We start from the raw sequence: 115,343 nt of genomic DNA, 5'->3' as shown, positions 1-115,343 counted from the left end.
CATCCCGACACCGGGGGGCGTGCCCGTGGTGATGACGTCACCGGGCTCCAGCATCATGAAATGCGAGAGATAGGCGACGATCTGGGCGACGCCGAAGATCATCGTCGATGTCGAGCCCGACTGCATCCGCTCGCCATTCACGTCGAGCCACAGGTCCAGGGCGGACGGGTCGGGGATCTCGTCCAGCGTCACCAGCCACGGCCCGAGGGGACCGAAGGTCGGGCAGCCCTTGCCCTTGGTCCAGGTCCCGCCGCGCTCCATTTGAAACTCGCGCTCGGAGACGTCGTTGCAGAGGCACAGGCCCGCCACATAGGACAGGGCCTCGTTGGCATGGACGTAGGATGCGCGCGCGCCGATGACGATGGCGAGCTCCACCTCCCAATCCGTCTTGGCCGACCCCTTCGGCAGAATGACCCGGTCGTTGGGGCCGGAGATGCAGGAGGGCGCCTTGTTGAAGACGATGGGCTCGGCCGGGATGTCGGCACCGATCTCCGCCGCGTGATCGGTATAGTTCAGCCCGATCGCGATGAAGTTGCGGGTACCGCCGACGCAGGGGCCGAGCCGCGTCTCGGCGGGGAGGAGCGGCAGCGTCTCGGGATCGATGGCGCGCAGGCGCTCCAATGACGTCGTGGCGAGGGCCGCGCCGGAAATATCGCGCAGGATGCCCGACAGATCGCGCAACCCGCCCTCGGCATCGATCAAGCCGGGCTTCTCGTCGCCCACATCTCCGTGACGCACAAGTTTCATCGGTTCTCGCTCCGCTTCGATCCATTGTCAGCCCGAGACATCGGTCCCTCCACCGTCCCTGGCAAGGTGTCGCGACCGGACAGGGACATGTTGCATAATTCATACATCCCTTTGAAAATCCCGCGCGATACGCATTTTTATGCAAGATATGAGATACGTAAATCGGACAGTTTAGATGTGAACGATTCGCTGCGATGCCTTTCGGTGACACGGGCGACGATGTCGGCGAAGGCATAGCCAAAGTAAATCGCGACTTATGAAACGATTAACACTTTGCCGCACATGGATTGCATAGACCGGCCAAGAACGGCACTCTTCTGCTCAAGATGCCGGCCGGGGATCACGCCGCGGTAAATCCGAGCATCGCAAGCAAGGGTCGGGAGCAGGACATGGCCATGACGATTCGCAACACGGCTCTGGCGGGACTCTCCGCCGCCGTCCTGACCCTGACGGCAGGGGACGCCATGGCCGGCGCGTTCGGCATCCGCGAACAGAGCACCCTCGCGCAGGGTCAGGCTTTTGCGGGCACCGCGTCCGGCTCCGGCGGCGTCTCCTCGATGTTCTGGAACCCGGCCACGATCACCATGAACCCCGGCTGGGTCAGCGAGCAGAATCTCAGCTTCATCAACCTCTCCTCCAAGATCACCCCGACCGACGGCACCTCGCCATTGTTCGCGCCGCTGGGCGGCAGCGGCGATATCGGCCAGGGCGCTGTGATCCCGGCCGGCGCCACCTCCTACCAGCTCACCGACCGGCTCTGGATCGGCATCCAGACCGGCGCTCCCTTCGGCCTCGTGACCAAGCCTCGCGACGACTGGGCCGGCGAAGTCTACGGACGATCGAGCCGCATCTTCTCGCTTTCGTTCAACCCGACCATCGGCTTCAAGGTCAACGAGTGGCTCTCGATCGCCGCCGGGCCGAACATCGAGTATTTCCGGCTGACCCTTCGCCAGGCCTTCCCGCTCTCGTTCAGCCCGCTCATCGCCCCCAACGCGTCGCTCAAGGGAGAATCCTGGGGCGTCGGCTTCACGGCGGGCGTGCTCATCACCCCCTGGGCCGGCACGGCGTTGGGCGTCGGCTATCGCTCCTCCGTGCATCACGACATCGAAGGCGCCTTCCTTTTGCCGGGGCCGGCGGCCTTCCTGAGCCAGCAGGTCACCGCCAACCTCAATACGCCGGAGAAGTTGAGCGTCGGCCTGACCCAGGCCGTCAGCCCGGTCGCCCGCGTCAATCTCGGTTTCGAGTGGGACAATTGGTCGAGGCTCGGCGATGTCGGCATCGTCGGCCGCACCACCGGCGGCATCGCGACCACGCTGCCCCTGAACTACAAGGACGGCTACACCTATTCCGTCGGCGGCGAGTACGATTGGTCGCCGGCCCTCACCGTCCGGGCCGGTCTCGCCTACGAACAATCGCCCATCGATTTCTCGAACCGCTCGGTTCGGCTGCCCGACAGCGACCGCTTCAACGTCTCGCTCGGCGGCAGCTATCGCTGGAGCGAGAAGCTGACCCTCAACATCGCCTATTCTCACCTCTTCCTCGTGGGCGATTCGAAGCTCCTCGCCGGTCCGGGCCGCGACTACAACTTCCGCAACATTCCCTTCGCCGCCGATACGAGCGGCAGCGCGGATATCGTTTCGGTGGGCTTCCGCTACGTCTTCGGCACGCCGGCCGCTCCGATCGCTCCCGCGCCGCTGGTTCGGAAGTTCTGAGTGTCTTCAGCCGGAACACCGAGGCAGTGTGGAGATCTTCCCCTCGTCGACCTCATCCTGAGCTGCGGCGATAACGGCCTCGAAGGATGAGGTGACGGGGATCCTAAAAAACACACCCGACTAACCATCATCCGGCCGCAGGGACCACCGACGATCCCGTTCTCGACTTGGCCATTCGAGCCGAATGGCGTCTGACGGATCACGCCTTCATGCGGACATAGGTTCCGGGCGCCGGCCCCAGGGAGGGCAGGCCTCCCTCTCCCGGAATCCGCGCCGGCACGCGGGCCGGGGCCTGCTTCTCCAGCCATTCGAACCAGTAGGGCCACCACGACCCCTTGTGCTCGGTCGCCGCCGAAATCCAATCCTCCAGACGCCCCTTGGCCGCACCGCCGGTCCAGAACCCGTATTTCGGCTTGGAGGGTGGGTTGACCACGCCGGCGATGTGACCGGACCCGGCCAGCACGTAATCGACCTTGCCGCCGAACTTCGACGACCCTTCGAAGACGGAGATGGCGGGGGCGATGTGATCCTCCCGGGTGGCGAGGTTGAAGATCGGCACCTTCACCTTCTTCAGGTCTAGACGGACGTTGCCGAGGATCATGCGCCCCTGGGCCAGGGTGTTATCGAGGTAGCAGTTGCGCAGGTAGAAGGAATGGTTGGCCGCCGGCATCCGAGTAGCGTCGGCGTTCCAGTAGAGCAGGTCGAAGGCCGAGGGCGTCTGCCCCTTCACGTAGTTGTTGACCACGTAGGACCAGATCAGGTCGTTCGGCCGCAGCATGTTGAAGGCGGTCGCCATGCCCGAGCCTTCGAGGTAGCCGCGCTTCTTCATCCGCGCCTCGATGCTGCGGATCTGCTCCTCGTCGGCGAAGACCTTGAGGTCGCCGGCATGGGTGAAGTCCACCTGCGTCGTCAGGAAGGTGGCGCTGTTGATGCGCTTGTTGCCCGTGGCCGCCTGCATCGCCAGGGTCACCGCCAGCAGGGTGCCGCCGACACAATATCCCGCCGCCGCCACCTCGCTCTCACCGGTGGCGACACCGATCGCGTCGATGGCCGCCTCAATGCCCTCGCGCATGTAGCTCTCGAAATCCTTGTCGGCGTGGCGCTCGTCGGGGTTCACCCACGAGATGCAGAAGACCGTGAGGCCCTGCGACACCATCCAGCCGATCAGGCTTTTCGACGGATTGAGATCGAGGATGTAGAACTTGTTGATCCAAGGCGGCACGATCAGGAACGGGCGCTTGAGCACCGTCTCGGTGGTCGGCGAGTATTGAATGAGCTCCATCAGGTCATTGCGGAACACCACCTCGCCGGGGGACACCGCGACGTTGACGCCGACCTCGAAGCCGGACGGATCTGTCTGGCGGACCCGCAGCTGGCCCTTCCCGGCCTCGATGTCCTCGGCGAGCATCTTCATGCCGCGCACGAGATTGGCGCCGTTCTCCTGCAGCGTGTGCCGAATCAGCTCAGGATTGGTCATCACGAAATTGGAGGGCGAGAGCGCGCCGACGATCTGGCGCAGGTAGAACTGCGCCTTGTGCCGCGTATGCTCGTCGATCCCGTCGGCCTCGTCAACGAGCTCTTCCGCCCAGCGGGAGGTGATGAGGTAGCTCTGCTTGATGAAGTCGAAGATCGGGTTGGTGGACCATTCCGCGTGTTTGAAGCGATTGTCCTTCGCCTCGGGCAACGCCACGGGCGACGCTTCCTCTCCCTGGAGGCGATGCCACGTAGAGCCCCAGAGGGTGATGAACGCGTCGCTGAGCTTCTTCTGGGCTTCGAGGGACTTCTGCGGGTCGACCATCCAGCGCTCGACCACGGTGCCGAGGGTCTTGACGACGTCGTTGACCTCTTCCGGAGGCTTGGCCAGTTCGGGATCGAGCGGGTCCGCCTGGCTGATCGGCTTCATGTAGGCGCCGGCCGTGCGGGTGAACTCCTCGATCAGCAACGTCGCGTTGCGGGACAAGGCGTCGATATCGGGAAGCGGTGTCGTCCTGTCGGTCGTCACGCGTTGATTTCCCCTCTATTTCCGCGGGACGGCCCGGCCGAACCGTCCTCGTTCTCGACAAATTAACGCGGCACCTCGACTTTCCGCCAGGGCGCGGCTTACGTTTCAGGTCATTATGTCAGAGCCTTCATCACGGAATCACAGGCGGTGCGGCTTCGTCCCCCGTCTGGCCCTCGTCCTCGGCGGCCTTCTAGCCGCGGGAGGATGCTCCGGCGACCTCAACGCCATGCGCGGCGCCTATACGCTCGCCGGGGGCGGGCCGAAGGATGTGAAGGCGCCCGATTTCGTGGTGCAATCCCGCAAGACCGACGCCGAATATCTGCCCGTCGGCGTCGCAGCACCAGCCAGGCCCATCAGCGCCCGCACCGCCGAAGGGACCAAGAGTCTCGAGAACGATCTGATGGGCGCTCGTGGCCGTAACGAAGCCAAGGGCCGTGCCGCCGAGAGCGCCGCCCGCGCCACAGGCCAGATCCAGCCTGCACAATAACGGTCGGCTCCGGGCCGCCGAGATGGTAGACAGGTCGACCACGTCAGAGTGATGACAGTTTTGAACGCGCGAATCATGCGATTGGCGCATCGGACCCCGTGAAGCCCATGACCGACTTTCACCGCATCAAGCGCCTGCCCCCTTACGTGTTCGAGCAGGTCAACCGGATCAAGGCCCAGGCGCGCGCCAATGGCGCCGACATCATCGATCTCGGCATGGGCAATCCCGATCTCGACGCCCCGCGCCACGTCATCGCCAAGCTGGTGGAGACGGCCGGCCGGCCGCGCACGGACCGCTATTCGTCCTCGAAGGGCATCGCGGGTCTCCGCCGGGCGCAGGCGAACTACTACAAGCGCCGTTTCGGCGTGAGCCTGAACCCCGACACCCAGGTGGTGGCGACGCTCGGCTCCAAGGAGGGCTTCGCCAACATGGCGCAGGCGATCACCGCGCCGGGTGACGTGGTGCTGGTGCCGAACCCGAGCTACCCGATCCACGCCTTTGGCTTCCTGATGGCGGGCGGCGTGATCCGCTCCGTGCCGGCCGAGCCGACCCCGGCCTTCTTCCCGGCCGTCGAGAAGGCGATGCAGCACTCGATCCCCAAGCCGGTGGCGATCGTCGTCTGCTACCCCTCGAACCCCACGGCCTACGTGGCGAGCCTCGATTTTTACCGCGACCTCGTCGCTTTCGCCAAACGCCACGAGATCATCATCCTGTCCGATCTCGCCTATGCGGAGGTCTATTTCGACGGCGAGCCGCCGCCCTCCGTGCTGGAGGTGCCGGGCGCCATCGACTGCACGGTGGAGTTCACCTCGCTCTCCAAGACGTTCTCCATGGCCGGCTGGCGCATGGGTTTCGCGGTGGGCAACGAGCGCCTGCTCGCCGCCCTCACGCGGGTGAAATCCTACCTCGATTACGGGGCGTTCACGCCGATCCAGGTGGCGGCCACCGCCGCCCTCAACGGACCCGAGGATTGCATCGTGGAGATGCGCTCGATCTACAAGAAGCGCCGCGACGCGCTGATCGAGTCGTTCGACAAGACCGGCTGGAAGATCCCGAGCCCGTCGGCTTCGATGTTCGCCTGGGTGCCCATCCCGGAGAAGTATCAGGGCCTCGGCAGCCTCGAATTCTCCAAGCTCCTCCTCGAGAAGTCGGACGTGGCGGTGGCACCGGGCATCGGCTTCGGCGAACACGGCGACAATTACGTTCGTATCGCGCTGGTGGAGAACGAGCAGCGCATCCGCCAAGCGGCCCGCAACATCCGCCGCTTCTTCGAGACGTCGGACCGCACGCTCCACAACGTCGTCCCGCTCACGAAAGCGGGCTGAATCGCGTCATCGGTGATGTTGCGGGGGGGAGACAGGTCGCGCCAAAGCGGCCTGAGCCCCTCTCATGTGCTTGTCACATGCCGTCCCGGTGAGCAGGGTCGCGCCATGTCGCCTGCCACCGAGGATCGTATGCGCGGATTGACCCTGACCGTCGCGCTGCTGCTGGCCGGATCGGCCGGTGCCTGCGCGCCGAACCCGATCGTCGCGCGTGATCCGGTTCCCGCACCGGATCCGGGTCTCAGCTATGTCTGCGATTCGCAGCCCCTCGTCCTGAACGCGGTCCGCACCAATTGCGTGCCGGTGGAACGCGAGCCTCAGGTCGTCCTGCGCGCCAAGGGCTGAGCTGCGCGGACACGGCGTCCCATCCATAGGAAAAGGCCGGAGCATCGCTCCGGCCTTTTCCTTTTATTGGGCGATGGGTCCTGATCTCAGCGGACGGCCGGTGCCGGCGAGACGGGCCGCGGCGCTGCGCTCGGATCGTTGGTGGTCATGCCGGGAGTGGATGGCATGGCGTTGCCCGGTGCCGTGCGCGCGCCCGGCGCGGTCGCGGTGCCGGTGGTGGCGGGGCCTGCCTCCATGCTGTCCCCCTTGCCGACCACGCCCGACTTCGAACCGGCGGCATTCGTGCCATGGCTCTCGGGCATTCCGGTCTGCGCGAAGGCGGCGCCGGACAGCGCAACGACCAATGCGGCGGCGGCGGTGGAGATCTTGATGGCGGTCATGGTGGGCTCCTTGCTGAATGCGCTTATCGGTTGCGCTTGCTGGTTCAACGCGGAGAATCCGGGCTGGTTGCCCCTTGGATCGGGAAGCATCTCCCCCGTGCGGGACCGGCCGGCATCGAAAAAGATGGATCTTGGAGCGGCGAGGACACGGACAGGCAACCTCTCATGGGGCATGGTAGGGCATGAGCGGCTGCGGCCGCATGTGAACACCGCGACGGAGCGACCCGTGCAGCATCTCTCGACCTTCGCCGCCGCAGGCCTGATCGGCCTCGGCCTGTCCCTCGCCTCCGGCGCCGTCGCTCAAACGTCCTATACGGCGGCGAATGGCCCCTACATCCTGCCCACAGACCGGGCGACGGGCCGTCCCGTCCCGGATGATGCGCGCGCCATTCCGGTGCCGAGCGTCATGAATGGCGGCGGGTTCGGCCTCAGCGGCAACAGCTATTTCGAGGATTCGCCGACGGAAGGTCCGCTGAACGGGCGCCGCCGGCCGCACGAATTCGTCCTGGCCCCGGCACGCGTCGCGCCTCCCGCCTACGGCCGCTGACACCTATCCGCCTTTCGCGCGGAGGCCGGCCCACCGATCCACGAGGGCAGATGCGGTGAGGCCTGCGGCATAGGCGACGAGGTTCCAGGGCGAGAAGATCCGCCCGAGCAACAGGGCGCCGGGGAGCGTCAGTCTGAACGCGTCGAGCCACGGCGTATGGACGAGGCGGGAGAGCTCCACCACCAGGGCGATCGCACCGGCCACGAGGAGGATCGCCTGCCCATTCCGGTGCGGCAGCAACGCCGCGACCAAAGCGTAGACCATTGCCGCCCACAGGGCCGAACCGCCGTATTTGACGATCCCCATCGGTAGACCGAGGGGCACGAAGCGCAGGCTCAGCCCCGCGACGATGATGGCGAGACCCGCCGCGAGACAGCCCCCTCGCGACCGAATGCGGCCCGTGGGTCGAGAGGTGGTGGCTGGCGTCATGCGGGGGACCGTCCCGGACCTAAGGGAAGAGGAAGACGGGCGCCGCCGTTTACACCGGGCGGGCGTCTCGGTATCACCCGCGCTCACACGCTAAGCCCTGTACCTTCACCACGAGCCGAAACACCAGATGCGCGCCGAGATCGAACAACTCTCGGATGCCGCCAAGCAGTCGATCGGACTGCTGAGGAGGCATCTTTGACTGGGATACCGTCGAGAAACGCCTCGCGGAGCTGAACGCAGCCTCCGAGGATCCCAACCTGTGGAACGACGCCGAGGCGGCGCAGAAGGTCATGCGCGAGCGCGGCGCCCTCGAGGACGCCGCGGGCGCGATCAAGAAGCTCAGCCAGGATCTCGATGACGCCGCGACGCTCATCGAGCTCGGCGAGATGGAAGGCGACCAGGACACCATTCTCGAAGGCGAGAACGGCATCCGCGCCGTCGAGAAGGAGGCCGCGCGCCGCCAGATCGAGACGCTCCTGTCCGGCGAGGCCGACGGGCTCGACACCTATGTCGAAGTCCATGCCGGGGCCGGCGGCACCGAGAGCCAGGACTGGGCGAACATGCTCCAGCGCATGTACGGCCGTTGGGCCGAGCGCCGGAAGTACAAGGTCGACATCGTCGAGTGGTCTGATGGCGACGAGGCCGGGATCAAGGGCGCCACGCTCATGGTCAAGGGCCACAACGCCTATGGCTGGCTCAAGACGGAATCCGGCGTCCACCGCCTCGTGCGCATCTCTCCCTACGATTCGAGCGCGCGGCGCCATACCAGCTTCGCCAGCGTCCGGGTCTATCCGGTGATCGATGACCGCATCGTCATCGAGATCAAGGAATCGGATTGCCGCATCGATACCTATCGGTCGTCGGGCGCCGGTGGCCAGCACGTGAACACCACCGATTCGGCGGTGCGCATCACCCACAACCCCACCGGGATCGTGGTGGCGTGCCAGCAGGAGCGATCCCAGCACAAGAACCGGGCCACGGCCTGGAACATGCTGCGCGCCCGGATGTACGAGGCCGAGCTCAAGAAGCGCGAAGAGAAGGCCAATGCCGAGAACGCGGCCAAGACCGATATCGGCTGGGGCCACCAGATCCGGTCCTACGTGCTGCAGCCCTACCAGCTGGTGAAGGACCTGCGCACAGGCACCCAGTCGACCGATCCCGACGAAGTGCTGGATGGTGCGCTCGATCCCTTCATGGAAGCGTCGCTCGCTCAGCGCGTCTATGGCGGGGCCGGCGAAGTCGAGGACATCGATTAGTCCTCGCTTCCCTTCAGTTGGGCTCTCCTATCTAGCGGCGAGGAACTGCGCGTCCGATCCGCCGAGGACGCGCAGGAAGCGCTGCGGGTCCACGGGCTCGCCGTCGATCCTCGTCTCGTAATGCAGATGACTTCCAGTCGAGCGGCCGGTGGAGCCGACACGGCCGATGGCGGCTCCGGCCTCGACCCATTCTCCCGCGCCTACCGCGATGGACGACAGATGGGCGTAGCGCGTCACGAGCCCGCTGCCGTGATCGACCTCCACCATGTTGCCGTAGCCGCCATTGTAATCGGCGACCGTCACCCGGCCGGCCGCCGTCGCGCGCGCGCTTTCCCCGAACTCGGCTTTCATGTCGAGGCCGGTATGCAGGGCGAGCCCGCGCGTGAACGGATCGAGACGGGGTCCGAAACCGCTCGACAGGCTGTAATTGCCGGCCAGGGGCTGCCGCACGGGGAGGGCGGATGCGATGCGGCGGAGGCGGTCTTCCTCTCCCAGAGCCCGCCGGACCTGCCCGACCGCGATGCCGAAGGGATCGGCAGAGAGCGGCACGAGCGGCCCACCGATCCCCGCCTCGCGTTGGCGCTCGAAACGCTGCGGGTCGAGGCCGACACGGATGACGATGTCACGCAGGCGCTGCGAGCCGCGGATCGCGCGCACGCCGAGCGCGTCCAGGGTTCGGATCTGGTGCGCGCCCAGACCATCGAGGCGCCGATCCAGCCCCGCCAGAACCTGCTCGGTCTCTCGCAGGGACTGCCGGCCGGGCGCGCCGTCCCGTGAGCGCAACTCGAAGGCGTCGGGCGTCGGAAAGGGTTTTGGCGCAGGCTTGGCCGGAGTTTTGGCGACAGGGTCGGTGATCGTGGCCGCGTAACCGAGCGCCCCGGTCTCGGCGGGATCGTCCGCCGCACTCCGGCCGGCACTCGCGATGGGGTGTCCTGCCTCGCTCGCGAGGAGCGAAAGCTGGGCCTGACGCTTTTCCATCGCGGCTTGGCGCTGGGACAGATCGGCCACCCGCGCGGCCAATCCCTCGCGCGTGGCGAGATGCTCCATCGTCGCCCGGTCGAGCTGAAGCCTGAGGGCTCCGATCCGCTCCTCGTAGGCATATTGCAGGGCGGTCTGCTGGGATACGAAGCGGGCCAGGATCTCGTCGTGGAACACGAGGTACCATGTGGCGGCACCGGCCCAGAGCGTGGCGATGGCGAGGCCACAGACGAGGGCCGGCACGAGGCGTCGTCCCGCGTGCGGCAGGCGTATTCCACCGATCATGGGAAACGAAAAACGCATCCGGGCCCACCCCACTCCAACTCCCGCCATTGGAGGGGATCAGGGTTAACGAAGCGCAAAATCCCGCGCGCGAGACGTCGACCTCGAGACGCGCGCGACAGTGGCTTCAGGCCAGCGCGCGCGCCGCGGCGAGAACCTCCTCCGCATGGCCGGGCACCTTCACCTTCGACCAGACGCGCGCGATGCGCCCCTCGCCGTCGATGAGCACGGTGGTGCGCTCCACCCCCATGTACTTGCGGCCGTACATGCTCTTTTCCACCCAGACGCCGTAGGCTTCGAGCATCGACTTGCTCTCGTCGGAAGCGAGGGGGAAGGTCAGATCGTACTTCGCCCGGAACTTATCGTGGCTCTTCACGCTATCGGGGGAGACGCCCACCACCACGGTATTCGCTTCCCCGAAGGCGGCGCCGAGGGCGTTAAAGCCTTGTGCCTCCAGGGTGCAACCGCTGGTATCGTCCTTCGGGTAGAAGTAGAGTGCGACCTTGCGACCCTTGAGCGCGCCGAGGCTGATTTCCTCACCGCCCGCGCCCGGTAATGTGAAGGCGGGAGCGTGATCTCCGGTGTCGAGAGGCATGATGCCTTCCTTTCGGCCGATTGATAGTGTGCCACAAGAGACGTTGATCGAGGGGCACATGACCCCTCGGCTGAGGACCAAAAGATTGCCGGGTCAAGGCAACCCCGAATCCCGGACACCTGCTCGATAGCGTGAGCGGCCCGTCCGATCCAGCGGCTCAAGGATCGATGAACCAAGACACCGCCACAGCTTTGCGACGGGGTAGGTCGCCTCGGCGGCGGCGGCGGCCGCTGCTATGGCTTTCGCTCGTTCTCGTGGCCGCCCTCACGCTCGCCGTTTCCGGGGCGTTCTGGCGTCTGACCAACGGTCCCCTGCGCATCGACGGCATGTCCGAGCGCGTGGCCTCGGCCATCGCGGGCAGTATCGGCCCCGGTTGGCGGGTGGACCTGCGCGACAGCACCATCGAGCTCGATTCCGAGAATTCCCTGGCGCTTCAGGTCGCCGGCCTCGACATCCACAACCCGGACGGCGCCCTCGTCCTGCGCGCTCCCATGGCGGTGGTGAGCCTGGATACCTGGGGTCTGCTGCGCCTCGCGGTCCAGCCGAGGGCCATCGAGTTCCGCGACCTGCAGATGACGGCCCTGGTCCACCGCGACGGGTCCATCGCCTTTGCCGGTTCCGATCCGGCCCATGCCGCAGCGGAGCCTCATACGCTGCCCAGCGTCGATAGTGCCCGGGGAAACTCGTCGCCGATCTCGGCCGCCATCGCCTCGATCTTCGGCATCGTCCTCGATCCGGCCGGAGTGGTCGGAGCCCTCGACCGGGCGCGGATCACCAATGGGCGCCTGACGCTGATCGACGACGACGCCCGCCAGCGTGGGGTGTTCGAACACGTCAACGGGCTGTTCCGACGCGACGCGGTGCGGGATTCGCGGGTGTTCGAGTTGCGCATCGACGGCCCTCACGGGGAATGGCGCTTCGGCGGTGACCTGCACGAGGGCGGCAACGGAAAGCGCAACGGCATCATCACCCTGGACGATCTGCCGGTCACCGATCTGCTCCTCCTCTCGGGGCAATCGAAACTGCCGATCGAGACCGACCTGAAGGTCTCGGCCAAGGCGGAGGTCGGGCTCGACAACGGTCGGGTCGAGGCCCTGAAAGCGACGGTCAAGACCAGCGACGGCAATTTCCTCATCGAGGAGAAGGACTTCAACCCGGTCACCATCGAAAGCCTGACCGCCTCGGTCAGTTGGGACGAGGCCAAGCGAGTCCTGAACCTCGACAGCATCGATTATCTCGGAGCCGGCAACGCGGTGCATCTCGCCGGTGTCTGGACCGCGAGCCCGGTGGGCGGCCCCACGGCCTGGACCCTGGCCCTCGCGGGCAAGGATGCGATCCTGCGCGGCGCCGCCAGGACCGACAAGCCGGTCAAGCTCGACGCCCTCTCGGCCCATGTCACGGGGCGCGACGGCGGCCTCTCCATCGACGAGTTCACCGTGGCGGGGGCCGGCGGAGCCACCGGCCGGGTCACCGGCACGGTGGACACCAGCGCGGATGAAGGCGGCCTTACGCTGAAGATCAACGCCGCCCATACCGATGGGCGCATGGCCCTGCGCCTGTGGCCGGAGCATATCGCTCCGCCCGCCCGCGAGTATCTGGTGGACAACCTCCAGGGCGGCCTCGTGGACAAGGTCGACATCACCGTGGACATGAGCGGCAGCGAGCTCGCCGCCGCGACGCGTGGCGAGCCGATGCCGGACAGCGCCATCCATATCGATTTCGCCGTCTCCAACGCGACGCTGGCGGTGAGCGAGGGCGCTCCCCCCCTGAGCCGCGGCCGGGTGACGGGGACCATCACGGGCCTGACCACGAACATCCGCGGCGTCACCGCCGACATCAAGATGCCGGACGACCGGACGCTCTTCATCACGGACGGCTCGTTCGTGATCCCGAAGATCACGCCGGACACAGTCACCGCCCAGATCGGCCTCAAGCTCGGCGGTGGTGCGGACGCCCTCGTCGCCCTGCTCCAGACCAAGATGTTCAAGAACCTCACCGGGGTCGAGATCGACCCGGCCTCGGTCAAGGGCAATGCCGATCTGCGCATCGACTTCCCGCTGAACCTCAAGCGCATCCCCGACCTGCCGGACCTGCCCGTGAGCCTCACCGGTACCCTGAGCGACCTCGCCGTCGAGAAGGCTTTCGGAAAGGAGAAGCTCGAGAACGGCCGCTTCGCCGTCACCTACGAACGGGGCGGTTTCACCCTGAAGGGCGACGGCCGGGTGCTCGGCTCGCCGCTCACCCTCGACCTGCGCCAACCGAAGGCGGGCGCACCGGGCGAGGTCAACGCGACGCTCCTCCTCGACGAGGCCCTGCGGGCGAGACGGGGCCTGCCGGTGGCGCCGCAGCTCGCCGGGCCGATCCCGTTGAAGATCAACCTCGCCATCGGAAAGGGCAGCCCGGCGCGCTCGCCCATCCGCATGGAAGCGGATCTGTCCCGCGCCTCCATCGACGGCCTGATTCCGGGCTTCGTCAAACCGGCCGGCAAGCCGGGGCGCGTCAGCTTCGTCATGACCGAGGTCAGCCCGGGGGGGGCCATGGACCTGCGCGACATCGTCCTCGATGCCGGCAGCGCCAGCGCGCGCGGCACGGCGGCGATCAATGGCGATGGGCAATTCGACCGGGCCGACCTCTCGAGCTTCAAGCTGTCGCCCGGCGACGACATGCGCATCCAGATCGACCGCAGCGGCAACCTCTATAAGGTGGCCGTGAAGGGAGCCGTGGCCGATGCGCGGCCGTTCATGAAATCGCTCGGAGGACCGGAGGGCAAGGCCGGCAAGGAAAGCGGCCGAGACCCATCCAAGGAGATCGAGGCCGATATCAGCTTAGGCATCATCACCGGATTCAATGGCGAGGCACTGACCGGCGCCAGCGCGAAGCTCTCGATGAAGGGCAAGGATTTCCGCTCGGGCCGCCTGCAGGGCCGCTTCAACGGAGCCGGCTTCTCGGCGGTGGTGTCCCGCTCGGGCCGCGGCGATCCCTCGATCAACATCGAGACCACCGATGCCGGGGCTACCCTGCGCTTCGTCGATATCTACAAGCGCATGTATGGCGGGCGCCTCGTCCTCGGCAGCACCCTCGGGGACGGGCCGCAGACCGGCGTGGTCCAGATCCGCGATTTCACGCTGCGCAACGAGCCGGCCCTGTCGAGCATCATGGCGCAGGGTCCGGCGACCAGCGAGGTCGTCGATGCCAAGGGCCGCAAGCAGATCATCCAGAACGCCGGCAACGACGTGAGCTTCGACCGCCTGCGGGCGAACTTCACCCGCACCGGCAGCCGCGTCGACTTCACCGACGCCGCCATCTCCAACGCGGCGATGGGCTTCACCATGAGCGGCTACCTCGACACGGCCAAGGAACGCGCCGACATCAACGGCACCTTCGTCCCGCTCTACGGGCTGAACAACGTCGTCTCGCGGCTCCCCCTGTTCGGGCAACTCCTCGGCGGCGGGAACAACGAGGGTCTGTTCGCCCTGAATTTTCGGGTCTCGGGCCGCCTGTCCAAGCCGGATGTGAGCGTGAACCCGCTCTCCGCCCTGGCGCCCGGCATCCTGCGCCGTCTGTTCAGCGCCGGAGGCAATGACGGCTTTCCCGGCGCGACTTCCGCCGGAGAGACCGAACGCTGAGATCGCCGGCCACTCCCGCCCTCTGCGGGCCACTGAATTGACGCAGCTGCTCTTTTAGGCAGAGCGCATTCGTCTTCCCCTTGTGGGGAGAGGTCAGGAGTGGAGGTGGCTTCGCCAGCCTCCGCAGCGGCAGGAGGGGCACCCGACCACCCCCACCTCCAACTCCTCCCCACAAGCTCGACGGATCTCGGGCAGGCCCGAGATCCGCTGGGGAGGAGGGCAGGGTGGCGCATCCCGCGAACGATGTGAATGCTCTAGCGCCGCCGGCGGGAGAGGGGGCGATCTCTCCGAACAACGCGCTCCGCTCATCCGACCCTCTGCGCGGGCCACCTTCCCCCGCAGAGGGGGAAGGGAGACGCGCCACACTTTCGAAACCCGCGCTTGAGGTTCTACCCCCGTCGCCTCACTCGACCCGGAGAAGCACGTGCTTCTTGCGGCCGAAGGAGAGCTTCACCACCCCATCGTGGCCGAGATCGGCCAACGTCAGCACCGCCTTCTCGTCGCTGATCTGCACGTCGTTGACACGCAACCCGCCGCTCTTGATCTGGCGCCGCGCCTCGCTGGTGGAGGGGACGAGCCTGGCGTGGTCGGGACCGAAGGCCGAGAGTACGCCGAGACCGGCCTCCAGGACGGAGCGGGCGACGGTGACGCTCGGCAGGTCCTGCGCCACGGCGCCTTCCACGAAGGTCTTGCGCGCGGTCTCGGAAGCGGCGTCAGCCGCCTCGCGTCCGTGCATCAGGGCCGTCGCCTCGGTAGCGAGCACCTTCTTCGCCTCGTTGATCTCGGCGCCCTGCAGCGCCTGAAGCCGGGCGATCTCGTCCATCGGCAAAAGGGTGAACAGCTTGAGGAACCGCGCCACGTCGGCATCCTCGGTGTTGCGCCAGAACTGCCAGTAATCGTAGGGGCTCAGCATCCCGGCATCGAGCCAGACTGCGCCCGCCGCCGTCTTGCCCATCTTCGCGCCGGACGCCGTGGTGAGCAGCGGGCACGTCAGCCCGTAGAGCTGCGGCGTGCCCATGCGGCGGCCGAGATCGATGCCGTTGACGATGTTCCCCCACTGGTCCGATCCGCCCATCTGCAGCACGCAGCCGTAGCGGCGGTTGAGCTCGACGAAGTCGTAGGATTGCAGGATCATGTAGTTGAACTCGAGGAACGACAGTTCCTGGTCGCGCTCCAGACGCATCCGCACGCTGTCCATGGACATCATGCGGTTGACCGAGAAGTGCCGGCCGATATCGCGCAGCATCTCGATGTAGTTGAGCTTGGTCAGCCACTCGGCGTTGTCGACCATGGCGGCAGCATTGCCGCCGCCACCGAAGGTCAGGAACCGCGAGAAGGTCTTCTGGATCCCGGCCTTGTTCTCCTCGATCTGCTCCAGCGTCAGGATCTTTCGCGACTCGTCCCGACCGGACGGGTCGCCGACCCGGGTGGTGCCGCCGCCCATCAGGGTGATCGGGGTGCCTCCCGTCGCCTGCAGCCAGTGCAGCATCATGATCGAGAGCAGATGCCCCACATGGAGGGAGGCCGCCGTGCAATCGTAGCCGACATAGGTCGTCAGTCGGCCTTCCAGGGCCGCCGCGTCGATCCCGGCGAGGTCCGATCCCTGGTGGATGTAGCCGCGCTCGGACAGAACCCGCAGGAAGTCGGATTTCGGCGCGAAGGTCTCGGGCTGGTTCGGCGTGGCGGTGGACATGCGGGGTTCCGGATTCGACTGGTCGCGGCGCGGGACAGGAGAAACGCCGGCGTGATAGCAGCAGGTCAAGTGATGCGCGGCTCTTAGCAGGGCTCACCGCGGAAGGCACGGGGCGTAAACGGCATGACCATGATGCGGGCGATCGGCCTGATGAGCGGCACCTCCCTCGACGGCGTCGATGTCGCCCTGATTGAGACGGACGGCGAGGACGTGAAGGTGGTCCGCAGCCATAACGGCTATCTCGAACCCCTCGGCCCAACCGGCTATCGCGGCTACACCGATGAGGATCGCGAGTTGCTCCGCCGGGCGCTGTCCGATTCCGAAGCGGTGGTCGCCCGCGAGGATCGGCCCGGCTGCCTCGCGGAGGCGGAGGCCTTCGTCACCGCGGCCCATGCGGAGGCGGTGGAGGCCTTCCTCTCCGCGAACGGCCTGAGCGCCAGCGATATCGACGTGATCGGCTTCCACGGCCAGACCGTGGTCCATCGCCCCGACCAGCGCATGAGCGTGCAGATCGGCGATGGCGCCGCACTGAGCCGCCGTCTCGGGATTCCGGTGGTGTCGGACCTGCGTCACGCGGACATCGCCGCGGGAGGGCAGGGGGCGCCGCTGGTGCCGGTCTTCCACAAGGCGCTGGCCAAGGCCGCCGGGTTCGAGGGTGCGCTCGGCATCCTCAATATCGGCGGGGTCGCCAATGCCACTCTCATCGCCTCCAACGGCGACGTGATCGCCTTCGACACCGGCCCCGGGAATGCCCTCATCGATGACTGGATGCGCGAGCGCACCGGCCGGCCCCTGGACGATGGCGGACGCACGGCGGCGCGGGGACGGCCGGACGAGCCGCTCCTCGCCTGGCTCCTGACCCATCCGTTCTTCTTCCGCCGGCCGCCGAAATCGCTGGACCGCAACTGGTTCTCGCACAAGCTCGCCGGCCAGCTTTCCACCGAGGACGGGGCGGCGACGCTCACCGCCTTCACCGCCCGCGCCGTGGCACGCGCCCTCGACCATGCGCCGGAGATCCCCACGCGCTGGATCGTCGCCGGCGGCGGCGCCCGCAACGGCGAGCTGGTGCGGCTCCTGAACTACCACCTGCGCGCCGAGATCACGACGGCGGACGCCATCGGCTGGTCCTCGGCCTATCTCGAAGCCCAGGCCTTCGCGCATCTCGCCGTGCGCTCGCTGAAGGGCCTGCCGATCACCTTCCCGTCGACCACGGGCGTTCGCGAGGCGATGACCGGCGGGGTGCTGGCGCGGCCGGAGGCATGAGCCCGGCGCTTTGCCCTCAGCCGAAACCCGCGCTAGAGCGTCTCCCACCATGTCGCACAACACTTTCGGCCATCTCTTCCGCGTGACCACCTTCGGCGAGAGCCACGGGGTGGCCCTCGGCTGCGTGGTGGACGGGTGCCCGCCCGGGATTGCCATCGAGGCGGCGGACATCCAGGCGGAGCTCGACCGGCGCAAGCCCGGCCAGTCGCGCTTCACGACCCAGCGCCGCGAGCCCGACCAAGTCCGCATCCTGTCGGGCGTCTTCGCCGACGACCGCACCGGCGGCGTCCAGCTGACAACCGGTACGCCGATCGCCCTGGAAATCGAGAACACCGACCAGCGCTCGAAGGATTACTCCGAGATCCGCGACAGCTATCGGCCGGGCCACGCCGACTACGCCTACGACGCCAAATACGGTATCCGCGATTATCGGGGAGGCGGGCGCTCGTCGGCCCGCGAGACCGCCGCCCGCGTGGCGGCCGGGGCCATCGCGCGGCGGGTCCTGCCGGCCGACATCGTCATCCGGGCCGCCCTGGTGCAGATGGGACCGCATGCGGTCGACCGGTCGCGGTGGGATTGGGACGAGGTGGCGCGCAACCCGTTCTTCTGCCCCGATGCCGAGACGGCCAAATTCTACGAAGAGTATCTCGACGGTATCCGCAAGGACGGCTCGTCCATCGGCGCCGTCATCGAAGTGGTCGCCGAAGGCGTGCCGCCGGGCCTCGGAGCGCCGATCTACGGCAAGCTCGACGCGGATCTCGCCGCCGCGATGATGTCGATCAACGCGGTGAAGGGCGTCGAGATCGGCGACGGCTTCGCGTCGGCGACTCTGCGCGGCGAGGAGAATGCCGACGAGATGCGCTCCGGCAATGCCGGCGCGCCGACCTTCCTCGCCAACCATGCGGGCGGCGTCCTCGGCGGCATCTCCACCGGCCAGCCGCTGATCTGTCGCTTCGCGGTGAAGCCGACCTCCTCGATCCTGACGCCGCGCATGAGCGTGACGACCAACAATCGTGACGTCGACCTCGTCACCAAGGGCCGCCACGACCCCTGCGTCGGTATTCGCGCCGTCCCCGTCGCCGAGGCGATGATGGCATGCGTGCTCGCCGATCACTATCTGCGTCACCGGGGGCAGGTCGGGACGCGGGGGTGACCCGGCGAACTGCTGCCCATCCGCTCAGAGACTTTCAAGAGACATCCCGTGCCCCATACCCACGTCACGCAGGCCATCGAGGCCTATGCCCGCGGCGAGATCGTCGTCGTCACCGATGACGACGATCGCGAGAACGAGGGCGACCTCGTCGTCGCGGCCTCCCTCTGCACGCCGGAGAAGATGGCCTTCATCGTCCGCAACACCTGCGGCATCGTCTGCGCGCCCCTGACCCGCGCCGAGGCGCGGCGCCTGCGCCTCGACCCGATGGTGGCCTCCAACGATGCGCCGCTGGGCACCGCCTTCACCGTCACGGTGGATGTGAAGCACGGGCTGACCACCGGCATCTCGGCTGAGCAGCGCTGCAACACCGTGCGGGCGCTGGCCAACGGCAATATGGGCGAATCCGATTTCGTCCGTCCCGGCCACGTCTTCCCTCTCATCGCCAAGGATGGCGGCGTCCTCATGCGCTCCGGCCACACGGAAGCAGCCGTCGACCTGTGCAAGCTCGCCGGGCTGCCGCCCGTGGGCGTGATCTGCGAACTGGCCAACGATGACGGCACGGTGATGAAGGGGCCGCAGATCACGGCCTTTTCGGAACTGCACGGCCTCAAGCGCGTCTCGGTGGCCGACCTCATCGCCTACCGCCAGGCGCGCGAGAAGCTGGTGGAGCGGGTCGGGACCTTCCCGGTGAAGTCGGAATTCGGCGAGCTCACCGGCTTCGCCTACACGACCCCGTTCGAGACGGTTCAGCAATTCGCCTTCGTTCAAGGCGATATCGGCGACGGACGTGACGTGCTCGTCCGCCTGCATCGCTCCAACGTGGTGGCCGACGTGATCGGCGGGGGCAAGTCGATCGACTGCGTCCTGCGCCGTTTCGCCAAGGAAGGACGCGGCGTCCTCGTCTACCTGCGCGACGGCACCGCCGGCGTGCCGCTCTCGTCCTATGCGGAGGAGGGGGCGGAGGCCCAGCGTGTGCGGCAATGGCGCGAGGTCGGACTCGGCGCCCAGATCCTGCGCGACCTCGGCATCGTCTCGATCCGCAACCTCTCGACCTCGTCCCGCTCCTATGTCGGCCTGTCGGGCTTCGGCATCGAACTGCTGGGCGAGGTGCCGCTGGACGGGTGAGTCCTCCTCACCGTCCCATCAGCGCATCCATATGGGCGGTGACCGAACGGGCGAGACCGTCCAGGCTGTAGCCGCCCTCCAGCACGGAAACGATCCGGCCGCCGGCATGCTTGTCGGCGATCTCCATGAGCTTCCGGGTGGCCCAGCCGAAATCCGCCTCGTCGAGTTCGACGCTGGCCAGCGGATCGAGGCGGTGGGCGTCGAAGCCAGCAGAAATCACGATCAGGTCGGGGGCGAAGGCGGAGAGGCGGGAGAGAACCCCCTTCTCGAACTTCTCGCGGAAGATTGCGCTGTCGTCGCCGGCCCGTAACGGCACGTTGACGATGGTGTCGTGGGTGCCACGCTCGCCCACCGCGCCCGTGCCGGGGAACAGCGGCATCTCGTGGGTCGAGGCGTACATCACTGCCGCATCGTCCCAGAAGATATCCTGCGAGCCGTTGCCGTGGTGGACGTCCCAATCCACCAGCGCCACGCGGCTGGCTCCGTGGCGTTCCCTGGCGTGGCGAACGGCGATGGCGGCGGAGTTGAACAGGCAGAAGCCCATCGCCTGCATACGCTCGGCATGGTGGCCCGGCGGCCGCATGGCGACGAAGGCGTTCGAACAGGCCCCGCTCATCACCGCGTCCACGGCATGGACGGCGCCGCCGACGCCGCGCAGGGCCGCGTCGAGGGTGCCGGGGGACATCAGCGTATCCGAATCGATCTGGATATAGCCGGATCGCGGGGAGGCCGCGATGATCGCCTCCACATAGGGAACGGGATGGGCCAGGGCGACGGTTTCCGTTTCGGCGCGGGGCGCCGATTCGCGCAGCAGACCGGAGAACCGCTCCTTCTCAAGAGCGGCCTCCACGGCGCGGATCCGGTCCGATCGTTCCGGGTGCCCCTCGGGCATCTGGTGATCCAGCGCGGCGGGGTGGCTTACGTACAGGGTCGTCACGCTCATCCCTCCGAACGATCCCGGTCGTTCCACCCGACCCGACTGTGCTTTTCGCACAACATACGATGCAAATGCGCCACGGTTCAGGGTAGCGAGATTACGCGCCGATCAGTCTGCGAGTTAGATGGCGACATAATCCATCAACCACATTCTTCGAAGCCCTTTGGCTTCGAGACAGGCTCACTCTCACATGTCGCCCACGACCCGGTCGCCCGTCCTCTCCCATTACGGCGTCCTGCGCCGCTCGCTCGGCGCCGCGACGATCCTGTCCGCCCTCGCTCTCGGCGCCTGCAACACGCAGACGGCGACCACCCCGCTCAGCCCGCCCACCGCGCATACGGCCCTGGCCCAGCCCGCCGCCCTCACCGGTGAGGCCCGCGACAAGGAATGGCTGAAACAGGCACCGCAAGGCAATGTCGATCCCAAGATCGCCCGCACCACCGTCGACTACAAGACGAACGAGCCCCCCGGCACCGTCATCGTCGTGACGAAGGAGCGCCGGCTCTATTACGTTCTGCCGGACGGTAAGGCGATGCGCTATCCCGTGGCCGTGGGCCATGCGGGCATGGCCTGGGCCGGCACCGCCAATGTCGACCGCAAGGGCGAGTGGCCGGATTGGAACCCGCCGCCCGAGATGATCGCCCGCCGCCCGGAACTGCCCAAGCGCCTCGAGGGCGGTCCCACCAGCCCGATCGGAGCCCGCGCGCTCTATCTCGCCGAGGGCAAGAAGGACACGCTGTTCCGCATCCACGGCACCAACGAGCCGGAGAAGATCGGCCAGGCGGTGTCGTCGGGCTGCATCCGCATGCTCAACGCGGACGTGGTCGATCTCTACGAGCGCGTTCCGATCGGCGCCAAGGTGGTGGTCCGCTGAGGCGAAACTGGACCCAGGCTCCGTCGCCGAGGCGGCGGAGCCTGGGTCCAATGATACGATTCGGAAAGGCTCATTCGTGAGCAGGCTTTAACCTGAACGTTGATTCAGATTTGGCCGTTAACTTCTTGAACGGATGCCTCCTGCATAGTCATCGACATGCAGAAACACAGACCGGCGCAAATAAAGCCGGGGAGGCACCAACCAATGATCAACCATTCGCTTCAGCTTTTCTGTAACCGTGTCGTCGCCGCCGGCCGCATCAGCGCCGCGGACGTCGTGATCCTCGGCCGCGACATCCTCCCGGACGGCATCTCGCATGCAGACGAGGCCGACATGCTCATCGCCCTCGACCGGGCCGTGCCGCAGAGCGATGCCTCCTATGCCGACCTGGTCAGCGCCGCAGTGGTGAATTTCGCCGTCTGGGGCGAGCGCCCGACCGGGTACGTCGATATCGAGATCGCCCGCTGGCTCGTCGGCTCCCTGCGCAGCGATGCCGGCCCGACCCCGCTCGCTGCCCGCATCGCCTTCGAGATCGTGCGTGAAGCCGAGACCAGCCACGAGATCCTCGTGGCCTTCGCCATCGGCAGCGCACACCGTCGCGTCCATGCGGAGGATTCTGCCTCGGCCCCCGTCGCAGAACTGCTCGAAGCCGCCTGAGGATCGGGCTGTCAGAACTTGTCTGCGGGCCGACGACGCGCTCTCTCGGGCCAAGGAAAACGGGCGCAACCGCTGCGCGGCCGTGTGGTCGCCATCCCCCGTGATTTTGAATACACAGGCGCCCCGGCGCAGCGCATGAACAATCCTTCATTGGCCCAGCTTTGCGAAGCCGCACAACTGCTTTAACGGGAACGAGCTTGAGCGCGACGGCGCTCGTGACCTTTCCTGCTTCACCAGAGTGCCTGGACCGATGTTCGAGAAAATCCTGATTGCGAACCGCGGCGAGATTGCGTGCCGCATCATCAAGACCGCGCGCAGGATGGGCATCAAGACGGTCGCCGTCTATTCCGATGCCGACAGGGACGCCGTGCATGTGGCGATGGCCGACGAGGCCGTCCATATCGGCCCCGCTCCGGCCGCACAGTCCTACCTGATCATCGACAAGATCATCGAGGCCTGCAAGCAGACCGGCGCCCAGGCGGTCCACCCCGGCTATGGCTTCCTGTCCGAGCGCGAGGCGTTCCCGCGCGCGCTGGCCGAGGCCGGCATCGTCTTCATCGGCCCCAATCCCGGCGCCATCGCCGCCATGGGCGACAAGATCGAGTCGAAAAAGGCCGCGTCGGCCGCCAACGTCTCCACCGTGCCGGGCTTCCTCGGCGTCATCGAGAGTCCTGAACACGCCGTCACCATCGCCGACGAGATCGGCTATCCGGTGATGATCAAGGCCTCCGCCGGCGGTGGCGGCAAGGGCATGCGCATCGCCTATTCCTCCGACGAGGTCGCGGAGGGCTTCGCCCGCGCCAAGTCCGAGGCCGCGTCCTCCTTCGGCGACGACCGCGTGTTCGTGGAGAAGTTCATCACCGACCCGCGCCACATCGAGATCCAGGTGATCGGCGACAAGCACGGCAACGTCATCTATCTCGGCGAGCGCGAATGCTCGATCCAGCGCCGCAACCAGAAAGTCATCGAGGAGGCGCCGTCGCCGCTCCTCGACGAGGCGACCCGGAAGAAGATGGGCGAGCAGGCCGTGGCTTTGGCCAAGGCCGTCTCCTACGATTCAGCCGGTACCGTCGAGTTCGTCGCCGGCCAGGACAAGTCATTCTACTTCCTCGAAATGAACACCCGTCTCCAGGTCGAGCATCCGGTCACCGAGATGATCACCGGCCTCGATCTCGTGGAGATGATGATCCGCTCGGCCTATGGCGAGGCGCTGCCGCTGACGCAGGATCAGGTGAAGCTCAATGGCTGGGCCGTGGAGAGCCGCGTCTATGCCGAGGACCCGACCCGCAACTTCCTGCCCTCCATCGGCCGCCTGACCACCTACCGGCCGCCGGAAGAGGGGCCGTTCGGCTCGGCAATCGTGCGCAACGATACCGGCGTGGAGGAGGGCGGCGAGATCGCGATCCACTACGATCCGATGATCGCCAAGCTGGTGACCTGGGCGCCGACCCGCGCCGAGGCGATCGAATCGCAGGGCGAGGCGCTGGATTCCTTCGCCATTGACGGCATCCGCCACAACATCCCGTTCCTGTCGGCCCTGATGGCGCATCCGCGTTGGCGCTCGGGCAACATCTCCACCGGCTTCATCGCCGAGGAATTTCCGGAGGGCTTCTCGGCGCCCGAGCCGACGGGCGAGATCGCCCAGCGCATGGCCGCCGCCGCCGCCGCGATCGACCACAAGCTCAACACCCGCAAGCGCGGCATCTCTGGCCAGATGCGCGATCCGGCCCTGCTCCATTTCGAGCGCGACCGCGTGGTGATCCTCGCCGGTCAATCCTACCCGGTGACGGTGGACGATCTCGGCGACCAGATCGTCGTCACGGCCGAGGACGGCAAGACCTGGACGGTGGAGAGCGACTGGCGTCCGGGCGAGCCGGTCTGGTCGGGTGAGATCGACGGCACCCGCGTGGCCATCCAGGTCCGCGGCCTCCTCAACGGCGTGGCGCTCCAGCACGGCGGAGCAGCGGCCGAGGCTCGGGTCTTCACCCGGCGCGAGGCGGAGCTCGCCGCCCTGATGCCGGTCAAGGAGAATGCCGGCTCCGGCAAGCAGGTGCTCTGCCCGATGCCCGGTCTGGTGAAGGCCATCCTGGTCAAGGAAGGCCAGGAAGTGAAGAACGGCGAACCCCTCGCCATCGTCGAGGCGATGAAGATGGAGAACGTCCTGCGCGCCGAGCGTGACGGCACGATCTCCAAGATCGCCGCGAAGGAAGGCGACAGCCTGGCGGTCGACGCGGTCATCATCGAATTCGCCTGAAGGCGACTTCCTCCGGACCGGCGGAGTGGGCATCGTCTCACCCAGCCGGTCCGTGCGCTTCACCGTTCCGGGACAGGGGACCGGAGGCGGGGCGCTCGACAACACCCACCCGGTCACCCAGCCCATGCCCCTCTATTTTTCCTACGGCGCCAACATGGATGCCGCCGCCATGGCGGCGCGCTGCCCCGGCTCGACCTCCCTCGGCACGGCACGGCTGAACCGGCACCGCTTCATCATCATGCGGGAGGGCTACGCCTCGGTGGTGCGGGCCCCCGCATCCACCGTCTGGGGCGTCCTCTGGGATCTGGCGCTGGCCGATGTGCCGGCCCTCGACCGCTACGAGGGTGTCGCCGGGCGGCTCTATACCAAAGCCTATCAGCCGGTGACGACCTCGACCGGGGTGAAACGCGCTCTGATCTATCTCGGATGCAGTGCCGTTCCGGGCGCTCCGAGACCCGATTATCTTCAGCCCGTCCTGGCCGCCGCCGAAGCCGCCTCGCTCCCGCCCGCCTATATCGCGGAGATGCGCCGCTGGCTGCGGGCGCCGCGCGGCTGAGGAGAATCCATATCAAGCCTCTGCGGGGGCAGACGATCCGGCCGTCGCGAAGGAGATCGCCCCGCACCCGCGCGCCGGCGCCTACCACTACGTCGGGGTGTCGATGTCGTCCCACGCGGTCTCTTGCCCGTTCTGGAACCCGGTGAGCCAGTTCATGGCGACGTGGCGTTCCGCGACGACGTCGCCATTGAGGCTCTCGAGGCGGAGGTCCTTCTGCCGGGCCTGCCGCACGATCCAATGCTCCCGCCACACTCGGTCGAGGGCGTCGAGAATCTCTCCGGACGGGCGAAGACGCAATTCCCCCGAAGCGCTTCCGTCGCTGGCGAGAGCCGCGACGGACCGCCAGAGGGCGTCGACATCGATCAGCCGATCGCTTTCGGCGATCCGGGCGGCATCGATGCCCAAAGCCCAGAACAGGGTGTTGGCGGCCTCGTAGCGCCACGTCATGGCGAAGGCGTCCTCAGCCGCGACGGCTCGGACCTGACCCGTCTCGCGGGGCGTCAGGGCATCGAGGCCCACCGGATTGCAGGACGGCTGCCCCGCCGCGATCGGCTCGCCGCCGGTCGCGTGCGCCTGGCCGTGGGCGGCGACATACAGCAGCGCGAGGGCACGCCGGAGCACGTCTCCCGGGCGTCGCAGGACGAGTTCGGCCTCCCCGATGGCGGGCGGCATGGCGGCCGGTGGTTTCGGCTCCATCTCTTGCAGGCGGTCGAGGGTCCGCGCGCGGCGCGCGACGGCGTCGGGCGGATAGGGCAGGACGGCAGCCGGGTCGGATTCACCCTCGGCCGAGATGACGACTTTCATGTCGGGCGCTCGCACGGACCCGTCCGGGAGGAACAGGACCGCATTGGCGGCGTTCGCCCAGGCTTCCACGTCGTCGAGATCAACGGTCACCACCTCGAAACTCACGTGGTTTCGAACGCGTTGCAGATGTCGCCAGAGATGGTAGCGAGACGCCGTCATCTGGCCGTCTCCGCGTCCCATCACGTAGCCGATGAACCCTTCGAGATGCGGCGCGAGTTCGGGATCGGACAGATCGCGCCGTCCGAACAATTCATGCGGAAAATCGAGCGGCGGCAGGTCGCGGACGGTGGCATAGGCATTGACGATGAGCGTCTCGACCGGGGCTGCCTCGGACCGCTCCCGGCTTCGCCCGAACAGTCGCCTGAGAATGTCCATCGTCGCTCCTTATCGACACTTCGCGCGTGTCCCGACCGCGCCGGAGGGGGCCGGGACCTTCGCGTCGCCGCGATCGCCCCATGACGGCGGCCGGATATCTCGCGTCCATCTTCGACTCAAGCGCCCACCGCGATGCCGTCGATGGCGGACCCGGCAGGACGTGCTTGCCTGATGTCCCGCACCGATCATGTTCGGACGAAAGTCATCGCAACACCATTTGCTTGTTGAGTGGAGCCGAGTTTCCAGCCACGAGATCGCCCCGGTTCGAGCGCGCGGACCTGAGAGGAGCGTTTCCCTGGATACGATCAGAACCGTCGACGTGGTGATCCGCGGCCGGGTGCAGGGCGTCGGCTACCGGTACTGGACCTCGCGCGAAGCGGAACGGCGCGGCCTGAACGGGCATGTCCGCAACCGCGCGGATGGCGGTGTGGAAGCCAGGTTCAGCGGAGCGTCCGAGGCGGTCGCCGCCATGCTCGATGCCTGCCGGCTGGGGCCCGCCGGTGCCGCCGTGACCTCGGTCGAGGCGATCGACGCGGCCGATCCGCCCGATGCGGGATTTCGCATCCTGCGAGACTGATCTCCCTCCGCCGTCGTCCATGCCAGCGGGTTACTCCGATCCGTCACCGTCAGAGATTCGTTTCCCACGGATCGGGCCGATGCCCTATGGTCCGCGCCGCAGGCGGACAGGTGAGACCGGGTTCCGGTCGGCCACAAGCCGGGAAGCGATCAGAGCCCATGCAGCACCCGTTCACCCTCGCGGATTTCTCGCCGCTCGACATTGCCGGCCTCCTCTACTTCGTCACCGCCTGGGCCGGCTACGGCATAGCGGTGGCGCGGATGCGCGGGCGGCGCACGAGTCTGAGCCAGATCATGAACCGCCAGCGGGAGGAATGGTCGCGCCAGCTCACCGTACGCGACAACCGCGTGGTCGACACCACGATCAACGCCTCCCTCCAGAACGGGACGGCCTTCTTCGCCTCGACCTCCCTCATCGCGCTCGGCGGCGTGCTGACCCTGTCCCGCTCCGGCGACGACGTGCTCACCCTGTTCGGCGCGCTGCCCTTCGGCGCCATCGCCACCCGCGTCACCTGGGAGATCAAAGTGGCGGGCCTCGCCATGGTCTTCGTCTACGCGTTCTTCAAATTCGCCTGGGCCTACCGCCTGTTCAATTACGGCGCGATCCTCATCGGGGCGGTGCCTCCCAAGGGCACAGGCGCCCCGAAAGCCGACATGGACCGCGCCGCCAGACGGGCCGCCGCCATGAACATCGCCGCCGGCAGCCATTTCGCGAAAGGGCAGCGCGCCTTTCTCTTCGCGCTGGCCTATCTCGGCTGGTTCGTGAATGCCTGGTTCCTGATGATCGCCACCACGGCCGTCATCTGTGTCATGTGGCGCCGGCAATTCACCTCCGACATCCGCGCCATCCTCCTCAACGAGGACGACGAGGCCACCCTGCAGGACACCGAGTCATGAGCACAGAGCGCAAATCCGTGAGCGAGGAGGAGATCGGCGAATCGATCCTCCGCCTCGTCGCCGAGCGAGGCGAAGGCAAGACCGTCTGCCCCTCGGAAGTCGCGCGTCATCTCGGCGGGCCGCATCCGGACGCCTGGAGCCCGCTGATGCAGCCGGTTCGCCGCATGGCCGTGCGCCTCACCAAGGAAGGCCGCATCGCCATCCTGCGCAAGGGCAAGCCCGTGGCCGACCCGGACGACTTTCGCGGGATCTACCGCCTCGGAATGCCTGCCCCGGACACCGGGGAAGCCTGAGCCGCGCCGCCGCGAAGGGGTCAGTCGGACTTCGCCTGCGGCGCCGGCAGCAGCGCGTCGGTGTAGCCGGCGAGCCGGTAGACGATCAGCCCGATCCATTCCTTGACCACGAGGTCGAGGACCAGCAGCCCGTCGGAGGCGAAGCTCTTCGGCTTCCACGCGTCGCTCCATCCCACCGTGCGGTAATCGACCGGATAGGCCGTCACGTCGAAACCGGCCTGGCGGAAGCAGCCGATGGCGCGCGGCATGTGCCAGGCGGAGGTGACGAGCAGCCAGCGTTCACCCGTCACCGGCTTGACCAGATCGGCCGAGAAGCGCGCGTTCTCGTGGGTGTTGCGCGAGCGGTCTTCCAGGATCAGGCGCGTGCGCGGCAGCCCGAGCGTATCGGCGAAGCGGCTGACGATCGCAGCCTCGGACGTCCCGTCGTTGCCGAGCAATCCGCTCCCCCCGGAAAAGAGGAGCCGCGCCTGCGGGTAGAGGCGGGCGAGATCCGCGAAGGCGATCTGGCGCTCGCCGGCATCGTTCACCGAGAGCTGGCCGCGCGCCAGCGTCGTCTGGGTCTCCACCGCGCCACCCAGCACGATCACGCCCGTGATCGGTGCACCGTCCTCCGCGAAGCGTGGGAACCGGTTTTCGAGGGGCAGGGCGATCCAGGCGGAGAGAGGCAGGAGACCGCCGAGGAAGAGCCCGGCGAAGCCGAGGAGGGCCAGCCCGCGCCCGAGGCGCGGCGTCCAGCCGCCGAACATCAGGACGCAGCCGAGAAGCCCGATCAGGATGAAGAAGTTCGACGGCGTGATCACGAAATAGATCAGTTTCGAGAGCGGAAAGAACATGTCTGGACCCTGAAGCCTCGTATCTGCCGGACGATCCCGCGTGTGTGGGTCAGTCCCGATCCGGTCCGTCCGCATCCGGCGGGTAGGGATGCTCCTGCCCCTGCGGGTCGGTGACCCGCCAGCCGGATTCGTCGGCCCCGAGATAGGACGGCCCCACCGGCACCTTGCCGTGGCCGCCGGGAATATCGAGGACGTAGAGCGGCTGGGCGAGGCCGGACAGGCGCCCGCGCAGGCGCCCCATGAGATCACGCCCCGCCGCCAATCCGGTGCGCAGGTGACCGGTGCCCGGAGCGAGATCACCGTGATGGAGGTAGTAGGGTTTCACCCGGTTCTCGACGAATCTCCGCATCAGGCTCGCGAGGGTCTCCGGGTCGTCGTTGATTCCGGCGAGCAGCACCGTCTGGCTCACCATCGGGATGCCGGCATCGACGAGACGGGCGATGGCGCCTGTCGCGGCCGGCGTGAATTCGCGCGGATGGTTGGCGTGGAGCGCGACGTAGACCGCGCCGCCGAAGCGCTTCAGGGCAGCGACGAGATCGTCGTCCACGCGGGCGGGCTCGACCACCGGCACGCGGGTATGGATCCGCAGAACCTTGACGTGCGGGATGGCGGCGAGGGCCTCGGCGATCTGCCCGAGCCGGCGGCCCGAGAGCGCGAAGGGGTCGCCGCCGGTGAGGATCACCTCCCAGATGTCGGGCCGGTCGGCGATATAGGCGAAAGCGGCGGCGAGTTCGTCCTCGCTCAGGGTGCCGAGCCCGTCCGGCCCCACCATCTCGCGGCGGAAGCAAAAGCGGCAATAGACCGGGCAGACATGGAGCGGCTTCAGCAGCACCCGGTCGGGATAGCGGTGGACGAGGCCAGGAAGCGGCGAATGCGCGGCATCGCCGATCGGGTCCGAATCCTCCTCCGGACGTGTCGCCAGTTCCTCCGCGCGCGGCAGGAACTGGCGGGCGATGGGGTCGGCGGGATCGGTGGGGTCGATGAGTTCGGCCATGTCCGGCGTCACCGAGACCGCGTATCGCGCCGCCACGGCTTCGAGCGCGGGAAGATCGGAGGCCGCCACGAGCCCGGCTTCGACGAGCTGCGCGGGGTTGCGGAGGGAGCGGGGAAGGGAACGGGGAAGCGGCCTGTTCACGCGTTGCCATCCATCGCCGCCGGCGTCTCCGCCACGGGCGTCCAGATCACGTCGTCGATGCGCGGCGCGCCGACCGCGAGCATGACCAGCCTGTCGAGGCCCAGCGCGATGCCGCTCGCTTCCGGCATGATGGCGAGAGCCGAGAGGAAATCCTCGTCGATCGGGTAGGCCTCGCCGTAGATCCGCGCCTTCTCCGCCATCTCGATTTCGAACCGGCGCCGCTGCTCGTGCGGGTCGGTGAGCTCGCCGAAGGCGTTGGCGAGCTCGACGCCGCAGGCGTAGAGCTCGAACCGCTCCGCCACCCGGGGATCGCGGGCGCTGGGACGGGCCAGGGCCGCCTCGCTCACGGGATATTCGTAGAGCAGGGTCGGCCGCCCGTCGCCGAGCCTCGGCTCGATCAGGGCGACCAGGACGCGGCTGAACAGGTCGGCCCAGGAATCGTCGGCCGCCACCCGCAGGCCGCAGGCGGCCACGGCGGCGGCGAGGCCGTCCCTGTCCGTGCCGCCGCCGGGCTCGATCGTCGCCAGGAGGTCGATGCCGGCATGGCGCTCGAACGCCTCGGCGAGGGTGAGGCGCTCGAAATCCGCGAAGGGATCGGATTCCCGGCCGCGAAAGCGGAAGGAGCGTGCCTTCGCCTCGTCGGCCGCCAGTGCCAGGATGTCGGCGCAGTCGCGCATCAACACCTCGTAGTCCTCGCCGGCCCGGTACCATTCGAGCATGGTGAATTCCGGATGGTGCAGGGGACCGCGCTCGCGGTTGCGGAAGACCCGCGCCAGATTGAACAGCCGCGTCTCACCCGCCGCCAGCAGCTTCTTGCAGGCGAATTCCGGCGAGGTGTGGAGATAGAACGGGGAGGCGGCTCCGTCATGGCCGATGGCCGAGGTGGCGAAGGCCGAGAGATGGGCCTCGTTGCCCGGCGAGACCTGGAGGGCGGCGGCTTCGACCTCGACGAAGTCGCGGGCCGCGAAATGCCGGCGCAGGGCCGCGACGATGCGGTTTCGCGCGAGGAGGGCCGGGCGACGGTCGGCATGGCGGTGCGGTGCCCACCAGGGCGAGGGAGAACCGGTCACGCGCGCGCGTCCCGTAGCCGGCACGCCAAATGCGCATGTCGGCGCCGTGCTGCTGGCAACAGGCCGCCGGATAGGTTAGTGGCGAGGCACAGATGTCGCTCCCGCGGGCCGAATCCGCGCCGGGGCATCGCATATATTGTCTCGAACAGGATCTGACCCCGTGAAGGTGATCGCCTCTACGCTCCGCAAGGGCAACGTCGTCGACAAGGACGGCAAGCTCTACGTCATCCTGACGGTGGAGAACATCCACCCCGGCAAGGGCACTCCCGTGACGCAGCTCGACATGCGCCGCATCACCGACGGGGTGAAGGTGTCCGAGCGCTACCGCACCACCGAATCGGTGGAACGCGCCTTCGTCGAGGACCGCGAGCACACCTTCCTGTACGAGGACAGTGAGGGCTACCACTTCATGAACCCTGAGAACTACGATCAGGTGGCGGTGCCCAAGGACGTCGTCGGCAGCGCCGCGCCTTACCTGCAGGAAGGCATGAAGGTGATGCTGGCCTCGCATAACGACGTGCCGCTCACCGTCGAACTGCCCCAGCGCGTCACCCTCGAGATCACCGAGACCGAGCCGGCGATGAAGGGCCAGACGGCCTCCTCCTCCTACAAGCCGGCGATCCTGTCCAACGGCGTGCGCACCGCCGTACCGCCGCATGTGGCGGTGGGCACCCGCGTGGTGATCCTGACGGAAGACGGTTCCTACGTGGAACGCGCCAAGGATTGAGGATCAAGGATCTCCGATCACCGTGGATCCTCGAGGCTCATGTTCATCGAAGGCTTGGGCACCCGCCTCCCTCGTGAGGCGGGTGCCTTTCGTTCAAGACGGCCTCACGGCGATACCGCTGGACCATCGGCCGTTTCATAGCAGGATTGGGACAGAGCCTGGGCCTTCGCCCGCTCGTCCGCGTTGAAACTCCGCCCCTTGATCGCCCACAGATTCTCGCGCTGGAGGGCATCGGCGACGCAGCGGGCGGCCACTCGGCATGTCTGCGCATTGCCCCCGGTCGCCTCACACTGCGTGCGGTAATCCTGACGGAATCCAACGAGACCGGCCTTCGGATGCGGACCGGTCACGGTCACGACGCCCGTCAGCAGGGCGAGCAGAAGCGGCTGGTGCACGAGATACACCGCGAGGCTGTGGCGCCCGGCCAGGGCCAGCCCCCGCGAGGGGAGCGATCCCGGCCGCCATTGCGACAGGCCACTGCGCAGGAAGGCCGGCAGCGCGAGCCGGGCCAGCGCGAGCCCCAAGAGAACCAGCCCGAACCAGGGAAACAGGGGCACGTAATCGTTGGTGCGGGGCGGCAGCATGCCGAGGCCGAGGAAACTCAGGATCGGATCGTCGAAGACGGCGAGGTGATAATCCGGGTTCGCCATGACGGCGGGCGTTGCCAGCACGACGATGCCGACCACCAGTGCCGCCACCGGCGAAACCCGCAGGAACGGCACGGCGAGCACGCTCGATACGGCGATGCAGTGCAGGATGCCGAAGAAGATGTAGCTGTCGGGAAAGGCGTAGAATGTCGCCGCCGTGATGAGGAGGGCGGCGATGCCGATCCGCGCGAGCCGCAGGAGGAACGCGCGGGGCCGGAGACCGTCCCGGTTCATCAGGACGAGGCCGATGCCGACGAGCACGAGGAACGTGCCCGCGATGAGATGGGCCGCGACCTTGCCCAGCGGCGCCAGGGCATAGTTCTCCGGCGTGAGCGCCAGAAATCCGAGATCCCAGGTGGTGTGGTAGGCGGCCATCGCCAGGAGAGCGATGCCGCGCGCGACGTCGATGAGATCGAACCGCCGGGCCTCGCGGAACCGGGTGGTGGATTGTGGCGCTTCGGCACCCGTGACGGGGCTCGCCGTCGAAGCGCTCATGCGCCCGACCTCGGATGGGGCTGCCGTTCGGGCCGGGCGCATGAGCGCGGGCGGGGCGAAGGCTTCGCCACGGAAAGGAAGGTCTGGATCATCCGCGTTGGCTATCGCCGGTGGTGAGCCCAACGCAAGGGCACCGCCGATCGCGGGATCATCCGTTCGCTCCGGCGCGATGAACAAATGCAGGGCTTCTCCCGACATGACGGCGACCGATCGTGATCGGCCCGAACACGCCCCGCCAATCGGCAGAGAGGATCTGCGATAGAGGCCTCGGAAAAGATTCGGCGCAAATGCCGCGTCCCGGACGGCCTGTTGCGCCCGAGCCGATATGCTGAAGAATGTATCAATCGCCGCAGTCGTTGTCGGTCAAACGGGCTTCCGCCGGGTTGTGACTTTGTTAATCTGTGGTGCGGATCGCGACGCGTGATTCGGTGTGGGTTGCTTACATGTCGGACGATGTCGGATCAGGCGCGCATGGGCTTCACGCCTCGGGGGAATCGGCCAACGGGCGAAGCACCGATCTCGCCGACGGAGAGGTGCTGCGCCCCCTCGACCTCGTCGAGGTGTCAGGCCGCATCAAGTGGTTCGACGTCTCGAAAGGGTTCGGCTTCATCCTGCCGGACGACGGCTCCGCCGACGTGCTGGTTCACATCACCTGCCTTCGCCGCGATGGACATCAGGCGGCGAGCGAGGGCGCACGGATCGTGGTGGAAGCCACCGAGCGGCCGCGTGGCTGGCAGGCTTTCCGGGTGATCTCCCTCGATCAGTCGACGGCGACGCATCCGTCCGAACTCCCCATGCCCCGCACCCATGTGAGCGTGACGGCGACGAGCGGGCTCGAGACGGCGGTGGTGAAGTGGTTCAACCGTCTGCGCGGATTCGGCTTCCTCAGCCGTGGCGACGGCTCTCCCGACATCTTCGTCCATATGGAAACGTTGCGTCGCTACGGAATCGCCGAACTGAAGCCCGGTGAGACCGTTCTCGTTCGGTATGGCGACGGTTCGAAGGGCAAGATGGCGGCCGAGGTTCGGCTTCTGGACGGCGCGCTGCCCGCCTCCCACTGACGGAATGACCACGTGACATCGTTCAACGACGCCCGCTCGTTCGCGCCCTTGCGCGCGCTCCTGATCCTCGTCGCCATCCTGGCGGGCCTCGGCGCCGCCACCGCTCAGGAGGTCGTAGCGACGGAACCTCTGGAGATCGCCAGCAGGGGTACCCGGCACAGCTTTTCCGTCGAGGTGATGCGCGACGACGAATCGCGCTCGCGCGGTCTGATGTTTCGCCGGTCGATGCCGCTCGATCACGGCATACTGTTCGACTTCCAGAAAGTCGAACGCGTCGCCATGTGGATGAAGAACACCTACCTGCCCCTCGACATGCTCTTCATCCGGCCCGACGGCAGCATCGCCCGGATTGCGACGAATACCGAGCCCCTGTCGACCAAGGTCATCCCATCGGGCGAACCGGTGCTGGCGGTGCTGGAACTCAACGCCGGCACGACGGCCAAGCTCGGCATCAAGGCGGGCGACCGGGTCGAGCACACGATGTTCGGATCGCGTTGAACACTGAGTATCGGTCGTCCTCGACCAGCGGCCTCAAGCGAACGCAGCGTGAACAAGCGTCTTGACGCCCGCTCGGTTTCCCACCAATGTTCCCTCATTGTTCCATGAGTGAGTGAGCCTGCGTCAGCGCGCTCCTCGATGATGGCAGGGGAACGCGATGATCGATCTCGAGGCTTCGAGCGAAGAAGTGGTCCTGTTCGAGAACGCCGACTGGCGCGTGATCGCGGATGGTCTGGAGCATCGCGGGACCGGATATTTCATCGCGCGCGACGGGTTGGGGCGGCGCTCCGAGACGGGCCTTTGGGAATGGCCACTCCATCTCACGGAGAAGAGCTGGTGCTCCCTGCGCCCGTTCCGTGAGGCGTTCCAGGCGGCTGCCGATCTGTTCGACGTGGAGCGCGACGAGGCTTTGGCGCAGTCCTTCGTCACCGGCTTCGGTCTCCGGATGGGGCAGGGCGGTCAGCCCGGCAGCGAAGGCTTCACCAAGCTGGCGGAACTGGTGCGTCCGAAATCCATAGCCCGGCGGCGGCCCGCCGCTTCGGATAACCGTCCGTCCCCGCATCGCAATGGTGCCGGCCGGAAGGACGAGGTCGAGATGGTGCGCGCGGCCCTGTCCTGACGTGACCTCGGCCGGTGATGCTCTAGTTGTCTGAAGACGCGTCGTACGGCGCCGGGCAGGAGAGCATCCCATGGACGATCACGGGACGGAGAAGGACCAGCGAAGCAAGGGACTGGGCGGCCTCGACGGGCTCGTGGTCCCGCCCTTCTCGCGGCGGGGCTTCGTCATGACGAGCCTCATCGCCGGGTTCACCCTGGCCGAGGCGAATGCGCAGGCGCAGGTGGTCACGACGGATTCGGCCGGTCTCGTTGCCGGTGAGGTGAAGATTACGGCGGCCGACGGGCCGATGCCGGGTTATCGGGCGATGCCCGAAGGGGCGGGTCCGTTTCCCCTGATTCTCGTCATCGAAGAGATTTTCGGGGTTCACGAATACATCAAGGACGTCTGCCGCCGCCTGGCCAAGGTCGGCTATTGCGCGGTCGCGCCCGAACTTTACGCGCGGCAAGGCGATCTCTCGACGATGACGGACGTGAAGGCGATCGTCCGCGATGTCATCCTGAAGACCCCGGACGCCCAGTGGATCGCGGATCTCGACGCCGCTTCATTCTGGGCCGTGGCCGATTCGAAGGCCGATGCCGGGCGGATCGGCACGATGGGATGGTGTCGCGGAGGACGCGGAGCATGGCTCTACGCGGCGCACAGACGCGACCTGAAGGCAGCGGTGGCGTGGTACGGCCCGCTCGGCGGCGACCGCACGGAGCTTCAGCCCAAAACGGCTGGGGACGTGGCGACCGATCTCCATGTACCACTCCTCGCGATCTACGGCGGCGCCGATACGGGCATTCCCGTGGCCAGCGTCGAGGACGCCCGCGACCGGGCGAACGCCGCGGGGCGCAGCGTCGAGCTCGTCGTGTTCCCGGAGGCGCCGCACGGGTTTCACGCCGATTACCGGCCGAGCTATCGCAAGGACAGCGCCGAGCAGGGTTGGGCTCGCGCTCTGGCGTTTCTCAAAAGCCACGGGGTCGGGTAAATCGTACCGCAGTGCACCGGCGCGAAGAATGGCTCGACGGGGGGATCAGCCACCTCCCGTGAGAGCGTTCCCTCTGCAAGAATTGAGAAACCGGCACCTTGATCATGATTTTGCGGCGCGAACCCGTAGAAATTCATGATCCGAGCGCTGGATCGACACATTGACGGGCAGGACTACATAGCGTTGCTGGGATGGCGGCCGATGCGGCCGTCAGCCCTGAAGAGCGTTCCGGACCCATGAGTGCTGTGAATCCATCGGGCGCGAAACCGGTGATCCTCGTCGTGGAGGACGAACCCGACGAGCGATTTCTCGCGGCCGCTTTACTGGAAGAGACCGGCTTCAGCGTCATCGAGGCGGAAACCGCCGAGCGAGCCTTGGCAATCCTGAACGAGAAGGACGGTGCGGTGAGCGTCGTCTTCTCCGATGTGCGTACCCCCGGTCCCATCGGCGGTTTCGAACTCGCCCGGATCATCGGCGTCACCTGGCCGCGCGTGCGGGTTCTGCTGACCTCCGGCGATGCCGGCGATCAGCCGAGCGACCTGCGGGTTTCCGCGACCTTCATCCCGAAGCCGTGGCGGGCATCGGATATCCTGGCCTGGGTCGAAGAGGCTTCAGGCCGCACGCCCGAGCAAGGGCCGGGCATTGACAGGATCGGCGGCAACACCCCCTGATGGTCGTTCGGCCGGCAGCCACAATTATCCCAGTTTAAAAGGAAACTTCTTCGGCTCCAGCCGTTGGTCCATGGGTTCATGATTGATGGAATCAGACTGCACGAGCTTCAAATGAGCACCACTGCCACGATGACCATGGCCAATATCAGTCGATCCGGACAATCGTATACCGTCTACTCGGAGTCGAGGATGATGCAGAATGTCGGCGACAATCTGCGCACGATGTACAGCGAGATCATCGACCATTCCGTGCCCGAGGAATTGCTTCGTCTGGCGAAGTTCATCGACGACAGATGCAATCCGGGAGCGGAGACGCGATAGGGCGATGTCTCTCTTGCCGCGATCCTGATCCTACCATTGGTGCGGCCTGAATGACGCAATCCGTCAGGACTTGGCGAGAGACGGGGATCGCCTCGCCTTCATCGCCGAAAACCTGATATTCCGGGCGCGCCCCTCCGGATCGATGCGACGAGCCCGTCATGCGTTTGAAAGCCTGCCTCGTTCTCGGCGCCTCGCTCGTGGTCGCGTCTTTGTGCGAACCGGTCCTCGGCGCGACACCGCCCAATCAGCCCGCCCAAGGCCCGGGCGGGGTCGGAGATCGCTCCGTCTCCGTCGTGAAACGGGCGCTCGGGCGCCCCAGTGCAGCGACCTTCGTCTTCCACGCGGCCGGTGCGGCACCGGCGGAAGGGCGACCCGTCGTCGTTTTCCTGCACGCCTGGGGTTCGCCCAACCCGTTGCCTTACGGAGCATGGATCGATCACCTCGCCAGGGCCGGGTATCTCGTCGTGTTTCCCCGCTTCCAGGAGATCAACCGGACGAGGCCGGCGGATGCCACCGGCAACGCCGAGAAACTGGTGAAGGCCGCCCTCGCGGATCTCGAGACCGATCCCGATGCCAAGCCCGACCTGAAGCGCGTCGCCCTCATTGGCCACCTCGCGGGTGCACCGATCGCCGCCAACCTCGCTGCCGATGCCGGGGAGGCGGGCCTGCCGGTGCCCCGCCTCGTCTTCGCGATCATGCCGGGCGGGATCGCGAGCGATGCCAAATCCCGGGGGGTCGTTTTGCGCGACCTGTCGAAGATCGATCCCGAGACCCTGGTCATCACCGTCATCGGCGACCGGGATGCCCGCGCCGCCGACCTTGCCGCCAGACGCCTCCTGCGCGAAGCGAGTGCCGTCGCGCCCGAGCGCAAGCTCTTCATCCGCGCGCTCTCCGACGATCACGGTTTCCCTTCGCTCACGGCGACATTGACCTCGCCGGGCGCCGTGGACACCGCCTATGACGGGGGTGCCATCAAGCTGCCGCCGGAGCCCCCGAAGGATCCCAAGCAGCCGCCGGCCCCATTCAAATGGTCGGCCGACATGTCGCTGACCGGCGAACAGACGACGCTGCTGGCTCAGCTCAACAATTCCCGCGCGGACAGTCTCGACTATCTCGCCTACTGGAAGACGTTCGATCTGGCCGCGGCCGCGGCGTTCGGCGGGGATCCGACGAGCCTCAAGGCCAATCCGCGTTTCAGCGACATGGAGCGCTGGAGCGACGGCTGGCCGGTGAAACGTCTCGCCGTGGAAACGCCCCGCCCCGCGCCGGTGGCCCCGGTGCCTGCGTCCGTCGCACCGCCCAAGCCGAAGCCCGCCCGCCGGCCCTGATCGCGGCCCCTTCGCGCGTGATCGGCAGGTCGCCGGGGCTTGCCTTTGCGACGGCTTTTGCCGAAAGCGGGCCGGTTCCCCCTCATGCCGACGAACCGAGCCCGGAAGGTCCCGATGAAGCTGTTCCATTCGCACTTCTCGCCCTTCGCGCGGAAGGTCATGGCCTGCGCTCATGTCCTGGGCCTCGTCGACCGTATCGAGTTGCTGCCGAGCGCCGCGCATCCGGTGAAGCGCGACGGCACCATCCTCGCCCATCACCCAATGGCGCAGGTGCCGACCCTCCTCGATGACGAGGGCCACGCCTTGGCCGACAGCCGGGTGATCTGCGAATATCTCGATGCCCGCGCCGGCGGGGGGCTGTTCCCCCCGGCCGGCCCCGCCCGCTGGACGACGCTCAACGAGCAATCCATCGCCGACGGCATCCTCGATGCGGCCCTGCTGATCCGCTACGAACTCACGGCCCGCGACGCTTCCGAACGTTCCGGAGCCTGGATGGACGGCCAGGAGGCCAAGATACGAAGCGCCCTGGCGGCCCTCGACGACCAAGCGGGAGGCTTTGCCGACCGGGTCGATATTGGGACGATCAGCATCGCCTGCGCCCTCGGATATCTCGACCTGCGCTTCACCGAACTCGGCTGGAAGCAGAAGTACCCGGATCTGGCGGCCTGGTTCACGAGCTTTGGCGCGCACCCCGCCATGGAGGCGACGAAGCCGCCGGCGGCCTGAACCGGAGATCGTCCGTCGGAAAAGGCTGGCGCGCGCCTTGCTAGTTCGAAATCCGGTTCTCCGGAGGTCGCGCCATGCCCGATTTCGTCGCCGCCCTGATCACCGCCGCCGCCTTCTGCGCCGGGCTCATCCTGCTCAATGTCCTGACGCGCTGGGCGATCCAGGCACAGATCGCGCCGGCAGACCTCGCCGAGAACGGGTTGCTCCAATACGGGCTCGCCATCGCCCTCGCCGGATTAACATGGCGACGGGCACTCGCGACGCCGCCGGTCCCGGGTGGAAGAATCCGGCCCCGTGTCGCCGGGTGAAACAGCGGCCGGACAGCCCGTGTCGGGCCTCTTCCCCTAGAACCAGGGCTGCGTGGTGAAGCTGTAATTCACCTTCACACCGAACGTGTACTGGTTCTGGGATCCGAACTGGCGGCGCACCAGCGGGCTGTCGGCGGATGAACCGACGATGCGGTTATAGCCGACATATCCCGTCGCGGCCCACCGCTCGTCGAACGTGTAGGTCGCAGCGCCCAGGGCGCCGACCGTGACGTAGCTGTCGGGTCGGAACGGGGTCAGCGTCCCGTTGAGCGCCGCCTCGAATGGCTGAACACCGAAATAGCGCCGGGCGAAGCTGGCATCGCCGAAGTTGAAGCGCGGGCCCACCGAGACCTGCCAGCGGTCGAAGGGCTGGATCACGTCCGCGCCGAGCGAGCCGACGAAGCCGTGATGCCCGAAGATCCCATGGCGCAACTCGGCCCGGGCGCGCAGCCATTGCGTGGGGTAATACTCGACGAAGACACCCGGCTCGATGGCGAACTGGGCATCGCGCAGACCGAACAGGTCCCGCCGGTTATCACCGTAATAGCGGCCGGGCACATACTCCGCCGTCAGACCGGCATTGAAGAGCGGCGAATCGTAGAGTGAGACGCTGATCCCGTCATCGGGCGACGAGAACCGGCGTGGCGTACCGGCCTTGGCGATGCTGATCGACGGGTAGCCGATGGCGGTATACTCGTTCGACCCCGGAAAACTCGGCGTCGCCTGCACCGTCGCCGTCACCGTCACGACCCAGAGGTTCTGGTCGAGGGCGAGGAACGTCGGCGGCCGCTCGATCTCCATGAGGTCGGCCGCTCCCGCCGCACCCGCCGCCATGAGCGAGCCCGCGAGAGCCAGGGCCGGCATGGCGGCAAGCCCCGTCCGTTGAGCAGGGCGCGAGGATGGGTTGGGAAACATCGTGTCCATGAGCGATGTCATAGACACAAATCCCTAACGCATCACGACAAACCCGACGTGACGACAGACCTATGTTGGCACTGTCGGAAAGACGCTTCGGCACGACAGGCGCGCCGAAGCGATCTCGAGGCTAGAAGTAGGACTTCAGAGCACCGCGACGGCGCACATCGAGGGTCGCGCAGTGGAACGAGCCGCCGAATGGACCGTAGGACAGGAACGGCGCCGGGATCGGATCGAAGCCCCAATCCTTCAGGGCCTTGATCAAGGTCGGCTGGCTCGCGTCGACGACGATCTTCTTCTCGTCGATGGCGAGCACGTTGATCGAAGTCCAGGGCGAGCACATCGAGATCTTGCTCATGAAGCCCTCCACCGGGTCGGGGCGGGGCGCGATCAGCACGTCCCACTTCTTGAGCACGGCGGGCAGCTTCTCGACGTCGATATAATCCGGGTTCACCAGCACCTTGCCCGGGGCCAGCGGCATGAAGGACGAGTCGATATGCATCGGCTGCGGGCAGCGGCTCTCGATCTCGTGGACGCGGAAGCCCGAGCCGAGGTGGCGGCGCAGCCACTCGATGCCCATGAGGTTCGTCACGTTGGACCGGGTGACGAAGAGGTCGCGGCCGCAGCGGACGAAATCGGCCGCGTCGAAGACCGGCTCGAACTCGTTGACCGTGAACTGCATCGGCTCGCCGGCCTTCAGGTTCGGCACGCGGTAATCGTAATTGTAGAGTTCGTCCGTCAATTGCGGCCGGGGCGCCGAGGTCCATCGTGCGCCGTTGCGAAAATATTCCTTGAACAGCGAGCGGTAGGCATCGCCCTCGAAATAGCGCGAGCGCCAGCACATCGGGCTCTCGATGATCTCGTCGCCGATCACGAGGTACGGGTCGCGCGGGCAGGCGACGCAGAAGCCGCGGGACGACCAGCGGGGTGCGTTGTACTTGCGCGAGAAATCCACCGTGTCGGGACGGCGGACTTTCACGCCCTCGCCGGCGAGGATCGTGATGAAGTTGTCGAGCTCGGCCTGGGCGAGCTTCTTCATGAACTTCGGATAGCGGAAGCCCGCGGCGAACCGGTAGAACGGCTGCGCGGCACGCGGCAGGTTGAAGATCACCGTGAGGTGGTGGGACGGAATGGTCGCGCCGTCGAGGCTGCCGACGATCACCTCCTCAAGAGGGTCCCACTCGTTCCATGCCATGACCGGAGATTTCGGGGCGGGGGGGCCGCGATAGTCGGCCGGGGCGGTGTCGTAAGCATCGATCTGCGCGTCGGCGAGCACGGCGTCCCGGGCCGTGGTGAAAGCTTCGCGGTCCATCATTCGTCCCTTGGTCGCGCCTTAAAATGCGGCTGTTTCTTCGAGGCTCAGGCCCCATCGCCGCTTTGGCCCGCACTGTGTCTATCGGGTGATAGACAACGAAATCCAAAGCTGCAACTTCCGATGATGCCAACGTTTTCCGGAAGGTTTTTCGTCCGGGGGGTCGGTGAATTTCTCTAAAAAATCGTCCGCGCCGACGGTCGAAGGGGGATCATGAAGCGTCTGACGACATTGGCCCTCATCGTCGGCCTCTGCACGGTTGCAGGCCTGTTCTTGTCATCGGGACTGGATGATGTCGCCGCCGCTTTGGTAAGCGCCGGCTGGGGCGCCGCCATCGTCGTGGTTGTACGCGCCGTCGCCGTGGGCTGGGCCGGACTCGGCTGGTTCGCCGTGTTCCCGCGGGCCGACCGCCCGGGCCTGTGGAACTGCGTCTCCCTGCGCTTCGTCCGCGAGGGCATCAACACGCTCCTTCCCGTGGCCACCGTCGGCGGCGATTTCGTCGGCGCCCGGCTCCTGGCGCAGCGCGGCGTCTCCGGGGGGCTCGCCGGCGCCAGCATGTTCGTCGACCTGATGACGCAGGCGGTCACCCAGTTCCTCTTCACCGTCGGCGGCGTCGCCCTGCTCGCCTGGCTGCACGGCGACGGCCCGGTGGTGCGCACCGTCGCCGGAGGTCTCGCCATCGCGGCCCCGGCCCTCGGCGCCTTCTTCCTGATCCAGCGCCGAAGCGGTCACCGCATCATCCAGGCCATGCTGAACCGCTTCGCCGCCGCCCGCGAATGGCGGGCCCTCGGCGCGGTCGACGTACTCTATGACGGCCTGCGCAGACTTTATTCCTCGCCCAAGCGGGTCATCGGCGCCATGGGCGTGCACATGATCGGCTGGATCATCGGTGCGGCCGAGGTCTACGTGGCGCTGCACTTCATGGGCTATCCGGTGACCGTGGCCGAGGCCATCGTGATCGAGAGCCTGGCCCAGGCGGTCCGTGGCGCGGCGTTCGCGGTGCCGGGGGCGCTGGGCGCCCAGGAAGGCGGCCTCATCGCCCTCTGCGCGATCTTCGGCATCCCCGCCGAAGCCGCCCTGGCGCTCTCCCTGGTGAAGCGCCTGGCCGATCTCATGGTCGGCGTGCCCGGCCTGGTGGCCTGGCACTTCATGGAAGGCAAGAAGGACGCGCCGGACACGGAAGACCGGACCTCTCAGGACCCGGTGTCCGTGGAGCAGGGAACGGCGAAAGCCGGGGGTGACATCGCCCGGGCGGTGAGCCTGGACGCCATGCCGGTGTCGCGGGTGCCCGCCAACCTCGTGGGAAACCACACCGTGTTGCGGTCGATGGAGAGCGATATGAGGACGCTGCGGAAATGCGCGTGAGCGGCTTCGCATCGGGGCTCGCAGCCTCGACCCTCCTCACCGTCACCCTCCTGTTGGGAACGGGCGTCCGCGCCGCCGAGGATGCGGCGGTGCAGACCGTGCGCGGGCTCTATGCCAGCTTCGAGGGCGCTCTCAAGGCGCCCGAGGCCGACGTGAAGAGCCGCGCGCTCGTCATCGGCCCGGTCCTCGACCAGAGCATGGACTTCGCCACCATGGCGCGGGTCGCCGTGGGTGCGAAATGGAAGGGCTTCACGCCCGAGCAGCAGGGCGCGCTGACGGAAGCCTTCAAACAGTATTTCACCGCGACTTATGCCACCCGCCTGTCCCAGGCTGCCGGCGGCAAGTTCGACATCAAGCCCGAGAGCGAGGCGCGCGGGCAGAACCGCGTGGTCCAGACCGAGGTCGCCAATGCGGATGGCGACGCCTCGCAGATCGATTACCTCGTGGGCTCGGGCAACCGCATCCAGGACGTCTACCTCAACGGCAACGTCAGCGAGATCGCCGCCATGCGCGGCAGCTTCGCCGATCCGCTGAAGGCGGGCGGGGCGGAAAGCCTGCTGAAATTCCTTCGCGATCGGACGGCGGCGATGCTCGCCGCCAAACCAAAGCCTTAGACGCAGGCCAGACGCCCCTCGCCGGGCCTGGCCGGACGAACCCACCCGTGCCGTCGTCCCGACCCAGCGGCACCCTCATCCAAACCGTGACCGAGCTTCGCCCATCATGGACCTCACCTTGACGGATCTGCCTTCGGCGAGCCTGAGCTGGCTCTCGCTCGTGTTCCAGCTCATGGCCCTCGCCGGCTGCGTCTACGGGTTGACGGCTGCCTTCCTGGCGGGCCGCTACGCACGCCGCCCCGTCCCGGTCCTGACGGCGAACGCCGCGCGTCCCTCGGTGACCATCCTGAAGCCGCTCTGCGGCATGGAGCCCAATCTCTACGAGAATCTCGAGACGTTCTGCCGCCAGGATTACACCGGCCCGATGCAGGTGGTGTTCGGCGTGCAGAACGCCACGGACCCGGCGATCGCCGTGGTGCGCCGCCTCGCGGAAACCTATCCCGACCTGAAGCTCGATCTCGTCATCGATGCGCGCCAGCACGGCTCGAACCGCAAGGTCTCCAACCTCATCAACATGTCGGCCCAGATCGCCCATGACGTGATCGTGCTGGCCGACAGCGACATGGTGGCGAGGCCCGACTACCTCGCACGGATCGTCGCCGAGCTCGGGCAGCCGGGCGTGAACGGCGTCACCTGCCTCTATCACGGCGTGCCGGCCCATCGCGGAATCTGGGCGCATCTCTCGGCGCTGGCCATCGACGTACAGTTCCTGCCCAACGTCGTGATGGGCACCTCGCTCGGCCTCGCCAAGCCCTGCTTCGGCTCCACCATCGCCTTCACCACCACGGCCTTGGCCGAGATGGGCGGTTTCGAGGCCTTCCGCGACGATCTCGCCGACGATTACGCCGTGGGCGAGGCCCTCCGCGCCAGGGGCGGCCTCGTGGCAATCCCGACCTTCACCATCGGGCATACCTGCGTCGACACCGATCTCGCCGGCCTGTGGAAGCACGAGCTGCGCTGGAACCGGACCATCCGCAACGTCGATCCGGCCGGCTATGCCGGCTCCATCGTCACCCACGCCTTCCCGCTGGCCCTCATCGGTGCCCTGATCCCCGGCGCCGATACGAGCGGCCTCGTGGTGGCGGCCCTGGCGCTCGCCTGCCGCATCATCCTCTGCGTCCGCCTGGAGCGCGCCTTCGGCCTCGCTCCGCACCCCTACTGGCTGTTGCCGATTCGCGACATCCTCTCCTTCATGAACTTCTCCTGGAGCTTCGTCTCGGGGGCGGTGACATGGAAAGGTCACGATTATCGGGTGGTTGCAGATGGCACACTGATCCCCGAGCGAAGCCTCGGCCACGATGCTGGTGCATCCTCGCTCTGATCTTCGCTTTTAGCGTCCCGTCCGCCCTTTTTCCTTTCTCGCTGAGGCCTTGAACCCCATGCGCACGCTTTTCCTCCAGGCTCCCACCTTCGACGGTTTCGACGGCGGCGCGGGCTCCCGCTACCAGGCCAAGCGCGAGATCAAGTCGTTCTGGTACCCGACCTGGCTCGCCCAGCCGGCGGCCCTGGTGCCGAACTCGAAGCTGATCGACGCGCCGCCGCACAACATCAAGCTTCCCGAGATCGTGGCTCAGGCCAATGATTTCGACCTCGTGGTGCTCCACACCTCGGTGCCGTCGTTCAAGTCCGACGTGAAGACCGTCGAGGCGCTCAAGGCCGCCAACCCGAAGCTCATCGCCGGGCTCATCGGCGCCAAGGTCGCGGTCGACGCGGCCGGCGCCATGGCCCAGGCCCCGTGCATCGATTTCTGCGCCCGCAACGAGTTCGACTTCACCGTCAAGGAAGTCGCCGACGGCACTCCGATGTCCGAGATCAAGGGCCTGTCCTACCGGGACGCCAACGGTGTCGTGATCCACAACGTGGACCGCGAGATCATGACCGACATGGACCAGCTTCCGTTCGTGACGAGCGTCTACAAGCGCGATCTCCAGATGGAGAAGTACTTCATCGGGTACCTCAAGCACCCCTACATCTCGTTCTATTCCGGCCGCGGCTGCAAGAGCCGCTGCACCTTCTGCCTCTGGCCGCAGACCGTGGGCGGCCACACCTACCGCACCCGCTCGGTCGCGCACGTGATCGAGGAGATCAAGTACTGCCTGAAGGAGTTCCCGCAGACGAAGGAGTTCTTCTTCGACGACGACACCTTCACCGACAACCTGCCGCGCGCCGAGGAAATCGCCCGCGAACTCGGCAAGCTCGGCGTCACCTGGTCGTGCAACGCCAAGGCGAACGTTCCGCGCGACACCCTGAAGGTGCTCAAGGAGAACGGCCTGCGCCTGCTTCTCGTCGGCTACGAATCCGGCAACCAGCAGATCCTCAACAACATCAAGAAGGGCATGCGCGTCGAGGTGGCCGAGCGGTTCACCAAGGATTGCCACGACCTCGGCATCGCCATCCACGGCACCTTCATCGTCGGCCTGCCCGGCGAGACCCGTGAGACGATCCAGGAGACGATCGCCTTCGCCAAGCGCATCAACCCGCACACGATCCAAGCATCGCTGGCAGCCCCCTATCCGGGCACCTTCCTCTACAAGCAGGCCGTGGAGAACGGCTGGCTCGACATCGCGAACGCCGAGCTCGTCGACGAGAACGGCGTGCAGATCGCGCCGCTGCATTACCCGCACCTGTCGCATTCCGAGATCTTCGCGGCGGTGGAGGAGTTCTACCGGAAGTTCTATTTCCGCGCTCCCAAGATCGCCTCCATCGTCTCCGAAATGGTCCGTTCGCCCGACATGATGAAGCGCCGCCTGCGCGAAGGCGTGGAGTTCTACCGTTTCCTCAAGGAGCGCCAGGGCACCGCCAAAGCCGCCTGAGCCTCGGCTCTCGCATCGACGCATGACGGCCGGGCTCGCTGCCCGGCCGTTTTCGTTTCCGGCAGGGACCCAGTCGTTCGCAGAGCCGCGGGCGAGAGGCGAAAAAGCCGGTTCCCCCTTTCCGCATCATGCTCTAGACGCTTTCCCCGACGGAACCGGTCGCGCGACGCCTTCCGGCGCGGTCAGCGATGAGAGGATTCGTCGTTCCGCTGTTTCGGCAGCCTCGAAAGCTCTCCGGCGCCGGCCCTCGGGCAGCCGGGATCGGGCCCTGCAGGCCACGCGCCTCCGCCCCGTCCCCGCGGCGCCGGAGGGTGACCGGCCAAGGGGAAGGGTGCGATGTCCGAGCTGTCCATCCTTTTCGTCGTCGGCGCGTTCGCCTTCGTGGGCGGCCTCGCGATCACGCGGACGCACCGCGCGTTCCGCGGCCCCCTGTCCCGCATCGTGCACGAATGGGAGCACGGGCTGCTCTATCGCGACGGGCGCTTTGCCGGAGATCTGCCGCCCGGGCGCTACCGGACCCTCGGGTGGGGCGACCGTCTCGTGGTGACCTTGCCGAACGTCCCAACGTTCGAAGGCCTGCACGGCGTCGAAGTCACCAGCGGGGACCGGCTTTCCTTCCGCCTGTCGGCCACGCTGGTCTTCGAGGTGGTGGAACCGCGCGTCGCCCATGAGAACCGCTACCGGGACAGCCTGCAGCGCGCAGGAACCGATGCCCTGATCCGGCTCGCGGCGGCCCGTACGCTCGAAACCCTGCTGTCCGAGCGCCCCACCCTCGACGCCGCACTTCTCGCCTTCCTGGACAGGCCCGTCGCCGGTTGCCGGATCACCGGTGCGACCGTCAGCGCCGTGACCCTGCCACCCGAGGTTCGCCGGCTATATGCCGAGGTCGAACGGGCGCGGCTCGAGGGCCAGGCCTCCCTGGAGCGGGCGCGCGCCGAGCAGGCCGCCCTTCGCTCCCTGGCCAATTCGGCCCGGATGCTGAAGGGCAATCCGGAACTCATGAACCTGCGCCTGCTCCAGGCGCTCTCGACGTCGGGCGGCAAGGGCGGAGCGACCCTGGTGCTCGGCCGCGAGGCCTTCGCCGCATCGGCGCCCGGTGGCGGAGCAGCTTACTCTGACGAGGACTGAGCGTGGCCCATAAGAAACGCCTGATCGTCACCGCCGACGATTTCGGCCTGAGCCCGGCGGTCAACGAGGCGGTGGAGCAGGCCCATCGCGAGGGCATCCTCACGGCCGCCAGCCTGATGGTGGGCGCGCCCGCCGCCGCGGACGCCGTGGCGCGCGCGCGGCGCTTGCCGTCCCTGCGCGTCGGCCTCCACCTCGTCATGGTGGAGGCGTGGCCGACCCTGCCCGCCGCCGACCTGCCCGACCTCGTCGGACCGGACGGCCTGATCCGCAGCGACATGGGCCGCCTCGGCCTCGACCTCGCGGTGAAGCCATCGGCGCGCCGTCAGCTCTCGGCGGAGATCACGGCGCAGTTCGAGGCGTACAAGGCGACGGGTCTCCCCCTCGACCACGTCAACGCCCACAAGCATTTCCACGTGCATCCCCTCATCGCCGGGCGAGTCCTGGCGATCGGCCGCGGCTACGGCATGCGGGCGATCCGGGTGCCGCGCGAGCCTCGCGCCGTGCTGCGCGCCGCCGAGCCGGGGGCCAATCCGAAACCCGCCCTCGACATAGCCCCCTGGGCCGGCCTCCTCGCCGTCCGCGCCCGTCAGGCGGGCCTGCTGATCCCCGATCGCACGTTGGGGCTGGCATGGTCCGGCGCGATGACACCGCGGCGCGTGGCGGGGCTCCTCCGCCACCTGCCCGACGGCCTGACCGAGCTCTATACCCATCCCGCCACCGGTGGCGGCTTTCCGGGCGAGGCACCCGGCTATGCTTATGCCGCCGAGCGTGACGCCCTAATCGCGCCGGAGACGATCGCGGCCCTGGCGGAATCCGGGGCGGTGAGGGGCGGGTTTTCCGATTTCGCGTAGGCGGTCGACCGCGACCCGATCCCCATCAAAGAAAAAGCGGCCGTCGCTTCACGCGACGGCCGCTTTTTTACGGACCGGTCCCTGGCCCTACTTCATGGCCACGGGCTCGGGCTTTGCCGCCCTGAACCCTGCCACGGCGTCCTCGCCCTCGGGGCGCTTCGGGTCCGGCTTTTTCGGCGGCGGCCCGAGGAAGGCCGGGACCACGAAGAACGCGGCGATGAGGGTGAAGAACAGCGACAGGGCGAGGAGCTTGCCCATGCTGGCCGTGCCGGGATGACTCGACAGAACCAGGGAGCCGAAGGCCGTGCCGGTGGTCAGGGCGGAGAAGAAGATCGCCCGCGTCAGGCTGGAAGCCAGCATGTCGGTGACGCCCGCCCGCCAGGCGATGACGTAGTAGATGTGGAAGGCCACGCCCACGGCGAGCATCAGCGGCAGGGCGATGATGTTGGCGAAGTTGAGCGGCATGCCGACCACATGCAGCGCCATCAGCGTCCATAGGGTGGCGAGCACCAGCGGGCCGAGGGTCATCGCCACGTCCCAGGGCTTCCGCAGGGCCACCGACAGGATGATGAAGATCGCCACCAGCGCCGTCAGCGCCGCCTGCACGAAGGCGCCCAGGATGGTGTAGCTCGACGAGGTCGTCGCCACTGGCGCGCCGGTCGCGTGCGGGGCCACGGTCTGCACCTCCTTGGCGAAACGGCGCAGCACGACGTTGTCGTTGGCATCACCGCTCGGATGCACCTCGATCCGGGCGCGGCCGTCGGCGGCGATCCACTCGGCCTTCAGCTTCGGCGGAATGTTGGCGAGGGTGACCTTCTCGGGGGCCAGCATGCCGCGCAGGCGGTTGAGCAGAATGGCGAGATCGGTGGTGACCGCCACGTTGGCGGCCTGACGCAGCTGCGGCGTGGCCGAAGCGAGGGAATCGAGGGTGCCGGAGAGCGCACCCGCGGCCTTGGCTCCGGCGGCGTCACCGGTGGCGATGCCCTTGAGGGCGGTGGCCGCCTCCTTCAGCGCCTTCACCGTGTCGGCGTCGGTGGGCGGCGGCGGCTTCCTCGCCGGGTTGAGGATGGGTCCGAGGAGCTCGGCCGTCTCGGCGATGGTCGCGAGCTTCTGATCCTGATCCGGGGGGACGAACGTGTCGATGTCGATCACCCGGGCGACCGAGGGCAGGGCCTTCAGCTTGGCCGCGAGCTCGGGCACCGCCTGTACGTTCGGCGCGATCACGTCGATGAGGTTGGGGCTCGTCTCCGGGTCCTTGATCAGGTCGAGATAGGTCGAGATCGATTCCACCTTGGTGCTGCGCAGGTGCATCGGGTTGGAATCGAAGGGCAGCTTGAACAGCAGCGGAATGCCCGCCACCGTGATCACGCCGACGATGATGAGCACGATCTTGCGGTTCTGGATGATCCAGTGGTCGACGCCGGCGAGCCATGTCGTCTCCACGGCCCGCGCCTCGCCCTTCGGCTTGAACACCGCGATGAGGGCAGGGAGCAGGGTGAGAGAGAAGAGATAGGCGACGATCATACCGACGCCGGCGATGAGGCCGAGCTCCGACACGCCGCGGAACGCCGTGGGCAGGAACGCGAAGAACCCCGCCACAAGGGAGATGGCGGCGAGACTCAAGGACCAGCCGACGCCCCGCGCGGCGGCACGGATGGCGTTCGCCAGATCCGGTTGCTCGAACCGGTCGGCCCGGTATCGCACCGCGAACTGGATCCCGAAATCGATCCCGAGCCCCACGAACAGGGCGGCGAAGGCCACGGAGATCGGGTTCAGCTCGCCCACCATCAGCAGGCCGAGGGCCGCGGTGACGATGAGGCCGGCGAAGGTGGTGATCAGGACGGCGCCGACGAGGGAGGCCGAACGCAGGGCCAGCCAGACGAACAGGATGATGGCGCCGGCCGTGACGCTGTAGTTGAGGAACGCGTCCTCGGCGAGGGTGGCGAATTCGTCATCCGCCACGGCCACCGGGCCGGTGAGGCGCATGCGCGGGTTGTCCGCCGCGTCGAGGCCGCCGAGCGTGTTGATCTTCAGGTCGGTGGCGATGCGCCGGACCAGGGCGGAGGCTTCGGCGCCCGGCTGGAGCGCCGCGTAATCCAGCTTGGGCTGAATCATGATGAACTTGCGGAGTTCCGTACCCTGGGCCTTGCCGTTGGAGAGAAGCAGCTGCCAGGACAGGCGGGCCGGCTCTCCCGCCAGCACCTTGCGCAGCACCTCGTCGATCCGTGTCATCGGACCGTCGAGATCCTCGAGCTTGGCGTCGCCGCTTTTGATGCCCCGGGCGCCGAGGCCGAGCACCCGCATGAGGCCGCGGAGGGACGGGTCGGCGGCGAGCGGACCGAGCAGTCCCTGCTGCTGGACGAGCTGGTCCATGGTCTTGGTGAGCTCTTCCTGCGGCATCAGCAGGAAGCCGTTCTTGTCGTAGAACGGGCCGCCATCCGGGCGGTAGACCGTCTCGATCTGATTCGGATGGTCCAGGAGGGCCTGGGCCAACGTGGCCGCGGCCTGTTCGGCGACCTCGGGCGTCTTGCCGTCGATGACGGCGACGAGGGTGCCCGTCCGTTGCGGAAACGCCTTCTCGTAGTTGATCTCGTCCTGGCGCCAGGGCACATCCGTGTCGATGAGACGCTCGACATCGGTGTTGATCCGGAAGAGATGGGCGGCGAGCGCCGCGCTTCCGACAGTGAGGAGCGCCACCAGGCCGATGACCAACCAGCGGCGTTGGACGGAAAACGCAACGAGACGTTCGATCACAAGTATCCTGCCTGACTAGCGACGCGGGCCCCACCTGAACGAGACCGCCCGGTCTCGCGGATGCGAGCGACAGGCGACGATCTCGGCGCGGAACCGGTCTTGGTCCAAGGGTCGGTTACCACCTGTCGAGGCAATCCACGAGTCCCGGCGGTATATCGAGACGTGTCATGCCTCTGCGACGGCCAGCCTCGAACGAGGGTGTCCGTACTCATCGGCAGGCGGAAATGCAACGCGGCCCCATGCTCTTGTCCTGCGGTCGAAGTCATGTGCGCCTGCGCACCGCACCATGTCGACGCCTCGACGGAACGTTGTCCAAGGCCGTGGGCGGGACACCCGTCGCTGTAAGGGCGCGCAGTTCTGACATTCGCTGGCCGAATAGGAAAAAGCACCACGCTTCGGCATAAGGACAGGATATCGCCAGTATCGGAAGCGCGACGACATGCGCCTCCCCTGTGGCCGTATTGCCCCATCACCGCTCAAACACGCATCGTGCGCTGGCCGCGCGGGCGGATCAAGATCTGTTCCAGCCTAGTGCGCTGGAATTTCGCCGCTTTTCGCGGTAATGCACCGGTTCATATCGGGGCCAAAAACAAGGAGCCGCGTCTTGGGTATTCCCCTCCGTTACGTCGCGAAGATTGGCGGCTACATTCTCAAGCAGCACCTCACCGGTCGCAAGCGCTACCCGCTCGTGATGATGATGGAGCCGCTGTTCCGCTGCAATCTCGCCTGCGCCGGCTGCGGGAAGATCGACTATCCGGACGAGATCCTGAACAAGCGTCTGCCGGTGGCTGACGCCCTGGAATCCGTGCGTGAGTGCGGCGCACCCATGGTCGTGATCGCCGGCGGCGAGCCGCTTCTGCACAAGGATCTGCCGCAGATCGTCGAAGGCATCATCGCGCAGAAGAAATTCGCGATCGTGTGCACGAACGCGCTGCTGCTCGAGAAGAAGATCAAGGACTACAAGCCCAGTCCGTACTTCACCTGGTCGATCCATCTCGATGGCGACAAGGAGATGCACGACCAGTCGGTGTGCCAGCGCGGCGTCTACGACAAGGCCGTCTCCGCCATCGCGAAGGCCAAGGAGATGGGCTTCCGCGTCACCATCAACTGCACCTTCTTCAACAATTCCTCGGCGGACAAGATCGCCGACTTCTTCGACACCGTGACGAAGCTCGGAATCGACGGCATCACCGTCTCCCCCGGCTACGCCTACGAGCGCGCTCCCGACCAGCAGCACTTCCTCAACCGCAAGGCGACGAAGGACCTGTTCCGCGGCGTGTTCCGGCACGGCAAGGAGAAGGGCCGCCAGAACTGGACCTTCCAGCAGTCGGGCCTGTTCCTCGACTTCCTGGCCGGCAACCAGACCTACCATTGCACCCCGTGGGGCAACCCGACCCGTACCGTGTTCGGCTGGCAGAAGCCCTGCTACCTTCTCGGCGAGGGCTACGCGGCCACCTTCAAGGAGCTGATGGAGGAGACCGACTGGGATTCCTACGGCACCGGCAACTACGAGAAGTGCGCCGACTGCATGGTCCATTCCGGCTACGAGGCGTCCTCGGTGGTCGATTCCGTGAAGAAGCCCTGGAAGCCGCTGATCCACGCCATCCGCGGCATCAAGACCGAAGGCGAGATGGCTCCCGAGGTCAGCCTCGAGAACCAGCGCCCGGCCGAGTTCGTGTTCTCGCGCAACGTCGCGCAGAAGCTGTCCGAGATCAAAGCTTCGGGCGTCGACACCAAGCGCGAGGCGCGCAACCGCACGGCGGCCTGAACCCGCCGCACGCGATGCGTGCCTGAAACGAAAGCCCCGCGCTGCCGATGCAGCGCGGGGCTTTTTCGTGTGCGCCGAGATGATGTCCGGGCGCGTCAGGCGTCCGGAAGGCCGAGGCCGGGGCCGAGAGTGGCCCGGCACCGGGAGAGCGCCGCGAAGGCTTTTCCCGAATCCCTCGCCAGCCGGATCAGCGCGGGCAGATGGGTCGGGTTCCGGCCGAGGGCAGTGAGCACCGCGAGGATGTCGGGGTCGCCGTTCGGCTTTAGCGCCGTCGTGACAAAGGCGGGCAGGGCGCGCTCGGCCGGGTCGCAGACCACGCGAATCGCCGCGAACGGAATGCCGTGGCGGGCCGCGAAGTCCGCAGCGACGTGGGATTCCATATCGACCGCCGCCGCTCCGGTGCTGGCATGGAGTTCGGCCTTCGCGGTCACGCTCACGACCGCCGCGTCCACACCGGCGAGGTCGGCGGACAATGTCGTCAGATCGGCTCTCGACAGGGCGGAGTGAATCGCGTCGCGCAAGACGACATCGGTCTCGCGGCGTCCCGTGTCACCGACGATGCCGGTGGCGATCACCACGTCGCCGGGGAGCAGGGATGGATCGAGTCCTCCCGCGATGCCGAAACTCACCACGGCCCGGCAGCCTGCCGTCACGCGCGCGTCGAGCAGCGCACGCAGGCGCGCGGGCGACCCGCCGGCCCCCACGGCTTCGATTCCGGGACCGGCGGCGAGCCGGGCCTCCTTGGAGAGGCCGGTGACGGCGAGAATGGGAAGCATGGGATGTCCAGCCAGCGCTCCCTCCCCCTCTGGGGGGGAGGGTGGCCCTCGCGTCAGCGAGGGTCGGGAGATTTCTGGAGAGGTCGCCCCCTCTCCCACTGCTCTGCAGGCCCCCTCTCCCACAGAGGGGAGAGGGTCGAGGAGAACCTACATCCCGTAGGCGACGGACCGCGTGTTGCTGCGCTTGAGATTGCGGTAGCGCGCCATGGCCCAGAGCGGGAAGAACTTCGGGTAGCCGTGGTAGCGCAGGTAGAAGACCCGCGGGAATCCGGTCGCCGTGTAGCGCTCCTCAGACCAGAAGCCGTCGGCTCCCTGCGTGCGCGTGAGGTAGTTGATGCCCCGCGTCACGGCCGGATCGTCGGCCTCGCCGGCCGCCATCAGCGCCAGCAACGCCCAGGCGGTCTGGGAGGCGGTGGAGTAGCCGGGCTCGAAGGCCGGATCGATCTTGTAGGACGAGGCGTCCTCGCCCCAGCCGCCATCCGGGTTCTGGATACGGATGAGCCACGCCACCGACCGGCGGATCTCCGGCGAGGCCGGGTCGACACCGGCGGCGTTGAGGGCGCACAGCACCGACCAGGTGCCGTAGATGAAGTTCATGCCCCAGCGACCGTACCAGGAGCCGTCCTCCTCCTGATCGTCGAGGAGGTATTTCACCCCGCGATCGAGCGCCTTCGAGGTCTCACGGGTCTCGCCCAGCTGCGAGAGCATCGAGACGACGCGCGCCGTGACGTCGGCGGTGGGCGGGTCGAGGAGGGCGCCGTGATCCGAGAAGGGAATGTTGTTGAGGTAATGGTGGTTGTTGTCGGCATCGAACGCCGCCCAGCCGCCATCGCTCGATTGCAGGCCCTCGACCCACTCCCGAGCGCGGGCGATGGAGACGGCATAATCCGGCACATCGGCGACGAGACCGTGCTGACGCATCGCCCGGTCCATCGCCATCACCACCACGGCGGTGTCGTCGAGATCGGGGAAATGCGGGTTGGCGTATTGGAATGCCCAGCCACCGGGGCGGACATTGGGACGGCCCGCCGCCCAATCGCCCTTGATGTCGAGAACCTGGAGCGGACGCAGCCAATCGAGCCCGCGCCGGGCCTGATGCTCGGCATCGGGGCCACCGGCCTCGAGCAGGGCATGGCCGGCAAGGGCCGTATCCCAAACCGGCGAAAGGCAGGGCTGGACGTAGGCCTCGTGCTCCTTGACCACGACCAGCTTCTCGACCGCCTCGCAGGCGATCCGCACCTGCGGGTGATCGGCCGGATAGCCGAGCACTTCGTACATGAGCACGGTGTTGACCATGGCCGGGAAGATGGCGCCGAGGCCGTCCTCGCCGTTGAGGCGCTCGCTGGTCCAGGCCACGGCCTTGTCGATACCGCGCTGACGGCGCTTCTTCGGAAAGTAATCCTGCGTGACCTGCAGCAGCCGGTCGATGGCGCCGAAAATGGGCGTCCAGGGCCAGGTTGCATGCGGGCTGCCGGGCCAGGAGCGCACATGCTCCGGCGGCGTCACGAACAATTCGGCGACGCCGAGACCGAGCGGGTTCTTGGCGAGCGGCTTCTTCGCCTGCAGCACCAAAAGGGGCACGATCACGCAGCGTGCCCAATAGGAGATCTTGTCGAGGTGGAAGGGAAACCACTTCGGCAGATGCATGATCTCGACGGGCATCACCGGCACGGCGCGCCAGGGCACCTCGCCGAACAGAGCCAGCAGGAAGCGCGTGAACACGTTGGAATTGGCCGCACCGCCGCGCGACAGGATGGCCTCGCGGGCACGCCGCATATGCGGGGCCTCGATCGAGTCGCCGACGAACTTCAGCGCGTAATAGGCCTTCACGCTGGCGCTCATGTCGAACGGCCCATCGTGGACCAGCGACCAGCCGCCATGCTTGCCCTGCGTGCGGCGCAGATAGTTTCCGATCTTGGCCATCAGGTCGGGCGGAATGGTCGTCGCCCGGAACTGGTGGAACATGATGTATTCCGACGGGATCGTCGCATCCGCTTCGAGCTCGAAGCACAGATGCCCGTCCGCATGGACGAGATTCGTCAGGGCCTGCGTCGCCCGCATGACTCCATGCTCGACGTCGTCCAGGGAAATCTCCTGGGTCTTGGGACGCTGGAGCGTCTCGACCTTCTTGAATGCCTCTCGCATCGTCCTCGCCTCAAGCGCCGCCTGACGCGGCCCCTCTCTCACGCCGCGCCGCGCGTCATAGCTTCACCGCGTCCACTCGCTCCCTTGAGAAGCGCCTGTGCGGCCGTCGTTCCCGAACGGATCGCTCCCTCGATCGTCGATGGCAGGCCGGTCGCGGTCCAGTCGCCTGCCAGGACGAGATTGTCGTGGGCCGTCACGGCGCTCGCGCGCCGTGCGGCCTCTTTGGGCGTTGCCGCAAAGGTCGCCCGTTTCTCCTTGACGATCTGCCAGCTTGGCAGTTCCGGTGCAAGTCCGGTCAAAGTCGAGAGCTCGGCCCAGATCTGCTTCGCCAAGTCTTCGCGCGGCACATCCAGCAGGCGGTCGGCACCGCTGATGGTCACCGACAGTCGGTCCGGATAGGCGAACAGCCATTCCGTCAGACCATTCACCACGCCGAGCAATAACGGCGAGCCCTGTGGAGGAAGGATCGCGAAGTGAGCATTGACGATCGACCGGTAGGATTGCGGAACGGCCAGGCCCGGCAGCAAATCGGACGCCACCCAGGGCGGCAGGGCCAGAACCACCGAATCGTCGGGACCGAGCGTGATGGATTCGTCGCTGAACAGCAGCGTATCGACACGGCCCGCATCGGCACCGAGTCCGCGCAGGCGACGGCCGAAACGCATCTCGGCGCCGTGCTTGGCCAGATAGGCCGAAGCGGGGTCGATGAAAGCGACAGAGAGACCGCCCACGGCGATGAGCGGCCGGCAGGCGGCGCCGCCCGCGCCCAGGGTTTCGCGCAGGATCGTGGCGGCGAGCCCGACATCGCTTTCCTGCGGATCGGTGTTGAGGGCCGCGAGCAGAACCGGATGCCACAGGCGCTCGTAGAGCGGTCCGGAACATTCCATGCGCTCGCCGATCGTGCCCGCCCGGCCGGGGGCCTTGCCCGAAGCGGCCCTGAGGATGCTCAAGGGCGCGAGGTAATCCATGGCGCGGCTGCCGGGCACGCGGCGCGAGGCCTGCAGTACCCACCACGGCACACGGCCGGCATTCGGCCGCAGGGTCCAGCGCTCGCCGGTCTTCAGGTCGGCGAAGGGAAACTCGGCCTCGCCCGGCCCGGTCAGGGCATCGGCGGGGGCGCCCACCAGCTTCAGGAAGTCGAGGGAGGAGCGGTTGCCCGACAGCAGCAGGTGGTTGCCGTTGTCGATGGTCAGGCCGAGCGTCGAATCGAAATAGGAGCGACAGCGCCCGCCCGCCTGCTTGGCGGCTTCGTGCACGATGACGCGGCGCCCCTGCTCGGCGAGCGATACGGCGGCCGAAAGGCCCGCGAGCCCCGCGCCGACGACGTGAACCGTTCCGGTCTGTTGTCCCGTCATCACAGGATCCCGTGACGAAGCGCGACGCCCAGCAGGGCGAGCTTCGAGGGTTTCACGCGCGCGCGGGGCATGGCCCAGCCGCGCTTCAGCACCGCGTCGAGATAGAGCCGGTAGGCTGCCGCCATCAGGCGAGGGGCCTTCGTCTCCTTGCGGGGATTGCGGTCGATGATCGTCCAGGTATCGCGGTAATGGGCCTCCGCCTCCCTCGCCACGGCGATGCAGACCTCGCCGATGCGGGGATGGGCGATGGCGGCCTGGGGCGTCGGATCGGTCAGGCCGATGGCGGCGAGCTTCTCGCGGGGCAGGTAAAGGCGGCCGCGCTCGGCATCCTCGTCGATGTCGCGCAGGATGTTGGTGAGCTGCAGGGCGCGACCCTCGTGATGGGCGAGGCGGATGCCATCGGCTTCGGGCAGGCCGAAGATGCGCACGGACAGTCGCCCGACCGCGCTGGCGACCCGGTCGCAATAGAGATCGAGGGTGGCCTCGTCGGGGGCGACGATGTCCTCGAACGCATCCATCGCCATGCCGTCGATGACCGCCTGGAAATCCTCGCGCAGCAATCCGTAGCGCCGAATGGGCACCACGAGGTCGCGCACGCGCGGAGCCGGATTGCCGGCATAGAGGGCATCGATATCGGCGCGCCAGCGGTCGAGTTCGGCCGCGCGGACGGGCGCCGGGCCACCGTCGTCGGCGACGTCGTCCACCGAACGGCAGAAGGCGTAGACCGCGTACATCGCCTCGCGGCGATCCTTCGGCAGCAGCCGCATGGCGGTGTAGAACGAGGATCCGGCGGCCGGCAGGGCGGCGTCCTGCGCCATCGCGGGTTCCTGGGCGGGTGATGCGGTGGCGCTCATGACTGCGCTCCCTGACTCGCGACGCGCGTGGACTGTCGGCGCAGGATGCGCGAGCGGAATGGACGCCGCGCCAGGGTCGAGGCGATTCCGCCCAGAGCCGTCAGGGCGAAGCCCGCCTTGCCGTGATGGACCTTCTCCGAGAGCGGGTCGCGCGTGAGCAGCCCCTTCGTGAGCACCACGGCGAGGCGGTGGATCGCCGCGATCTCGAGGCTCAGGCGCAGGTCGTCGATAAGGTCGGGCAGCACCGCGCCCTCGTCGAGGAGGACCATGGTCCGCTCGGCGAGTTCACGGATGGCCGCGCGCAGGGCAGGGGTGGCCTTGTCGGCGGCGAGAGCGTCCACGGAGACGCCGTGGCGCTCCAGCACGTCCCGCGGCAGGTAGACCCGGTCGTTGCGGCGATAATCCTTCGCGCAATCCTGCAGGTGGTTGATGATCTGGAGCGCGGCGCAGATCGCGTCCGACGGTCCCCAGACCACGGCCGGATCCTCGCCGTGGATGTCGAGGACGAAGCGGCCCACGGGCATCGCGGACAGACGGCAATAGGCGATGAGGTCGTCCCAATCCTCATACCGGTTCTTCCGCGCATCGAGGCGGAAGGCGTCGAGGAGTTCGAGAGCATGCGTCGCCGGAAGGCCGCGCGCGGCGAGTTCCCGCTTCAGCGGCTCCGCCTCGCGGTCGGAGGGCCCCTTGCCGGTCAAGGCATCGGCGAGATCGTCGAGGAGCTCGACCTTGCGCTCGGGCGACAGTTCGGCATGGTCGGCGACGTCGTCGCCCGCACGCACGAAATCGTAGAACGCCAGGATCGCGCCGCGATTCTTCGGATGGATCAGGTGGGAGGCGACGGGAAAGTTCTCGTCCTTGTGCCCCTTGCCCGAACGCGCGTCCGTCGCGCTGTCGAGGGTTGCGGTCACTTCAGATACCCCGATTGGCGGAACCAGCCGAGGGCGTCCGACAGCCCCTCGCGGTAGGGCCGCGCGGAATAGCCGAGTTCGGCCCGTGCCTTGGCATCGGTGAAGAACATGCGGTAGCGCGACATCTTGATGCCGTCGATGGTCGCGAAGGGCGTCTTCCCTGTGATCCGGGCCATCTGTTCGGAGATGAACGCGATCGGGTAGACCACGGCGCGCGGCAGGTTGATGGTCGGCGCCTTGCGGCCGACCATGCCGGCGATGTCGGCGAGCATCTGCGACAGCAGGACGTTCTCGCCGCCCAGGATGTAGCGCTCGCCGGTGCGGCCATGGCGCAGGGCCAGGAGATGGCCGTAGGCGACGTCGTCCACATGGGCGAGGTTGAGGCCGGTATCGACGAAGGCCGGCATCCGGCCGAGGGCCGCTTCCACGATGATCCGGCCCGTCGGGGTCGGCTTGACGTCGCGGGGGCCGATGGGCGTCGACGGGTTGACGATGACCACGGGCAGGCCGTTGCGGGCCGCCATCTCCTCGACCACGCGCTCGGAGACGACCTTGCTGCGCTTGTAGGCGCCGATGGCCGTGCCGGGGGTGAGGGGACGCGTCTCGTCGGCGGGCGTGCCGTCGTCATGCGGCTTGATGGTCGCGACGCTCGACGTGTAGACGATCCGCTCGATACGGGCCCGGAGGGCTTCCTCCATGAGGATGACGGCGCCGTCGCGGTTGGTGCGGACGATCTCTTCCGGGTCCGGCGCCCAGAGCCGGTAATCGGCGGCGGCATGGACGAGGTAGCGCTGGCCGGCGAGCGCGGCGGCGACCGACGCGCGGTCACGCATGTCGCCCTCGACGATCTCGACGTCGTTCCACACGAGGTTGGTGCGCGGCGACGAGGCCCGCACCATGATCCGCACGGAGAAGCCGGCCTTGCGGAACACGTCCACGAGGGCGGCACCGAGGAACCCACTCGCTCCGGTAATGAGAACCGGGCCGGCATCGTAACGGCTCTCGTCGAACCTGCCGGAGGAGGTGGCCTCTGTCATTTCTCTCGTAGGGTCAGGGGATTGGACAAGGAGACGCGCCGGGGCGAACCGGCATCATGCCCGGCCTTTTCTCATCGTTAGGCGGGGCGAACAAGCGCAGCGCGGCCACACACGGAGACTTCCGTGCGCGGCCACACGCCGGGGGCCTCAGGTCAGGCGAGACGCAGGCGTCCGGCCTTCTGCTCGGGGAGGGCGGCCTGGACGGTCCTGACGATGCCGTCGGCGTCGAGGCCGGCCTCGGCGTACATCGCCTCCGGGCTGTTGTGGTCCTGGTAGGTGTCCGGCAGCGTCAGGGTCCGCACCCGCACCCGGCCCGTGTCCAGCGCCCCCTTCTCCGACAGGAGATGCAGCACCATTGCGCCGAAGCCCCCCACCGAACCCTCTTCCAGGGTGACCAGGACCTCGTGGCTCGCCGCCAGATCGAGGATCATCGCCTCGTCGAGCGGCTTGGCGAAGCGCGCATCCGCCACGCTCACGGCGATCCCCGCCGTCTCCAGCAGGTCGGCCGCCTTCAGCGCCTCAGACAGACGCGTGCCGAGGCTCAGCAGCGCCACCCGCGCCCCCTCGGGGCGCTTGACGATCCGGCCCTTGCCGATGGGAAGCGGCACGCCGCGCTCGGGCAGGTCGACGCCCACCCCCTCGCCGCGCGGGTAGCGCAGGGCGATCGGGCCGCTGTCATGGGCATGCTGGGTCGCCACCATGTGGACCAGCTCGGCCTCGTCGGAGGCCGCCATCACCACCATGTTCGGCAGGCAGCAGAGATAAGCCAGATCGAACGCGCCCGCATGGGTCGCTCCGTCCGCGCCCACCAGGCCCGCCCGGTCGAGGCAGAACCGAACGGCCAAGTTCTGCAGCGCCACGTCGTGCACGACCTGATCGTAGGCCCGCTGCAGGAAGGTCGAGTAGATCGCCACGAACGGCTTGTAGCCCTCCGTCGCCAAGCCGCCCGCGAACGTCACCGCATGCTGCTCGGCGATGCCCACATCGAAGGTCCGGTCCGGATGCGCCTTGCCGAACAGGTCGATCCCGGTGCCGCCCGGCATCGCGGCGGTGATCGCCACCACCTTGTCGTCGGCATCCGCCGCCTTGATCAGGCTCTCGCCGAAGACGCGGGTATAGGCCGGTGCGTTCGGCTTGGCCTTGGCCTGGACGCCCGACAGCACGTCGAACTTCACCACCCCGTGGTAGCGGTCGGCCGAGGCCTCGGCCGGGGCGTAGCCCTTGCCCTTCTGGGTCACGACATGGAGCAGGATCGGCCCCTGGTCCGAATCACGCACGTTCTTCAGGATCGGCAGGAGATGGTCGAGGTTATGGCCATCGACCGGGCCGACATAGTGGAAGCCCATCTCCTCGAACATCGTGCCGCCGCCCACCACCAGGGAGCGGGCATATTCCTCCGCCGCCGCCGCGCGCTGGTAGATCGCCTTCGGCAGGAGCTTGCCGAGCTGCTTGGCGGTCTCGCGCAGGCCGCGATAGGTCCCGCCCGAGGCGAGCCTGGCGAAATAGGCCGACATCGCCCCCACCGGCGGGGCGATCGACATGTCGTTGTCGTTCAGGATCACGATGAGGCGCGAATGCAGCGCCCCGGCATTGTTCATCGCCTCGTAGGCCATGCCCGCCGACATCGAGCCGTCGCCGATCACCGCGATCATGTTGCGGCGCCTGGGCGCGGGCGCGCCCTTGGCCTTGGCCGACGCCTCGTCGAGGTCGCGCGCTACCGCCATGCCGAGCGCCGCCGAGATCGAGGTGGAGGAATGCGCCGCCCCGAACGGGTCGTAGACGCTCTCCGACCGCTTGGTGAAGCCCGACAGCCCGCCCGGCTGGCGCAGGGTCCGGATCCGGTCGCGCCGCCCCGTGAGGATCTTGTGCGGATAGGCCTGGTGCCCGACATCCCACACGATCCGGTCGTCGGGCGTCTCGAACACGTGATGCAGGGCCACCGTCAGCTCGACCACGCCCAGACCCGACCCGAGGTGACCGCCCGTCACCGACACCGCGTCGATCATCTCCTGACGCACAGCGTCCGCCACCGCCTGAAGCTGGCTCTCGGGAAGCGCGCGAAGAGCAGACGTCTCGTCAAGCCCGTCGAGGATCGAGGTTTCTATCCGTGACAATGGCTCACTCACTTCTTTGAATCTGATATCGGATCGACAGGGCGCCCCACCTGCCGCTATCGGCTTCGGGCAGGGGCCGACGATCCTGGTGATGACAACGTTCCGCGCCGCGAGGTCGTCGCGCACTATAACGCCACTATCGGTCAATACCACGCCGACGTTGCAGAGCCGCTGACCGCTTCCCAAGCTTTTGAGCGTTCGAACGGCCACGGGAGTTAAGGATTTGCGGCCGATCGATCAATGTCGAAGAATGGCTTTTCCGCCATCGACGACTTCGCTGCGAGCCGAGATGAACTGCTTTCGCCGCCTGTCCGCACTACTGTCGATGGGGCTCCTGGCCTGTGTGACGCTTTGTCCTGAACCCTTAGTGGCCTCGCCGCTCTCGATCCCGGCGCCCGTCCTCGAATTGAGGCTGCCCTGCGACAGGCTCGACGGCTGCCGGAATCCCGGCTCGCCGCCGCAACCCGACCGCCAGGTCGAGCCGTTCGGCGGCACACTCGGCCGGCCCTGCGCCTATCGCTGGCGGCCGACGCCCTCGGGCACGCGCAAGGTGCGGATCTGCCGTTGAGCATTCCGGTTCGGCGGAACGGGCGGCGCTCGGCTGCGGCATGCCTCCTCCTCGTCGGGCTGGCGTGGCCGGCGAGCGAGGGCGAGGCGGGGTTTGCCTGCGCCTCGATCTTCGCGAACGGAAAGGAGCCGGTCCTCGTCAACCGTAAGCTCGCCCGCGAGACGACGAGCCTTTGCTACGAAGCCTTCGCGGTGCTGCATTCGGGCGTGTCGCGCACCCCCGTCTACGCTTCCGAACTCCTGACGCGGGCGAGCGTCGCCAAAGCGCGGACCGTCGACCGGACGGATTCCTTCCACGAGGAGGACCGCCTGCCGAATTCCGTCCGCGCCCGGCTCGACGATTACGTCCGGAGCGGGTTCGACCGAGGCCACATGGCGCCGGCCGGAGATATGCCGAGCGCGGCGGCGCAGGCCGAATCGTTCAGTCTCGCCAATGTCGTGCCCCAGGATCGTACCCTGAACAGGGGCCTGTGGGCGGCGATCGAGGAGAGCGTCCGCCGCCTCGCGGTCGCGCGCGGGCGCCTCTTCGTGGTCACCGGGACGATCTATGCGGGCAGCACCATCGATTCCCTCGACGGCCGCGTCCTCGTGCCGACATCCCTGTTCAAGGCGGTCTACGATCCCGGGCGGAGGGAGGCGGCGGCCTATCTCGCGGCGAACCGGGCCGATGCGGAATGGCGGTCGGTCCCCCTCGGCGAACTGACCACCCTGTCGGGCATCGACGTCTTTCCCGGCCTCGTCGCGACGGCGATGGACCTGCCCGAGCCGCGCACCTATTCCAGGGGCGACACGGCCGGCGAGCGTCCGAAAGGGCGCATGCGCGAGGAACCGGGATTCGGCGAATGGGCGCTCGCAGCGCTTCACCGCATCGCGCGGCGCCTCCTCCGCGAGGTGCTGAGGTCGATCTTCTGACGATGCGGGGAAGACGGACATGAAGAAGACTGCCGAGACGGAGGCGACTCCCCCGACCTTCACGCCCTTCGCGGACGACGCCACCGTGGAGACCATCGGGGGGCTCTCCGTGGAGAACGGGTCGGGGTCGATCGCCATTCACGGCAGCCTCGACCTGCCGCGCGACAGGATGGGACTGGATCGCGCGCGCAAACTCAAGGCGGTCGCCGACGCGATCGTGGCCGCGCTCGAAGCCAGCGACCTGCCGGACGAGGCGCCGCGCGCCGCATCGAACTCCCGGACGGTCGAGAACCCGTTCGCGTGATCCGACGACGGGGCGGGCTCGGAAAGAGCGGCCGTCGCCCGCTCCCGCAGCATACCCGTTCTTGCCGCTGACCCGCCGCCCTGATACTTCCAGCCATCGTCCGACGCGGTGCGGTTTCGAGGACGGCTCGCCGCCGTTCGACGCCGCCGCACGCGGGACGGCCCGGGCAGGCCGGAGCAACGCGCGCCGCTTTTCATGGCGCGCGACCTCCGCGGCAAGGCCCACCCACGCCATTTCCGGCGGCCGATCCAGCGCCCCCGCGCCAAGCCGCCCCGCAACAGTCAAGGATACCGGACGCTCATGGCGCGCGAATTCATCTACCACATGAAGGGTCTCACCAAGACCTATACCGGCGGCAAGAAGATCTTAGACAACGTCAACCTGTCGTTCTATCCGGACGCCAAGATCGGCGTGCTCGGCATCAACGGCTCGGGCAAGTCGACTCTGCTCAAGATCATGGCCGGCATCGACACCGAGTGGACCGGCGAGGGCTTCGTCGCCCAGGGCGCCCGCGTCGGCTACCTCCCGCAGGAGCCGCAGCTCGATCCGAACAAGTCGGTGCGCGAGAACGTGATGGAGGGCGTCGCCGAGAAGCAGGCGCTGCTCGACCGCTACAACGAACTCGCGATGAACTATTCCGAGGAGACGGCGGACGAGATGACCGCCCTCCAGGACCAGATCGAAGCCAAGGACCTGTGGGAGCTCGATTCCAAGGTCAATCAGGCCATGGAGGCGCTGGGCTGCCCCAGCGACGAGCAGCCCGTCGCCACCCTGTCGGGCGGCGAGCGCCGCCGCGTGGCGCTCTGCAAGCTGCTGCTCTGGGAGCCGGAACTGCTGCTCCTCGACGAGCCCACCAACCATCTCGACGCCGAGACGGTGAACTGGCTCGAAGGCCACCTGAAGCAATATCCCGGCGCGATCCTGATCGTGACCCACGATCGCTACTTCCTCGACAACGTCACCGGCTGGATCCTCGAGCTCGACCGCACCCGCGGCTACCCCTACGAGGGCAACTACTCGGCCTGGCTGATCCAGAAGCAGAAGCGCCTCGCCCAGGAAGGCCGCGAGGACATGGCCCGCCAGCGCGCCATCAACCGCGAGCAGGAATGGATCTCGGCCTCGCCCAAGGCGCGCCAGTCGAAGTCGAAGGCCCGCATCACCCGCTACGACGAGCTGGTGGCCAAGCAGAACGACAAGATCGACGCTTCGGCCCAGATCGTCATCCCCATCGACGAGCGGCTCGGCAACAACGTCATCGAGTTCGACCACCTCAACAAGGCGTTCGGCGACCGGCTGCTGATCGAGGACCTGTCGTTCAAGCTGCCGCCCGGCGGCATCGTCGGCGTCATCGGGCCGAACGGCGCCGGCAAGACGACCTTGTTCAAGATGATCACCGGCCAGGAGAAGCCCGACGGCGGCACCATCTCCGTCGGCGAGACCGTGCATCTCGGCTATGTCGACCAGTCGCGCGACGCCCTCGATCCCGGCGCAACGGTCTGGCAAGAGGTCTCGGGCGGCAACGACATCATCTATTTCAACAAGCGCGAGATCAATTCCCGCGCCTATTGCGCGGCCTTCGCCTTCAAGGGTTCCGACCAGCAGAAGAAGGTCGGCACGCTGTCGGGCGGTGAGCGTAACCGCGTGCACCTGGCCCGCACGCTCAAGGGCGGTGCCAACGTACTGCTCCTCGACGAGCCCACCAACGACCTCGACATGGAGACCCTGCGGGCGCTGGAAGAGGCGCTCGAGGATTATGCCGGCTGCGCCGTGATCATCAGCCACGATCGCTGGTTCCTGAACCGTATCGCGACCCACATCCTCGCCTTCGAGGGCGAGAGCCACGTGGAATGGTTCGAGGGCAACTTCTCGGATTACGAGGAGGACAAGAAGCGCCGCCTAGGCGCCGATTCCCTGATGCCGAAGAAGATCAAGTACAAGAAGTTCTCGCGCTGACGACGCGGCCCGGTCCAGGACCGGGCCGTTTTCGTATGGCCGGCCCATGGCGGGGCGAGAGGCCGAGGCAACGATGCCGCACCGGATCGAGTGGGTAGAGGCATCGTTCTTGCCAGGCCATCCTCCAGAACTTCGCCCGGCCTTCGCATAGACCGGCACGATTTTGGCAGGAGGCCCAGCGTTGAAGCAAAGATGATCGAAACGTTACCGATCTCGATGCCTTCGGATTTTCGCTCCGCAGAACGGAATTTCTGAGGGGGGCTGCCACCGTATCGATGGAGATCGGCCGACGACGCTCGTTTCTACGTTAGGGTGTGGCTCGCGGGTCATAGGCGAGCCGTGGGGGAGGGGCTAATTTGACCTCAAGGTCAGCCCCCACGGACATCCTCATCATGATCGCGAAGCTTCTTCTCGCCGGCACCGCCTCCGTTCTTCTGGCCGGCGCCGCTTCGGCCGCGGATCTTCCGCGCCGCGTCGCCCCCCCGGCAGTGTTCTCGCCCGTCCCGGTCTTCACCTGGACCGGCTTCTATCTCGGCACCCATAGCTCCTACGCCTGGAGCGACAATCAGACGATCCGCACCACCGGCAACAACGGCCCCGGCAGCGGGTTCACCAACACCCAGCTGAACGTCGCCCAGAACCGTCGTCCCGGCACCTTCCGATCCGAGCAGGACGGTATCGGCAATGTCGGCGGTGGCATCGGCTACAACTACCAGCTCACCCCCGGCTCGGGCTTCGTGATCGGCGTCAACGCCGACGTGACGTGGACCGACATCAGCAAGAGCTACGCTTATTTCGGCCCGGCCCTCGCCGCCAATGCCGGCATTCCCGATCCGAGCAACCTGCGCCAGCGCCTCGACTATCTCGGCACCGTCCAGGGGCGCATCGGCTACGCCTTCGACACGGTCCTCGTCTACGGCACCGGCGGCTTCGCCTACGGCAACGTCAATTACGGCGCCAACTTCTTCAATGGTGCCGGCACCCTGGCCTATGCCGGCCGCTACAACGACATGGAGACCGGCTACGCCTATGGCGGCGGCATCGAGTGGGCGATTCCCACCGACAGCTTCCTCAACCGTTTCAACTTCATCGGCAGCTTCATCGGCGCCAGCGCCATCACGCTGAAGGCCGAGTACCTGCATTACGACCTCGGCAGCCGCAGCGTGCTCGTGAACGCCACTGGCCTCACCGCCGCAACCGGTTCCTACACCTCGCGGTTCAACACCGAGGGCAACCTCATCAAGGCCGGCTTCAACTACAAGTTCGGCGGCCTCTGAAGTCACCGCCTGCCGGAGCGCATTGCGCCGCCCGGCATGCCAATTCGACGGTCAACGACATGGCTCGATCCTCCGGATCGGGCCATGTTCGTTTGGAAACAAGGCCATGATGCCGCCGTGCCGGCCCGGGTGTAGCGCAATGGCGATGGCGGCCGTTCGAGACCGCTTCTCCAGCCATTCGGTGGGTCGCGCAGCCTATCGGCCGACCTGTCCCGCAAAGCCGCCCGCGCGATCTGTTTGCGACACGTGCTCAGGCCTTCGCATTCACGCCCAGCGCGGCCCGCAAGTCGGCGCTGTCGATGAGCTTTCGCCCTTGGCTGGCCAGGCGCGCCAGCAGGGCGCGATCCGGGAAGTGGCAATAGGGCAGGGGCTCCGGCGTGATCCCCTCCTTCAGCGTGTCGGATGCGATCTCGTCCAGCACCCGGTCGAGGAGGATGCGCCCCCGCTCGTGCAGCAGGATCGCGGCACGGGTGGCGGTGGTGCCGGACGGCAGGTCCGATGCTTCCTGCGCGAGGATCGCCCCCGCGTCGATGGCGGGCGTCAGGCGATGGATCGTGACTCCGAAGGCGGGATTCTCTTCCGCCAGCGCGTGGATCGTCGGCACCGGCCCACGATGGCGCGGCAGCAGGCCGGGATGGAGGTTGAGTCCCCCGAGCGGCGCCAATGCCAGTGTCGCGGCGGAAAAGATCTGGTCGAAATGAAACGCGACGATGAGATCCGGAGCATGGGCCTCGAAGGCCCGGGCCGCGTCCGGTCCGTTGACGTCGTCGATCCGCAGGGTCGGAATACCGAGCGTTCGGCACAACGCCTTGAGCGGCGTCGCCGTGGTCGCGTCTCCGGCCCCGGTCAAGCGCCTCAGCAGCCCCGATGCCGGAGCCAGCAGATCGGGCAGGCCGAAATTCACCGCGAGATAGGGCAGGAAGGCCGGGCCGGAGCGGGCGAGGTGTCGCCGGACCTGACCACTTAAGCCGCCGGAACTCGGACGCTCGGCATTCGACAGGCCGACAAAAGCGATATCCTCGGCGTGATCCCGCACGAACCGGCGTACGGCACGGGCATTCGGCAGGGCCTCCAGCACGAACAGGGCGATGCGCGGGCGGGTCATCGTTTGTTGCGTCCGACCTTGAACCGGAAGCCGCGCATGGAGCGGCGGCGCAGGCCCTCCGGCAGCAGGGCCGATCCGCGCGCCAGGGAGGCGAGGGGCTCGGGAAAGGCGATGATGTCGAGATCGCGCGCGAGGCCGCGCGCGATGCGGGCGGCCGCCTCCTCGGCGCTCATCTCCATCGGGCGCCAGCCCTCGTAATCCCCGCCCATGGTGGTCTTCACATAGCCGGGCGTCACCACGTTCATCTTGACGCCTCGGGGGGCGAGCTTGGCGCGCAAGGCCAGGCCATGCGCGAGCAGTGCCGCCTTGGTGCCGCTATAGGCCGGAGCGTCGGGCAGGGGCGCGAAGGCGGCGAGCGACGAGACCAGGGCGATCTGGCCGCTGCCACGCGCCAGCATCAGGGTGACGCAGGGCAGGGCGACGTTCAGGGCACCGTTGAGATTCACGTCCACGGTCTCGAACGCCATCGCCTCGGTCTCGATCTCTCCGCCGGGATGGCCGCCATTAATGCCGGCATTGACGATGACGAGATCGAGGGGCGCGGCCGCGTGGGTTTCGCGCAGCCATTCGGCCACGGCCGGCCTGTCGCGCACGTCGAGGGAACGGGTCGACACGGTTGCGCCGAGATCGCGGCACGCGGCGGCGACGGCATTCAGCCTATCGATGCCGCGCGCATTTAGAACGAGGTGTGTGCCGGGCGCGGCGTAATGCCGGGCAAGGGCCGCGCCGATACCGCTCGAGGCACCGGTGATGAGGATGACGGGCATGGGCCTGTTCTAGAGCATCATTCTGGCAAACGGGAACCCGCTCTGGGAGGAGATCATGCCGTACCGATAACGGGACGCAGCGGCTTGCCCGGAATGAACCGAGGCGCGGCGATCGCTCAGTAGACGGGAGAGAGTTCCGGGGTCCTCGTCGAGCGTTCGCGGATCGCCTGTGCCGCCGCCAGGGCCGGGGCCGGAAGCCTGGATTCCAGCCGCAGGACGCTGCCGGCCACGGCCCGGTCGATGGACGGGCGGGAGAAGAAGCCGCCATTCACCTGGGTCCGGTGAAGGACGACACGGCGGAAATCCCCCATCAGCGCCATGTCCGGTGCTTCGGGCTTCGTCCAGAACGTATCGAGGCCGCCCTGATGGGTCAGGCCGGGCAGGTTGTAGATCGCCTCGCCCGCGGCGACGGTCGGACGTCCGAGTTCGAGGGACAGCATCCCGACTGTGCTGTTCACGAGCACCACGCCCCGGCTGCCGGCGATGAGCTTGGGCAGGTCGCCGCCATCGATGAAATCGAGCCGCTCGTCCACACCGTGGCGCCGGGCGGAGTTACGGGCGTGCTTGCGCCAGTTCACCAGTCCACTGTCGAGCGGGTGGAGCTTGATCAGCAGTCTCGAGCTCTCGGACGCATGGGCGGCAAAGGATGCGATGACGCGATCCATGAACCCTTCCACCCCGAGGAAGGGCGAGTGGACACGGATCTGATAGTCGCTGTCGAGTTGCAGCGGCAGCAGGAAGTACTCTTCCTTGCGCGCCGCATAGATCTCGTTGAGCTCCCGTGCCTGGCGCCGCGTGCGGCTCCGGCCGGCGAACTTCTTGATCCAACCCACATATTCGGCCGCCACATGAATCGGCCGATGGCTACGGAAATGCGGGAAGAAGTAGGGAAACCCGATATTGGCGATGTTGTAGGCCACGTCCCACAGGCTGCGGCGGGCCATGTCGCCGCTCGCCGGCATCGCGCGACCGGGCCGCGGCAGGCGGCGGGCGATGGCGCGGATCTCGTCCGCACAGCGGGGCAGCGAGGAATGGCCGTTGACGCCGCCGAGCTCACACGTGATCCAGTTCGGCCGCAGGTAACCTTCTTCGAACACATGGATGCGGATGCCGAAGGGCTCGGCTGCTTCGCGCGCGGCGACATGATAAGGACGGCAATCGCCGAACAGGACGATATCCGTCACGCCGTGCTGGACGATGTAGTCGGCGATGTAGGCGTCCCAGCCCTCGCGGGGGCCGCGGTAATTGTCCGAGCCGAGGCGCCAGAACAACCAGTCGCCCGAGGAGAAATTGATACGTCGCACCTGATGGCCGCGCTTGAGCAGCGCCTGACCCAGATCGGCGAAGAACGGCGAGGCGATCCCCTGCAGAAACAGGAAGGTCGCCGGCCTCTCGCGCGTGATGTCTACGCGTGTCGGCAACATGCGGAAGTGCTTGCTCCTGCGCCCTAGGCGGGCGTGTCGAATGGGCACGTACGTCGCCCTCATCGCACGAATGGTGCAACGCGGCAATTGCGTAGCACGGCCCCGTCGATGGAATTCCTGGGGGCGTGATGTGTCGGCAACAAGGCGCCTTGTCGACCCCGTCGAACCCCGACACCGATGGCCCGTCGCGAGGCGAGATCGGATCGCCTGAGGGCGCGGATCGTCGTATGGGTGCCCCTCCCGAACCGGATCAGCGATTGCCGTTGCCCCATCTTTCGACGCCATCTGCCTCGGCCGCATCGATAGCGACAGGCTCGCTGCTCGCCGCGAGCCGGCCCGTCCGGGCCCTGCGGGCTGAGATCGAATCCGTGACGGGCCTCCGTTTCGGCCGGGGCTGGACGCCGGGAACGATCGGCGTGGTCTGGGGCCGGGGCGGCCTCACGGCGTCGAGCCTGCGGCTTGCCGGTCGCGCGATTCTCACCGTCGAACCGGGCCCCCTGCTCAGCCCCTACGATTCGCCGGCGGCGGGACTGTCGACCCTGCGTCTGACGCTCGACGGCGCGCCGTTCGGGGGAGAGGCCGGGATCCACGCATTCGACCCATGGACGCGGAGACCGATTTCGCTCGGGGAATGCCGGGACAAGGTGGCATGGCTGGAAGGCCGGTTCCGGGACAATTCCCGCCCCACCGTCCTCGTCGGCATCTCGCGCTGGAAGCGGCCGGCCCTCGATGTCTTCGTCGGCGGCCCGTCCGGCAAGCCCGTCCATGCCATGAACGCCGAGGATGCCGTGGCGAAGGCCAGGGCCGGAAATGCCCGCATCCTCGCCTGGGCGACGCGGATGCCTGAACGACTGCCGGCGCTCTGCGCGGAACAGGGCATTCCCCTCGCGCGGATTGAGGATGGGTTCCTGCGGTCCGTCGGCCTCGGGGCGAGCCTGCAGCCCGGCGCCTCCATCGTGGTGGACGACAGCGGCATCTATTACGATCCCCGCACCGAGAGCCGCCTCACGCGCATCCTCAAGACCGAGGATTTTCCGCCCGAACTCGTGGCCCGGGCGTCGGCCCTGCGCCGACTCGTGGTGGAACGGCGCCTGACGAAATACAATGTCGGCCTTTCCGGAGACGCATCGGGTTGGCCCGAGGACCGGCGCATCGTGCTGGTGCCGGGCCAGGTCGAGGACGATGCCTCGGTGCGGCACGGCTCGCCGCATGTCCGCTCGAATCTCGAACTTCTACGCGCGGCCCGCGCCCGCAATCCGACGGACTTCCTCCTCTACAAGCCGCATCCCGACGTGGAGGCCGGGTTCCGGCCAGGCGCGATCCCGGAGGCCGAAGTTCTGGCCCTGGCCGACAGGATCGTGGCCGGCCTCTCCATCGTCGATCTCCTCGACCGGGCGCACCATGTGGAGACGATGACCTCGCTCGCAGGGTTCGAGGCCCTGATCCGGGGCTTGAGCGTGGCGGTCCATGGCCGCCCCTTCTACGCCGGCTGGGGGCTGACCGAGGATCTCGCACCAGGCGCCGACAAGGGCCGGCGGCTCGCCCTCGACGAACTCGTGGCAGGCGCGCTCCTCGTCTACCCGCTCTATCTCGACCCCGTGGCGATGAAGCCGTGCACGCCCGAACAGCTCCTCGACCGGCTGAGCGAGAGCCGCGAAGCGGCGGCGCCATCGAAGCTCGCCCTCAGCCGCCGGGCACAGATCGTCATGCGCCTGCGCTATGCCGTGCTGAACCCCATCGTCCGCCTGATCCGGGCGCGGCGGGGGATCGGCAAAGGTGGCGACAAGGCATGACGATCCCCGCCGCTCTCGCCATGGCACTGATCGGCTCCCTCGCCATCGAGGCGTGGGACGGTGCGGGTCGTCGGCCCATCGGCCGTCGTCCCGCCGAACTGGCCCTGCGCCTTGCCGGCTATGCGCTGCTCACGGCTTTCTGGTTCTGCTTCTCGTGGCGCCCCTGGCTCGCGGCCTTCTCCTGCCTTCTCACCGTCGCGATCCTCGTCGTCGTCAGCCGGTTGAAACAGGCAGTGATCGGCGAGCCGCTGGTCTTCAGCGATTTCGCCCTGCTGCGGCAGGTGCCGCGCCATCCAGACCTCTACTATACGCGGCCGCTCACAGACCCGCGCATGGCCATCCCCCTCGGGGCGAGCCTCGCCTTCGTCGCCCTGTGGTACTGGATCGAGCCCACGGCGCTGCCCGAAGAGCCGAGCGTCGCCCTCGTCGCCCTCATCGGCTTGCCGTGCCTCCTCGTCGGACTGGCCTCCGCGCTTGGCACCGGACGTCCGGCGCAGTGGCTCGCGGCCCGGTTTCCCCGGCCCGATCTCGACGCGGATTGTGCGCGCTACGGGTTGCCGGCCACGATCATCGCCTATGCCCTGCGTTGGAGACGCGAACCACCGCCGCCGGAGTCCACCGACGACGTCTCGCTCGGGCAATCCGGTGCGGCACCGGTGGTGGTGATAGTTCAGCTCGAATCCTTCATCGACCCGACGCGGCTCGGCGGGCCGGCCCTGCCGCTCATGGAGACGATCCGGACCCGCGCCTCGCGCCACGGCCGGCTGACGGTCCCGGCGCACGGCGCCTACACGATGCGGACGGAACATGCGGTGCTGACCGGGAGAGAGCCGGGGAGCCTCGGGTTCGGGCGCTACGATCCCTACCTCAGCAACGGCGGCGACGAGCCGGCGAGCATCGCCCGGCGGGCGTCGCGGGCGGGCGTCGCGACCGTCTTCGTGCATCCCTTCCACCGCGATTTCTTCCATCGTGCCGAGGTGATGCGGCGGTTCGGCTTCGCGCGCCTCGTGATGGAGGAGGATTTTGCCGGTGCCCCGCGCATCGGCCCCTATATCAGCGACGAGGCCCTGGCAGCGCGCATCCTCGCGGAGGTCGAGGCAGCGACGACACCCGTCTTCGTCTTCGCCGTGACCATGGAGAACCATGGGCCGTGGAAGCCCGGCCGGCTCGACGGCATCGACGATCCGCTGGCGCAGTATCTCCACCACGTCGCCCATACCGGCCGGGCCATGGAGACCCTGATCGCCGGCCTCGAGGGACGCGATGCGATCCTATGCGTCTATGGCGATCACGCCCCGTCCCTGCCCACCTGCCGGCCGGGCTTCGGCGACACGACCACGGACTATGCCGTTTTCGGGTTCGGGACCTTCCGTGACGGTCCACAGCGGGTCGATGCCACCGCCCCCGAGCTCGGCCGTTTCCTCCGGTCAGTCATCGGGGGATGATCGGCAGAACGACCGGGATCGGCTATCGGCTCACCATCGTGCTGACACGAACGTGACCGAGGCGGACCGGCGCATCGTTCCGACAATGCGATAGTGGAACGATCGTTAAACGATCGAAGAGATTTGGCGCTATCAAGAGTGGACCGTTCGTGACGACCGGCCTCGCACCGGCCGGCACGGCTGGCGACCGAGACCGGCGCTGACGGACGGTTCGTATCCGCCGACCGACACGTGATCCGACAAGACACTCGTCGTGGGGGCGGGTCTGAGGAGAGTTCGATGTTACCCAAAGCCACGCTGGCCATCGCCATCGCCGTCACGGTGTCGGGCTGCAATGCCTTCCTGCCCGCCGCCGGTCCGTCGACCTCGGCCGTGGTGGAAGGAAGCGATCAGGCGACGAGCGAGGGGACCTTCGCCCGCTACGAGTTCATCGAGGTGAACTCCGCCGTGGTGGAGGCCTTGCGCGGACGCCCCCTCGACAGCCTGCTGTCCTCGTTCGGTGACGGACGCATGCCCTCGGAACCGGTGATCGGGATCGGTGACGCGGTCGCCGTTTCGGTGTTCGAAGCTGGCTCGGGGGGCCTCTATTCCGGTCCGCTCACGGTCAACTCGATGTCCGCGGGCTCGAAGGCGGCGCAGTTGCCCGAGCAGATCGTCTCGCGGGACGGGGCCATCTCGGTGCCCTATGCCGGCCGGATCAAAGTCGCGGGGCGCCGTGCCCAGGACGTCCAGGCGCTGATCGAGACCGAGCTCGCCGGCAAGGCGATCCAGCCGCAGGTCATCGTCACCGTGAGCCGGCCGGTCTCGCAATCCGTCACCGTCGGGGGTGAGGCGGTGGGCGGCGCCCGCGTCCCGCTCGGCACCCAGGGCGATCGCATCCTCGATGTCATCGCCACGGCTGGCGGCGTGAAAGCCCCGGTCAGCGAGACCTTCGTGCGCCTGTCGCGCAACGGCAGGACGGCAACGGTGCCGCTGACCACCGTGGTGTCGAACCCCAAAGAGAACATCTACCTGCGCCCCAACGACAACCTCACCCTGGTGCGCGATCCCCAGACCTTCCTGGCCATCGGAGCACTGGGCACCTCCAACGAGATTCCGTTCCAGGCCGAGGGCATCACCCTGGCGCAGGCGCTGGCCAAGGCGCGCGGCCAGAGCGACGCCGATGCCGACCCCACCGGAACCTTCCTGTTCCGCTTCGAGCCCGCCCCGGTGGTGCGCCGCCTGAAGCCCGGCAGCCCGCTCCTCGGCACGCCGCTCGTGCCGGTGGTCTATCGCTTCGACATGCGCGACCCCAACAGCCTGTTCCTCACCCAGGCCTTCCGCATGCGCAACCGCGACATGATCTACGTCTCGAACGCGCCGTTCACCGAGGTCAAGAAGGTCCTCTCGGTCTTCGCCGCGGCGTCCCAGCCGATCACCACCGGCGTCCGCGTGGGCGGCGCTTTCTGAAGGGTGAGCCCCGTAGGGGCAGGACGGCGGATCGCTCGACCGATACGCGCGGCCCTCGCGATACGGGGGCTTCTGCGTCGCGCCATCCGGCCGATGGTGCCGGCCTCAGGATCTCACTCATTGCGGGCGATGCCGCGCCGCCTGCCCGGCGGAGCCGGGCAGGATGCTCTCAGGGCTTGCCGCGCTTGGCCATGAGCTGCTCGATCAGCGAGCCGCCCTTCTCGATCTCGGCGAGTTCCTCGGCCACGGCCGCCACGGTCTCGCGAATCTGCTCGGGCGTATGCTCGGAGGTGATGAAGAAGCGCAGGCGCGACGAGCGCTCGGGCACCGCCGGGTGGATGATCGGCTGCACGTTGATGCCGCGCTTGTACAGGCGGTCCGACAGGGTCACCGATTTCAACGAATCCCCGACGATGACGGGAATGACGGCGAGGCCGAGGCTCGTGCCGGTATCGAGCCCGTGCTTCCTGGCGCAGGACAGGAACAGGTGGCCGTTCTGGCGCAGGCGCTCGACCCGGTGCGGCTCCGCATGCATCAGGGCGAGTGAGGCTTCGGCGGCGGCGGCCAGCGGCGGAGACAAGCCGACGCTGTAGATGAAGCCGCCGGCGGTGCATTTGAGATACTCGATCAGCGCGGCCGGCCCGGCGATGTAGCCGCCGCAGGAGGACAGCGTCTTCGACAGCGTGCCCATCCAGATGTCGACGAGGCGCGGATCGACGTCGCAATGCTCGGCGAGGCCGATCCCGCTCCGGCCGAGGACGCCGAGGCCATGGGCGTCGTCCACCATCAACCAGGCGTCGTAGCGCTGCTTCAGGGCGATGAGGCCGGCGAGATCCGGGGCATCGCCGTCCATGCTGTAGAGACCCTCCACCACGATGAGCGCACGGCGGTGCTCGTGGCGGGTGGCACCGAGCAGGGTCTCCAGGGCGTCGAGATCGTTATGGGCGAAGGAGCGGCGCTGGGCGCCCGAGAGCTGCGCCCCGGTGACGATGCTGTTGTGGCTCAAGGCGTCGTGGAAGATCACGTCGCCGGGTTCGAGCAGGGCGCCGATGGTCGTGACGTTGGTGGCGTGCCCGCTCACCATCACCACGCAGGCTTCCGTCTCGTAATGCTCGGCCAGCGCCTGTTCGAGGCTGAGATGTCCGGGCCGCTCGCCCGCGACGATCCGGCTCGCCGAGGCCGACGTGCCGTACTCGTCGATGGCGCGGCGCGCCGCCTCGCTCACATCCGGGTGCCCGTTGAGGCCGAGGTAATCGTAGGACGAGAAATTGATGAAGCCCTTGCCGGCGATGCGCGTGGTGGCGCCGGCCTTGGTCTCGTGGACCCGGAAGAACGGATTGCCGAGGCCGATCAGGTCGGCGGCCGAACGCTGCAGCCGCAACTCCCGGTAGCCGGGCAGGGACTCGAACTTCTGCACCGAGGCGTCCGTCGTCTTCGCCTCCGGGCGCGGTGCGGCCTGACGGCTGGCGTTGCGGCCAAGGCGATTGGTGACGAAGCCCGCGAGTGCCGCGCGGCCACCGTCGGGACGGGGTGGGTTGGACATACGGATAGGGTCTTCCGGTTGCGGATCACGAGGGCTGGCTCGGGCCAGCCCTCCTTTACGGCAGGATTTCTTTGATCTGGAGGCTGTTCTGCTCGACGAGCTCGTGGAACGGCTCGAGGGTGCGCACGTCGACGCCCTCGCTGGCATGGCGCTGGGCCAGGCTCATCACCGCCGCCGACGCGTCGTCCACGGGGGCGGCCACGGACTGGATCAGGGTCTCCGCCAATTCGACCACGGTCAATCCCGAGGAGATGCCCGAAGGCGGCGCGTCGAGGGCGAAGCGCTCCTGCAGGCTGGCGCCCAGTTCCACGCCCATCAGCGAATCGAGGCCGATCTCGGAGAGATGGCGCACGCGGCTAATATCGTCCTTGGGCAGGCGCAGGATGCGGGCGATGTCCTCGACGATGGCGTCGGAGACGGTCTTGCGCACGGCATCGAGGTCCTGGCTCTTGAGCAGGCCGCCGATATCGATGGTGGCCACCGTGCCGGCTTCCGCCTGCTGGTCCGAGCCGAGATCGCCGTAGCTCGGGGAGCGCATGGTGGCGAGACGCTCGCGCGCCTTGCCCCAGTGCATCGAGGCGATGGCGAGAACGGCATCGTCGGGTGACGAGCCTTGCCCCTCCAGGGCCTCGGCCATGAGGTCGAGGGAGCGGCGGGCGTCCATCGGCGTCACGCCGACACGGCCCGCCAGGGTCTCCATCACCGCGCGGTTGCGGGCGAGCACGCCGACATCGCCGATGGCGCCCCAGGCGACCGCGAGGGCGGGCAGTCCCAGCGCGCGGCGACGACGGGCGAGGCCCTCCATGAAACCGTTGGCAGCGACATAGGCGCCCTGGCCCGGATTGCCGATGAAGGTCGTGGCCGACGAGAACAGGACGAAGTAATCGAGCGACCGGCCCCGCGTCGCGGCGTCGAGATGCTCGGCCCCGACGACCTTCGGGCGGATCACCGCGTCGAGGGAAGCGGCGTCGAGATTGGCGATGAGGCCGTCCTGCAGCACCATCGCCCCGTGGATCACACCGGCGAGCTTGCGGCCGCCGCTTTCGACCTCCTCGATGAGGTCGTCCACCGCCCGGCGGCTGGTGATGTCGCAGGCCATCGCGGCGACGCTGACGCCGCGGACTGCGAGATCGGCCACCACCTGCTTGGCTTCCGGACTCGATGCGCCCTTTCGCCCGACGAGCACGAGGTGACGGGCTCCCCGGTCGGCGAGCCACCGGGCCGCCTCGATGCCGAAGCCGCCGAGCCCGCCGGTGATGACGTGCACGCCCTCCGCCGAGACTCGGAAATCGGACTTGCGCTCGACCACGATGCTACCGGGCTTCGGCGGGGCGATGACGATCTTCCCCACATGCCCGGATTGCTGCATCAGCCGGAACGCGTCCGAGACCTCGTCGGCGGTGAAGGGCTGGAACGGCAGGGGCTTGAGACCGCCTTCCGTGAACAGGGCCATCACTTCGCGGAACAGGCGCGCTCCGTCCTCACCCTGGTGCTGGAGCACCTGATCGAGGTCGACGCCGAAATACGACAGGTTCCGGCGGAACGGCCGCAGGCCGATATGGGTGTTGGCGACGTAGTCGCGCTTACCCAATTCGATGAAGCGGCCGAACGGCTTCAGGCAGTTCAGGCTGCGCTCCATCGCCTCGCCGAACAGGCTGTTCAGCACCACGCCGACGCCATCGCCGGTGATGCGGCGAACCTCGTCGACGAAGGCCAGCGAGCGGGAATCGAGGACGTGCTCGGCCCCCAGCGCCTTCACGAGCGCCCGCTTCTCGCGCGAGCCGGCGGTGGCGATGACGCGCGCGCCCTTCAGCTTGGCGATCTGCAGGGCGGCCAGCCCGACGCCGCCGGCGCCGCCATGGACCAGCACCCACTCGCCGCGCCGCAGGCGGGCGCAGCTGACGAGGCTGTAATAGGCCGTGAGGAAGGCGACCGGCACGGTCGCCGCCGCCTGCGGGTCGAGGCCGGGAGGGCTCGGCGCCACGACGAGTTCGGGCACGACGATGTGAGTCGAGAAGCCCGACTGGGCGAAGGCGACGACGCGATCGCCGACCTTGAATGCCGCGGCGCCCTTGCCCACCGAAACCACACGGCCGGCGACTTCGAGACCCAGGCGCGGTCCGGCAAAGCCGTCCTCGAGGATCTCCTCGGGAAGCATCGACAATGCCCAGAGCACGTCGCGGAAATTGAGGCCGGTGGCCTCCACGGCGATCTCGACTTCTCCGCGCCCGGGCACACGCCGCTCGGCCGGTCCCCAACGCATGTCGTTGAGACCTCCCGTGGCGCTGCGCTCCAGCTGCGCGGCCGGCGCGGGCACCGCATCGATGGCAGGGCGGCGCGAGAGCTGCCCCGGCGAGAACCGGATCACGCGGGTGGCGTCGACGTCGAGGACGATCTCCGTCTCGGGGGTGCCCGACAGGATCACGTCGCGCAGGCGCTCGGAGGCGATCTTGGTCGGCATCGCCTCGGTGAGGTCGATGCGGCGGATGTCGAGATTGGCGACCTCGTTGGCGAGGGTGCGGGTGAAGGCCCAGAGTCCGGCTTCCACCGCGCCCGCCCCGTCATGGCGCGTCGCGCCGGGACAGACGACCCAGAGACGGGTCTGGCGCGTCCCGAGATGCTCGACGCAGCGCTTGAGGCCGAGGCAGCGCTCGCGCAGCCGGTCTGCGGCTTCGCCGCCGGAACCGAAGGCCCCGGCGAGGAACACCACCGTGTCGGGGGTCTCACGTTCGAGTTCGAGAAGGGATTGCGCGGAATCGAGGATGATCGAGACGTGGACGCCGGCGGCGACGAGGAGCGTCGCCAGCGAGGACGCGGTTTCGGCCGCGAAAGAATCCCGCGATCCGATGATGAAGGTGAAGGTCTGGCCGGTGGCGGCCTTGGCCCGCACCGGCGCCTCGGCGAGGAAGAGGAGATCGTCGCCATTGGCCGAGGCGGCCCGGTCGACGGCGATGCGCACGAGGCCGGTATCGCTGAGCGAACGCTGCCAGCCGGTGATGTCGTCGAGGCGACCCAGCGGCATGCCGTCCACGCTCTCGAACCAATCCGGCATCAGGCCGAAGACGAGGTCGCGGAACAGCGACGCACCCGGTTCCACCGCCAGGAGGAACCCGCCGGTGGCGAGGGCATCGGCGACCTTGCCGAGGAGACCGCGCTCGGATCGGTGCAAGACGTTGCTCGCCAGGATCGCGTCGAAGCCGCCCTCCGTCAGATCCGCCTCGTCCTCGATCACGGTGACTCCGCGGGGCAGGGCGAGGCGGGCGCGCTCGGCGAGGCGCCGATCGGTCTCGAACACGGTGAGCTGGGCGGCGATGCCGTCGGCGATGGCGGCGGCCTGCGCGGAGAGCGGCCCGAACCCGACTTGGAGAAGGCGCAGCGAGCGGTCCTTCGGCAGGTCCGCTCGTGCTCCCTCGCAGATCGCCGCGATGACGTCGGACGATGCGCGGGCGGTGGCGCTGCGCAGGACGAAGGCATCGAGGGCGTTCTGCGACAGGGTCGGCGGACTGGCGAGTTCACCGGCCACGAGGCGGGCGACCACGGCGCCGAGATCCGCGGTGAGCACCAGCTCGGCGGAGAGTTCGGGATGGTCGGCCGCGATCCAGCGCATGATTTCGTCGGGCGCGGGCAGGGTGACATCCTTGCGCAGGGTCCAGCGCGTTCCGTCGAGGGTGGCGAGCCCGCTGCTCTCGAGGGCGTAGAGGGCGTTCAGCAGCCAGGGCCGCATCGCCTCCGGCACACGCTCGTCGATGGCGACGGTGCCCGAGCGCTGCAGCCCCTCAGCCATGCGGTAGGCCAGCGAGGTGGCCCAGCCTTCGAGGAGGAGATGGCCCGGCGAGAGGGCCGCATCCGCCGGGGCGAGGGCCGCCTTGATGCCGGGCCGGACGGCATCGGCGATGCGGGCACGCCGGTCGAGGGGGATCGCGGTGGGTTCGGTGGCGAGTTCGGAGCGCTGCGCGATGGCATAGGCGGCGAGATCCTGACCGGACTTGGTGCGCAAGGCCTGGAAGCGGCCTTCGCGCAGGGTGGCGATCACGTCGCCCGCCTCGTCCACCAAGGTGAAGTCGGCCAGGATGCTGCGCTCGTTGCAGCGCCGGGTGCGGATCATCGCCCGCGCGATGACCGCGCCCGGCCGGATCAGCCTGATCTCGCCGAAGCGCACCGGAACGTAGGCCTTGGTCGAGCCCTCGCCCATCAGGTCGGCGAAGAGGAGGATCAGGCCGTGGAAACAGGCGTCCAGCCGCGCCGGCACGAGGCCGAACCGGAGATCGGCCTCTGCCGGCTTCAATTGGGAGACGATGGTCGTCTCGTCCACGCGTGCGCTGAGGGCGACCTGTCGGAAGCTCGGCCCGAAATCGAGGCCGGAGGCGGCGGCGAGGCGATAGAGCCCGGCGCCCTCGACGGCGTTCTCGGCCGGGATGTCGATGTCCTGCCGCGGCCGGGCGGCGAAGGTGCCGTCCACGACCTTGGCGGAGGCGTGCAGCTGCCAGCCTGCCTGGGTCAGGCGCGGCCGGCTCAGGATCTGGATCTGATTACCGCTGCCGGAGAGCCGAACGGCGACCTCGCGAAGTGCCTCCTCGGCGAAGACCATCGGCGACAGGATCTCAAACTCGGCCAGCACGACGTCGTCGCTGCGCATGGCTTCGCGGGCGACGCCCAGCGCCATCTCGATGAAGGCCGCACCCGGCAGGATCGCCTGGCCGTCGATGCGGTGATCGTCGAGGTCGGGCACCGTGGCGATGTCCACATGGCCGAGCCATTCGAGCCCGTCCGGCGACAACCGCGAACCGTAGAGCGGGTGATAGACACGGGCGGTCGCCGCACCGACGCCTTCCGATGTCTCGGACAGGCGGAAGGGCCGGCGCTGCCACGGATACGACGGCAGGGCGACGTCGCCCTTCGGGTTCTCGCCGAAGACCACCGCGTCGTCGACGGCGGCACCGTGGACGAGGGCCGAGGCCAGGGCGCGGGCGAAGGGGTCGCTGCCGACGGGCTTGTTGGTGAGAACGCCCACCGTGGCGTTCTCGATACCGAGGGGCTCGATGCAGTCGCCGATATGCGGCAGCAGGGTCGCACGCGGACCGACCTCGACGAAGATCCGGGCACCCTTGCGGGTCGCCTCCTGGACCGCATCGGAGAAGCGCACCGGCTCGCGGATGTTGCGCCACCAATAGCCGGCGTCGAACTCCCCCCCGGGGAGCACCGTGCCGGTCACGGTGGACACCATGGCGATAGCGCCGGGATGAGGCGTGAGCCCGGCGAGATCGCGCAGCAGCGGCTTCTCGGTCGGGTTCATCAGCCGGCCGTGGAAGGGATAGGCGAGGTCGAGCTTGCGGCCACGGCGGCGCTTGCGCGCCAGCGCCTTCATGGCCGCGTCGATATCGGCGACGGGGCCCGCCACGGTGACGGCCTTCGGGCTGTTGTAGGCCGCGATGTCGAGGCTCGGATAATCCTTGAGGAAGATCTCGATCTCCTCGACGGGCGCCAGCAGCACCGCCATGGTGCCCAGACCCCGCGTCGTCTCCTGATGCTGGCTGCGGTAGAAGATGACCTTCACCGCCTGTTCCAGGCTCAGGATGCCGGCTCCCTCGGCGGCCGCGATCTCGCCGACGCTGTGGCCGAGGACGAAGGAGGGGACGAGGCCGGCGGCCTTCAGGGCCGTGGTCGAGGCGCTGGAGATCGCGAAGATCAGGGGCTGCGACACCCGGGTGAGGACCATGCGCTCGGCGAGGTCCTCGGCGAACAGGGCTTCCTTCAGCGACCAGCCCGAGATCTCGGCGAACAGGACGTCGATCCGGTCGAAGGCGGATTGGAAGGTGGCGCTGCGCTCATACGCCTCGCGGCCCATCCCGACCCATTGGCTGCCGTTGCCGGAATAGACGAAGGCGACCTCCGCATTGCGGTCCACGGCAGTGCCGACGCGGGCAATGTCGGTCTCCTCGGCATCGGCGACCGCGCGCAAGGTGGCGGGCAGGTCGGCGTCGAGGGGCATGGCGAGGCGGGTGGACAGGCGCTCGCGCCGATGGGCGGCGGCGGCGGCGATGCGCACGGTCTGGGCGCCATCGGCCTGCTCGAACCGCTCGGCGTAGTCGAGGGCGAGTTCGTTGAGGGCCGCACGGCTCTGGGCCGAAAGAAGCAGCAATTCGGGCGGGCGCCCGGCATCGCTCGCGGCGGTGGCCGGCGCCCCGTCGGTGAGGACGATATGGGCGTTGGTGCCGCCGAAGCCGAACGAGTTGACGCCGGCGAAACGCTCGCCGCGGCCACGCGGGATCGCCAACGGCGCGGTGACCACCGAGAGATTGAGCTTGGTGAAGGGGATGTCGGGATTGAGTTCGGCCGCGTGAAGCGAGGGCGGCAGCAGATCGTGCTCCAGGGCGAGACTCGCCTTGAGCAGGCCGGCGAGCCCCGAGACCGGCTCGGTATGGCCGATGTTGCTCTTGATCGAGCCGATCGGCAGCGGCTCCTTGCGGGGCCGGCCGATCTTCCCGCCGATGGCGCCGGCCTCGATCGGATCGCCCACCGCCGTGCCGGTGCCGTGCGCCTCCACGAAGGCAACCGCGTCGAAATCGATCTCCGCCTCGCGGTAGACCTGTTCGAGCAGGGCACCCTGTGCGTAGCCGGAGGGCAGGGAGATGCCGGTGGTCCGGCCGTCGGAATTCACGCCGCTCGCCGCGATGACGCCGCGCACGGTATCGCCGTCGCGGGCCGCCTGACGCGCCGATTTCAGCACGAGAACGACGCCGCCCTCGGACCGGACATAGCCGTCGGCATTGGCCGAGAAGGCCTGGCAGAGCCCGGTGCGCGACAGCATCTGCGCGTTGGAGAAACAGATGAAGTTGAACGGGCTCGCGAGCAGGTTCACACCCGCCACGACCGCCGTGTCGATCCGGCCGCTAGCGATCGCCGCGACGGCGGCATCGAGCGCCACGAGGGAGGAGGAACAGGCCGTATCGACGGTGAAGCTCGGCCCCTTCAGGTCGTAGATATAGGAGATCCGGTTGGACAGGATCGAGAGCGTGTTGCCGGTCGCCGCATAGGCATCGCCCGATGACGTATCGAGGACGCGCAGGTTGCCGTAATCGAGGGACGAGGCGCCCACGAACACGCCGATCTGCGACCCCGCCACGGCGGAGGGACGCAAACCCGCATCCTCCAGGGCCTCCCAGGTCAGTTCGAGCAGGAGCCGCTGCTGCGGGTCCATCTGCTCGGCCTCGCGCGGCGAGATGCCGAACACGCCGGGGTCGAACGACCAGATGTCGTCGAGAACGCCCGCCGACCACGTGTAGCTCTTGCCGCGCTCCTGAGCGCGCGGGTGACCGAACCGCTCCAGCGACCAGCGATCCTCAGGGATGCGGCCAACGGCGCATCGTCCTTCGCTCAGAAGCTGCCAGAGGCCGTCGACGCTGGCAGCGCCGGGCAACCGGCACGAACGGCCGACGATCGCTATGTCTGTACGTTTGATCACGTTCGATTCGCACACGCTCTTGATCGAGGAAACCACCGTCTCGCACTCGCAACGGACCGGCGACCCTGTGATGCATAATATGCAGCCGGAACCGTGTCCAACCCATGGCAGCTTTGCTGCAGCACGGAGGCCAGGCAGACATCATGATACGGGCAGTCTCGAGGGCTGATATAAATCACACACCCTGCATCAGACACGTCGACGATAGAACATTCCAATCATCGATCCTGCCAGAAGCATACGGACCAGATCGATCATCTGCAAAATAGCCACGACATTACATCGATTGAAACAATCACATCATAAAACTGGGATGGATCGATCAATATGAAAAATTCATGACACCACCGTGCCTACCTCAAGCAGAATCTTTCTTTTAACATGTATTTCAAGAAACATAAATTATTATGAATTTCACCTATTACAGGTATAAATTTGAATTTATGAATAAAAATGGCCGATATGATCGTTTAATTTTCTGCCGAAATCATAACCCATCAAGTATCTTGCCGATCTTGAGCCGGCCGTAAAAATCAACCTCGTGCCGAGCCTGCCGTCTACTCCACTCCTTGTCGCCGCAGCGCAACATGACAGCCGCGTCCCAGGCCTCGTGGGAGGAGGCGGCGCCATCGGAGAAAGCGGGCTTGCGCGACCGGAACACGCTCTTTCCGGACGAAAGGCCCTTGACGCCCGTTCCGACCCAAAGCTATACGCCGCTCCTCGCTGCAGCGGAAACGCTTCAGCCGGGGCGCGTAGCTCAGCGGGAGAGCACTACCTTGACATGGTAGGGGTCACAGGTTCGATCCCTGTCGCGCCCACCATTCCTCTTTCAGTGGAATGGTCGAGAGAACAAAGGCCCCGGAAACGGGGCCTTTTCTCGTTCGTGCCTGGTCCCGGACCGGTTTTCACGCACTCGGCACAACCTGCACGGGATCCTGTCGACGAGTCTGGTCCGATGCAGTCGTGGTTCGATCGGCCGATGCTCGTCACTGTCACGCTTGCGTGAGCCGAAGGCCCGGTCACAGAACCGCCTCAGACAGGTCGTGTAAGACGAGCGCGTTCATTCGGTGCCGGGCATCTCGGCCAGCGGTCCCGGATGCCGGAGATGATGATGAGCCGAAACTTGGCATTCTCGAATGCGGTCGGACGGTTCGGTCTCGGATGCGGCGCCATCGATCTATCCGCCGTGGACGATCCGCGCGGCTACGTCCGTGCCCAGCTCGACATGCCGCTGACGGTCCCCGAAGCCACGCTGATGTCCAGCAGCGACCAGTTGCAGGCGATGATGCAACGCCGTCAGATCGCGCGGCAACGTCGCGAGGCGATGGCGGATACGGGGTCCGGCAATGCCAAGGTGAAACAGGACGGCGCCATGGCCATGGCGCCCGGTACCGAGCCGTCGATGGCTGGCGGCATGATGGAGCCCGAGACCGCAGTCACGCAGGCTCCGACCACGAAAAATCCCGATGAGCTGATCGCTTGGCTGAGACTGGCGGCTGCGACGAAGGCGCCCCTGCACGAGCGGCTGTTCCTGCACTGGAGCAACCACTTCACCGTCGGCGCGGGTAAGGGGAAATCCAGCCTAACGGCAGGCTCGTTCCAGCGTGAAGCCATTCGGCCATTCATTCTCGGCCGCTTTCACGACATGGCCAAGGCGGCGATCCTGCACGCCTCCATGCTCTATTATCTGGACAACGCATCGTCCATCGGGCCCGATTCCAAGGTCGGTCGTATCAAGAAATCCGGCCTCAACGAGAATCTCGGGCGCGAAGTGCTCGAACTTCACACCCTCGGCGTCGACGGGGGCTACAGCCAGGCCGACGTCACCGCCCTGGCCTCCGTCCTCACGGGCTGGACCGTGGATCTCAAGCCGCATTCCGAGACTCTCGGCAAGGTGGTGTTTCAAGAGCGCCAGCATCAGCCAGGGCCGAAAACCATCCTGGGCAAGCGCTACGCCGAGGCGGGAGCCGATGAATTCCTCGCCGTCCTGACCGACCTCGCCCGTCACCCATCCACGGCGCGCTACGTGACGCGGCGGATGGCACGCGCCTTCGTCTCGGAAAAAGTGTCGGACTCGCTGCAAAACAGCCTCGCCAAAGTCTTCAGGGACAGCGACGGCGATCTGAAGGCCGTGACCACCGCCCTGATCCGGAGCGACGAGGCCTGGGCCGCTGCCCCCGTGAAGCTGCGCCCGCCGCTCGAGTTCCTGGCCGCGACCGGCCGCCTCCTCGGGCAAGCGCCGGTCAGACCGTCTCCGAAGGCCTCGCTCCTCGCCATGGGCCAGCCGTTCCTGGCGGCCCCGTCCCCGAAGGGTTGGGCCGAGGAGGACGATGCCTGGGTGACCTCGGACGGTATCAAGAGCCGGATCGACTGGGCGCAGCAATGCGCGACGCTCAACGCGGATCACGTGGACATCCGCAAGCTCGTGGACGACCGGATCGGCAGCTATTTCTCGGACGAGACACGGCGCGTGATCAGGCAGGGGGAAAGCTCCGAACAGGCCTTGGCCCTGCTGATGCTGAGCCCGGAATTCCAGCGGCGCTGAGCGGGTTCGCGTTGGAGAGCCACTGCTTCACCTCGCTCAAGCCTTTGGAATGTCGCAGGTTTCAAGGCGCAAAACCGATGACCACTGTTGCGAACTCTGCTTAGCCGGTCGAGAGGCGATGACCCCATGAACCCTCAGGAACACGCCCACCTGCCGACGCGCCGCAACCTGCTGCTCGGTGCCGGCGCCCTCTTCGCATGGCCTTATGTGCCCAAGGTCTGGGCCGCCTCCGGCCGCGACCCGCGCTTCCTCGTGGTGGTGCTGCGCGGCGGCCTCGACGGCCTCTCGGCGGTGATGCCGGTGGGCGATCCACAATTCGCGGCGATCCGCTCCGACTTCAAGCTGTCCCCGACGCATACGCCGTTTCGGCTCGACCCGCTGTTCTCGCTCAACCCGGCGATGCCGAACCTGGCGGACCTCTATGCCAAGCGCGAGGCCACGCTGTTCCATGCCGTCGCAACCCCCTACCGCGCCCGCTCGCATTTCGACGCGCAGGAGGTCCTCGAGAACGGGATGACGCGATCGAGTACCGGAGTCGATACCGGATGGCTCAACCGCGCGCTCTCGCTCATTCCCAAGGCCAAGGGCATCGAGTTGAGGCCGGCCAAGGCTCTCTCCGTGAGCGCAACGACACCGCTGATCCTTCGCGGTCCGGCCCAGGTCGAGACATGGCAGCCACAGACTCTGCCCTACGCCTCGGCCGATACGCTGATGCGGCTTCAGGCCCTCTACGACGACAAGGACCAAGCCCTGGCCAATGCCCTGCGGGAGGGCGTGCAGGTCGACGACTTCATCGCTTCGGATCCCAGCATGGCGGCGATGGGCAAGCAGCCGTTGAAGGGCCCCAACAGCTTCGCCTCCGCCGCCCGCGCCGCAGCCTCGCTCATGGCCCCGGTGACCGGCCCCCGCATCGCCGTGATGAATTTCGACGGCTGGGACACCCACTCTTCGCAAGGCCCCTACGAAGGGCGCCTGGCCAAGAACCTCGCTTCCCTCGATGCCGGCATGGCGGCGATCAAGGAGGGGCTCGGTGCCTCCTGGGCCCAGACATCGGTGCTGATCGTCACCGAATTCGGCCGCACGGTGCATGTGAACGGCTCCTCCGGCACGGATCACGGCACGGCCACGGTCGCCTTCCTCGTCGGTGGAGCGGTGGCGGGAGGGCGGGTGATCGCCGATTGGCCGAGCCTCAAGGAAAGCGCCCTGTTCGAAGGCCGCGATCTCGCTCCGACGATGGATCTGCGCGCCGTGATGAAGGGCCTGCTGATCGACCAATTCGGCTTCGAGGAGAAGGTTCTTTCCGAGAAGGTCTTCCCCGGCAGCGAGAAAGCGCCCGGCATGAGGGACCTGATCCGGGCCTGACGCGGTCACGGAGACCACTTCGATCCCGCGTCAGAAGGACGATGGTTTCCGTCTGCGCGAAGGAATACCGACGCCGCCCGGTTCGTCGATCGCCTCCGGTTTGTCCAAGGAGGTCGCCACCGGCTGCGGCGGCTCGTCCCGGACGCGCGGTGGCGCCACCTTGCCGACGCGCTCGATCCTAACGCCGACATAGTCGCCGCGCCTCCAGGCGAGCTTCACCATGCAGACGAAGTCCCGGCCGATGATGCGGAGCAGGAACGACTCGGGCAGCGCGTGGTAGGCTGGAATACCAAGCTTGGCGCCGGATTTCGAGACGTCCTTCACGGTGCATGGAATTTCCCGACCATCGGGAAGCCGAACGTTGGCTATCCAGTTCGTCGAGTTACGGTCCTCGCGCCGTGACACCGGCTCTGGAGACGTTTCCGTTTCTTTGTCCGACCGCACGCAAGACGCTCCGGCGCTTCACCGTTTCTCTCACCACCATAGGCCGAGAACGTTTACGGACCATGCTTGCTCGGGGTTTCTTCACGGGATCGGCAGCCGGCACGCGCAAGCAAGTCGTCGACGACCCATCTGTGCCGACCGCATCGTTTCCTCTTCCGAATACGAAGGCCACGTCTCGGGGGAAAGGAAGCGGTTCATCCCCCCTGAGGCGGCGAGAGCCGGGGGCATATGCCGCGAGAGATGGACCCTCCGGACACAGACGGCCATAATCCAACCGCAGCAGCATGTTTTCGAGTTCTCGACTTCACGCTTTTCTTATAAAGGAGGCGAGTGTCGGGCCGCCGTTCCCAAACGGTATCGCAGACTACCATTCACACTAAACTTGACAATCGAACGCGACGGCGGGGGCGGCAGTGGCTAAGGGGCGGGAATCAGCCGAGATCATTTCGGCATTGGCAAGTTGCCGAACGGCGTTCATCGGCGTCGCGGTGATGAGCGGGTTGGTGAACATTCTGTATCTGACCGGTTCATTCTTCATGCTCGAAGTCTATGACCGCGTCATTCCGAGCCGGAGCGTTCCGACACTTATCGGCCTCATGATCCTCGCTCTGGTCCTCTACGGATTTCAGGGCGTCCTGGAGACGATCCGCTCGCGGATCCTCGCGCGCGTCGGCGCCTCGCTGGACGAAGCCCTCTCGGCGCGGGTGTTCGACATCGTCGTGCGGGCTCCCCTGAAGGGCGCGACCCCGGGCGACGGGCTGCTGCCCCTGCGCGATCTCGACCAGTTGCGTGCCTTCCTCGGCGGCACGGGGCCCTCGGCCTTCTTCGATCTGCCGTGGATGCCGATCTACGTCTTTATCTGCTTCCTCTTCCACCCTCTCATCGGCGTCGCCGCGCTCGTGGGCGCGGCGGTCCTGGCCGTCCTCGCCCTGACCACGGATCGCTCGACCCGCGCCCCGACCCAGACCGCAACCGCCCACGGCATGCGTCGCAACGGCCTCGCGGAAGCCGGGCGCCGCAACGCCGAGGTGCTGGCCGCCATGGGGATGCAGGGACGCTTCGCCGATCGCTGGGGCGGCGCCAACCGCGATTACATGCAGTCTCAGATGGCCGTCTCGGACGTCGCGGGCGGTTTCGGAGCGGGCTCGAAAGTGTTCCGCATGGCGCTGCAATCGGGCGTGCTCGCCCTCGGCGCCTGGCTCGTCATCAACAACCTCGCCTCTGCGGGCGTCATCATCGCCTCGTCAATCCTCGTGGCCCGCGCCCTGGCTCCGGCGGAACTCGCCATCGCCAACTGGAAGGGATTCGTGCAGGCGCGCCAGAGCTGGGCACGGCTCTCGGAGTTGTTCGCCCGCCTGCCCGCCGTCGAACAGCCCCATGCTCTGCCCGCTCCGTCGCAGAGCCTCGTCGCCGAAAACGTCACCCTCGCACCGCCGGGAACCCAGCGCATCGTCGTGCAGGATGTCAGCCTGTCCCTGCAGCGGGGGCAGGGGCTCGGAATCATCGGCCCGAGCGCCTCGGGCAAGTCGAGCCTCGTCCGCGCCATCGTCGGCGTCTGGCCGCCCGTGCGCGGCAAGGTCAGGATCGACGGCGCGGCCATCGACCAATGGTCGAGCGCCGATCTCGGGCCGCATATCGGCTTCCTGCCGCAGGAGGTGGAGCTGTTTGCCGGCACCATCGCCGAGAACATCGCCCGGTTCGATCCCAATGCCCAGTCGGGTGCGGTCATCTCGGCCGCCAAGGCAGCGGGTATCCATGAGATGATTTTGCGCCTGGCGGAAGGCTACGACACCCGGATCGGCGAGGGCGGGGCGGGCCTGTCGGCAGGGCAGCGCCAGCGGGTCGGACTGGCGAGGGCGCTCTATGGCGCCCCCTTCCTCGTGGTGCTCGACGAACCCAATTCGAATCTCGATGGGGAGGGCGAGAACGCCCTGACCCAGGCCATCGTCGGGGTGCGGCAGCGCGGCGGCATTTGCATCGTCGTGGCGCACCGCCCCAGCGCTCTGGCCGCCGTCGACATGATCCTGATGATGGCCGACGGTCGCGCCCAGGCCTTCGGCCCCAAGGACGAGGTGCTCAAGCGCGTCCTCCGGTCGACTCCGGCTCCCGCCGCCGAGCCCGTCGCCGCACAACGTACCGGCGCGAACGTCGCCACCCTGCAGGAGAGCGCGTGATGGCCATCGCACTGTCGCCCACCGGCCTCCCCGCCGCTCAAATCCGGCCCACCGCCAACGGGTCGATCCGCCGTCACCTCGCCGCCGCGATCGGAGTCGGCGCCGTCCTCGTCATCGGAATCGGCGGCTGGGCCACCTTCACGATGATTTCGGGTGCCGTGATCGCGCCGGGCCAGCTCATGGTCGAATCGGACGTGAAGAAGGTGCAGCACCCCACCGGCGGCGTCGTCGGCGAGTTGCGGGTGAAGGAAGGCGCGCGGGTGAAAGCCGGCGACATCCTGATCCGCCTGGACGAGACCCAGACCCGCGCCAATCTCGACATCATCCTGAAGGCGCTCGATGAGTTCGCAGCCCGTCGGGCGCGTGACGAGGCCGAGCGCGACGGCGCGTCCGAGATCACCTTCCCGCCGGACCTTCTAGCCCGCAAGGCCAAGGATCCGTCTGTCGCCCATCTGGTCGACAGCGAAACCCGCCTGTTCCAAGCCCGCGTGGCCGGCCGTGAAGGCCAGAAGGCGCAGCTGCGCGAGCGCGTCTCCCAGCTCGGCGAGGAGATCAAGGGTCTCACCGAACAGGCCGCCGCCAAGGAGCGGGAAACGGCCTTGATCGGAACCGAGCTGAAGGGCGTGCGCGAGCTCTACGGCAAGAACCTCGTGCCGCTCTCCCGCGTCACCGCCCTGGAACGGGACGGCGCCCGGCTGCAGGGCGAGCGCGGGCAACTCATCGCCTCCACCGCATCCGCCAAGGGCAAGATCACCGAGATCGAGCTGCAGATCTTCCAGATAGACCAGGACATGCGGACCGAGACCGGCAAGGAGCTCGCCGAGATCCGTGGCCGCTGGTCCGAATATGTGGAGAAGCGAATCGCCGCCGAGGATCAGCTCAAGCGCATCGACATGCGCTCGCCCCAGAACGGCACGGTCCACCAGCTGACGGTGCATACGATCGGCGGTCTCGTGGTTCCCAGCGAGCCGGCGATGCTCATCGTACCCGACGCCGACAAGCTCATCGTCGAGGTCAGGATCCAGCCGCAGGACATTGACAACGTGCGCGTCGATCAGCGCGCTGTCCTACGTTTCCCGGCCTTCAACCAGCGGACGACGCCCGAGATCGACGGGATCGTGAGCCGGGTTTCGGCCGACGTCTCGCAGGACCCGAAGAGCGGCATGACCTACTACACCGCGCGCATCCGCATGACGGAGGATCAGGTGGAGCGCCTCGGCAAGGTCCAGCTCGTGCCCGGCATGCCCGTGGAGGCCTTCATGCAACTCGGGGACCGCTCGGTCATCTCCTACCTGACGAAGCCCCTGACGGACCAGATCGCCAAGGCTTGGCGCGAGCGCTGAGGGCGTCCAACGAGGGACGAGAAGGCCCCGGCCGTGCGCCGGGGCGAAAGTTTGAAGAATCCGCATCCCCGGCAGGTCGGTTGCACCTTGCCTTCAGGCGCTCAAGCCTGATATGGCAACCGCCTTTCCGCGATGCGTGAACTGCCATCGCCGAGGACGCCTTACCGAGGTGCCTCGTTCCCGAGACCCTATGGACAGGCGGCGGGCTCAAACCCGGCCGACGTGAGACCGATGAAGATTCGCAACTCCCTCAAGTCCCTCCGTGGCCGTCACCGCGACAACCAGCTCGTGCGCCGCAAGGGCCGCGTCTACGTCATCAACAAGACGCAGAAGCGCTTCAAGGCCCGTCAGGGCTGAGGCTGCGGGCTGCCCGGCAATTCGGGGCAGCCGCGTCAAGCCGGCCGGTTGACGGCGGCGTGAAGGGCGAGGAAGCTCGCTCTCATGACGCTGTCCCGGCACTTTGGCATTCCGTTCAACGCTGCGCTCCTGAGCGCCGCGTTTTTTTCGTTCGGGGTATCGTCCGCCGACGCTCTGCCTCAAGCAGGTCAGAGCAGAGAGACCGGACAGGTCAGGCAAACCGAGAAGGATGCACCCAGGAAGGTGCAGGCGCCGAGCCTCGAGGATCTCTATGCGAGGCTGAAGGCGTCCGAGGACGATGCCGAGGCCAAAGGCATCTCCCGCCTGATCGAGCAGCGCCTCGGGCGCTCCGGCAGCGCCACCGCCGACCTTCTCACGGAACGTGCCCGTCAGGCGATGTCGGGCCGCGACTATGCCCTCGCCGTCGAGTTGATGGACCGCGCTACCACCCTCGAGCCGCAATGGGCCGAGGGCTGGAACCGGCGGGCCACGGTGTTCTGGCTTCTCACCGACCAGACCAACGCCGTGGCCGACCTGCAGCGGACGCTGGTGCTGGAACCACGGCATTACGAGGCCTGGGCCGCGCTGGGGCGGATCTATCTGTCCATGGACGACAAGCGTCGCGCCCTGGACGCTTTCCGCCGCGCCGCCGCCATCTATCCGCGCATGGAGAAGCTCCAGAGCGCCATCGACCGGCTTGTCCCTGAGATCGACGGCCGGGACCTGTAGCCGGACATGGTTCTCCTCCACTGGCTCGGCCTGATCGCGGGCGCGATGCTCGGGGTGATCGTCAGCGTTCTCGCGGCCGGAGCCCTCGTCACCCTGATCGTCACCTTGCGGGTCGGCGCCCGGTTTCCGCCGCAGGGGCCTTTCATCGAGGTGGATGGCGGGCGGCTCGCCACCATCCAGGCCGGCCCGACGACGTCGTCGAAGGGGACCGTCGTGCTTCTTCACGGAGCCTCCGCCAACGCGGCCGACCCGATGGAAGGCGTCGGCCGCAGGCTCGCCCAGAACGGCTATCGCGTCATTGCCTTCGACAGGCCCGGATACGGCTGGAGCGACCGCCTCGGCGGCCGTGATGGGGGAAGCCCGGCGGTGCAGGGCCATGCGATCGCACAGGCGGTCGCGCGCATGGGGACCGGCCCGGTGGTCCTGCTCGGCCATTCCTGGTCCGGCGCCCTGGCCACCGCCATCGCCCTCGACCATCCCGAAGTCGTCTCGGGTCTCGTCCTGGTGGCGCCGGTGGCGATGCCGTTTCCGGCCATGGCGCCTCTGCCGTGGTACTACCGTCTCGCCCTGAAGCCTCCGGTCGCATGGCTGCTCAGCCGCACCGTCGCGACACCGATCGGCCTCTACTATCTGGAACGCGCGGGCCGTGCGGCCTTCCGCCCGCAGGAACTCCCCGGGGACTATCTCGAGCGGAGCCGCTCAGCCCTAGTGCTGCGCCCCGCGACGATGCTCGCGAATCTCGAAGACCTGATCGGCCTGCCCGCCGCCTTGGCGGCCCAGGCTCCACGCTACGGTGAGATCGCCGTTCCGACAGTGGTCGTCTCCGGCGATGCGGATGCCGCCGTTCCGGCGACGCGCCATGCCGACCCCCTCGCCAAACTCATCCCCGGCGCCCGGCTCGTTCTCCTGCCGGGCATCGGGCACATGGTGCCTTACATGGCAACGGACGCCCTCGTGGATGCGGTCGAAGGGCTCGCCACCCGGATCGGCGCGACGAGACATGAGCAGCCCGTCGCGCGCTGATCCGATCAGGCTCTCGCGGCGTGATCGCGGGTGACGAAGGCGATCCGCACGAGGTTGGTGGCGCCCGGTGTCCCGAACGGCACGCCGGCCACCACGATGACCCGGTCGCCGATCTCGGCGAAGCGCTCGCGCACGGCGAATTTCGCCGCGCGGAAGGCCATGTCGTCCACGTCGCTGGCATCGTTGGTGACGATCGGGTGCGTGCCCCAGCACATGGCCAGCCGCCGGGCGGTCTCGCGCTTCGGCGTCAGCGCGATGATCGTGGCGTTGGGCCGCGAGCGGGCGAGACGCAGGGCCGTCGATCCCGAATGCGTCCAGGCCATGATGGCGGTGAGGTTGAGGGCGTCGACCATCTGATGGGCGGCCGCCGCGATGGCGTCCGATGCGGTGGCGTCGGGCTCCGAACGCTGCGCCGTGAGGATCGTCCAGTAGAGGGCATCGCGCTCCACCTGCTCGGCGATGCGGCTCATCATCGAGATCGCCTCGATGGGGAAGGCGCCGGACGCGCTCTCGGCCGACAGCATCACCGCATCGGCGCCCTCGTAGACGGCGGTCGCCACGTCCGAGACCTCGGCGCGCGTCGGCACCGGGGCCGTGATCATCGATTCGAGCATCTGCGTCGCGACGACGACGGGCTTGCCGAGGCGCCGCGCACCGCGCGTGATGCGTTTCTGCACGCCCGGCACCTGCTCCAGTGGCATCTCCACGCCGAGATCGCCGCGCGCCACCATGATCCCGTCGGAGATCTCGATGATCTCGTCGAGGCGGGTGAGGGCCTGCGGCTTCTCGATCTTGGCCATGACCAGGGCGCGGCCGGCGGCGACCTTCTTCACCTCGGCCACGTCCTCGGGACGCTGAACGAAGGAGACCGCGATCCAGTCCGCCCCGGCATTGAGCCCGGCTTCGAGATCGCCGCGATCCTTCTCGGTCATCGCCGCCACCGGGATCACGGTGTCGGGCAGGGACACGCCCTTGCGGTTGGAAATCCTGCCGCCGATGACGACCTCGGTCACCGCGCGTCCCTCGGAGACCTCGGTCACGACCAGGCGCAACTTCCCGTCATCGATGATGACGACGTGGCCCGGTTCCAGCGCGGAGAGAATCTCGGGATGCGGCAGGTAGACACGATGGATGTCGCCCGGCGTCGGATCCGAATCGAGCACGAACGAGGCGCCGTTCTCGAGGATGGCGCCGCCCTCGGCGAAGGCGGCGACCCGCAGCTTCGGGCCCTGGAGATCCACCAGGACCGCGATGGGCCGGCGCAACTCGCGCTCGATGGTGCGGATCACCTCGATCTTCTCGGGCAATTTCTCGCGCGGAAGGTGGCTCATGTTGAGCCGGAACACATCCGCACCGGCGCGGAACAGTTTCTCGATCATCTCCGGCGTATCGGAAGCCGGACCGAGGGTGGCGATGATCTTCGTGCGGCGCGAGCGTTTCACTCCGGTCTCCAAGTTTTTGAGGATACCCGTCGGATTCGAACGGCCGATTGGGGGCGAGGGGTCACAAGCACCGAGGCGGGCCGCGCGTCAAGGTTTCGCGCTCATATCGGTTGGCGAAACGACCTGCTTGATCCGCTGCCGCGTCTGGCCGGGATCGCGGCCGTTCAGGGAGTGCCCCCGCTAGAGAAGTACGGCGGCTCGGCTTGCATGACACAATACGAGGACGGCCGATCGAAAAGAGGAAAAATTCAGCGGGAGGGTCGAGCGCTTCGCTTTGACATCGCTGCGCGCCTTGAGGTAGGCCCGCATTGCAAGACCGGAGTTGTACCCAGTCTGGTTTCCCGTAAAGGCAGGAGAAATCAATGGACGAGCAAGCAACTTCTCAGCGCTCCGAAGCGGCTGAAAAGCGGCGCCAGGACCGTATCGGCGCTCGCAAGGCAGCGCGCCGCAAAGCTCGTGTTGAGGCCCGTCCCGCAAAGGCATCGGATTCGAGCGACGAGAGCTGAACGATCAGGCCAGAAGGGCATCTTGCGCTCCGGCATTGCAAGCCGGCTCCGATCATCAAGACGGTTCATCGCCAGCTTGCAACCTTGGATCGAAACGACGGAGTTGGACGAGAGTGAGCGTTGTGAAGACCGAAGCATCGCCCAGCGATGCGAATGCAGCGCTCCGTGCCTGTCGCCGCCATGCCGTGGCAAACGAATGGACCGCTGTGATCGACAAGACGGAGGATCGCTCCCTCCAAATCTTGCAGCCTCAACTGGTGATGCAACGACTCTACGCGGCGCTGATGTTGAATGACGAGGCGCTGGTCGCTCAGGTGACCGAGCGTGTCCTCGAACCGGACATCTCCATGGGTGTGAAGCTCGCTGCGGTGAAGGAACTTGCCCTGCGCGAGCACCCCGAAAAAGGCGCCCGTATCCTGATCACCGATGCCGAGGCCCAGGCCTCGCCGCGCTTCGGTAAAGCCGCCAGACACGTCTTCAAGCATTTGCAGGATCCTATCCTTAAGCAAAAACTCAAGGATTGCGTAAGCAAATTCCGCGGTGGCGGCGACCTGATCAGAAGTGACAAGACGAACTTTGCTTTCCGGAACCAGCCCAAAAATGAAGTCTGGGGTACGGTTGCGCTGACGACATCGCCGAAGACGTCCTCTCATCACGCCGAGATGCTCGCCAACGATGCGGCGAAATTCCGTGAGTCGGCGGAAGAGGGGAGACAACCAAAAGTCATCGAGTACCGGAATGTCTTCACGGAACCCTCGGGCCAGATGTGGACCGAAAAGGGTGAACTCATCATCCCCCGTGGGATACCCATGGCGACCTTGGACCGAGCCTCCGTCGAGACGATCTCTATCGGCTTTGCTGGAAATCGCGGAAGCCGTGGGATCTACCATTGGATCGCGGATTATCTCCCCCGTCTCGCCTGGATCCCCGATAGCGATATTCTCGAGGATGAAAGCTTCAAAATCCTGTTGAACGGGAAAAATCCCGGATTTGAGCAGGTGACACTGGATATCCTCGGCTTCGGCGAAGCGGCGAAGAAGCTGACCGGACCGGTTTTCGTCGAACGGCTGCTTCTTGCACCCGTTACCTTCAAGGGCATGGTGGGCTGGAAACACCTCGATCCGGTCTATGAGACGTTGGGGGAAGAGGCCAGCCGAATGGCGGCCGAGCACGGTATCGCGCTTCCCGAACGCCTCTACATCACGCGGCGCGATGCCGACCGTCGCGTGCTGACCAACGAAGCGGAGATCGAGACCCTAGCCCGCGAACGTGGCTTCGAGATTCAAGAGTTTTCAAGCATTCCGCTCTGGCACCAGATTGCCCTCGCCCGGCATGCCTCGGTGATCATGGCGCCCCATGGTGCGGGCCTGTCCCATATCGTGTTCTCGCGACCAGGAACGATGATCCTGGAATTGCTGCCCATCAAGGACGGCTCGTATGCGCTTCGTTTTAACTACGCGCGCCTGTCGATCGCCAAGGGGCACGATTACCGTGCTTGGCTCGAGGAGCAGCAGATCCTCGTCAATTCCTGGACGATCGATCTCGATTCGTTCGTACCTTTCCTCGATTCGGCGCTCCACAAGGCCGAATGACGCGACAAGAATAGGTGAAGCTTATCATTTCTCTATAATTCGGCCCTGGCCCTTCGAAAGGGCTTTCCCGACGAGCGAGGATATTACCCGCTTAAGGCGCCCCCGGCTGGCTCGGGTCAGTGAGCTGGATCGTCCAGCTCTTCTGCTCACCGGTATCGACCTCGTAGAAGCCGTTGCGGTCGTAGCCTCGCGCGAGACAATCCTCGACGCCGCGAATCGTGAATTCGGTGTCGCGGGTGCACATGAGCGATCGGCCGTTCCACTCGCCACCGCGGGTATAGTCCACCGCGTAGACGTAATAGAACCGCGCGGCGAGAGCGCCGCGCAGCAGGGTTTCACACCCTTTGGGCGCCACGTCCCACCACCCTTCCGTCACCCAGCCCTGCGTATCGCGATATCCCAGCGAGATGCCGACCTTGCTTGCGGTCTGGTTGCACATCCGCAGATCGGCGCGGGCGGGCGAGGCGGTGAGGAAGAGGGCGGCCAGCGGGGAGGCGAGCCAGAGAACCTTCCCCCTCCCCACGCGCGGCGGGGAGGGGGTCGTACGGCGACGGCTCACGCCGTTAACCGACGAGGATGATGCGGCAATCGTTGACATTGGTGCGAGTGGGACCCGGCTGGACGAGATCGCCGATCGTGGCGAAGAACTTCGTCGAATCATTGTCCGCGAGCATCGCAGCCGGATCGAGGCCGGCGGCGCGGGCGCGCTCCAGCGTCGTCGGGTCGACGAGACCGCCGGCCGGATCGGTGGCCTCGCCGCGTCCGCCGTCGGTGCCGTCGGTATCGGCGGCAATGCCGAGGATACCGGATTCGCCATCGAGGCCGATCGCGAGGGCGAGGGCGTATTCCTGGTTCGGGCCGCCATGGCCCTCGCCGACGATGGTCACGGTGAGTTCGCCGCCGGAGATGATCGCCACCTTACGGCCGGCCGCCTTCATCTCCTTGGCGAGGGCGGCGTGTTCCGCCGCGACCTCGCGGGCCTCCCCCTCCACGTCGGGGCCGAGCATCACGATCTCGTAGCCGGCGCGCTTGGCCGCGTCGGACGCCGCGTTCAGGGCGTCGATGGGACGGGCGATGATGCGGTACTCGGCCCGGGCGAAGGAGGGGTCGCCCGCCTTCGGGGTCTCGTTGGCCGGGTCGTTGAGGAGGGCCTTGGCGGTCTCGGGCAGGGGAATGTTGCGGCGCTCGCAGATCTCGCGGGCGTCGGCGAGCGTCGAGGGATCGGGCACGGTCGGACCCGAGGCGATCACCGCCGGATCGTCGTGCGGCACGTCGGAGATGGCCAGCGTCAGGATCGAGCGCGCGTTGCGGGCCATCATGGCCAGACGTCCGCCCTTGATCCGGGAGAGGTGCTTGCGCACCGCGTTGATCTCGTTGATCGGCGCGCCGGAGCGCAGCAGCGCCTTGGTCACCGCCTGTTTCTCGGTGAGGGTGAGGTCGCCGGCGGGCGCGATCCAGTTGGCCGAACCGCCGCCCGAGAGCAGCACCAGCACGTCGTCCTCCGGACCGGCATCGGCCGCGATCTTCAGGGCGTCGATGGTGGCGTCGATGCCGGCCTGGTCCGGCACCGGGTGCCCGGCCTCGACCATGCGGATCATCGGGGCATCCTCGCCGTAGCCGTGGCGGGCCACCGCCAGGCCGACGATGCGGCTCTCGTCGACACCGTGCTGCTCCCGGTAGAACCGGCTCGCCACGGCGGCCATGCTGCCGCCGGCCTTGCCGGCACCGAGGATGATCAGCCGGCCCGTGCCGGGGGCGGGCAGGTGCGGCACCAGGCAGCGGGACGGATGCGCGGCGGCGATCGCCTCGTCGAGGAAGCCGAGAAGCAGGCCGCGAGCGGCATCGTGGGACGAAGGGGAGGAAGCGGGGGAGGCGTGTGAAGGCGCGGTCATGGCGTGTCCGTGTCTCATCAAGGTCCGATCGCGCGGGCCGGATTGCTTGTCCGCCGGATTATTGCCGTGGCGGCGCGATCGCCTATACGTGCTGTGCCCGAGCCCTGCCGCCTCGGCAAGCGTGCGATGACGCGACCGGCGGCGTGTTTCCTGCCTGCCCAGGGGGATTTCCTCCCGATCGGCCCTGAAGGACCGTGACCACCTCATGTTTCCGCCGCATCCCGTCGAGACGATCCCAGGCGATCCCGCATCCGGGCTCCTCCTCATCTGCGAACACGCTTCGAATCACGTACCGGAGGATCTGGCGCAGCTCGGCGTTCCGGAACGGGAATTCGCGCGCCACATCGCCTACGATATCGGCGCGGCGGATGTGACGCGGCGGCTCGCGGCACATCTCGGCGTGCCGGCCATCCTCACGCGGTTCTCGCGCCTCGTCATCGACCCCAACCGGGGGCGCGAGGACCCGACGCTGGTCATGCGCCTGTCGGATGGTGCGGTGGTGCCGGGCAACGCCCGCATCGACGAAGCCGGCAAGGACGAGCGCATCCGGCGCTTCTACGTGCCGTTCGACGAGGCGGTGAATGCGGCCGTCGCGCGGGCCACGGAGGTAGGCGTGCCGCCTTCCATCGTCACGATGCACAGCTTCACGGCCTCGTGGCGCGGCTTTATGCGGCCCTGGCATGTGGGCATCCTGTGGGACGGGGACGACCGGATGAGTGCGCCCCTCATCGCCGGCTTGCGCGCCGACCCGGCCGGGCTGACGGTGGGCGACAACGAGCCCTATGGCGGGGGCCTGCCGGGCGACACGATCGACCGCCACGCCATCGCGCGCGGCCTGCCCAATGCCCTGGTGGAGATCCGGCAGGATCTCATCGCCCTGGAGCCGGGCCAGATCGAATGGGCGGCGCGTTTCGCCAAGCTCCTCCGACCGCTGATGCCGAAAGCCGGCTGACCGTCATTCGGTGATGAACAGAGAGCACATACGAAAGCGGCGGGGCTCACGCCCCGCCGCTTTCGTCATTTGAGCAGACTGTGTTTAGCGGGGGCCGCCGGAGGTGCGGCCGTACTGCCAGACCGGGAAGCTGTTCTGCTCTGCGTTGCCTTCGCGGGCGGAATCGACGCTGCGGCGGCTGACGACCGACCCGGTGGTCAAATCGTCATCGGCGACGACCTGACGGCCTGCACTGCCGGGGGCCGCGTAGGCAGAGATACCGGCGGGCGCAGTATAGCTCTGAGCGAGCGCAGGCGAAGCAACGGCGCCGAGGGTCAAAGCAACAGCGGCAACGGCGGAAGCGAAACGGGTGTTCATGACTGGATCCTATTGAATGTCGCGGTCTCCGTCAGAGGGCGGTGGGCCGTGAGTTCCTGTGTAGCCCCGATGTAGGACGAACCCTGCCGCAACGTCGTGCGGTTTGGCACCCGCATGCGCGAGACGCCGGGCAAGCGCTGATTTGAGGCCTCGCGATGCGCTAGACGCAAGAGAGCGAGGAGCAGCAATCACCGAGATCAAGTGGCATAATGTGATTGCTGTCATCGAGACGAATGGCGATTCGGCATCACTTCGTGGTAGTCGCTTGCCGGTTTTCGATCTTGTCAACAGGTTGCCGACGCCAGGACTTAGGAGAGCAGAGAATTGATATTCAATATCTGCAAGCTTACGGTCGTTTTGCTGATGTTGTTGGCCTTACCGGCCTCAGCCGGAGACCGCGCCGGGATCGGCTTCATCGGCTATTCCAACACCGGCTCTTATTTCGCCTACGAGGAATTCGGCATCCAGGACGGTTCTGGCTTTGCGTATGCCAATCTGTACGTGCTCGACCTCAACACCAAGAGCTGGGTCGAGGGCACCCCCTTCCGTCAGGTAATCGAGAACGAGACCGGCAGCATCGCCTCGGCAGTGGCCGGCGTACGGGCCAAGGCCAAGCCCATGCTCGACAAGCTGGACATTGGTGAACCGGTAGATATCGCTGCCCTCAATGCCGATGGTGCACTGAACACCGATATGCGCAAGTTGCGCTTCGGCCGCCCTGGTGACGGCATGGCGGATCCCGATCAGGACTATGAGCTGGTGCTGTCAACAATCGAGGACGGTATTGCCCCGCCAAAATGCGCGGCCCTGGGCGAGGAGTATGTATCGGGCTTTGCCCTTACCTTGACCGTCAATGGAAAAGCTCGCGAGGTTTATCGCGATACCGCCGTGCCGGAGAGCCGTGGCTGCCCGCGGGGCTATCGGCTTTATGCAGTGGTCAGACAGTACGATGGTCTCGTCTCCTTTGCACCCGACATGACGCCAGGTATGGTCGCCATCGTCTCGGTCTATTCGATGGGTTTTGAGGGTCCGGACAGGCGTTTCATCGCTGTTCCAATTGGCAGTTAGCCCTCACGCCTGACGAGATCGCTCGGGTTTGCGCCGCGCCGGGCAATCAGCCTGCAACATTATGTTCCGGGGTTGAGGATTGCGAGCTTGACCAGAACATCCGCGTGCACGGCTTCTACTTCTCCGGTGCGCGCGACGCTCGGTGCGGCTTCCAGCATGGCTTTATAGGCTGTCGTGGCTGACGCCGCGCTGCCAGCGACAGTTCCGCCGCGCCGGCCCGTTGACACCCACTCCGGATCAACCGCGCCCCGCTCCAATTTTGAATGGCCTTCCGCACGGAGCGACGGTCGGCGCCTCCGGTTTCGCAACCGTTCTGACAGTTCCCGTAACTCCTCATCCCGATCGACCACCGGAGCCGAGACCCGGATGGCAAGATCCCCAAGGGACACTGCAGGCTCACCGGAATATGAACCCACCCGAAGAGCGACGGACATTAGTCCTGGCGCTGGACAGGCCGTTGGCCGCTCGGGAACGAGGTGACTACATAGGGGGCCGCGTTATTCGCGATCCCAAGCGAAGTGTCCGGCGCCTCCCGCATGAACCCGCATTTCCGCGGGAGGTCATGCGCGCGCAGGAGCGCCGGGATCGCCATGCCCCCGAAAGCCATGCGCCCGAAAACGGGACCGCGCATCAGCGATGGTATATCCTCGCGCGAAAGCGGTGACTGGCCGCGAGCCCGAGGATGAGGAAACAGCCATGACCGAGATCGACACCGCCACCCGGACGGAATTGGAAGCCGCGGTGTTCCGCCGCCTCGTGGCGCATCTGCAGACGCGCAGCGACGTCCAGAACATCGACCTCATGAACATGGCCGGCTTCTGCCGGAACTGTCTGTCGAACTGGATGAAGGACGCCGCCGACGAGCGCGGCCTCGGCCTCACCAAGGACGAGACCCGCGAGCGCGTCTACGGAATGCCCTATGAGGAATGGAAGCGGCTGAACCAGGCCGAGACCACGTCCGAGCAGCAGGCGGCCTTCTCGAAGGCCCAAGCCGAGCCGCACTAAGCTTCCGGTAAGCGTGATCGCTTAACCAGCCTCCTCCGGCGCATCCCACCCGATGCGCGTCAGATCAGGAATTGAGACGCTCATGGCCGCTTCCGCCGCACCCGCCGTCGATGCCTCCTCGGTTGCCGCCGACCAGCTCAAGAGCTTCATCGAGCGCATCGAACGCCTGGAGGAGGAGAAGGCCGGCCTCGCCGGCGACATCAAGGACGTCTATGCCGAGGCCAAGGGCACCGGCTTCGACGTGAAGGCCCTGCGCAAGATCATCTCCCTGCGCAAGAAGGACCATGCCGAGCGCCAGGAGGAAGAGGCGATCCTGGAGCTCTACATGCAGGCCCTCGGCATGGTGTAGGCCGACATCGCGGCGTGCCGGCCCAACCTTTCGCACATAGGGCAGGGCAATAACGACGATGCCTCAGCTCCTCGACACGCCCTCGCTTGCCGGCACGGCACACATCCTCCTCGTGGAGGATGACGACGGCATGCGGATGCTCGTCACCCGCCTGCTGCGGGAAAACGGCTACCGCGTCACCGGTTGCCGCAACGGCGGGGAGATGTGGCGGCTCCTGCCGGAGGGCGGCATCGATCTCGTCCTCCTCGACGTGATGCTGCCCGGCGCCTCCGGCATCGATCTCCTGCGGAGCCTGCGCGCGAAGAGCACGGTTCCGGTCATCATGGTCAGCGCCCGCAACGAGGAGGCGGATCGCGTGCTCGGCCTCGAATTCGGGGCGGACGATTACGTGGCCAAGCCGTTCGGACGGCCGGAACTGCTCGCCCGGATCCGCGCGGTTCTCCGGCGCTCCGCCATCGCCGCGACCGCGCCGGATGCGTCCCGCAGCGAGAGCGTGGCCTTCGACGGCTGGCGTCTCGACCTGCGCAGCCGCTCGCTCCGCGACCCCGAGGGCGCGGGCGTCGACCTGTCCGGGGCGGAATACGACCTGCTCCTGGTGTTCCTCGACCATCCGAACCGCGTCCTCGGCCGCGAGCAGATCCTGGAACTGTCCCGCGCCCGCCTCGGCTCGCCCTCGGACCGCAGCGTCGACACCCTGGTGAGCCGACTTCGGCGAAAGCTGGAGCCGCCGGACGGCCACACCGCGATCATCAAGACGGTCCGTGGCTCAGGCTACATCTTCAGCGCGACGGTCGAACGGAGGTGAGGCGCCTGCTCGCCTTCGTGCGCAGCCTCGAGGCGCGCACCATGGCCGTACTGCTCGTGGCCATCGTCGTCGTCCATGCCGGGGCATTGCTGCTCTATCGCCAATCGGCGGTCGCGGCCGCCGACGAGGCCTTCGCGCAGCAGCTCGGCACTCAGCTGGCTCTGGCGCGGGAAGGCCTGATCCGGCGGCCGGTGATGGAGCGCGACACGGAGGCGAGGGCACTGTCCTCGCCACATTTCGAGATCGGGTGGTCGAAGGCCCCGCCGATCCGCCCGCGGGAGCGTGACGATCCCATCCTCTGGTCGCTCAGGTCCCGCATCCTCGCCCTCCAGCCGAGCCTCGGCCCCGGACTCGTCCTCGCCATGGGGGAGGGGGAGGATGCGCTGCACGCGCAGGATCTGAGCGGGGCGCTCTCGCTGCCCGATGGCGGCACGCTGACCTTCCGTTCCGCCCATGCTCCGAACCTCGCCCGCCTGGGAGCCTGGGCTTTCGTCTCGACGGCGGTGGCGATCCTCGTCGGCCTCGCCGCCGTACTGCTGGTGCATCGGATCGCGAAGCCCTTGCGCAGCCTCACCCGAGCCACGGAAGCGATCGGCAACGGCCCCGTGGTCGCCGTGCCCGAGGCCGGCCCGGACGAAACGCGCGGAATCGCCCGCGCGCTCAATGCCATGCAGCACCGCATTCACGGACTGGTCTCCGAGCGGACTCAGGCACTCGCGGCCGTCTCCCACGATCTGCGCACGCCCATCGCCCGGCTGCGCCTGCGCATCGAGCGCCTGGCCGACGCCAAGGAGGGACAGGCCATGTCCGGCGACCTCGACGAGATGCAGGCCATGATCGACTCGACGCTGGCTTATCTGCGCGGCGATACGGACCCGGAGCCACGCCGGATCACCAACGTGGCGAGTCTCGCGATGAGCGTCGCCAATGCCGCCGCCGATGCCGGCCGGCCCGTCACGTATGACGGGCCCGGCAGGGCACTGTCGGAGGTTCGACCCGTCGCCCTGAGGCGGGCCCTGGAGAACCTCGTCGACAATGCCGTGCGCTATGGCGAACGAGCCGCCATGATCCTGGAAGTCGGCGAGGACGCGGTCGTCCTGAGGATCGAGGATGACGGCCCCGGTATTGCGCCAGAGGAGGTGGAGAGCGCGTTCGCGCCGTTCACGCGCCTGGAGGCCTCGCGCAATCGCCATACCGGCGGTACCGGTCTGGGCCTCACCATCGCCCGGCGCGCGATCCAGGCCGAGGGCGGCAATCTCACCCTGACCAACCGGGCCGAGGGCGGGTTGCGGGCCGAGCTGATCCTGCCGCGCGTGTAGGTCCAGGGCACGCCTGACACACTTCGTCACGAAGGCGGCGCGCGGGCGTCAAACGGTTTTTCCATCTCCTGGATCGACGCGGCGGAGCAGCCGCGCAACCACGGAGACACCGACCATGACACGCTTTGCACGCAGCCTCGCCGCCACCGGCATCCTCTTCGGCCTCGCGGTTCCGGCCCTGGCCATCGACGGGCACGGCAATGCCAGCAACCCCTCCGTCTCGGTCCCGAACACCGGGACCGTGTCGGGCGGCCCGGCCCATCGCGACGACCCGCGCGTTCAGGAATCCAAGGAGGTCGGACGTGACGGGAAGCCGCTGCATTCCGACAAGGATGGCCACGCCCACGGCCACAGCCACGACAAGAAGTGACGATCGGGCGGGAGGTGCGAGGCCGCCTCCCGCCGCTTCAACGCCGGGTGCGCGCCTCGCGCAGGGTGGAGCCGGGCTCGACGGCGCCGCCCTTCGAGACGGCGATGCGCTGCGACAGGTAGATGCCGTGATGGCCCGAACAGGCATAGGCGGCAAAGCACGCGACCGCCATGGCGACGCCGTGCGTGGCCCCGAACAGCTCGATCCCCATCAGCGTGCAGGCGAGCGGCGTGTTGGCGGCGCCCGCGAAAACCGCCACGAAGCCCAGCGCCGCCATCAGGTCGAGGGGCGCCCCCATCACTCCGCCAAGGGCATTGCCGAGGGCGGCGCCGATGAAGAACAGCGGCGTCACCTCGCCGCCCTTGAAGCCCGAAGCCAGGGTGACGACGGTGAAGAGTATCTTCCAGGCCCAGGACCAGGGATGGACCTCCGGGCCGAAGAAGCTCGCGATGCTCAAGCCTCCCGCATCCGGCGCGGTGACGCCGAGGCCGAGATAGTCACGGGTGCCGACCGCGTAGACGAGGCCGATCACCGCCAGGCCGCCGAGGACCGGGCGCAGGGGCGCGTAGGGAATCAGGCGCTTCAACCACCCGCCGAGGATGTGGTTGGCCTCGGCGAAGACGAGAGCCGCGAGCCCGAAGGCGACACCCGCGACGGCGACTTTCGCCAGTAGAATCGGATCGAGGGCGATGGGGCCGGTCGCATGCGCCAGATAGGCGATGCGGAACAGCGAATGGTGGATGCCCCAGGCCTGGCAGGCCCAGTCGCCGATGACGGCCGCGAGCAGGCTGGGGATCAGAGCGGCATATTCCACCCGGCCGATGGCCAGGACTTCGAGGGCGAAGACGGCCCCGGCGATGGGGGTGCCGAACACCGCCCCGAACCCTGCCGCCACGCCCGCCATCAGCACGATGCGCGTGCCCGCCGGATCGAGCCTGGCCAGGCGCCCGATGGCGCTGGCGAGGCTGGCGCCGAGTTGCACCGCCGTGCCTTCCCGGCCGGCGGACCCGCCGAAGAGATGGGTCACGACGGTCCCGAGGACGATCAGCGGCGCCATGCGCAGGGGAACGCCGCCACCGGGCTCGTGGATCTGATCGACCACGAGGTTGTTGCCGCCCTCCACGCCGCGCCCGACGCGGTGGTAGAGCAGGCCGATGGCAAAGCCCCCCACAGGCAGCAGGAACAGCAGCCAGGGATGCGTGAACCGGGCGCTCGTGGCGACGTCCAGGCACCAGAGAAAGGCCGCGCAGAGGGAGCCCACCACGACCGCCATCGGCACGAGGATCACCGCCCAGCGGGCGAACGCGATCGCCCAGGCCACGCGGACCATCGTGGCGCGCTTCAGATCGGCGATCCGGTTCTTGAAGGAGGCAGGCATGGTTCCACCGTCTTGCTGCGTGGCAAAAGGGTAGGAATCATCAGCCCTTATGGCGGTTCGGCTGAGTCTCTCTCACCGAACTCCCGCTGCGCCGTCGTACTCCGAGGGAGAACCGACCGTGATCGGGAGTTGTGTGAGGCACTCTTCACGCCCGGCAGAATCCATTGCCGCAGACTTCGTGTCCCGTGGCGGGCAACGCGTCAAGCCTGTTCCGCCCTCTGCGCACCCCATCGCCGCCGCCCGGGCGTCGGCCCCGACCCAAGTCGGAGGCCATCAGGTTAGCGAGGGTCAGCGCCCGGCAGCCACCGCGCGGGTGGACGAGCCGGTGAAGCGCGCGGCGGTGAGGTCGTCGCCTGGGCTACGTCCGGAGAAACGGCTGCGTACGCCGCTCTCCGCCTGGGCGACGAAGCCGGCCGGCGCGGCATCGGCGCGGGCGCGGGCCGGGGCGACGTGAACGGGAGAGGCGCGGCTGGCCGGCGCGGTCTCCGCGGCGGCCACCTCGAACAGGGCGCGCAGTTGCGTGCGGGCATCGGCATCCGCGGCGACGGGCCGGGCGAAACGGGTGGGCGCCGCGGTGACGGGCGGCGGCGCGGCCATCCCGGTGGGCGCGAGGCTCGCCACCTGAATGGCGGGACGCGGCGGCGGCAGGGGCATGGTGAGTGCGGCGGAGACGGCGGCGAATTCCGATGGCCGGCGCGGCGGCAGCGGCACGTCGATCGAACTCGCTTCCGCCTCGGCGGGGATCGCCGGCTTGGAGATGTCCTGAATCTTGGAGACGTCCCGAATCTCGGAGACGTCCTGGGTCAGGAGGCTCTGGGCATCGCGTCCGTCACGGCGCAGGAGAGCGCCCTTGAGGGCATCGGAGGCGGCCGGGGCGGCATAGGCCAGGGCCTCGCGGGTGCCCGACTGGTCGTCCGGATCGGCACTGGCCACGAGAACGGTGGGCTTTGCCCGGGCGCGGGCCGGAGCTTCGGGCGGCGGCGCGGGGGTCTTGGAGCCGCCACCGAAGAGGCTGGCGAAGAAGCCCTTGATGCTCGGGCCGTCATCCTCCTCCACCGTCGCGACCTGGGTCACGCCGAGCACGGTGCCGCCACGGGCGAGCACCTCCGCGCGGGCAAGCTCGTAGCCCGGCAGGGGCCGGTTGTCGGTGGGCAGGTGCACGGTCTTGCCGTCGGGAAACAGGCGCGCCAGCTGGTCGTGGCTCATGCGCGGCCATGAGCGGACGGAGCCGACGTCGAGATGGACGAAGGGCGAGCCGGCATGGGGATACCAGCCGACACCGCCGCGCTGCATCCGCATGCCGACGGCGCGCAGCTGGTCGATGGAGACATCCGGCAGGTAGAAATCCATTGCCTTGCCGAGCATGTGCTGGCTGAACTCGGCCACCGCACGCGACCGGCGGCGCAGCATGGCGTTGGTACCCGGTGACCGATAGGCCGAGACCACGGTGATCGGCTCCTGCGAGCCCACAGACCGGTAGGCCTCCCACACCGTGTCGAACAGGCGGGGATCCATCTTGGTGGGCTCGTCCAAGCGCCAGTCGCGCAGCATCCAGTTGAGCTGTTCCAACGCCGCCCGGTCGTAGCGCCCGTCACGCTTGAACGTGATCGTGGCGCTCTCCTTCGTATGGGTATGGTAGATCGAGAGAGTGCGGGTATCGCCGTTGGCGATCGCATCCTGCGTCCCTCGCGTGCCCGCGCCGAGCGCCAGGGCGATGCCCGACGCAGCGACGATCGAACGGCGCAGGCGGGGATGGGAGAAGGCGTCGCGGAGATAGCCCCGAAGGCGAGAGATCGGCTGGGTGGATCGGTCGGCCGGCTGGGCCTCTTCACGCAGCGGAATGCCCACGATCGTCCTCACCTCTGCCAGACCACGCGTTGGCGCGTGGATCATGGTGAACGCAAGGTTACCGAAAACCGTAAACGAAAGGTTCTCGGATCCTCAGCCATTCGCCGGTCGACACAACGGCTAGGTTTGAACCGTGGCGAAATCGTGCCGGCCCGCCGCCATGATTCAGCATCGACAAGAGCGGCGGCGCACATTCCTCGCCGCGTGACATTCGCGCAACGACACCGGTGGCTCGTTACCACCAGCCGCGGGAGACCGGGGCAGGGGCCGGTACCGGTCCCCACGGATCGACAGGGGCCACTTCGGCGGATCTGGCCGCCGGTGCCCTGACCGCCCGCACGGGATTGGCGCCGGAAGGGGCGGGGTGCGATGCGGCGCGGCGAACCTCCGGCGAAGCCCCGGCCGCGCCCGGCGCCGACGTCGAAGGCCGCGCCGCGACCTTGGCCGGCGCTTTCACCGGCGCCTTGGCGACGAGCAGGCTGCCCGGTGCGAGACCGAGGGCGATCTTCATGCGCGCATCGTGACCGTAGAGATCCGAAAACGTGCGTAGGGATCCGCGCTCGTCCGCATCGAGGGTGAAATAGGCGAGATGCACCGGCAGCTTCTCTGGCAGGCGGATGGTGCGCTCGCCCTTGCCGATGAGCTTCTTCAACCGCTCGCTCGACCACGCTTCGGGCAGGACCGAATCGGCGAACCGGAAGGGATCGTCCACGCGCACGCAGCCATGGCTCATCGCCCGCTGAGAAGCGGAAAACAGCGAACGGTTGGGCGTGTCATGCAGGTAGACGGCATGGTTGTTGGGGAAGAGGAACTTGATGAACCCGAGCGCATTCCGCTCGCCCGGCGGCTGGCGCACCGAGATGTTGCCGTTGCGATAGACAACCTCGTAGCCGCGACGGGCCGCGTAGTTCGGGTCGCGGGCCAGGGCGGGCAGGAACTCGTTCTTGAGGATCGAGGGCGGCACGTTCCAGGACGGGTTGATGACGGCGTATTCCATCATCCCGGAGAAGACCGGCGTCGGCGTCTCGGCCTTGCCGACGATGACCCGGGTCTCGTCGCGCTGCGTGCCGTTGCGGACCACCCGCAGGCGGAATTCGGGGATGTTGACCAGGACGTAGTCACGACCGAGGTCGCTCGGCAGCCAGCGCCAGCGCTCCATGTTGACGAGGACGGTCGCCTCCTCGTCGCCGACGCGCGAGGATGACTCGGCCCGGCCCAGGGCGGCGACGGTCTGCGGCGTGAGCGTGCCGGTGATCGGCAGGCCGCGACCGCGCTGGAACTTCGCCACGGCGGCGGACACGTTCGCATCGAACGCATGCGGCTCGCCGGAGGCGGCGTCGAGGGTGCCGGCGGTCCGGGTCGGCAAGCCGAAATGGCGGCGTAGCGCGGGGACGCGGGGATCGTTCATGCCGACCTTGAGCACCGGCCCGGCGGGAATTGTGACGGGCGATGCCGCCATGGGCGCGCTATGGAGATTGCGCAGGCTGGCGAGCCGCGCCTTCAGAGCGAGGTAGCCGGCCTGCGCCGGGTTGTAGCCCTGCAGCACGGTACCGGCTTGCGGACCGGCGCTGGCCACGCGCGCCAGGACGGCATCCGCGCTGGGAATGTCGAGAGTGGGCGTGATCAGGCGGGATATGGCGGACAGGTTGATGCGCGCGCCGCGTGCGTCCTTGGCGTAGAGTACGATGGCGGCCGAGAGTTTCAGCTCGATCTCGGCGGTCTGGGCCTCGGTCAGTCCCTGCGTGCCGATGACCGGCACCGGATAGGCCTGGACGTTGAGGCCGTCCTCGGCTGCGAGGGAAAGGCGGGACGCGGCGGCCTTGGCGGCGGGGGTGAAGGCGCCATCGACCACCCAGACCGGCTTGAAGGCACCGAGCCCGTAGAAGGCCTGCATCGCCTCCCGGTCCTTGGTGCTCAGGCGTGCGAGGAGAGGGGCCGGATCGGCGAGGCGGGCGGCGAGGGCCGCCCCCATCGGATCGGTCGGCACCGGTGCGGCAGCCACGGCGCCAGCGGGTTCGGAGCCGGCCTCGGCGTTCGAGGTCTCCGCCTTGCCCGTCTCGGGCGGGCTCGCTGGCGTTTGAACGGCCTCTCCCGCTGCGGCGGGTTTGGCCGGGTCGGGGGAGGGCGATACCGGCGCGGAGATCGCCCCGGTCGCCACCCTGTCGCCTTGCCCCTGCTCGGACGAGACCGATGGCGCGGCAGCGCTCTGCACCACGGATGGAGCCGGATCGAGCCGGGGTTCGGCCTTTACCGCGTAGCCGACACAACCCGCCATCAGGGCAGCCAGTGCGACGGAGGCGGAGCGCGAAGCGCCCATGATGAAACTCCCGGAACCGGCCGCAACGGCCGTGTTTGAGCTCAAAACAATCGCTGCTTGCGCCACCGCTTGCAACGGCGCGCGGGCAACAGTGGAAGCCCGGCGTGCGCCGGAGGCCGGAAACGCAGTGCCGTGACACACATCCCAATTCAAAGGATGCGAAGGGATCGCTCCCGCGTCTCAGGCAGCGGCTTCGTCGCCCTTCTCGTCGCCGTCGAGACCGAGATCCTTCAGCTTGCGGTAGAGCGTCGAGCGGCCGATGCCGAGGCGCCTCGACACTTCGGACATGCGGCCCCGGTAATATTGCAGGGCGAAGCGGATGATCTCCGCCTCCAGCTCGTCCATCGGTTTCATCTCGCCGGACTCCTCGGTGACAAGGGTCATGGCGTGGGGGTCGCGGACCTCCACGCGGACGATCTCGCGCACCGGCTCCGGAGTCCCGGCATGGACCATGGGCTGGACCGGGGCGGCCGGAATGCGCACGTCGAACCCTTCCACCTGGGCGGCGATCTGCGGGAACTCGGCCACGGTGAGCTCGTCGCTATCGGCGAGCACCACCGCGCGGAACAGGGCGTTCTCGAGCTGGCGGACATTGCCGGGCCAGCCGTAGCGGCTGAGCAGCGACATCGCCTCCGGCGTGATCGCGCGGACACGCTTGCCCTCCTCGGCGGCGAAGCGCGCACAGAACGAGCGCACCAGATCCGGGATGTCCTCGCGGCGCGCCCGGAGGGGGGGCAGGGTCATCGGGAAGACGTTCAGGCGGTAGTACAGGTCCTCGCGGAAGCGGCCCTGCTTGACGAGGTCGAGGAGCGAGCGGTTCGTGGCCGAGATGAGGCGGATGTCGATTCGGACACTGCGCTTGGCGCCCACCGGATCGACTTCCCCCTCCTGCAGGGCGCGCAGGAGCTTCACCTGGGCATCGAGGGGGAGTTCGCCGATCTCGTCGAGGAACAGCGTACCGCCCGACGCCTCGACGAACTTGCCCACATGGCGCTCGGTGGCGCCGGTGAAGGCGCCCTTCTCGTGCCCGAACAGGGTCGATTCGACGAGGTTGTCGGGAATCGCGCCGCAATTGACCGTGACGAAGGCCTTGCCGCGCCGGTCGCCCGACCCTTGGATCGCGCGCGCCAGCACCTCCTTGCCGACACCGGATTCACCCTCGATCAACACCGGGATGTTGGACTTGGCCGAACGCTCGGCCAGCCGGATCACGCGCTCCATGTCGGGGCTGCGCGAGGACAGGTCCTTGAAGGTGAGCGAGCCGGAGGCGCGCCGCCGCATGCGCCGGACCTCCTCCTCGAGCTGATCGACCTTGAGGGCGTTCTTGATCGAGACCTGGAGCCGTTCGGCACCGGCGGGCTTCACCACGAAATCGGTGGCGCCGGCCCGCATGGCGTTGACCACCGCATCGATGGAGCCGTTGGACGTCTGGACGATGACGGGGATGTCGAGACCCGACTGGCGCATCTGGGCCATGACGCCGAGACCGTCGAGGCCACCGGGCATCACCAGATCGAGGAGCACGACGTCGATCGGTTCGCCCGAACGCAGCACGGACAACCCGTCCTCGCCGCTCTCGGCGACCTTCACCTCGAAACCGAGGCGACGCACCATCGCTTCGGCGAGCCGGCGCTGGACGGGATCGTCGTCGACGATGAGGATCGTTGTCGACATGCGGAGAGCCTCGACCGTGTGCTGAGAAAGGCGATCGTCCCAGGGATATCGCCCTGCGAGTCGGCCACCGGTGTTTCGTTTCGATCCGTAGGGTGAGCGAAGAGCGTAAAGCTGCTCTTAACGACGATCCCACTTTCTTCCCAGATGGTCCACTCCCCGGCCTAGGCGGGGCGAACGAAGGCCATGCCGGAGATTCGTTGCGGCCGAATGGGCCGAATCGGTTGATCACGGAGCCTCACCGCTCGATATCAGCGGAAACGGCGGGGAAACGCCGCTTCAGGATCAAAGACATCATGTCGAGTCGTGCCGTCGTCCATGCCAGCCTCTCAAGCGCCGCCCGGATGCCGGCCGGGCAACGATCGGAAGGAACGAACGTCGCGCGGGCGGCCGCTCTCGCCCTCGACCTCGGCTCGCTTCCCGAATGGGATCTGAGCGACCTCTATTCCGGGATCGATTCGCCGGACTTCCGCGCCGACCTGATCCGGGCGGAAGAGGAATGCAGCGCCTTCTCGGAGCGCTACGGCGGCGTCATCGCCGAGATCGCCGGCGGACCCGACGCGTCCACTCGCCTCGCCGAGGCGGTGGCGGCCTATGAGGCGATCGAGGACCGGCTCGGCCGTCTGATGTCCTTCGCCGGCCTGGTCTACTCCGGCGACACCACGGACGAGCGGCGCCAGAAGTTCTACGGCGACACCCAGGAACGGCTGACCACGGCCTCCGGCCACCTGCTGTTCTTCGCCCTGGAGATCAACCGGGTCGATGACGGCGTGATGGACGCCGCCATGGCGGATGGTCCCCTTGCGCATTACCGCCCCTGGATCGAGGATCTGCGCCGCGAGAAGCCGTATCAGCTCGACGACCGCACCGAGAAGCTGTTCCTCGAAAAGTCGGTCACCGGGCGCTCCGCCTGGAACCGGCTGTTCGACGGGACGATCGCGTCCCTGCGCTTCCCGCTGCAGGGCGAGATGCTCACCCTCGAACCGACGCTCAACAAGCTGCAGGACCCGGACGGGGCGGTCCGCAAGGAAGCGGCCGGAGCCCTGGGCGACGTGTTCCGCGCCAATCTGCGGACCTTCGCCCTCATCACTAACACCTTGGCCAAGGACAAGGAGATCTCCGACCGCTGGCGCGGCTTCAAGGACGTCGCCGACGACCGGCACCTCTCCAACCGGGTCGAGCCCGAGGTGGTGGCGGCCCTGGTGGACGCCGTCCAGGCCGCCTATCCGCGCCTGTCGCACCGCTACTACAGGCTGAAGGCCAAGTGGTTCGGGGTGGACGTCCTGCCCTATTGGGACCGCAACGCGCCGCTGCCGCGAGTCGAGCAGCGCACCATTCCCTGGGCGGAGGCGCGCGACATGGTGCTCGACGCCTACGGCGCGTTCTCGCCGCGCATGGCCGACATCGCCAAGACCTTCTTCGACCGCCGCTGGATCGATGCGCCGACGCGGCCGGGCAAGGCGCCGGGCGCGTTCGCCCACCCCACGGTGCCCTCGGCGCATCCCTATGTGCTGGTGAACTACCAGGGCAAGCCGCGGGACGTGATGACCCTGGCGCACGAACTCGGCCACGGGGTGCATCAGGTCCTCGCCTCTCATAACGGTGCGCTGATGGCGCCGACGCCCCTGACGCTGGCCGAGACCGCGAGCGTTTTCGGCGAGATGCTCACGTTCCGGCGCCTGCTCGCCGCCACCACCGATACGGTTCAGCGCCGGGCGATGCTGGCGGCCAAGGTCGAGGACATGATTAACACGGTGGTGCGCCAGATCGCGTTCTACCTGTTCGAGCGGAAGGTCCATCTCGCTCGGGCCGAGGGCGAGCTCACCGCCGAGCAGATCAACGGGCTCTGGATGTCGGTGCAGGCGGAGAGCTTCGGCCCGGCGATCTCCCTCGACGCCGGCTACGAGCCGTTCTGGGCCTATATCCCGCACTTCATCCACTCGCCGTTCTACGTCTACGCCTATGCGTTCGGCGACTGCCTCGTGAACTCGCTCTACGGCGTCTATGCCAATGCCGAAGAGGGGTTCGTGGACCGCTACTTCGCGCTGCTCTCGGCGGGCGGGGCCAAGCCCTACGGCGAGCTCCTCGCCCCGTTCGGCCTCAATGCCAGCGACCCCGCCTTCTGGCAGATCGGCCTCAACATGATCGAGGGGATGATCGCCGAACTGGAGGCGATGGAGGGGTAACGCTCCTTTGCGCCGGCCGCCT

At 67.4% G+C, this 115,343-nt stretch carries 95 protein-coding genes, 1 tRNA gene and 1 riboswitch (1 of these 97 only partly in view); of the genes, 59 read left to right on the top strand and 37 right to left on the bottom strand.

Translation table 11 applies throughout. The annotated features are described in order from the left end of the window. A protein-coding gene (locus A3OM_RS0114295) for a fumarylacetoacetate hydrolase family protein (protein WP_026176038.1) crosses the window boundary here: on the bottom strand, positions 1–747 show its 5' portion. It extends 138 nt beyond the left edge of the window; only the first 747 of its 885 coding nucleotides appear in the window; it begins with the start codon at positions 745–747; its stop codon lies beyond the left edge, outside the window. A 389-nt stretch (positions 748–1,136) separates the two neighbouring features. On the opposite strand from A3OM_RS0114295, the gene A3OM_RS0114290 reads away from it, so the two are divergent. After that, positions 1,137–2,459, top strand: a complete 1,323-nt coding sequence (locus A3OM_RS0114290) for an outer membrane protein transport protein (RefSeq protein ID WP_026176037.1) — start codon at positions 1,137–1,139, stop codon at positions 2,457–2,459. 199 nt (positions 2,460–2,658) lie between these two features. Here A3OM_RS0114290 and phaC read toward each other — a convergent pair whose 3' ends face one another. Beyond that, a complete protein-coding gene (gene phaC, locus A3OM_RS0114285; protein ID WP_018044441.1) occupies positions 2,659–4,461 on the bottom strand; it encodes a class I poly(R)-hydroxyalkanoic acid synthase in 1,803 nt (600 codons plus the stop codon). A gap of 226 nt (positions 4,462–4,687) precedes the next feature. On the opposite strand from phaC, the gene A3OM_RS0114280 reads away from it, so the two are divergent. From A3OM_RS0114280 to A3OM_RS0114270, 3 genes are all read left to right on the top strand, one after another. Continuing rightward, the gene (locus tag A3OM_RS0114280) at positions 4,688–4,948 is read left to right on the top strand and encodes a hypothetical protein (RefSeq protein ID WP_018044440.1); all 261 of its coding nucleotides are present in this window, start codon (positions 4,688–4,690) and stop codon (positions 4,946–4,948) included. 107 nt (positions 4,949–5,055) lie between these two features. Next, complete coding sequence (locus tag A3OM_RS0114275) at positions 5,056–6,273, top strand: LL-diaminopimelate aminotransferase (RefSeq protein WP_018044439.1); 1,218 nt, start codon at positions 5,056–5,058, stop codon at positions 6,271–6,273. A 129-nt stretch (positions 6,274–6,402) separates the two neighbouring features. Further along, entirely contained in the window at positions 6,403–6,615 is a 213-nt protein-coding gene (locus tag A3OM_RS0114270) for a hypothetical protein (protein ID WP_018044438.1), read from the top strand. Positions 6,616–6,701: 86 nt separating this feature from the next. On the opposite strand, the gene A3OM_RS0114265 is transcribed toward A3OM_RS0114270, so the two are convergent. Continuing rightward, on the bottom strand, positions 6,702–6,995 hold the full coding sequence (locus A3OM_RS0114265) for a hypothetical protein (protein WP_018044437.1): 294 nt from the start codon (positions 6,993–6,995) through the stop codon (positions 6,702–6,704). Positions 6,996–7,221: 226 nt separating this feature from the next. Here A3OM_RS0114265 and A3OM_RS0114260 point away from each other — a divergent pair, with 226 nt between their 5' ends. Next, positions 7,222–7,542, top strand: coding sequence for a hypothetical protein (locus tag A3OM_RS0114260; RefSeq protein WP_043764740.1), 321 nt, complete (start codon positions 7,222–7,224; stop codon positions 7,540–7,542). A 3-nt stretch (positions 7,543–7,545) separates the two neighbouring features. On the opposite strand, the gene A3OM_RS0114255 is transcribed toward A3OM_RS0114260, so the two are convergent. Then, on the bottom strand, positions 7,546–7,971 hold the full coding sequence (locus A3OM_RS0114255; RefSeq protein WP_018044435.1) for a DUF2809 domain-containing protein: 426 nt from the start codon (positions 7,969–7,971) through the stop codon (positions 7,546–7,548). A 127-nt stretch (positions 7,972–8,098) separates the two neighbouring features. On the opposite strand from A3OM_RS0114255, the gene prfB reads away from it, so the two are divergent. Then, a protein-coding gene (gene prfB / locus A3OM_RS0114245; RefSeq protein ID WP_147830138.1) for a peptide chain release factor 2 occupies positions 8,099–9,227 on the top strand; the annotation gives its coding sequence in 2 pieces (ribosomal slippage) (positions 8,099–8,167 and positions 8,169–9,227; 1,128 coding nt in all). A gap of 27 nt (positions 9,228–9,254) precedes the next feature. Here the strand turns inward: prfB and A3OM_RS0114240 are convergent. Then, positions 9,255–10,490, bottom strand: coding sequence for a M23 family metallopeptidase (locus tag A3OM_RS0114240; protein WP_018044432.1), 1,236 nt, complete (start codon positions 10,488–10,490; stop codon positions 9,255–9,257). A 124-nt stretch (positions 10,491–10,614) separates the two neighbouring features. After that, positions 10,615–11,082 carry a peroxiredoxin gene (locus A3OM_RS0114235; RefSeq protein ID WP_018044431.1) on the bottom strand — a complete coding sequence of 156 codons (468 nt, stop codon included), beginning with the start codon at positions 11,080–11,082 and terminating at the stop codon, positions 10,615–10,617. A gap of 167 nt (positions 11,083–11,249) precedes the next feature. Between A3OM_RS0114235 and A3OM_RS0114230 the strand changes: the two genes are divergently transcribed. Next, the gene (locus A3OM_RS0114230) at positions 11,250–14,708 is read left to right on the top strand and encodes a DUF3971 domain-containing protein (protein WP_026176035.1); all 3,459 of its coding nucleotides are present in this window, start codon (positions 11,250–11,252) and stop codon (positions 14,706–14,708) included. Between the two features lie 403 nt (positions 14,709–15,111). On the opposite strand, the gene tyrS is transcribed toward A3OM_RS0114230, so the two are convergent. Continuing rightward, positions 15,112–16,401 carry a tyrosine--tRNA ligase gene (gene tyrS, locus A3OM_RS0114225; RefSeq protein WP_018044429.1) on the bottom strand — a complete coding sequence of 430 codons (1,290 nt, stop codon included), beginning with the start codon at positions 16,399–16,401 and terminating at the stop codon, positions 15,112–15,114. A gap of 123 nt (positions 16,402–16,524) precedes the next feature. Here tyrS and A3OM_RS0114220 point away from each other — a divergent pair, with 123 nt between their 5' ends. Genes A3OM_RS0114220 through ribB form a run of 3 tightly spaced genes read left to right on the top strand, consistent with a single transcriptional unit; the run spans position 16,525 to position 19,942 of the window. Continuing rightward, positions 16,525–17,664 carry an anhydro-N-acetylmuramic acid kinase gene (locus tag A3OM_RS0114220; RefSeq protein ID WP_018044428.1) on the top strand — a complete coding sequence of 380 codons (1,140 nt, stop codon included), beginning with the start codon at positions 16,525–16,527 and terminating at the stop codon, positions 17,662–17,664. 49 nt (positions 17,665–17,713) lie between these two features. Continuing rightward, complete coding sequence (aroC, locus tag A3OM_RS0114215) at positions 17,714–18,817, top strand: chorismate synthase (RefSeq protein WP_018044427.1); 1,104 nt, start codon at positions 17,714–17,716, stop codon at positions 18,815–18,817. Positions 18,818–18,865: 48 nt separating this feature from the next. Next, on the top strand, positions 18,866–19,942 hold the full coding sequence (ribB, locus tag A3OM_RS0114210; protein WP_018044426.1) for a 3,4-dihydroxy-2-butanone-4-phosphate synthase: 1,077 nt from the start codon (positions 18,866–18,868) through the stop codon (positions 19,940–19,942). Between the two features lie 7 nt (positions 19,943–19,949). On the opposite strand, the gene A3OM_RS0114205 is transcribed toward ribB, so the two are convergent. Next, the gene (locus A3OM_RS0114205) at positions 19,950–20,879 is read right to left on the bottom strand and encodes a histone deacetylase family protein (RefSeq protein WP_026176034.1); all 930 of its coding nucleotides are present in this window, start codon (positions 20,877–20,879) and stop codon (positions 19,950–19,952) included. Positions 20,880–21,069: 190 nt separating this feature from the next. Between A3OM_RS0114205 and A3OM_RS0114200 the strand changes: the two genes are divergently transcribed. The 4 genes from A3OM_RS0114200 to A3OM_RS0114185 all read left to right on the top strand — a co-directional run bounded on the left by A3OM_RS0114200 (position 21,070) and on the right by A3OM_RS0114185 (position 25,220). Next, positions 21,070–21,753, top strand: a complete 684-nt coding sequence (locus A3OM_RS0114200) for a L,D-transpeptidase (RefSeq protein ID WP_018044424.1) — start codon at positions 21,070–21,072, stop codon at positions 21,751–21,753. A 204-nt stretch (positions 21,754–21,957) separates the two neighbouring features. After that, positions 21,958–22,410, top strand: a complete 453-nt coding sequence (locus A3OM_RS0114195) for a hypothetical protein (RefSeq protein WP_018044423.1) — start codon at positions 21,958–21,960, stop codon at positions 22,408–22,410. A 250-nt stretch (positions 22,411–22,660) separates the two neighbouring features. Beyond that, on the top strand, positions 22,661–24,664 hold the full coding sequence (locus A3OM_RS0114190) for an acetyl/propionyl/methylcrotonyl-CoA carboxylase subunit alpha (RefSeq protein WP_018044422.1): 2,004 nt from the start codon (positions 22,661–22,663) through the stop codon (positions 24,662–24,664). Positions 24,665–24,788: 124 nt separating this feature from the next. Then, entirely contained in the window at positions 24,789–25,220 is a 432-nt protein-coding gene (locus A3OM_RS0114185; protein ID WP_026176033.1) for a gamma-glutamylcyclotransferase, read from the top strand. A gap of 87 nt (positions 25,221–25,307) precedes the next feature. On the opposite strand, the gene A3OM_RS0114180 is transcribed toward A3OM_RS0114185, so the two are convergent. Next, positions 25,308–26,399 (bottom strand): DUF4272 domain-containing protein, encoded by a 1,092-nt coding sequence (locus A3OM_RS0114180; RefSeq protein ID WP_018044420.1) that lies wholly within the window; start codon positions 26,397–26,399, stop codon positions 25,308–25,310. Between the two features lie 295 nt (positions 26,400–26,694). On the opposite strand from A3OM_RS0114180, the gene A3OM_RS0114175 reads away from it, so the two are divergent. The 3 genes from A3OM_RS0114175 (at position 26,695) to A3OM_RS0114165 (ending at position 28,165) form a co-directional block, all read left to right on the top strand. Next, positions 26,695–26,976 (top strand): acylphosphatase, encoded by a 282-nt coding sequence (locus tag A3OM_RS0114175; RefSeq protein WP_043764735.1) that lies wholly within the window; start codon positions 26,695–26,697, stop codon positions 26,974–26,976. 158 nt (positions 26,977–27,134) lie between these two features. Beyond that, positions 27,135–27,872, top strand: coding sequence for a DUF599 domain-containing protein (locus A3OM_RS0114170; protein WP_018044418.1), 738 nt, complete (start codon positions 27,135–27,137; stop codon positions 27,870–27,872). After that, positions 27,869–28,165 carry a DUF3253 domain-containing protein gene (locus A3OM_RS0114165; RefSeq protein ID WP_018044417.1) on the top strand — a complete coding sequence of 99 codons (297 nt, stop codon included), beginning with the start codon at positions 27,869–27,871 and terminating at the stop codon, positions 28,163–28,165. Before A3OM_RS0114170 ends, A3OM_RS0114165 begins: the two co-directional genes overlap by 4 nt. A gap of 20 nt (positions 28,166–28,185) precedes the next feature. Here the strand turns inward: A3OM_RS0114165 and A3OM_RS0114160 are convergent, their stop codons facing one another. Genes A3OM_RS0114160 through epmA form a run of 3 tightly spaced genes read right to left on the bottom strand, consistent with a single transcriptional unit; the run spans position 28,186 to position 31,203 of the window. Next, positions 28,186–28,998: a YdcF family protein gene (locus A3OM_RS0114160; protein WP_018044416.1), complete on the bottom strand. Its 813-nt coding sequence runs from the start codon at positions 28,996–28,998 to the stop codon at positions 28,186–28,188. A gap of 49 nt (positions 28,999–29,047) precedes the next feature. Continuing rightward, positions 29,048–30,133, bottom strand: a complete 1,086-nt coding sequence (locus tag A3OM_RS0114155; protein ID WP_018044415.1) for a lysine-2,3-aminomutase-like protein — start codon at positions 30,131–30,133, stop codon at positions 29,048–29,050. Continuing rightward, positions 30,130–31,203, bottom strand: a complete 1,074-nt coding sequence (gene epmA / locus A3OM_RS0114150; protein ID WP_018044414.1) for an EF-P lysine aminoacylase EpmA — start codon at positions 31,201–31,203, stop codon at positions 30,130–30,132. The genes A3OM_RS0114155 and epmA overlap by 4 nt, the downstream gene beginning before the upstream one ends. A gap of 160 nt (positions 31,204–31,363) precedes the next feature. Here epmA and efp point away from each other — a divergent pair, with 160 nt between their 5' ends. Next, the gene (gene efp / locus A3OM_RS0114145) at positions 31,364–31,930 is read left to right on the top strand and encodes an elongation factor P (protein ID WP_018044413.1); all 567 of its coding nucleotides are present in this window, start codon (positions 31,364–31,366) and stop codon (positions 31,928–31,930) included. A gap of 104 nt (positions 31,931–32,034) precedes the next feature. Here the strand turns inward: efp and A3OM_RS0114140 are convergent, their stop codons facing one another. Then, positions 32,035–33,072: a heparan-alpha-glucosaminide N-acetyltransferase gene (locus A3OM_RS0114140; protein WP_043764733.1), complete on the bottom strand. Its 1,038-nt coding sequence runs from the start codon at positions 33,070–33,072 to the stop codon at positions 32,035–32,037. 443 nt (positions 33,073–33,515) lie between these two features. Here A3OM_RS0114140 and A3OM_RS0114135 point away from each other — a divergent pair, with 443 nt between their 5' ends. From A3OM_RS0114135 to A3OM_RS24030, 9 genes are all read left to right on the top strand, one after another. Beyond that, positions 33,516–34,133, top strand: a complete 618-nt coding sequence (locus tag A3OM_RS0114135) for a cold-shock protein (RefSeq protein WP_018044411.1) — start codon at positions 33,516–33,518, stop codon at positions 34,131–34,133. A gap of 12 nt (positions 34,134–34,145) precedes the next feature. Further along, positions 34,146–34,631, top strand: a complete 486-nt coding sequence (locus A3OM_RS0114130) for a DUF192 domain-containing protein (RefSeq protein ID WP_018044410.1) — start codon at positions 34,146–34,148, stop codon at positions 34,629–34,631. A 157-nt stretch (positions 34,632–34,788) separates the two neighbouring features. Continuing rightward, positions 34,789–35,250, top strand: a complete 462-nt coding sequence (locus A3OM_RS0114125) for a hypothetical protein (RefSeq protein WP_018044409.1) — start codon at positions 34,789–34,791, stop codon at positions 35,248–35,250. Positions 35,251–35,320: 70 nt separating this feature from the next. Continuing rightward, on the top strand, positions 35,321–36,220 hold the full coding sequence (locus A3OM_RS0114120; RefSeq protein ID WP_018044408.1) for a dienelactone hydrolase family protein: 900 nt from the start codon (positions 35,321–35,323) through the stop codon (positions 36,218–36,220). Between the two features lie 236 nt (positions 36,221–36,456). Then, positions 36,457–36,891: a response regulator gene (locus tag A3OM_RS0114115; protein WP_026176030.1), complete on the top strand. Its 435-nt coding sequence runs from the start codon at positions 36,457–36,459 to the stop codon at positions 36,889–36,891. Positions 36,892–37,002: 111 nt separating this feature from the next. Next, positions 37,003–37,212 carry a hypothetical protein gene (locus A3OM_RS0114110; protein WP_157196488.1) on the top strand — a complete coding sequence of 70 codons (210 nt, stop codon included), beginning with the start codon at positions 37,003–37,005 and terminating at the stop codon, positions 37,210–37,212. A 158-nt stretch (positions 37,213–37,370) separates the two neighbouring features. Further along, the gene (locus A3OM_RS0114105; RefSeq protein ID WP_018044405.1) at positions 37,371–38,540 is read left to right on the top strand and encodes an alpha/beta hydrolase; all 1,170 of its coding nucleotides are present in this window, start codon (positions 37,371–37,373) and stop codon (positions 38,538–38,540) included. A 114-nt stretch (positions 38,541–38,654) separates the two neighbouring features. Further along, entirely contained in the window at positions 38,655–39,266 is a 612-nt protein-coding gene (locus A3OM_RS0114100) for a glutathione S-transferase family protein (protein WP_026176029.1), read from the top strand. Positions 39,267–39,340: 74 nt separating this feature from the next. Next, positions 39,341–39,574, top strand: coding sequence for a hypothetical protein (locus tag A3OM_RS24030; RefSeq protein ID WP_018044403.1), 234 nt, complete (start codon positions 39,341–39,343; stop codon positions 39,572–39,574). Between the two features lie 36 nt (positions 39,575–39,610). Here the strand turns inward: A3OM_RS24030 and A3OM_RS0114090 are convergent, their stop codons facing one another. Both A3OM_RS0114090 and A3OM_RS0114085 read right to left on the bottom strand, forming a co-directional pair. Continuing rightward, positions 39,611–40,498: a MipA/OmpV family protein gene (locus A3OM_RS0114090; protein ID WP_026176028.1), complete on the bottom strand. Its 888-nt coding sequence runs from the start codon at positions 40,496–40,498 to the stop codon at positions 39,611–39,613. A gap of 121 nt (positions 40,499–40,619) precedes the next feature. Next, positions 40,620–41,801, bottom strand: a complete 1,182-nt coding sequence (locus A3OM_RS0114085) for an amidinotransferase (protein WP_026176027.1) — start codon at positions 41,799–41,801, stop codon at positions 40,620–40,622. Between the two features lie 213 nt (positions 41,802–42,014). Between A3OM_RS0114085 and A3OM_RS0114080 the strand changes: the two genes are divergently transcribed. The 6 genes from A3OM_RS0114080 to hpnK all read left to right on the top strand — a co-directional run bounded on the left by A3OM_RS0114080 (position 42,015) and on the right by hpnK (position 48,572). Beyond that, positions 42,015–43,166, top strand: a complete 1,152-nt coding sequence (locus A3OM_RS0114080; protein ID WP_018044400.1) for a flippase-like domain-containing protein — start codon at positions 42,015–42,017, stop codon at positions 43,164–43,166. Next, positions 43,157–43,780, top strand: coding sequence for an ABC transporter substrate-binding protein (locus A3OM_RS0114075; protein WP_018044399.1), 624 nt, complete (start codon positions 43,157–43,159; stop codon positions 43,778–43,780). The genes A3OM_RS0114080 and A3OM_RS0114075 overlap by 10 nt, the downstream gene beginning before the upstream one ends. A gap of 106 nt (positions 43,781–43,886) precedes the next feature. Further along, complete coding sequence (gene hpnI / locus A3OM_RS0114070) at positions 43,887–45,101, top strand: bacteriohopanetetrol glucosamine biosynthesis glycosyltransferase HpnI (protein WP_018044398.1); 1,215 nt, start codon at positions 43,887–43,889, stop codon at positions 45,099–45,101. Positions 45,102–45,159: 58 nt separating this feature from the next. Further along, positions 45,160–46,593, top strand: coding sequence for a hopanoid biosynthesis associated radical SAM protein HpnJ (hpnJ, locus tag A3OM_RS0114065; protein ID WP_018044397.1), 1,434 nt, complete (start codon positions 45,160–45,162; stop codon positions 46,591–46,593). Positions 46,594–46,929: 336 nt separating this feature from the next. Next, positions 46,930–47,721: an SPFH domain-containing protein gene (locus A3OM_RS24025; protein WP_018044396.1), complete on the top strand. Its 792-nt coding sequence runs from the start codon at positions 46,930–46,932 to the stop codon at positions 47,719–47,721. A 2-nt stretch (positions 47,722–47,723) separates the two neighbouring features. Then, on the top strand, positions 47,724–48,572 hold the full coding sequence (gene hpnK / locus A3OM_RS0114055) for a hopanoid biosynthesis-associated protein HpnK (protein WP_018044395.1): 849 nt from the start codon (positions 47,724–47,726) through the stop codon (positions 48,570–48,572). Between the two features lie 87 nt (positions 48,573–48,659). On the opposite strand, the gene A3OM_RS0114050 is transcribed toward hpnK, so the two are convergent. Next, positions 48,660–51,326 carry an MMPL family transporter gene (locus tag A3OM_RS0114050; RefSeq protein WP_018044394.1) on the bottom strand — a complete coding sequence of 889 codons (2,667 nt, stop codon included), beginning with the start codon at positions 51,324–51,326 and terminating at the stop codon, positions 48,660–48,662. Positions 51,327–51,930: 604 nt separating this feature from the next. Between A3OM_RS0114050 and hpnH the strand changes: the two genes are divergently transcribed. Further along, positions 51,931–53,094: an adenosyl-hopene transferase HpnH gene (gene hpnH / locus A3OM_RS0114045; protein WP_018044393.1), complete on the top strand. Its 1,164-nt coding sequence runs from the start codon at positions 51,931–51,933 to the stop codon at positions 53,092–53,094. A gap of 95 nt (positions 53,095–53,189) precedes the next feature. Here hpnH and A3OM_RS0114040 read toward each other — a convergent pair whose 3' ends face one another. From A3OM_RS0114040 to dxs, 7 genes are all read right to left on the bottom strand, one after another. Then, positions 53,190–53,870 carry a phosphorylase gene (locus A3OM_RS0114040; protein ID WP_018044392.1) on the bottom strand — a complete coding sequence of 227 codons (681 nt, stop codon included), beginning with the start codon at positions 53,868–53,870 and terminating at the stop codon, positions 53,190–53,192. 147 nt (positions 53,871–54,017) lie between these two features. Continuing rightward, complete coding sequence (gene shc, locus A3OM_RS0114035) at positions 54,018–56,015, bottom strand: squalene--hopene cyclase (RefSeq protein ID WP_018044391.1); 1,998 nt, start codon at positions 56,013–56,015, stop codon at positions 54,018–54,020. Positions 56,016–56,053: 38 nt separating this feature from the next. Then, positions 56,054–57,370, bottom strand: coding sequence for a hydroxysqualene dehydroxylase HpnE (gene hpnE / locus A3OM_RS0114030; protein WP_018044390.1), 1,317 nt, complete (start codon positions 57,368–57,370; stop codon positions 56,054–56,056). Further along, on the bottom strand, positions 57,370–58,224 hold the full coding sequence (gene hpnD / locus A3OM_RS0114025) for a presqualene diphosphate synthase HpnD (protein ID WP_026176024.1): 855 nt from the start codon (positions 58,222–58,224) through the stop codon (positions 57,370–57,372). The genes hpnE and hpnD overlap by 1 nt, the downstream gene beginning before the upstream one ends. Continuing rightward, complete coding sequence (gene hpnC, locus A3OM_RS0114020) at positions 58,221–59,135, bottom strand: squalene synthase HpnC (protein WP_018044388.1); 915 nt, start codon at positions 59,133–59,135, stop codon at positions 58,221–58,223. The genes hpnD and hpnC overlap by 4 nt, the downstream gene beginning before the upstream one ends. Continuing rightward, on the bottom strand, positions 59,132–60,172 hold the full coding sequence (hpnA, locus tag A3OM_RS0114015) for a hopanoid-associated sugar epimerase (protein ID WP_018044387.1): 1,041 nt from the start codon (positions 60,170–60,172) through the stop codon (positions 59,132–59,134). The genes hpnC and hpnA overlap by 4 nt, the downstream gene beginning before the upstream one ends. Positions 60,173–60,324: 152 nt before the next feature. Then, a complete protein-coding gene (dxs, locus tag A3OM_RS0114010) occupies positions 60,325–62,286 on the bottom strand; it encodes a 1-deoxy-D-xylulose-5-phosphate synthase (protein ID WP_026176023.1) in 1,962 nt (653 codons plus the stop codon). Between the two features lie 367 nt (positions 62,287–62,653). Between dxs and A3OM_RS24020 the strand changes: the two genes are divergently transcribed. The 5 genes from A3OM_RS24020 to A3OM_RS0113985 all read left to right on the top strand — a co-directional run bounded on the left by A3OM_RS24020 (position 62,654) and on the right by A3OM_RS0113985 (position 67,299). Beyond that, complete coding sequence (locus A3OM_RS24020; RefSeq protein ID WP_018044385.1) at positions 62,654–62,854, top strand: hypothetical protein; 201 nt, start codon at positions 62,654–62,656, stop codon at positions 62,852–62,854. 2 nt (positions 62,855–62,856) lie between these two features. Next, positions 62,857–63,765: a DNA/RNA non-specific endonuclease gene (locus tag A3OM_RS0114000; protein WP_043764726.1), complete on the top strand. Its 909-nt coding sequence runs from the start codon at positions 62,857–62,859 to the stop codon at positions 63,763–63,765. Between the two features lie 19 nt (positions 63,766–63,784). Next, positions 63,785–64,069 carry a hypothetical protein gene (locus A3OM_RS0113995; protein WP_018044383.1) on the top strand — a complete coding sequence of 95 codons (285 nt, stop codon included), beginning with the start codon at positions 63,785–63,787 and terminating at the stop codon, positions 64,067–64,069. A 300-nt stretch (positions 64,070–64,369) separates the two neighbouring features. After that, the gene (gene ettA, locus A3OM_RS0113990; protein ID WP_026176022.1) at positions 64,370–66,022 is read left to right on the top strand and encodes an energy-dependent translational throttle protein EttA; all 1,653 of its coding nucleotides are present in this window, start codon (positions 64,370–64,372) and stop codon (positions 66,020–66,022) included. Positions 66,023–66,414: 392 nt separating this feature from the next. Next, positions 66,415–67,299 (top strand): porin family protein, encoded by an 885-nt coding sequence (locus A3OM_RS0113985; RefSeq protein WP_018044381.1) that lies wholly within the window; start codon positions 66,415–66,417, stop codon positions 67,297–67,299. Positions 67,300–67,549: 250 nt separating this feature from the next. Here the strand turns inward: A3OM_RS0113985 and A3OM_RS0113980 are convergent, their stop codons facing one another. The 3 genes from A3OM_RS0113980 to A3OM_RS0113970 all read right to left on the bottom strand — a co-directional run bounded on the left by A3OM_RS0113980 (position 67,550) and on the right by A3OM_RS0113970 (position 70,595). Further along, positions 67,550–68,404, bottom strand: coding sequence for a formyltransferase family protein (locus A3OM_RS0113980; RefSeq protein ID WP_018044380.1), 855 nt, complete (start codon positions 68,402–68,404; stop codon positions 67,550–67,552). Next, positions 68,401–69,171, bottom strand: a complete 771-nt coding sequence (locus A3OM_RS0113975) for an SDR family NAD(P)-dependent oxidoreductase (protein ID WP_018044379.1) — start codon at positions 69,169–69,171, stop codon at positions 68,401–68,403. The genes A3OM_RS0113980 and A3OM_RS0113975 overlap by 4 nt, the downstream gene beginning before the upstream one ends. 116 nt (positions 69,172–69,287) lie before the next feature. After that, positions 69,288–70,595 carry a capsular biosynthesis protein gene (locus A3OM_RS0113970; RefSeq protein WP_018044378.1) on the bottom strand — a complete coding sequence of 436 codons (1,308 nt, stop codon included), beginning with the start codon at positions 70,593–70,595 and terminating at the stop codon, positions 69,288–69,290. Positions 70,596–70,897: 302 nt separating this feature from the next. On the opposite strand from A3OM_RS0113970, the gene A3OM_RS0113965 reads away from it, so the two are divergent. From A3OM_RS0113965 to A3OM_RS0113955, 3 genes are all read left to right on the top strand, one after another. Further along, positions 70,898–72,388, top strand: a complete 1,491-nt coding sequence (locus A3OM_RS0113965; protein WP_043764724.1) for a capsular biosynthesis protein — start codon at positions 70,898–70,900, stop codon at positions 72,386–72,388. Further along, a complete protein-coding gene (locus A3OM_RS0113960) occupies positions 72,385–73,833 on the top strand; it encodes an LTA synthase family protein (RefSeq protein ID WP_018044377.1) in 1,449 nt (482 codons plus the stop codon). Before A3OM_RS0113965 ends, A3OM_RS0113960 begins: the two co-directional genes overlap by 4 nt. Positions 73,834–74,112: 279 nt before the next feature. After that, complete coding sequence (locus A3OM_RS0113955) at positions 74,113–75,282, top strand: polysaccharide biosynthesis/export family protein (protein WP_018044376.1); 1,170 nt, start codon at positions 74,113–74,115, stop codon at positions 75,280–75,282. A 169-nt stretch (positions 75,283–75,451) separates the two neighbouring features. Here A3OM_RS0113955 and A3OM_RS0113950 read toward each other — a convergent pair whose 3' ends face one another. Together A3OM_RS0113950 and A3OM_RS0113945 are read right to left on the bottom strand one after the other, a co-directional pair. Continuing rightward, entirely contained in the window at positions 75,452–76,825 is a 1,374-nt protein-coding gene (locus A3OM_RS0113950) for an aminotransferase class I/II-fold pyridoxal phosphate-dependent enzyme (RefSeq protein ID WP_018044375.1), read from the bottom strand. A 55-nt stretch (positions 76,826–76,880) separates the two neighbouring features. Then, the gene (locus A3OM_RS0113945; RefSeq protein WP_085984270.1) at positions 76,881–84,287 is read right to left on the bottom strand and encodes a type I polyketide synthase; all 7,407 of its coding nucleotides are present in this window, start codon (positions 84,285–84,287) and stop codon (positions 76,881–76,883) included. Between the two features lie 746 nt (positions 84,288–85,033). Here A3OM_RS0113945 and A3OM_RS0113935 point away from each other — a divergent pair. The 3 genes from A3OM_RS0113935 (at position 85,034) to A3OM_RS0113925 (ending at position 88,194) form a co-directional block, all read left to right on the top strand. Continuing rightward, positions 85,034–85,108 (top strand) — tRNA-Val (locus tag A3OM_RS0113935). 302 nt (positions 85,109–85,410) lie between these two features. Further along, complete coding sequence (locus A3OM_RS0113930) at positions 85,411–86,832, top strand: DUF1800 family protein (protein ID WP_245257792.1); 1,422 nt, start codon at positions 85,411–85,413, stop codon at positions 86,830–86,832. Positions 86,833–86,958: 126 nt separating this feature from the next. Beyond that, the gene (locus A3OM_RS0113925) at positions 86,959–88,194 is read left to right on the top strand and encodes a DUF1501 domain-containing protein (protein WP_018044371.1); all 1,236 of its coding nucleotides are present in this window, start codon (positions 86,959–86,961) and stop codon (positions 88,192–88,194) included. A 30-nt stretch (positions 88,195–88,224) separates the two neighbouring features. Here A3OM_RS0113925 and A3OM_RS24785 read toward each other — a convergent pair whose 3' ends face one another. Then, on the bottom strand, positions 88,225–88,638 hold the full coding sequence (locus A3OM_RS24785) for a PilZ domain-containing protein (RefSeq protein WP_147830368.1): 414 nt from the start codon (positions 88,636–88,638) through the stop codon (positions 88,225–88,227). A gap of 413 nt (positions 88,639–89,051) precedes the next feature. Between A3OM_RS24785 and A3OM_RS0113915 the strand changes: the two genes are divergently transcribed. From A3OM_RS0113915 to A3OM_RS0113895, 5 genes are all read left to right on the top strand, one after another. Beyond that, entirely contained in the window at positions 89,052–90,812 is a 1,761-nt protein-coding gene (locus tag A3OM_RS0113915) for a type I secretion system permease/ATPase (RefSeq protein ID WP_026176018.1), read from the top strand. Then, entirely contained in the window at positions 90,812–92,155 is a 1,344-nt protein-coding gene (locus tag A3OM_RS0113910; protein WP_018044368.1) for an HlyD family type I secretion periplasmic adaptor subunit, read from the top strand. The genes A3OM_RS0113915 and A3OM_RS0113910 overlap by 1 nt, the downstream gene beginning before the upstream one ends. Before the next feature lie 231 nt (positions 92,156–92,386). Then, on the top strand, positions 92,387–92,512 hold the full coding sequence (ykgO, locus tag A3OM_RS0113905; protein WP_003601867.1) for a type B 50S ribosomal protein L36: 126 nt from the start codon (positions 92,387–92,389) through the stop codon (positions 92,510–92,512). Positions 92,513–92,596: 84 nt separating this feature from the next. After that, a complete protein-coding gene (locus tag A3OM_RS0113900; protein WP_026176017.1) occupies positions 92,597–93,241 on the top strand; it encodes a tetratricopeptide repeat protein in 645 nt (214 codons plus the stop codon). A 6-nt stretch (positions 93,242–93,247) separates the two neighbouring features. Continuing rightward, complete coding sequence (locus tag A3OM_RS0113895) at positions 93,248–94,264, top strand: alpha/beta hydrolase (RefSeq protein WP_018044366.1); 1,017 nt, start codon at positions 93,248–93,250, stop codon at positions 94,262–94,264. Between the two features lie 5 nt (positions 94,265–94,269). On the opposite strand, the gene pyk is transcribed toward A3OM_RS0113895, so the two are convergent. Beyond that, positions 94,270–95,706 (bottom strand): pyruvate kinase, encoded by a 1,437-nt coding sequence (gene pyk / locus A3OM_RS0113890; RefSeq protein ID WP_018044365.1) that lies wholly within the window; start codon positions 95,704–95,706, stop codon positions 94,270–94,272. A 628-nt stretch (positions 95,707–96,334) separates the two neighbouring features. Between pyk and A3OM_RS24010 the strand changes: the two genes are divergently transcribed. Beyond that, complete coding sequence (locus tag A3OM_RS24010; RefSeq protein ID WP_018044364.1) at positions 96,335–97,804, top strand: glycosyltransferase family 61 protein; 1,470 nt, start codon at positions 96,335–96,337, stop codon at positions 97,802–97,804. A 91-nt stretch (positions 97,805–97,895) separates the two neighbouring features. Here A3OM_RS24010 and A3OM_RS0113880 read toward each other — a convergent pair whose 3' ends face one another. Next, positions 97,896–98,363, bottom strand: a complete 468-nt coding sequence (locus A3OM_RS0113880; protein WP_274534485.1) for a DUF1036 domain-containing protein — start codon at positions 98,361–98,363, stop codon at positions 97,896–97,898. A gap of 4 nt (positions 98,364–98,367) precedes the next feature. Further along, positions 98,368–99,696, bottom strand: a complete 1,329-nt coding sequence (locus A3OM_RS0113875) for a glycerate kinase (RefSeq protein ID WP_018044362.1) — start codon at positions 99,694–99,696, stop codon at positions 98,368–98,370. Between the two features lie 205 nt (positions 99,697–99,901). Between A3OM_RS0113875 and A3OM_RS0113870 the strand changes: the two genes are divergently transcribed. Next, a complete protein-coding gene (locus tag A3OM_RS0113870; protein WP_018044361.1) occupies positions 99,902–100,648 on the top strand; it encodes an N-formylglutamate amidohydrolase in 747 nt (248 codons plus the stop codon). A gap of 84 nt (positions 100,649–100,732) precedes the next feature. Here A3OM_RS0113870 and A3OM_RS0113865 read toward each other — a convergent pair whose 3' ends face one another. After that, positions 100,733–101,005, bottom strand: a complete 273-nt coding sequence (locus A3OM_RS0113865) for a hypothetical protein (protein ID WP_018044360.1) — start codon at positions 101,003–101,005, stop codon at positions 100,733–100,735. Positions 101,006–101,329: 324 nt separating this feature from the next. Between A3OM_RS0113865 and A3OM_RS0113860 the strand changes: the two genes are divergently transcribed. The 6 genes from A3OM_RS0113860 to A3OM_RS0113830 all read left to right on the top strand — a co-directional run bounded on the left by A3OM_RS0113860 (position 101,330) and on the right by A3OM_RS0113830 (position 105,921). Continuing rightward, complete coding sequence (locus A3OM_RS0113860; RefSeq protein ID WP_018044359.1) at positions 101,330–102,073, top strand: DUF2259 domain-containing protein; 744 nt, start codon at positions 101,330–101,332, stop codon at positions 102,071–102,073. A 696-nt stretch (positions 102,074–102,769) separates the two neighbouring features. Further along, on the top strand, positions 102,770–103,078 hold the full coding sequence (locus A3OM_RS0113850; protein WP_018044357.1) for a DUF1244 domain-containing protein: 309 nt from the start codon (positions 102,770–102,772) through the stop codon (positions 103,076–103,078). Between the two features lie 82 nt (positions 103,079–103,160). Then, the gene (locus A3OM_RS0113845) at positions 103,161–103,427 is read left to right on the top strand and encodes a DUF2312 domain-containing protein (RefSeq protein WP_018044356.1); all 267 of its coding nucleotides are present in this window, start codon (positions 103,161–103,163) and stop codon (positions 103,425–103,427) included. A 58-nt stretch (positions 103,428–103,485) separates the two neighbouring features. Beyond that, the gene (locus A3OM_RS0113840) at positions 103,486–104,232 is read left to right on the top strand and encodes a response regulator transcription factor (protein WP_018044355.1); all 747 of its coding nucleotides are present in this window, start codon (positions 103,486–103,488) and stop codon (positions 104,230–104,232) included. Then, a complete protein-coding gene (locus tag A3OM_RS0113835; protein WP_018044354.1) occupies positions 104,229–105,551 on the top strand; it encodes an ATP-binding protein in 1,323 nt (440 codons plus the stop codon). Before A3OM_RS0113840 ends, A3OM_RS0113835 begins: the two co-directional genes overlap by 4 nt. A gap of 115 nt (positions 105,552–105,666) precedes the next feature. Beyond that, positions 105,667–105,921, top strand: a complete 255-nt coding sequence (locus A3OM_RS0113830) for a hypothetical protein (protein WP_018044353.1) — start codon at positions 105,667–105,669, stop codon at positions 105,919–105,921. A 37-nt stretch (positions 105,922–105,958) separates the two neighbouring features. On the opposite strand, the gene A3OM_RS0113825 is transcribed toward A3OM_RS0113830, so the two are convergent. The 4 genes from A3OM_RS0113825 to A3OM_RS0113810 all read right to left on the bottom strand — a co-directional run bounded on the left by A3OM_RS0113825 (position 105,959) and on the right by A3OM_RS0113810 (position 113,138). Beyond that, positions 105,959–107,299: a voltage-gated chloride channel family protein gene (locus A3OM_RS0113825; protein WP_018044352.1), complete on the bottom strand. Its 1,341-nt coding sequence runs from the start codon at positions 107,297–107,299 to the stop codon at positions 105,959–105,961. Between the two features lie 24 nt (positions 107,300–107,323). Further along, a riboswitch (Fluoride riboswitch) is annotated at positions 107,324–107,477 on the bottom strand. 110 nt (positions 107,478–107,587) lie between these two features. Next, entirely contained in the window at positions 107,588–109,192 is a 1,605-nt protein-coding gene (locus tag A3OM_RS0113820; protein ID WP_198290827.1) for a DUF882 domain-containing protein, read from the bottom strand. 190 nt (positions 109,193–109,382) lie between these two features. Next, entirely contained in the window at positions 109,383–111,464 is a 2,082-nt protein-coding gene (locus A3OM_RS24005) for a L,D-transpeptidase family protein (protein ID WP_018044350.1), read from the bottom strand. A gap of 180 nt (positions 111,465–111,644) precedes the next feature. After that, positions 111,645–113,138, bottom strand: coding sequence for a sigma-54 dependent transcriptional regulator (locus A3OM_RS0113810; RefSeq protein ID WP_018044349.1), 1,494 nt, complete (start codon positions 113,136–113,138; stop codon positions 111,645–111,647). 293 nt (positions 113,139–113,431) lie between these two features. Between A3OM_RS0113810 and A3OM_RS0113805 the strand changes: the two genes are divergently transcribed. After that, positions 113,432–115,321 (top strand): M3 family oligoendopeptidase, encoded by a 1,890-nt coding sequence (locus A3OM_RS0113805; RefSeq protein WP_018044348.1) that lies wholly within the window; start codon positions 113,432–113,434, stop codon positions 115,319–115,321. Positions 115,322–115,343: the final 22 nt, after the last annotated feature.

Source organism: Methylobacterium sp. 88A, assembly GCF_000376345.1.
Taxonomy (GTDB): Bacteria; Pseudomonadota; Alphaproteobacteria; order Rhizobiales; family Beijerinckiaceae; genus Methylobacterium; species Methylobacterium bullatum.
Note: the sequence above shows the minus strand (reverse complement) of the source record. Positions and strands in the feature narration are given on the sequence as shown.

Coding starts and splice junctions, on each gene's coding strand:
- A3OM_RS0114220 (WP_018044428.1), top strand. CDS start 16,525: ATGACCATGATGCGGGCGATCGGCCTGATGAGCGGCACCTCCCTCGAC.
- shc (WP_018044391.1), bottom strand. CDS start 56,015: ATGCGAGAGGCATTCAAGAAGGTCGAGACGCTCCAGCGTCCCAAGACC.
- A3OM_RS0114110 (WP_157196488.1), top strand. CDS start 37,003: ATGAGCACCACTGCCACGATGACCATGGCCAATATCAGTCGATCCGGA.
- A3OM_RS0114120 (WP_018044408.1), top strand. CDS start 35,321: ATGGACGATCACGGGACGGAGAAGGACCAGCGAAGCAAGGGACTGGGC.
- A3OM_RS0114255 (WP_018044435.1), bottom strand. CDS start 7,971: ATGACGCCAGCCACCACCTCTCGACCCACGGGCCGCATTCGGTCGCGA.
- A3OM_RS0114135 (WP_018044411.1), top strand. CDS start 33,516: ATGTCGGACGATGTCGGATCAGGCGCGCATGGGCTTCACGCCTCGGGG.
- A3OM_RS24005 (WP_018044350.1), bottom strand. CDS start 111,464: ATGGGCGCTTCGCGCTCCGCCTCCGTCGCACTGGCTGCCCTGATGGCG.
- A3OM_RS0114180 (WP_018044420.1), bottom strand. CDS start 26,399: ATGGACATTCTCAGGCGACTGTTCGGGCGAAGCCGGGAGCGGTCCGAG.
- A3OM_RS0114170 (WP_018044418.1), top strand. CDS start 27,135: ATGCAGCACCCGTTCACCCTCGCGGATTTCTCGCCGCTCGACATTGCC.
- A3OM_RS0114200 (WP_018044424.1), top strand. CDS start 21,070: ATGTCGCCCACGACCCGGTCGCCCGTCCTCTCCCATTACGGCGTCCTG.
- A3OM_RS0114105 (WP_018044405.1), top strand. CDS start 37,371: ATGCGTTTGAAAGCCTGCCTCGTTCTCGGCGCCTCGCTCGTGGTCGCG.
- A3OM_RS0114290 (WP_026176037.1), top strand. CDS start 1,137: ATGGCCATGACGATTCGCAACACGGCTCTGGCGGGACTCTCCGCCGCC.
- A3OM_RS0113825 (WP_018044352.1), bottom strand. CDS start 107,299: ATGCCTGCCTCCTTCAAGAACCGGATCGCCGATCTGAAGCGCGCCACG.
- A3OM_RS0114100 (WP_026176029.1), top strand. CDS start 38,655: ATGAAGCTGTTCCATTCGCACTTCTCGCCCTTCGCGCGGAAGGTCATG.
- A3OM_RS0113865 (WP_018044360.1), bottom strand. CDS start 101,005: ATGAACACCCGTTTCGCTTCCGCCGTTGCCGCTGTTGCTTTGACCCTC.
- A3OM_RS0113925 (WP_018044371.1), top strand. CDS start 86,959: ATGAACCCTCAGGAACACGCCCACCTGCCGACGCGCCGCAACCTGCTG.
- A3OM_RS0114160 (WP_018044416.1), bottom strand. CDS start 28,998: ATGTTCTTTCCGCTCTCGAAACTGATCTATTTCGTGATCACGCCGTCG.
- A3OM_RS0113810 (WP_018044349.1), bottom strand. CDS start 113,138: ATGTCGACAACGATCCTCATCGTCGACGACGATCCCGTCCAGCGCCGG.
- ettA (WP_026176022.1), top strand. CDS start 64,370: ATGGCGCGCGAATTCATCTACCACATGAAGGGTCTCACCAAGACCTAT.
- A3OM_RS0114270 (WP_018044438.1), top strand. CDS start 6,403: ATGCGCGGATTGACCCTGACCGTCGCGCTGCTGCTGGCCGGATCGGCC.
- A3OM_RS0113910 (WP_018044368.1), top strand. CDS start 90,812: ATGGCCATCGCACTGTCGCCCACCGGCCTCCCCGCCGCTCAAATCCGG.
- A3OM_RS0114075 (WP_018044399.1), top strand. CDS start 43,157: ATGCGCGTGAGCGGCTTCGCATCGGGGCTCGCAGCCTCGACCCTCCTC.
- A3OM_RS0114165 (WP_018044417.1), top strand. CDS start 27,869: ATGAGCACAGAGCGCAAATCCGTGAGCGAGGAGGAGATCGGCGAATCG.
- A3OM_RS0114265 (WP_018044437.1), bottom strand. CDS start 6,995: ATGACCGCCATCAAGATCTCCACCGCCGCCGCCGCATTGGTCGTTGCG.
- hpnJ (WP_018044397.1), top strand. CDS start 45,160: ATGCGCACGCTTTTCCTCCAGGCTCCCACCTTCGACGGTTTCGACGGC.
- ykgO (WP_003601867.1), top strand. CDS start 92,387: ATGAAGATTCGCAACTCCCTCAAGTCCCTCCGTGGCCGTCACCGCGAC.
- tyrS (WP_018044429.1), bottom strand. CDS start 16,401: ATGTCCACCGCCACGCCGAACCAGCCCGAGACCTTCGCGCCGAAATCC.
- A3OM_RS0114230 (WP_026176035.1), top strand. CDS start 11,250: ATGAACCAAGACACCGCCACAGCTTTGCGACGGGGTAGGTCGCCTCGG.
- A3OM_RS0114140 (WP_043764733.1), bottom strand. CDS start 33,072: ATGAGCGCTTCGACGGCGAGCCCCGTCACGGGTGCCGAAGCGCCACAA.
- A3OM_RS0113960 (WP_018044377.1), top strand. CDS start 72,385: ATGACGATCCCCGCCGCTCTCGCCATGGCACTGATCGGCTCCCTCGCC.
- A3OM_RS0113840 (WP_018044355.1), top strand. CDS start 103,486: ATGCCTCAGCTCCTCGACACGCCCTCGCTTGCCGGCACGGCACACATC.
- A3OM_RS0114235 (WP_018044431.1), bottom strand. CDS start 11,082: ATGCCTCTCGACACCGGAGATCACGCTCCCGCCTTCACATTACCGGGC.
- hpnA (WP_018044387.1), bottom strand. CDS start 60,172: ATGACAGAGGCCACCTCCTCCGGCAGGTTCGACGAGAGCCGTTACGAT.
- A3OM_RS24030 (WP_018044403.1), top strand. CDS start 39,341: ATGCCCGATTTCGTCGCCGCCCTGATCACCGCCGCCGCCTTCTGCGCC.
- A3OM_RS0113955 (WP_018044376.1), top strand. CDS start 74,113: ATGTTACCCAAAGCCACGCTGGCCATCGCCATCGCCGTCACGGTGTCG.
- A3OM_RS0114080 (WP_018044400.1), top strand. CDS start 42,015: ATGAAGCGTCTGACGACATTGGCCCTCATCGTCGGCCTCTGCACGGTT.
- A3OM_RS0113870 (WP_018044361.1), top strand. CDS start 99,902: ATGTTTCCGCCGCATCCCGTCGAGACGATCCCAGGCGATCCCGCATCC.
- A3OM_RS0113875 (WP_018044362.1), bottom strand. CDS start 99,696: ATGACCGCGCCTTCACACGCCTCCCCCGCTTCCTCCCCTTCGTCCCAC.
- A3OM_RS0114190 (WP_018044422.1), top strand. CDS start 22,661: ATGTTCGAGAAAATCCTGATTGCGAACCGCGGCGAGATTGCGTGCCGC.
- aroC (WP_018044427.1), top strand. CDS start 17,714: ATGTCGCACAACACTTTCGGCCATCTCTTCCGCGTGACCACCTTCGGC.
- A3OM_RS0114275 (WP_018044439.1), top strand. CDS start 5,056: ATGACCGACTTTCACCGCATCAAGCGCCTGCCCCCTTACGTGTTCGAG.
- A3OM_RS0114040 (WP_018044392.1), bottom strand. CDS start 53,870: ATGCTTCCCATTCTCGCCGTCACCGGCCTCTCCAAGGAGGCCCGGCTC.
- A3OM_RS0114195 (WP_018044423.1), top strand. CDS start 21,958: ATGATCAACCATTCGCTTCAGCTTTTCTGTAACCGTGTCGTCGCCGCC.
- A3OM_RS0113950 (WP_018044375.1), bottom strand. CDS start 76,825: ATGTCCAACCCACCCCGTCCCGACGGTGGCCGCGCGGCACTCGCGGGC.
- A3OM_RS0114115 (WP_026176030.1), top strand. CDS start 36,457: ATGAGTGCTGTGAATCCATCGGGCGCGAAACCGGTGATCCTCGTCGTG.
- hpnE (WP_018044390.1), bottom strand. CDS start 57,370: ATGACGGGACAACAGACCGGAACGGTTCACGTCGTCGGCGCGGGGCTC.
- A3OM_RS0113975 (WP_018044379.1), bottom strand. CDS start 69,171: ATGCCCGTCATCCTCATCACCGGTGCCTCGAGCGGTATCGGCGCGGCC.
- A3OM_RS0114125 (WP_018044409.1), top strand. CDS start 34,789: ATGATCGATCTCGAGGCTTCGAGCGAAGAAGTGGTCCTGTTCGAGAAC.
- A3OM_RS0114240 (WP_018044432.1), bottom strand. CDS start 10,490: ATGATCGGTGGAATACGCCTGCCGCACGCGGGACGACGCCTCGTGCCG.
- A3OM_RS0113845 (WP_018044356.1), top strand. CDS start 103,161: ATGGCCGCTTCCGCCGCACCCGCCGTCGATGCCTCCTCGGTTGCCGCC.
- hpnD (WP_026176024.1), bottom strand. CDS start 58,224: ATGAGCGCCACCGCATCACCCGCCCAGGAACCCGCGATGGCGCAGGAC.
- A3OM_RS0113980 (WP_018044380.1), bottom strand. CDS start 68,404: ATGACCCGCCCGCGCATCGCCCTGTTCGTGCTGGAGGCCCTGCCGAAT.
- A3OM_RS0113970 (WP_018044378.1), bottom strand. CDS start 70,595: ATGTTGCCGACACGCGTAGACATCACGCGCGAGAGGCCGGCGACCTTC.
- A3OM_RS0113830 (WP_018044353.1), top strand. CDS start 105,667: ATGACACGCTTTGCACGCAGCCTCGCCGCCACCGGCATCCTCTTCGGC.
- A3OM_RS0113850 (WP_018044357.1), top strand. CDS start 102,770: ATGACCGAGATCGACACCGCCACCCGGACGGAATTGGAAGCCGCGGTG.
- A3OM_RS24025 (WP_018044396.1), top strand. CDS start 46,930: ATGTCCGAGCTGTCCATCCTTTTCGTCGTCGGCGCGTTCGCCTTCGTG.
- A3OM_RS0113820 (WP_198290827.1), bottom strand. CDS start 109,192: ATGATCCACGCGCCAACGCGTGGTCTGGCAGAGGTGAGGACGATCGTG.
- A3OM_RS0113995 (WP_018044383.1), top strand. CDS start 63,785: ATGAAGAAGACTGCCGAGACGGAGGCGACTCCCCCGACCTTCACGCCC.
- A3OM_RS0114280 (WP_018044440.1), top strand. CDS start 4,688: ATGCGCGGCGCCTATACGCTCGCCGGGGGCGGGCCGAAGGATGTGAAG.
- A3OM_RS0113985 (WP_018044381.1), top strand. CDS start 66,415: ATGATCGCGAAGCTTCTTCTCGCCGGCACCGCCTCCGTTCTTCTGGCC.
- hpnI (WP_018044398.1), top strand. CDS start 43,887: ATGGACCTCACCTTGACGGATCTGCCTTCGGCGAGCCTGAGCTGGCTC.
- A3OM_RS0114185 (WP_026176033.1), top strand. CDS start 24,789: ATGCCCCTCTATTTTTCCTACGGCGCCAACATGGATGCCGCCGCCATG.
- A3OM_RS0113895 (WP_018044366.1), top strand. CDS start 93,248: ATGGTTCTCCTCCACTGGCTCGGCCTGATCGCGGGCGCGATGCTCGGG.
- A3OM_RS0113900 (WP_026176017.1), top strand. CDS start 92,597: ATGACGCTGTCCCGGCACTTTGGCATTCCGTTCAACGCTGCGCTCCTG.
- A3OM_RS0114085 (WP_026176027.1), bottom strand. CDS start 41,801: ATGGACCGCGAAGCTTTCACCACGGCCCGGGACGCCGTGCTCGCCGAC.
- A3OM_RS0114090 (WP_026176028.1), bottom strand. CDS start 40,498: ATGGACACGATGTTTCCCAACCCATCCTCGCGCCCTGCTCAACGGACG.
- A3OM_RS0113805 (WP_018044348.1), top strand. CDS start 113,432: ATGTCGAGTCGTGCCGTCGTCCATGCCAGCCTCTCAAGCGCCGCCCGG.